Source organism: Type-F symbiont of Plautia stali (assembly GCF_059731105.1).
This window is the reverse complement of sequence record NZ_AP035909.1, coordinates 457,782-573,124: the sequence shown is the minus strand read 5'-3', so window position 1 is coordinate 573,124 and position 115,343 is coordinate 457,782. Positions and strand designations below refer to the sequence as shown.

The 115,343-nt window shown below is 56.4% G+C and carries 103 protein-coding genes and 3 tRNA genes (2 of these 106 cut by a window edge); 50 read left to right on the top strand and 56 right to left on the bottom strand.

What is annotated here, in order from left to right; all coding sequences use genetic code 11:
- Together AC6I7A_RS02575 and AC6I7A_RS02570 are read left to right on the top strand one after the other, a co-directional pair.
- A protein-coding gene (locus AC6I7A_RS02575) for a fructose-specific PTS transporter subunit EIIC (RefSeq protein WP_058958253.1) crosses the window boundary here: on the top strand, positions 1–981 show its 3' portion. The gene continues 444 nt to the left of window position 1, outside the view; only the last 981 of its 1,425 coding nucleotides appear in the window; its start codon lies off the left edge, out of view; its stop codon occupies positions 979–981.
- 5 nt (positions 982–986) lie between these two features.
- Entirely contained in the window at positions 987–1,847 is an 861-nt protein-coding gene (locus AC6I7A_RS02570) for a ketose-bisphosphate aldolase (RefSeq protein WP_009092306.1), read from the top strand.
- Positions 1,848–1,881: 34 nt separating this feature from the next.
- On the opposite strand, the gene AC6I7A_RS02565 is transcribed toward AC6I7A_RS02570, so the two are convergent.
- From AC6I7A_RS02565 to AC6I7A_RS02555, 3 genes are all read right to left on the bottom strand, one after another.
- Entirely contained in the window at positions 1,882–2,682 is an 801-nt protein-coding gene (locus AC6I7A_RS02565; RefSeq protein ID WP_058958252.1) for a CDP-diacylglycerol diphosphatase, read from the bottom strand.
- Between the two features lie 179 nt (positions 2,683–2,861).
- Positions 2,862–3,206 (bottom strand): putative T6SS immunity periplasmic lipoprotein, encoded by a 345-nt coding sequence (locus AC6I7A_RS02560; RefSeq protein ID WP_058958251.1) that lies wholly within the window; start codon positions 3,204–3,206, stop codon positions 2,862–2,864.
- Positions 3,207–3,357: 151 nt separating this feature from the next.
- Positions 3,358–3,618 carry a hypothetical protein gene (locus AC6I7A_RS02555; RefSeq protein ID WP_058958250.1) on the bottom strand — a complete coding sequence of 87 codons (261 nt, stop codon included), beginning with the start codon at positions 3,616–3,618 and terminating at the stop codon, positions 3,358–3,360.
- Positions 3,619–3,835: 217 nt separating this feature from the next.
- On the opposite strand from AC6I7A_RS02555, the gene AC6I7A_RS02550 reads away from it, so the two are divergent.
- Both AC6I7A_RS02550 and AC6I7A_RS02545 read left to right on the top strand, forming a co-directional pair.
- Positions 3,836–4,882, top strand: coding sequence for a hypothetical protein (locus AC6I7A_RS02550; RefSeq protein ID WP_058958249.1), 1,047 nt, complete (start codon positions 3,836–3,838; stop codon positions 4,880–4,882).
- Positions 4,879–5,151 carry a hypothetical protein gene (locus AC6I7A_RS02545; RefSeq protein ID WP_058958248.1) on the top strand — a complete coding sequence of 91 codons (273 nt, stop codon included), beginning with the start codon at positions 4,879–4,881 and terminating at the stop codon, positions 5,149–5,151. The genes AC6I7A_RS02550 and AC6I7A_RS02545 overlap by 4 nt, the downstream gene beginning before the upstream one ends.
- Before the next feature lie 762 nt (positions 5,152–5,913).
- On the opposite strand, the gene AC6I7A_RS02540 is transcribed toward AC6I7A_RS02545, so the two are convergent.
- Positions 5,914–6,633: a hypothetical protein gene (locus tag AC6I7A_RS02540; RefSeq protein WP_498004335.1), complete on the bottom strand. Its 720-nt coding sequence runs from the start codon at positions 6,631–6,633 to the stop codon at positions 5,914–5,916.
- Between the two features lie 1,321 nt (positions 6,634–7,954).
- On the opposite strand from AC6I7A_RS02540, the gene AC6I7A_RS02535 reads away from it, so the two are divergent.
- The 4 genes from AC6I7A_RS02535 to AC6I7A_RS02520 are packed head-to-tail and all read left to right on the top strand — an operon-like array spanning position 7,955 to position 11,065.
- A complete protein-coding gene (locus AC6I7A_RS02535) occupies positions 7,955–8,125 on the top strand; it encodes a hypothetical protein (protein WP_195910810.1) in 171 nt (56 codons plus the stop codon).
- Positions 8,126–8,134: 9 nt separating this feature from the next.
- Positions 8,135–8,680, top strand: coding sequence for an ABC-three component system protein (locus AC6I7A_RS02530; protein ID WP_058957583.1), 546 nt, complete (start codon positions 8,135–8,137; stop codon positions 8,678–8,680).
- Positions 8,677–9,165: an ABC-three component system middle component 5 gene (locus AC6I7A_RS02525; RefSeq protein ID WP_058957584.1), complete on the top strand. Its 489-nt coding sequence runs from the start codon at positions 8,677–8,679 to the stop codon at positions 9,163–9,165. The genes AC6I7A_RS02530 and AC6I7A_RS02525 overlap by 4 nt, the downstream gene beginning before the upstream one ends.
- Positions 9,152–11,065, top strand: a complete 1,914-nt coding sequence (locus AC6I7A_RS02520; protein ID WP_498004332.1) for an AAA family ATPase — start codon at positions 9,152–9,154, stop codon at positions 11,063–11,065. Before AC6I7A_RS02525 ends, AC6I7A_RS02520 begins: the two co-directional genes overlap by 14 nt.
- Positions 11,066–11,443: 378 nt before the next feature.
- On the opposite strand, the gene AC6I7A_RS02515 is transcribed toward AC6I7A_RS02520, so the two are convergent.
- Both AC6I7A_RS02515 and sid read right to left on the bottom strand, forming a co-directional pair.
- Entirely contained in the window at positions 11,444–11,695 is a 252-nt protein-coding gene (locus AC6I7A_RS02515; protein WP_058957585.1) for an ogr/Delta-like zinc finger family protein, read from the bottom strand.
- Positions 11,692–12,408 (bottom strand): capsid size-determining scaffold Sid, encoded by a 717-nt coding sequence (gene sid / locus AC6I7A_RS02510; RefSeq protein ID WP_058957586.1) that lies wholly within the window; start codon positions 12,406–12,408, stop codon positions 11,692–11,694. Before sid ends, AC6I7A_RS02515 begins: the two co-directional genes overlap by 4 nt.
- Before the next feature lie 508 nt (positions 12,409–12,916).
- On the opposite strand from sid, the gene AC6I7A_RS02505 reads away from it, so the two are divergent.
- The 5 genes from AC6I7A_RS02505 (at position 12,917) to AC6I7A_RS02485 (ending at position 16,881) form a co-directional block, all read left to right on the top strand.
- The gene (locus AC6I7A_RS02505; RefSeq protein WP_039659497.1) at positions 12,917–13,174 is read left to right on the top strand and encodes a helix-turn-helix transcriptional regulator; all 258 of its coding nucleotides are present in this window, start codon (positions 12,917–12,919) and stop codon (positions 13,172–13,174) included.
- Between the two features lie 258 nt (positions 13,175–13,432).
- Complete coding sequence (locus AC6I7A_RS02500) at positions 13,433–13,960, top strand: host cell division inhibitor Icd-like protein (RefSeq protein WP_058957588.1); 528 nt, start codon at positions 13,433–13,435, stop codon at positions 13,958–13,960.
- Complete coding sequence (locus AC6I7A_RS02495; protein WP_058957589.1) at positions 13,957–14,223, top strand: hypothetical protein; 267 nt, start codon at positions 13,957–13,959, stop codon at positions 14,221–14,223. Before AC6I7A_RS02500 ends, AC6I7A_RS02495 begins: the two co-directional genes overlap by 4 nt.
- The gene (locus tag AC6I7A_RS02490; RefSeq protein WP_058957590.1) at positions 14,210–14,551 is read left to right on the top strand and encodes a DUF5375 family protein; all 342 of its coding nucleotides are present in this window, start codon (positions 14,210–14,212) and stop codon (positions 14,549–14,551) included. The genes AC6I7A_RS02495 and AC6I7A_RS02490 overlap by 14 nt, the downstream gene beginning before the upstream one ends.
- A 14-nt stretch (positions 14,552–14,565) precedes the next feature.
- Complete coding sequence (locus AC6I7A_RS02485) at positions 14,566–16,881, top strand: primase-helicase zinc-binding domain-containing protein (protein ID WP_058957633.1); 2,316 nt, start codon at positions 14,566–14,568, stop codon at positions 16,879–16,881.
- Between the two features lie 174 nt (positions 16,882–17,055).
- Here AC6I7A_RS02485 and AC6I7A_RS02480 read toward each other — a convergent pair whose 3' ends face one another.
- The 4 genes from AC6I7A_RS02480 to AC6I7A_RS02465 all read right to left on the bottom strand — a co-directional run bounded on the left by AC6I7A_RS02480 (position 17,056) and on the right by AC6I7A_RS02465 (position 20,846).
- Positions 17,056–18,315 carry a tyrosine-type recombinase/integrase gene (locus tag AC6I7A_RS02480; protein WP_058957591.1) on the bottom strand — a complete coding sequence of 420 codons (1,260 nt, stop codon included), beginning with the start codon at positions 18,313–18,315 and terminating at the stop codon, positions 17,056–17,058.
- Positions 18,316–18,480: 165 nt separating this feature from the next.
- A tRNA-Leu gene (locus AC6I7A_RS02475) sits at positions 18,481–18,565 on the bottom strand.
- Between the two features lie 209 nt (positions 18,566–18,774).
- Entirely contained in the window at positions 18,775–19,806 is a 1,032-nt protein-coding gene (locus AC6I7A_RS02470; RefSeq protein WP_058957592.1) for a DUF1176 domain-containing protein, read from the bottom strand.
- Between the two features lie 11 nt (positions 19,807–19,817).
- Positions 19,818–20,846, bottom strand: a complete 1,029-nt coding sequence (locus tag AC6I7A_RS02465; RefSeq protein WP_058957593.1) for a DUF1176 domain-containing protein — start codon at positions 20,844–20,846, stop codon at positions 19,818–19,820.
- A 265-nt stretch (positions 20,847–21,111) separates the two neighbouring features.
- Between AC6I7A_RS02465 and AC6I7A_RS02460 the strand changes: the two genes are divergently transcribed.
- Together AC6I7A_RS02460 and AC6I7A_RS02455 are read left to right on the top strand one after the other, a co-directional pair.
- Entirely contained in the window at positions 21,112–22,125 is a 1,014-nt protein-coding gene (locus tag AC6I7A_RS02460; protein ID WP_058957594.1) for an HNH endonuclease family protein, read from the top strand.
- Positions 22,122–22,787 (top strand): class I SAM-dependent methyltransferase, encoded by a 666-nt coding sequence (locus AC6I7A_RS02455; protein WP_058957595.1) that lies wholly within the window; start codon positions 22,122–22,124, stop codon positions 22,785–22,787. Before AC6I7A_RS02460 ends, AC6I7A_RS02455 begins: the two co-directional genes overlap by 4 nt.
- Positions 22,788–22,905: 118 nt before the next feature.
- Here AC6I7A_RS02455 and AC6I7A_RS02450 read toward each other — a convergent pair whose 3' ends face one another.
- Positions 22,906–23,904: a YsnF/AvaK domain-containing protein gene (locus AC6I7A_RS02450; RefSeq protein ID WP_058957596.1), complete on the bottom strand. Its 999-nt coding sequence runs from the start codon at positions 23,902–23,904 to the stop codon at positions 22,906–22,908.
- Positions 23,905–23,920: 16 nt separating this feature from the next.
- Positions 23,921–24,463 (bottom strand): YsnF/AvaK domain-containing protein, encoded by a 543-nt coding sequence (locus AC6I7A_RS02445; protein ID WP_230200870.1) that lies wholly within the window; start codon positions 24,461–24,463, stop codon positions 23,921–23,923.
- A 392-nt stretch (positions 24,464–24,855) separates the two neighbouring features.
- Between AC6I7A_RS02445 and AC6I7A_RS02440 the strand changes: the two genes are divergently transcribed.
- From AC6I7A_RS02440 to AC6I7A_RS02430, 3 genes are all read left to right on the top strand, one after another.
- Entirely contained in the window at positions 24,856–25,365 is a 510-nt protein-coding gene (locus AC6I7A_RS02440) for a YjjA family protein (RefSeq protein WP_009092330.1), read from the top strand.
- A 131-nt stretch (positions 25,366–25,496) separates the two neighbouring features.
- Positions 25,497–26,132, top strand: a complete 636-nt coding sequence (locus tag AC6I7A_RS02435; protein WP_046101128.1) for a hypothetical protein — start codon at positions 25,497–25,499, stop codon at positions 26,130–26,132.
- Positions 26,133–26,147: 15 nt separating this feature from the next.
- On the top strand, positions 26,148–26,816 hold the full coding sequence (locus AC6I7A_RS02430) for a MarC family NAAT transporter (protein WP_009092333.1): 669 nt from the start codon (positions 26,148–26,150) through the stop codon (positions 26,814–26,816).
- A gap of 47 nt (positions 26,817–26,863) precedes the next feature.
- On the opposite strand, the gene AC6I7A_RS02425 is transcribed toward AC6I7A_RS02430, so the two are convergent.
- From AC6I7A_RS02425 to AC6I7A_RS02415, 3 genes are read right to left on the bottom strand one after another with little or no spacing between them, the layout of a single operon-like run.
- Positions 26,864–28,126 (bottom strand): c-type cytochrome, encoded by a 1,263-nt coding sequence (locus AC6I7A_RS02425; protein WP_058957597.1) that lies wholly within the window; start codon positions 28,124–28,126, stop codon positions 26,864–26,866.
- Positions 28,127–28,130: 4 nt separating this feature from the next.
- Positions 28,131–29,900 carry a GMC family oxidoreductase gene (locus AC6I7A_RS02420; protein ID WP_058957598.1) on the bottom strand — a complete coding sequence of 590 codons (1,770 nt, stop codon included), beginning with the start codon at positions 29,898–29,900 and terminating at the stop codon, positions 28,131–28,133.
- A 31-nt stretch (positions 29,901–29,931) separates the two neighbouring features.
- On the bottom strand, positions 29,932–30,660 hold the full coding sequence (locus tag AC6I7A_RS02415; RefSeq protein ID WP_046101124.1) for a gluconate 2-dehydrogenase subunit 3 family protein: 729 nt from the start codon (positions 30,658–30,660) through the stop codon (positions 29,932–29,934).
- 692 nt (positions 30,661–31,352) lie between these two features.
- Between AC6I7A_RS02415 and AC6I7A_RS02410 the strand changes: the two genes are divergently transcribed.
- Positions 31,353–32,924 carry an ABC transporter substrate-binding protein gene (locus AC6I7A_RS02410; RefSeq protein ID WP_058957599.1) on the top strand — a complete coding sequence of 524 codons (1,572 nt, stop codon included), beginning with the start codon at positions 31,353–31,355 and terminating at the stop codon, positions 32,922–32,924.
- 160 nt (positions 32,925–33,084) lie between these two features.
- Positions 33,085–34,587 (top strand): helicase HerA-like C-terminal domain-containing protein, encoded by a 1,503-nt coding sequence (locus AC6I7A_RS02405; protein ID WP_058957600.1) that lies wholly within the window; start codon positions 33,085–33,087, stop codon positions 34,585–34,587.
- A gap of 32 nt (positions 34,588–34,619) precedes the next feature.
- On the opposite strand, the gene AC6I7A_RS02400 is transcribed toward AC6I7A_RS02405, so the two are convergent.
- Positions 34,620–35,114, bottom strand: coding sequence for a hypothetical protein (locus AC6I7A_RS02400; RefSeq protein WP_058957601.1), 495 nt, complete (start codon positions 35,112–35,114; stop codon positions 34,620–34,622).
- 248 nt (positions 35,115–35,362) lie between these two features.
- On the opposite strand from AC6I7A_RS02400, the gene AC6I7A_RS02395 reads away from it, so the two are divergent.
- Positions 35,363–36,652, top strand: coding sequence for a DUF445 domain-containing protein (locus tag AC6I7A_RS02395; RefSeq protein ID WP_058957602.1), 1,290 nt, complete (start codon positions 35,363–35,365; stop codon positions 36,650–36,652).
- Between the two features lie 65 nt (positions 36,653–36,717).
- On the opposite strand, the gene AC6I7A_RS02390 is transcribed toward AC6I7A_RS02395, so the two are convergent.
- Positions 36,718–37,563 carry a BtpA/SgcQ family protein gene (locus AC6I7A_RS02390; protein ID WP_058957603.1) on the bottom strand — a complete coding sequence of 282 codons (846 nt, stop codon included), beginning with the start codon at positions 37,561–37,563 and terminating at the stop codon, positions 36,718–36,720.
- Positions 37,564–37,592: 29 nt separating this feature from the next.
- On the opposite strand from AC6I7A_RS02390, the gene AC6I7A_RS02385 reads away from it, so the two are divergent.
- Positions 37,593–38,474: a ribokinase gene (locus tag AC6I7A_RS02385; RefSeq protein ID WP_058957604.1), complete on the top strand. Its 882-nt coding sequence runs from the start codon at positions 37,593–37,595 to the stop codon at positions 38,472–38,474.
- On the opposite strand, the gene AC6I7A_RS02380 is transcribed toward AC6I7A_RS02385, so the two are convergent.
- Positions 38,467–39,417, bottom strand: a complete 951-nt coding sequence (locus AC6I7A_RS02380) for an ABC transporter substrate-binding protein (RefSeq protein WP_058957605.1) — start codon at positions 39,415–39,417, stop codon at positions 38,467–38,469. The two genes, AC6I7A_RS02385 and AC6I7A_RS02380, sit on opposite strands and share 8 nt — an antisense overlap.
- 323 nt (positions 39,418–39,740) lie before the next feature.
- Here AC6I7A_RS02380 and AC6I7A_RS02375 point away from each other — a divergent pair, with 323 nt between their 5' ends.
- From AC6I7A_RS02375 to AC6I7A_RS02350, 6 genes are all read left to right on the top strand, one after another.
- Positions 39,741–40,763 (top strand): LacI family DNA-binding transcriptional regulator, encoded by a 1,023-nt coding sequence (locus AC6I7A_RS02375; RefSeq protein WP_058957606.1) that lies wholly within the window; start codon positions 39,741–39,743, stop codon positions 40,761–40,763.
- Positions 40,764–41,138: 375 nt separating this feature from the next.
- Complete coding sequence (locus AC6I7A_RS02370) at positions 41,139–41,885, top strand: ATP-binding cassette domain-containing protein (protein ID WP_167428931.1); 747 nt, start codon at positions 41,139–41,141, stop codon at positions 41,883–41,885.
- Between the two features lie 22 nt (positions 41,886–41,907).
- Complete coding sequence (locus AC6I7A_RS02365; protein ID WP_162484734.1) at positions 41,908–42,909, top strand: ABC transporter permease; 1,002 nt, start codon at positions 41,908–41,910, stop codon at positions 42,907–42,909.
- A gap of 3 nt (positions 42,910–42,912) precedes the next feature.
- Positions 42,913–43,992, top strand: coding sequence for a phosphotriesterase family protein (locus AC6I7A_RS02360; RefSeq protein WP_058957608.1), 1,080 nt, complete (start codon positions 42,913–42,915; stop codon positions 43,990–43,992).
- A gap of 12 nt (positions 43,993–44,004) precedes the next feature.
- Positions 44,005–44,760: a glutamine amidotransferase gene (locus AC6I7A_RS02355; protein WP_058957609.1), complete on the top strand. Its 756-nt coding sequence runs from the start codon at positions 44,005–44,007 to the stop codon at positions 44,758–44,760.
- On the top strand, positions 44,760–45,872 hold the full coding sequence (locus AC6I7A_RS02350) for a M20 family metallopeptidase (RefSeq protein ID WP_058957634.1): 1,113 nt from the start codon (positions 44,760–44,762) through the stop codon (positions 45,870–45,872). The genes AC6I7A_RS02355 and AC6I7A_RS02350 overlap by 1 nt, the downstream gene beginning before the upstream one ends.
- A 95-nt stretch (positions 45,873–45,967) precedes the next feature.
- Here the strand turns inward: AC6I7A_RS02350 and lptG are convergent, their stop codons facing one another.
- A complete protein-coding gene (gene lptG, locus AC6I7A_RS02345; protein WP_009092354.1) occupies positions 45,968–47,044 on the bottom strand; it encodes an LPS export ABC transporter permease LptG in 1,077 nt (358 codons plus the stop codon).
- The gene (lptF, locus tag AC6I7A_RS02340) at positions 47,044–48,144 is read right to left on the bottom strand and encodes an LPS export ABC transporter permease LptF (RefSeq protein ID WP_058957610.1); all 1,101 of its coding nucleotides are present in this window, start codon (positions 48,142–48,144) and stop codon (positions 47,044–47,046) included. Before lptF ends, lptG begins: the two co-directional genes overlap by 1 nt.
- 268 nt (positions 48,145–48,412) lie before the next feature.
- On the opposite strand from lptF, the gene pepA reads away from it, so the two are divergent.
- The 4 genes from pepA (at position 48,413) to AC6I7A_RS02320 (ending at position 53,898) form a co-directional block, all read left to right on the top strand.
- Complete coding sequence (pepA, locus tag AC6I7A_RS02335) at positions 48,413–49,924, top strand: leucyl aminopeptidase (protein ID WP_058957611.1); 1,512 nt, start codon at positions 48,413–48,415, stop codon at positions 49,922–49,924.
- 65 nt (positions 49,925–49,989) lie between these two features.
- Positions 49,990–50,448, top strand: a complete 459-nt coding sequence (locus AC6I7A_RS02330) for a DNA polymerase III subunit chi (protein ID WP_009092358.1) — start codon at positions 49,990–49,992, stop codon at positions 50,446–50,448.
- A gap of 5 nt (positions 50,449–50,453) precedes the next feature.
- Positions 50,454–53,309, top strand: a complete 2,856-nt coding sequence (locus AC6I7A_RS02325; RefSeq protein WP_046101111.1) for a valine--tRNA ligase — start codon at positions 50,454–50,456, stop codon at positions 53,307–53,309.
- 79 nt (positions 53,310–53,388) lie between these two features.
- Positions 53,389–53,898 carry a GNAT family N-acetyltransferase gene (locus AC6I7A_RS02320; protein WP_058957612.1) on the top strand — a complete coding sequence of 170 codons (510 nt, stop codon included), beginning with the start codon at positions 53,389–53,391 and terminating at the stop codon, positions 53,896–53,898.
- Here AC6I7A_RS02320 and AC6I7A_RS02315 read toward each other — a convergent pair.
- The 4 genes from AC6I7A_RS02315 to rraB form a co-directional block, all read right to left on the bottom strand.
- Entirely contained in the window at positions 53,893–54,681 is a 789-nt protein-coding gene (locus AC6I7A_RS02315) for a histidine phosphatase family protein (RefSeq protein ID WP_058957613.1), read from the bottom strand. The two genes, AC6I7A_RS02320 and AC6I7A_RS02315, sit on opposite strands and share 6 nt — an antisense overlap.
- 13 nt (positions 54,682–54,694) lie before the next feature.
- On the bottom strand, positions 54,695–56,014 hold the full coding sequence (locus AC6I7A_RS02310) for an OprD family porin (RefSeq protein WP_058957614.1): 1,320 nt from the start codon (positions 56,012–56,014) through the stop codon (positions 54,695–54,697).
- Positions 56,015–56,375: 361 nt separating this feature from the next.
- A complete protein-coding gene (miaE, locus tag AC6I7A_RS02305; protein ID WP_009092364.1) occupies positions 56,376–57,137 on the bottom strand; it encodes a tRNA isopentenyl-2-thiomethyl-A-37 hydroxylase MiaE in 762 nt (253 codons plus the stop codon).
- Between the two features lie 56 nt (positions 57,138–57,193).
- Positions 57,194–57,610, bottom strand: a complete 417-nt coding sequence (gene rraB, locus AC6I7A_RS02300; protein ID WP_009092365.1) for a ribonuclease E inhibitor RraB — start codon at positions 57,608–57,610, stop codon at positions 57,194–57,196.
- A 162-nt stretch (positions 57,611–57,772) separates the two neighbouring features.
- Between rraB and argF the strand changes: the two genes are divergently transcribed.
- The 4 genes from argF to ridA all read left to right on the top strand — a co-directional run bounded on the left by argF (position 57,773) and on the right by ridA (position 60,937).
- Positions 57,773–58,780: an ornithine carbamoyltransferase gene (gene argF / locus AC6I7A_RS02295; RefSeq protein WP_046101107.1), complete on the top strand. Its 1,008-nt coding sequence runs from the start codon at positions 57,773–57,775 to the stop codon at positions 58,778–58,780.
- Positions 58,781–59,064: 284 nt separating this feature from the next.
- Positions 59,065–60,000 (top strand): aspartate carbamoyltransferase, encoded by a 936-nt coding sequence (pyrB, locus tag AC6I7A_RS02290; protein WP_058957615.1) that lies wholly within the window; start codon positions 59,065–59,067, stop codon positions 59,998–60,000.
- A 12-nt stretch (positions 60,001–60,012) separates the two neighbouring features.
- Entirely contained in the window at positions 60,013–60,477 is a 465-nt protein-coding gene (gene pyrI, locus AC6I7A_RS02285; protein WP_009092371.1) for an aspartate carbamoyltransferase regulatory subunit, read from the top strand.
- A 73-nt stretch (positions 60,478–60,550) separates the two neighbouring features.
- Positions 60,551–60,937, top strand: coding sequence for a 2-iminobutanoate/2-iminopropanoate deaminase (gene ridA, locus AC6I7A_RS02280; RefSeq protein WP_058957616.1), 387 nt, complete (start codon positions 60,551–60,553; stop codon positions 60,935–60,937).
- A 53-nt stretch (positions 60,938–60,990) separates the two neighbouring features.
- On the opposite strand, the gene lplT is transcribed toward ridA, so the two are convergent.
- From lplT to AC6I7A_RS02240, 8 genes are all read right to left on the bottom strand, one after another.
- Positions 60,991–62,181 carry a lysophospholipid transporter LplT gene (gene lplT, locus AC6I7A_RS02275; RefSeq protein ID WP_009092375.1) on the bottom strand — a complete coding sequence of 397 codons (1,191 nt, stop codon included), beginning with the start codon at positions 62,179–62,181 and terminating at the stop codon, positions 60,991–60,993.
- Entirely contained in the window at positions 62,178–64,328 is a 2,151-nt protein-coding gene (gene aas, locus AC6I7A_RS02270) for a bifunctional acyl-ACP--phospholipid O-acyltransferase/long-chain-fatty-acid--ACP ligase (protein WP_058957617.1), read from the bottom strand. Before aas ends, lplT begins: the two co-directional genes overlap by 4 nt.
- A gap of 91 nt (positions 64,329–64,419) precedes the next feature.
- Positions 64,420–65,805, bottom strand: coding sequence for an efflux transporter outer membrane subunit (locus tag AC6I7A_RS02265; RefSeq protein WP_058957618.1), 1,386 nt, complete (start codon positions 65,803–65,805; stop codon positions 64,420–64,422).
- 2 nt (positions 65,806–65,807) lie between these two features.
- On the bottom strand, positions 65,808–68,909 hold the full coding sequence (locus tag AC6I7A_RS02260) for an efflux RND transporter permease subunit (RefSeq protein WP_058957619.1): 3,102 nt from the start codon (positions 68,907–68,909) through the stop codon (positions 65,808–65,810).
- A complete protein-coding gene (locus AC6I7A_RS02255) occupies positions 68,906–72,100 on the bottom strand; it encodes an efflux RND transporter permease subunit (protein ID WP_058957620.1) in 3,195 nt (1,064 codons plus the stop codon). The genes AC6I7A_RS02260 and AC6I7A_RS02255 overlap by 4 nt, the downstream gene beginning before the upstream one ends.
- Positions 72,097–73,284: an efflux RND transporter periplasmic adaptor subunit gene (locus AC6I7A_RS02250; RefSeq protein WP_058957621.1), complete on the bottom strand. Its 1,188-nt coding sequence runs from the start codon at positions 73,282–73,284 to the stop codon at positions 72,097–72,099. Before AC6I7A_RS02250 ends, AC6I7A_RS02255 begins: the two co-directional genes overlap by 4 nt.
- 415 nt (positions 73,285–73,699) lie before the next feature.
- Complete coding sequence (locus AC6I7A_RS02245; RefSeq protein WP_058957622.1) at positions 73,700–75,439, bottom strand: penicillin-binding transpeptidase domain-containing protein; 1,740 nt, start codon at positions 75,437–75,439, stop codon at positions 73,700–73,702.
- Positions 75,440–75,716: 277 nt separating this feature from the next.
- Positions 75,717–77,990 (bottom strand): molybdopterin guanine dinucleotide-containing S/N-oxide reductase, encoded by a 2,274-nt coding sequence (locus tag AC6I7A_RS02240; RefSeq protein WP_058957623.1) that lies wholly within the window; start codon positions 77,988–77,990, stop codon positions 75,717–75,719.
- Between the two features lie 190 nt (positions 77,991–78,180).
- Between AC6I7A_RS02240 and galR the strand changes: the two genes are divergently transcribed.
- From galR to nrdG, 3 genes are all read left to right on the top strand, one after another.
- Positions 78,181–79,182, top strand: coding sequence for an HTH-type transcriptional regulator GalR (gene galR / locus AC6I7A_RS02235; RefSeq protein WP_009092386.1), 1,002 nt, complete (start codon positions 78,181–78,183; stop codon positions 79,180–79,182).
- A gap of 211 nt (positions 79,183–79,393) precedes the next feature.
- On the top strand, positions 79,394–81,532 hold the full coding sequence (gene nrdD / locus AC6I7A_RS02230) for an anaerobic ribonucleoside-triphosphate reductase (RefSeq protein WP_009092387.1): 2,139 nt from the start codon (positions 79,394–79,396) through the stop codon (positions 81,530–81,532).
- Positions 81,529–81,996, top strand: coding sequence for an anaerobic ribonucleoside-triphosphate reductase-activating protein (gene nrdG, locus AC6I7A_RS02225; RefSeq protein WP_046101097.1), 468 nt, complete (start codon positions 81,529–81,531; stop codon positions 81,994–81,996). Before nrdD ends, nrdG begins: the two co-directional genes overlap by 4 nt.
- On the opposite strand, the gene AC6I7A_RS02220 is transcribed toward nrdG, so the two are convergent.
- Positions 81,988–82,623 carry an NAD-dependent epimerase/dehydratase family protein gene (locus tag AC6I7A_RS02220; protein WP_058957624.1) on the bottom strand — a complete coding sequence of 212 codons (636 nt, stop codon included), beginning with the start codon at positions 82,621–82,623 and terminating at the stop codon, positions 81,988–81,990. The genes nrdG and AC6I7A_RS02220 overlap by 9 nt on opposite strands.
- Positions 82,624–82,769: 146 nt before the next feature.
- Here AC6I7A_RS02220 and AC6I7A_RS02215 point away from each other — a divergent pair, with 146 nt between their 5' ends.
- Complete coding sequence (locus AC6I7A_RS02215; RefSeq protein WP_009092391.1) at positions 82,770–83,291, top strand: type 1 glutamine amidotransferase domain-containing protein; 522 nt, start codon at positions 82,770–82,772, stop codon at positions 83,289–83,291.
- Between the two features lie 33 nt (positions 83,292–83,324).
- Here the strand turns inward: AC6I7A_RS02215 and AC6I7A_RS02210 are convergent, their stop codons facing one another.
- A complete protein-coding gene (locus tag AC6I7A_RS02210) occupies positions 83,325–83,753 on the bottom strand; it encodes a YhbP family protein (RefSeq protein WP_058957625.1) in 429 nt (142 codons plus the stop codon).
- 77 nt (positions 83,754–83,830) lie between these two features.
- Between AC6I7A_RS02210 and AC6I7A_RS02205 the strand changes: the two genes are divergently transcribed.
- Positions 83,831–84,124: a GIY-YIG nuclease family protein gene (locus tag AC6I7A_RS02205; protein ID WP_009092393.1), complete on the top strand. Its 294-nt coding sequence runs from the start codon at positions 83,831–83,833 to the stop codon at positions 84,122–84,124.
- Here the strand turns inward: AC6I7A_RS02205 and AC6I7A_RS02200 are convergent.
- Together AC6I7A_RS02200 and ubiT are read right to left on the bottom strand one after the other, a co-directional pair.
- Complete coding sequence (locus AC6I7A_RS02200; RefSeq protein WP_009092394.1) at positions 84,108–84,614, bottom strand: GNAT family N-acetyltransferase; 507 nt, start codon at positions 84,612–84,614, stop codon at positions 84,108–84,110. The two genes, AC6I7A_RS02205 and AC6I7A_RS02200, sit on opposite strands and share 17 nt — an antisense overlap.
- A complete protein-coding gene (ubiT, locus tag AC6I7A_RS02195; RefSeq protein ID WP_058957626.1) occupies positions 84,608–85,132 on the bottom strand; it encodes a ubiquinone anaerobic biosynthesis accessory factor UbiT in 525 nt (174 codons plus the stop codon). Before ubiT ends, AC6I7A_RS02200 begins: the two co-directional genes overlap by 7 nt.
- A 205-nt stretch (positions 85,133–85,337) precedes the next feature.
- Between ubiT and ubiU the strand changes: the two genes are divergently transcribed.
- From ubiU to AC6I7A_RS02180, 3 genes are all read left to right on the top strand, one after another.
- Positions 85,338–86,333 (top strand): ubiquinone anaerobic biosynthesis protein UbiU, encoded by a 996-nt coding sequence (gene ubiU, locus AC6I7A_RS02190; protein ID WP_058957627.1) that lies wholly within the window; start codon positions 85,338–85,340, stop codon positions 86,331–86,333.
- Positions 86,334–86,342: 9 nt separating this feature from the next.
- Positions 86,343–87,221, top strand: coding sequence for a U32 family peptidase (locus AC6I7A_RS02185; protein ID WP_058957628.1), 879 nt, complete (start codon positions 86,343–86,345; stop codon positions 87,219–87,221).
- Between the two features lie 115 nt (positions 87,222–87,336).
- Positions 87,337–88,347: a luciferase-like monooxygenase gene (locus tag AC6I7A_RS02180; RefSeq protein ID WP_058957629.1), complete on the top strand. Its 1,011-nt coding sequence runs from the start codon at positions 87,337–87,339 to the stop codon at positions 88,345–88,347.
- Here the strand turns inward: AC6I7A_RS02180 and AC6I7A_RS02175 are convergent, their stop codons facing one another.
- A complete protein-coding gene (locus tag AC6I7A_RS02175; protein ID WP_185155355.1) occupies positions 88,348–89,268 on the bottom strand; it encodes an AraC family transcriptional regulator in 921 nt (306 codons plus the stop codon).
- A 173-nt stretch (positions 89,269–89,441) separates the two neighbouring features.
- Between AC6I7A_RS02175 and AC6I7A_RS02170 the strand changes: the two genes are divergently transcribed.
- Positions 89,442–90,188, top strand: coding sequence for an SDR family NAD(P)-dependent oxidoreductase (locus tag AC6I7A_RS02170; RefSeq protein WP_058957630.1), 747 nt, complete (start codon positions 89,442–89,444; stop codon positions 90,186–90,188).
- Between the two features lie 55 nt (positions 90,189–90,243).
- Here AC6I7A_RS02170 and AC6I7A_RS02165 read toward each other — a convergent pair whose 3' ends face one another.
- From AC6I7A_RS02165 to rlmE, 17 genes are all read right to left on the bottom strand, one after another.
- On the bottom strand, positions 90,244–92,136 hold the full coding sequence (locus AC6I7A_RS02165) for a DEAD/DEAH family ATP-dependent RNA helicase (RefSeq protein ID WP_009092402.1): 1,893 nt from the start codon (positions 92,134–92,136) through the stop codon (positions 90,244–90,246).
- Between the two features lie 16 nt (positions 92,137–92,152).
- Entirely contained in the window at positions 92,153–92,209 is a 57-nt protein-coding gene (gene yrbN / locus AC6I7A_RS02160) for a protein YrbN (protein WP_098053093.1), read from the bottom strand.
- Positions 92,210–92,314: 105 nt separating this feature from the next.
- Positions 92,315–93,199: a lipoprotein NlpI gene (nlpI, locus tag AC6I7A_RS02155; RefSeq protein WP_009092404.1), complete on the bottom strand. Its 885-nt coding sequence runs from the start codon at positions 93,197–93,199 to the stop codon at positions 92,315–92,317.
- 129 nt (positions 93,200–93,328) lie between these two features.
- Positions 93,329–95,464 carry a polyribonucleotide nucleotidyltransferase gene (pnp, locus tag AC6I7A_RS02150; RefSeq protein WP_058957631.1) on the bottom strand — a complete coding sequence of 712 codons (2,136 nt, stop codon included), beginning with the start codon at positions 95,462–95,464 and terminating at the stop codon, positions 93,329–93,331.
- A 310-nt stretch (positions 95,465–95,774) separates the two neighbouring features.
- On the bottom strand, positions 95,775–96,044 hold the full coding sequence (gene rpsO, locus AC6I7A_RS02145) for a 30S ribosomal protein S15 (protein ID WP_003851063.1): 270 nt from the start codon (positions 96,042–96,044) through the stop codon (positions 95,775–95,777).
- Positions 96,045–96,176: 132 nt separating this feature from the next.
- On the bottom strand, positions 96,177–97,121 hold the full coding sequence (gene truB / locus AC6I7A_RS02140; protein WP_058957632.1) for a tRNA pseudouridine(55) synthase TruB: 945 nt from the start codon (positions 97,119–97,121) through the stop codon (positions 96,177–96,179).
- Positions 97,121–97,528, bottom strand: coding sequence for a 30S ribosome-binding factor RbfA (gene rbfA / locus AC6I7A_RS02135; RefSeq protein WP_009092407.1), 408 nt, complete (start codon positions 97,526–97,528; stop codon positions 97,121–97,123). Before rbfA ends, truB begins: the two co-directional genes overlap by 1 nt.
- A gap of 65 nt (positions 97,529–97,593) precedes the next feature.
- Complete coding sequence (gene infB, locus AC6I7A_RS02130) at positions 97,594–100,287, bottom strand: translation initiation factor IF-2 (RefSeq protein WP_009092409.1); 2,694 nt, start codon at positions 100,285–100,287, stop codon at positions 97,594–97,596.
- 17 nt (positions 100,288–100,304) lie between these two features.
- Positions 100,305–101,792, bottom strand: coding sequence for a transcription termination factor NusA (gene nusA / locus AC6I7A_RS02125; protein WP_009092410.1), 1,488 nt, complete (start codon positions 101,790–101,792; stop codon positions 100,305–100,307).
- A gap of 24 nt (positions 101,793–101,816) precedes the next feature.
- Positions 101,817–102,269 carry a ribosome maturation factor RimP gene (gene rimP / locus AC6I7A_RS02120; protein WP_009092411.1) on the bottom strand — a complete coding sequence of 151 codons (453 nt, stop codon included), beginning with the start codon at positions 102,267–102,269 and terminating at the stop codon, positions 101,817–101,819.
- Positions 102,270–102,480: 211 nt separating this feature from the next.
- A tRNA-Met gene (locus AC6I7A_RS02115) sits at positions 102,481–102,557 on the bottom strand.
- A 59-nt stretch (positions 102,558–102,616) separates the two neighbouring features.
- Positions 102,617–102,703, bottom strand: a tRNA-Leu gene (locus AC6I7A_RS02110).
- Positions 102,704–102,740: 37 nt separating this feature from the next.
- A complete protein-coding gene (gene secG / locus AC6I7A_RS02105) occupies positions 102,741–103,079 on the bottom strand; it encodes a preprotein translocase subunit SecG (protein WP_009092412.1) in 339 nt (112 codons plus the stop codon).
- Positions 103,080–103,296: 217 nt separating this feature from the next.
- Positions 103,297–104,631: a phosphoglucosamine mutase gene (gene glmM / locus AC6I7A_RS02100; RefSeq protein WP_009092414.1), complete on the bottom strand. Its 1,335-nt coding sequence runs from the start codon at positions 104,629–104,631 to the stop codon at positions 103,297–103,299.
- Between the two features lie 2 nt (positions 104,632–104,633).
- Positions 104,634–105,467 (bottom strand): dihydropteroate synthase, encoded by an 834-nt coding sequence (gene folP, locus AC6I7A_RS02095; RefSeq protein WP_009092417.1) that lies wholly within the window; start codon positions 105,465–105,467, stop codon positions 104,634–104,636.
- Between the two features lie 79 nt (positions 105,468–105,546).
- Positions 105,547–107,472, bottom strand: coding sequence for an ATP-dependent zinc metalloprotease FtsH (gene ftsH / locus AC6I7A_RS02090; RefSeq protein ID WP_009092418.1), 1,926 nt, complete (start codon positions 107,470–107,472; stop codon positions 105,547–105,549).
- A gap of 113 nt (positions 107,473–107,585) precedes the next feature.
- On the bottom strand, positions 107,586–108,215 hold the full coding sequence (rlmE, locus tag AC6I7A_RS02085) for a 23S rRNA (uridine(2552)-2'-O)-methyltransferase RlmE (protein ID WP_009092419.1): 630 nt from the start codon (positions 108,213–108,215) through the stop codon (positions 107,586–107,588).
- A gap of 127 nt (positions 108,216–108,342) precedes the next feature.
- On the opposite strand from rlmE, the gene yhbY reads away from it, so the two are divergent.
- On the top strand, positions 108,343–108,636 hold the full coding sequence (gene yhbY, locus AC6I7A_RS02080) for a ribosome assembly RNA-binding protein YhbY (RefSeq protein ID WP_009092420.1): 294 nt from the start codon (positions 108,343–108,345) through the stop codon (positions 108,634–108,636).
- A 106-nt stretch (positions 108,637–108,742) separates the two neighbouring features.
- Here the strand turns inward: yhbY and greA are convergent, their stop codons facing one another.
- Positions 108,743–109,219: a transcription elongation factor GreA gene (gene greA, locus AC6I7A_RS02075; protein ID WP_009092422.1), complete on the bottom strand. Its 477-nt coding sequence runs from the start codon at positions 109,217–109,219 to the stop codon at positions 108,743–108,745.
- 250 nt (positions 109,220–109,469) lie between these two features.
- Between greA and dacB the strand changes: the two genes are divergently transcribed.
- Positions 109,470–110,903 (top strand): serine-type D-Ala-D-Ala carboxypeptidase, encoded by a 1,434-nt coding sequence (gene dacB, locus AC6I7A_RS02070; protein WP_009092423.1) that lies wholly within the window; start codon positions 109,470–109,472, stop codon positions 110,901–110,903.
- Positions 110,904–110,986: 83 nt separating this feature from the next.
- On the opposite strand, the gene AC6I7A_RS02065 is transcribed toward dacB, so the two are convergent.
- Positions 110,987–113,251 (bottom strand): TonB-dependent siderophore receptor, encoded by a 2,265-nt coding sequence (locus tag AC6I7A_RS02065; protein ID WP_058958050.1) that lies wholly within the window; start codon positions 113,249–113,251, stop codon positions 110,987–110,989.
- A gap of 239 nt (positions 113,252–113,490) precedes the next feature.
- Here AC6I7A_RS02065 and fes point away from each other — a divergent pair, with 239 nt between their 5' ends.
- The 3 genes from fes to AC6I7A_RS02050 form a co-directional block, all read left to right on the top strand.
- Positions 113,491–114,717, top strand: a complete 1,227-nt coding sequence (gene fes / locus AC6I7A_RS02060) for an enterochelin esterase (protein ID WP_072215519.1) — start codon at positions 113,491–113,493, stop codon at positions 114,715–114,717.
- 85 nt (positions 114,718–114,802) lie between these two features.
- The gene (locus AC6I7A_RS02055) at positions 114,803–115,024 is read left to right on the top strand and encodes an MbtH family protein (RefSeq protein WP_009092432.1); all 222 of its coding nucleotides are present in this window, start codon (positions 114,803–114,805) and stop codon (positions 115,022–115,024) included.
- A protein-coding gene (locus tag AC6I7A_RS02050; RefSeq protein ID WP_058958049.1) for an enterobactin synthase subunit F crosses the window boundary here: on the top strand, positions 115,017–115,343 show its start. Its footprint extends 3,591 nt past the window's final position; only the first 327 of its 3,918 coding nucleotides appear in the window; it begins with the start codon at positions 115,017–115,019; its stop codon lies beyond the right edge, outside the window. Before AC6I7A_RS02055 ends, AC6I7A_RS02050 begins: the two co-directional genes overlap by 8 nt.

Below are 115,343 nucleotides of genomic sequence, written 5' to 3'. Positions count from 1 at the left end.
GTGGTAGCGGGCGGCATTCTGATCGCGCTGAGTTTTTCCTTCGGGATTACGGCGGCCACACCAGGGGACGCACATTTCAGCCCGATAGCGAAGATGCTCTCTGACATCGGTGGCGGCTCCGCCTTTGCCCTGATGCTGCCGATTCTTGCGCTGGGCATTAGCCAGTCGATTAGCGGTAAAGCGGGCATCGTGGCGGGGGCCGTGGGCGGGATGATGGCGATCCACACCGGCTCCGGCTTTCTCGGTGCGCTGATTGCTGGCTTCCTGGCGGGCTATATCACGCTGCTCATCAACAATCATATCCACCTGCCCAAAGCGGTCGCCGGGCTGAAGCCCATTTTAATCGTGCCGCTGCTGAGCGTGCTGCTGACCGGCGCACTGATGGTGCTGCTGATTGGTGAGCCGATCAAGATGCTGCTTGGCTGGCTGACCGCCTTCCTCAGTTCGCTGGGTAACACCAATGCGGCCATTCTGGGCCTGCTGTTCGGCATGATGGTGGCCTTTGACATGGGCGGCCCGCTGAACAAAACCGTCTGTATGTTTGCGATTGGCCTGATGTCGAGCGGCATTTATGGCCCGATTGCCGCCTGTATGGCGGCGGGCATGGTGCCGCCGCTGGGCATCGCGCTGGCGACCACCCTCTTCCGCCGCAAGTTTACTGAGCAGGAGCGGGAAACCGGCAAGGTAACCTATATCCTCGGCCTCTCCTTCATTACCGAAGGCGCGATCCCGTACGCGGTCGCCGATCCGCTGCGCGTCATCCCGGCGATTGTCGCGGGCTCCGGCTTAGCGGGTGCGCTGTCGATGATGCTGGGCTGCGCGTCCCGCGCTCCACATGGCGGCATCTTCGTCATCTTCATTCCTAACGTGATCAGCAACGTCATGGGTTATCTGTTTGCGATTGCCGCAGGCAGTCTGCTGACGGCGCTGATTCTGTTGTTCCTGAAAAAAGATATCTCTCTTCCTGCAAAACAAGGATAAAACCTATGCTTTACAACATGAAAGACCTGCTCAGCGTGGCCCGGCAGCATCAGTTTGGCGTGGGCGCGTTTAACATCGCCAGCGCTGAGTTTGGACGCGTGGCGGTTGAGACGGCCGAGCGACTGGATTCACCGCTGATTCTGGAGATCCACCCTGATGAGATGGCGTTTACCGGCCCGGAGTTCATCGGCTATCTGCGGACGCTGGCGATTCAGGCGCGGGTGCCGGTGGTGATCCATCTGGACCATGGCCGCACGCTGGAAGAGGTGATGAAAGCGATTTACGCCGGTTTTACCTCGGTGATGATGGATGCCTCCTCTCACCCTTTTGAGCAGAACATTGCGCTGACGAAGAAGATTGTGGAGATCGCCCACGCGGTGAATGTCTCCGTGGAAGCGGAGCTGGGCACCATCGGGGTGGCAGAAGGCAGCGGCGAAGGCGGCAGTAATGAGATTCTCTATACCGATCCGCAGCAGGCTGAGACCTTTGTGCGCGAGACCGGCACCGACACGCTGGCGGTCGCTATCGGCACTTCGCACGGTCTCTACCCCAAAGGGAAGCAGCCGAAGCTGGATATCGAGCGTCTGCAGCAGATCCGGAAGGTGGTGGATATCCCGCTGGTGCTGCATGGCGGTTCGGGGAATAAAGACAGCGAGGTGGCGGAGTCGATACGTTATGGCGTCGGTAAGATCAACATCTCCAGCGATATGAAGAAGGCGTTTTTCGTGGCGCTGGAGCAGGAGCTGAAACAGGGCGGACACGAACCCAATGCGCTGTTTGTAAAACCGATGCAGGCGGCGGGTGAAGTCGTCGCGGCGAAGATGGCGCTGTTCAGTTCAGTGGGGAAAGCGGCGCTGTACCGGTAAGGGTTTTGTGGTGGATGGCTGGGATGAGGTTTCGTTACTCTGCGGCTGAAACGTCAGCGGGCGGCGCTGAAAGAATAGCGCAGCGTTTATCCAGTAGCGACTCAACGGACGCCCGATTGCCCTTATCCCAGCCGCGCCGGGTGGTTAGCAGGATAAACCCTTTTTCTCCCGAGAACGTCGTCGGGATGAGCGCCACGCCAGACTCCGCCAGCTGTGGCGAGGAGAGATGGAAATGGCGTGCCACGGAGGAGACAGGATAGATCCCCATCGCCGTCGGCTGCATGACGCGACGGGCATAGTAGGTGTGATTCAGCAAACGATCGGGTAAGGGTCGCCAGTCATCATGAATAAAGGGGCGCTCGGCCTGAAGCTGACGATAAACATCCTCCCGCAGGCAGGTCAGATGAATATGCAGTTGATTCTGGCTGCGGCCATAAGCGGAATTGAGCGCCATGCCGAGCCGATCCTCAGGCACTGTAGCACCATAGGCCGCCATCAGACGATAACGCATTAACCAGGCGTAGCCGAAATAATCGGGACGTCCGGGCCGCGACAGCGCAATGCTCTCGATGCCTGACATCGCCACCGTGGGCACCAGAATAAAGTGCAGCCTGTGACGGGGATTCTGAATGATGCTGTAGCCCTGAGTGTTGTCCTGCGGTAGATAGATTTGCTGGCAGGGTGCCGGATCGTGACGGTAGTGGTAGTTATTCATGCAGAGGTCATGTGTGACCGTCCACAGCGCATCAGAGCGGGCGCATCCTGTGAGCAGCAGCGCGATGACCAGCGACAGAGGCCGGCATCGCCACAACAATTTTCCGTTCAGGCGTCTCAATTATTCAGAACCCTGGTCAGCTCAATCTCGTGGGTTATGGGATTAAAGTAAAGATAGAACAGATCCCCATCCAGCTGATCGGGCTTCGCCCATATTTCCTTCTCCCCCAGACTGCGTTTTTGCTTCACGTATCCCAGCTTTTCGAGATAAGCGTGGAGCGATGTAGTATCTGTAGCGCCTTATTCTTTTGGATAAGAAAATTCAGCGGTGACTAAATGCGATCCTGATTTATCAGACTGAACATTATAAGCGAAGTAGTAACGTTCTCCCGCTGTGAACTTAAAGCCGAATAGAGGCAGGCACTCACCTTTTGGAACATAAACAGGCTTTTCATCAAAAATCTTATGGAGGGAGTCGCTTTTTTCGCTGTTGATTTGAATGGCAGTGATCCTTTCTGGTGGTGCCAGTGGCGACACGACACAAACCTGATTATCTTTCAGAAATGCCGTCGCAGATTCACGCTCCACCATTCGATCGCCCGGCCCAGGGCATCCCGTTAAGAGAAATATAGCTCCCAGCCACATTCTGTTTTTTCATGTTTACCGCTCCTTCCCTGTTACGATTTTCTGATAAAGCAAAATGTTGCTACATGAGCCCAGTTCAAGGATGAAAATAAAGTTATTCGTGATAAAAACAGTGTGCTGGTTACCATGATGGTTTTACTCATCAGAAAAATCATCTCTTATTAACTCTCTTCTCGATCACTCTGACGATGATTTGATAACCGATGAGCGTTACCACTGTACAGATGACTAATAGCGCCACCCCTACAAAACCCTCAATATCACGTTGATTGAATAGCTTTGCTGACGCTGTCCAAAACTGCTGCTCTCCCTCTGTCGAGGGATCTGATGGCCTTGCAATAAGAAAAGTAATGACAAACAAGGAGACTGCAATAAGGATTCTAAACCCCGCCGGGACACGTTTTGCTTCCATTTAAAACCACCTCAATTGTTCCATAAGACATTAGCCCATTAGGTAATTTTACTTGTGGTGTATAGAGTAATGTTTGCTGAATCTCAATGAAATTAGTTTTGTGTCGCTTAGCGATCACCCAAAACTTCCCCTTTCTTAGGCTAAGGGGTAGGCTTAAATTTTGTTCAACATCGGTCAGTTTAAAATCGATGCGCGACGATGGCGCTAAAGGGACATTATGCTTCATCACTATCAGGCAAAGTCACTGGACAATATCTATCTTGAGGACATTCCCCACATAATCCACCCGGACTATGCGGCACGAGATCTAGCGGATACCACCCTGCCAAACCGGAACATCCAGGAATGGAATTTACCCCAGGGCTACAGCCATTTTGTCAGCCGGTATCATCAGTTTCACTGGCAACGCCCCTGGATGTCATACCGTGACACACTGGACGACATCAAATCCGGAAAAGTTGTCCTGCTGAAAACAAACATGAGCGGCAATGCCTTAGTGGGTGTACTGACCCCCTCCGGCAACCTTAGAAATGATCTGCCCTTGTTCCTTCACTCCCACCTCAGCTATCTCATATCAAAGCAACTAAAACGCCCGGTGTACTACGTTCACACGTCAGCGCCCGTGCAACATGCTCAAGCAGCAAAAACCATCAACAGCAAATCAGCGGGCAGGCTTTTGGCCGCGGGAGGCGTTTATAACGGCAACATAGATGGATTCAGGAAGACAGCAGAGCAACTCGGCGGGGATGCGCCAGCGGGTTACAATCAGGTAATGGATAACAAAGGCCTGCTGATTGCAGGTGCATCTCTTGCCGCCGGGCTGACAATGGGAAGAATGCGTTTTCCTGAAATAGAGGAACTTGAGCATTTTGGGGCCAGAGGAGCAGCCTCAGGAAGAGATTTTGATCCTGAAAAAGCTGGAGGGCCGATTGAAAACCTGACAACGGATGGCGTTAATATAACTCATGAAGGGATCGCAACCGTTGAGAAACATATATCTCGTTTCGACCACGACCCGGCAAATGACGTAATGATAGGCAGGCTGAAAAACATCGCAAAAGGAGAAATGCCTCCTGAGCAAGTGGATTTGAACTACTACACTCATGAATGTCGGGAATATCAGCGTTACTGTAACCTGGGATGGGAAGCAGGTGAACCAGACGGTGTTGCAGGTTATGATATGTGGAACAATGCCCATACGGCAACGCTGGAAGATTTTAAACTTAAAGACGGTGATTTATTCCACCCGGATGCACTGAAATGAAGATAACGAATACCGAATTTAATGTATTGAAAATCATGGCAGAAAAAGACATAGACTGGACATGGATGATACTGGATCGCACTCTTGCTACAAGGGGTATTCCAGGGTTTAGCAATGTCGCGAACATAGTAACCAACCTGATGAATGAGGGGATGGTCGATGCTGTTTATAACGAAAGTTCATCGAGACCACGTTACCGCGTATCAGAGCAAGGTCATCAGTTGTTGGGACAAATGACCAGAGATACAAGGCATTTCGATATCTCATGATTTTTCGTGGCACGTGGCTCCATGACCAAGGTAAAACACCGCCTTAACGCCTATTGATCCTTCAAACGGAAGGTGGTCTGTGCGCCAGCTAATCTTCCACATCATCATGCATAAGTTGACGATAATCTTCGAGGATGATCAGACAAGGAAGGTTCAATTCGATTAAGAAGCTTGCCACTGACGCGTTAACTTTGTATCAAAGCGGAATAATTTTTAAGCCAGTGATAAGTTTTTAAGTCAGGTATTGAAATGCTGGGCTTCAAGGATGAGAACATGGAGAACAGTAATGCTCTTTCACCAGCTCTGACATATAGCCACTCGATTTAGTGTGTGCCGCAATTTTTCGGTAGAGGCAGTGCATCAATTCTGGCTGCCCTACTGAAGCTTTGCATGCTGTGCACCCGAATTAATTCAGCCATCTTCTAGCGGTGCACGGGCTGGCGGTAAAGCTTCATTCAACACCTGTTAGCGGAGGTCGATGCAGCTCGATGTTCTTCAGCAGCAATGCCTTTTCCATTACACTGTCCGTCAAACATAGGGTAAAATTCTTCACGGCGGATATGCAGCATAATGGTCCATAGCAACCACGAATAGCGAATAGAACCAATCATCGATATCACATCGGACACATTATATAAATTTTTATTTTTTTTGGAGTTCATTACGAAAACAATGGACAATTTAGTTTTAATAAATCACTCCAAATAACATAAAGGCTCATTACATTTGAAAAATATTTAATTGGATAAAAACATAAGGATTTCAAATAAATGCTAAAGCAATTGAAATCACAAAGGAAATTATTAACGCAAAGCCGGAAAACGAATTATTAGGATTAAAACCGTGCACAATTCGTGCAAAGTAGATCGGAGTAGCAACGATAGCTATTGAAAATATTGCAACCGGATAAGAAATTATAGCTGTATAAAAATATTGTAAAACAATCATGACAAAACCAAATGCAGCCATTATCAAACCAAGAAAAATCGGATCATCTATAAGGGGAGGATTGAATCCAAACTGATAAGCTATAGTGTAATAAATCCTAGCCATCTCCCACACAAATTTTGATCCTGTAAAAAAATCAAAAGCCGCCATAACTAAAGGAGATATTATGAAAATAAAGAATTGATACTTAAATTCTGAAACTCCTTTATCTTCTGTATACCATTGCAATGTTACCCAAAGGAATATAAAAAATATTGATGCTATGGAGAGATAACCGTTCAGTATTTTATACTCTGAAAGAAAATGAGAAGAAAACAAAAAAGAAATTGTTATAACAATAGAAATAACAGCATATATTTTCTTTAGAACGATAGTGGCTTTTTTTACATCAAGATTTCTGATACGCTCATTCCATGTATCATAGTTATTCTCAATCTGATAAATAAAAGCATCAACTTTGGTGTTTTGCCTTGCCAGCTCCCCCGCTAAATAAATTGCCAATATGGATTGGATAAAAACCAAAAAAAACTTCATATATAACTCCTCAGCAGAAAAAATTATCGTCCAGAGAATCTGATTGATGAAATATTCTCACTTAATTTTCGAGATAAATAAGAAATCCTAGATTTTACCATAAGGCGGCACTCTTCAAAATGCTCAGCTTGATGAACATACGCAGCATGCCTTCCATTACTTTCTTCCTAGCTTACTAGTATTTAGCAACTGTATCGTGAGAGCAAAGTTTTTTCTCAACTAAAGCATTTTACGCCCTAGTCAAAACCTTGGCATTATGTTTCGTTTGAGTGCCATGGTTGATTACACTCAAAACAGTATTGATAGTTTTTCGCTCTTAACGTTTGATGAAAAAATGAGAGCTAAAGAAAGCCGGATCTTTACTTCGGCTAATTACTTGATTTTCCAAAACACGCTGTGAGCTTGATAAGATAGTGCAACAATATAAACGGTAAGCATTGAAAGCAGTGTTTTAATCTTTCATTTTCTCAGCGCTTCGCGGCGAAAGTCCAAAATGTTTTTTCAAATCGCAATTTTTACAGTTAGCAATAAATAATTCACTGTAATGGTTTAACCTATACATGCTGAGTTTAAGTGCCAATCTGGTAAATAAGCATCCCCTGCGGACTTCAACACTCCAAAGACGTATAAGTGAAAAGTACAACGCCAGAGTAGCTCGATGGGTCACTTTGCTGATTGAAACTGATTCGGCCCCCCTGAATTATATCGCTTTTAATATGATGGTTTTGATCATATTCGAATAAGTAATGCATTAAATCCAGAGACATCAATTAGTCAAGACTGCAGTTTCCATAAGATACCAACGTCTATAAGTGCTTGGTTTACTATGTAAGGATTCTTATGACCAACTAAGAGCTTGTATTCTTTTTTTGCAAGGCTTTATGGTACGGGCCGCAACGTCAGTTATAGGCATGATTTGGGGGCTAAAAATTTATCGAAGTGCCCCCCTATATTACCCTCAACTATGCTGTATTTCAGCGGATGTGCCCGGAAAAATTTAGACCAAAAAAAAAGCCTTTCGGCTTTAATTTTAGGATGTTACGGATTATCCCGAACCTTTTCGTATCTCTTGCTGGTGCGAAGGCCGGACTAGCAATAAATAGATAAAAACCTGTTTTACAACAAAAAATGAATACCTTAAATTCAAAACGACCACCAAAATGACCCCTACTGCTTTTTGCGATTACCCATAAAAACTTAAGAAATTCTTTATAAAACTCTAGCAGTAAAGATTTCTAAGAGGTATCTTATTGCTTTAGGTTGCATTGCAATGGTGCAAAATCACACATACTAACCTAAATAATAACTAAGGGTGACTTAAATGGGATTTGATACTTCAACAATAGTAATTGGCGCATGTTTGTTAGCAGCAATTCTCGCAGCGCCAGCATGGAAAATTTGTTCAAAAATCATCTTTAAAGGAGGTGTCAAAAACAAACTCAAAAATGTTGATATTGGAGGTGACTATACTGGTCGTGACAGTAAAAAGTAGGTAGCCTAAATGGGTGTTTTTAACCGCTTAAAGCATGTTTTTATTCGCGGGGACTATGTCGGTGGCGACCAAATAACTAACCTTCCGTCTCCTACACAACTAATCCTCCTTCAAGAGGAGTATGAGGAGGAGCTTAAAAGAAATCAAACTTGCTCTGATTTAATAGATGAATTAAATCACTATAATTCCAAGAAAAGCGAAATCAGAGAATTAGGAGAGAAACTTGCATCATCAGGCTACGCATTTTTAATCAAAGAAGGGCAAGAATTAAAAGAGTTAGTAGCCAAGATGATAATAAAACATCAACACTACAAATCTGCTCAAAAAATTATCGTTTACTTGCTTTCAGATGTTCATTCTATTTTTCAGTTCACCATTAAACCTCAAGTCTTATCCCAAATCACACAAGAGGAATTACTTAAAATAATACACATTGAAATAGAAGAAAAGTTAAGTGCAAAGCTTGGAGTTAATTCCTTAGAGATATATAATAGGCAACTTCGAGGTATGGTTTTCTTCTTAACAGGAAACTGTCATTTGGAGTGGGAGAAATGATATTATATAACAAGGCCTTTGATATTAATCACACAACTTTAAGAATGTACTACTGGTTAGCAAACACTAATGAAATTTTTATTTCAATCGATAAATTAAGAGTATATGACTTCATTATTGCTTTTCCATTTTACATATCTTACCTTTCGTTAAGTCGTGAGTTATTAAGTGAAAAATTAAAGTTCAAAAAACTTATAAACCCTTACAATAACTTTGATGCACGCTCATTATTTAATCAAATGGAAGGGGTTCAAAGAGCATCAATTTGCAGCTTAGCCTCAACAGACATATTAATAAAAGAAGACAGCGATAAATATAAAATAAATGTAGAGCTTTTTAAAGAAGTTAATCTGGATCATTTTAGCAGTATTAATATCGAGGCAATCGATTTTATCAAAAACCATCTTGAGCTTATGCCTTACTTTGGAAAAAATGGGCTTAAAGCCGCAAGTAAATTAATGAGCTTTAAATATGATATCTTATAACCCAACCTTGAACATAAAGACCCTCCGTGCTTTTAAAAATTCAGTGGAAGTTCTTTTTATGGAGTTCCATAATGGTTTGAATGTAATTCACGGTTCGAATGGTAGCGGTAAAACCTCAGTAATCCAGCTTCTCGCTTATGTTTTAGGCGCAACCGTCTATAATTGGAAAGAAGAGGCAGGAAGTTGTGACTATGTTATAGCTGAAATTTATGCTAACGAATCCACAATTACAATCGGCAGAGAAATAAAAGAAAGCTCAGCAAGTATGAATTTCTTTTTTGGAGATTATTCTGAAAGCCTAAAAAATGGTAAAGCGGGTTGGTTTAACTATCCTTACAGCATTTCCCCTTCAAGAGAAAGTTTTTCACAAAAATTATTTGAAATATTAAACATCCCTGAAGCCAAATCAGACGGCATAAATAATTTAACTATGCATCAAATATTGAGGCTCATATACAATAATCAATCCAGCCCAGCCACAAGCATATTTAATGATGAGCCATTTGATTCAGCCATCAAACGCGAGTTTGTGAGCAACTATCTACTGGGCCTTTATGATGATAACTTATACAGTAATAAATTAGAACTTATAAAAAAAGATAAAGAATTGACAAAAACTATTTCAGAGCTAAAAGGCTTATATCTATTAGTGGATGGTAGCGACACTGATTTTAGTTACTCAAATACTGAGGAGCATATTGAACAACTACAATTAAGAATTGATCTCTTAGTTAATGCCATCGAAGAAAAGAAAACCATTAATTTATCAATTAACTTTAAGGATGAAACTCAAGCAATAAGCCCAAATGAAATCGTCAAATTAAAAAAAGACTTACTTTTCCTTGAGGTTAGTCTAAATCAACTCAATTATAATATAAGTGACTCAACAAGTTTTATTGAAGAATTAAATCAAAAAATATTAGCAATTGAGGATTCAATTAAATTTGGGAAGGATTATAAATTTAAAGATTTTGATGCTTGCCCTTCATGCTTTTCATTATTAAAACCTGCCTCTGATGAAAGTAATTGTTTTTTATGCGGAACCCATAACGCAGCCAATTCAAAAGACATGAATTATGCGCGTATGAAAAATGAGATTTCTATTCAACTAAGAGAATCGAAAGGCATCCTAGAAAAACATGAAAAAGAGAAAGAAAAAACCATCCTTGAAATAAAAGAAACAAAAAAAACCTTGCGTAAAAAAATAAATAAAATCTCTATAGTAAGCAACTCTTTCAATTCAGAAAATGATAGCAAATTATATGATGCTTACAGAGAAGTAGGCGAACTAGAGGAAAAAATAAACGGCCTATCTCAACTTAGTAAAATTTACTTGCAAATAAACAAATTAAAGGAACTTCGAAACTCTTTACAGGACAGAGTCAATTACCTTGAGTCGGAAATTGATAAAAAAGAAGCGTTGCTATTGCTTAAGATGCCAAAAATTCAAGAAAAAATAACGGGATATATGGTTGATATACTTAAAAAGGATATTGAAAACATTGAAGATCCACACGATAAAGCAGAGTTCAGTAATATCGTTAGTATAGAATTTGATTTAGCCTCAAACAGAATTATCATCAATAACAAAGTTTCTTTTTCCGAAAGTTCGATGTACTACCTTAATAACGCCCTACATATCTCCTTACTTAAACTAAGCCTGACTGACAAAACTGTTAGATTACCTCGCTTATTAATACTAGATGGAATTGAAAATGGTGGGATGGAAGATGTTCGTTCTAAAGGCATACAAAGAACCATCAAAGAAATTTCAGATGAGTTTGAAGGAATTAGACATCAAATTATTGTCACTACAAAAGGTATTGACGCTGAAATAGATAACAGAAAATATAGAGTTGGTGAGAAATTCACCAACTCTAATAGAAGTTTAAAAATGTGATTTCAAAATTTTTACTGTATGTCGGCTGAGTTTAGGTCGCTTGAGAAATAGACATACTTAAAAAACCTATCAGTGATGATCAGCTAAATTATAAACATGTCAAGTCGCCATTTAGTTGGGGGCTTGATATCTCAGCGCGCAATGCTATCCCCGCCACGCCTGCCCGCTTTATGCACCGCTTTTCATGCAGGTGCATGATGCGTGCAGAGCCGCGGCCGTTATGGCCTGAATCGGAGAAAGCGGTACATGATTTTGCATGCAGATCCATGCACACTATGCATGCACAGCACTTTACAAAGCGGCTCGCCAGAAAAAAGGCTTCAGAAGGACAAACGAAAGACACAATAAAGCCGCTGGTCAGGCAGCGGCTGTGCGGCACTAATGAACCTGGCGGAATGCTGAGCCGTAACGGCCCAGCGTCTGACGTTCTTTTGCTGGTTCCGGTGGTGGCGCCGGTACCTTTTCCGGCTGTGGCGGTGCGGTGATCACCTTTGTAATGCTCTCATTCGTCTTGAAGGTGCAGGAACAGTCCAGATTAGTGCACTGGTGATACCGCTCTTTCACCTGCTCTGACATATAGCGGCTCGATTTGGTATGTGCCGCGCTTTTGCAGTAGGGACAGTGCATCATTTCTGGCTGCCCTCCTGAAGTTTTGCACGCTGCGCCCGGATTGATTCAGCCAGCTTCTGGCGCCGCATAGGATGGCGGTAAAGCTCCATATCAATGCCCGTAAGCGGCGGGCGATACAGACCAATATTCTCCAGCAGCGGAGCCTCATTTAGATTGCTGTCTGGCAGAGCAGCCGCCGCCCGCGTCAGCGCTTCGCCGACCAGATAAGCCACGTCATTAATACTATCCCGGTCGTCTCCGGCAAATGTCGGGGAAAGCTCTTCACGACGGAGTCGCAGCTTAATGGCCCACAGCAGCGACGGACTTACGTTACGCAGGGCTGACTGCCAGTGCGCATCCGCGAACCCGGTAAAAGCCTCCCGGTGCGATTCAACATACTCTTTACCACTGCCGCAGCATTTCAGCATCGCCTCCTGCTTATCCAGCGCCAGCTCTTTAAGCAGCCCGCCGAACTCATCGGCCAGTTCACGGCTGGCGATGCGCTGAGAATGTTCGGCGCGCAGCTCGTCGGTGAGATTGCCTCGCAGGTTGCGAAAGCTCGTGCGCCAGTTGCTCTCGGCTTCTTTCCCTGCCTTGATGGCCGCCTGCTGTTCTTTTTCACAGCGGGCGATATCGGCGCAGACGCCGTTATAGGCTTTCATCCTTTCGGTATGTTCAGCGCGGGCTTTCTCGAAGCGTTCCAGTGATGCAGGTTTCTGTTCAGGCATAGTCATGGTTGTCTCTCATCGTCTGTAAAGGATGAGGCCATTCTGTCGTGTACCACAGGACAGCGCATTTCATTGCTTTCCGCCTGTCGATGAACAAACAAGGGCATAACCTGTATGCGATAGCCCTTTAACTAATTATATTTCTTATAAAACTGTTCACTGGTATTCACTGAGATAAAAAAAGTAATAAATACAGTAAGAAAAAAGTGAACACTTTAAAATGAAGTATTCACTGAGTATTAACTAGTGTTCACTTTTCAGAAATCCAGCCTTTCTCTGGTAAGCCTCTGTTCATTGTTTTTACCTATTAATAATTAACGAATGATGACTTAAATTAATAGAAAGAGAACAGGATGCAACTCAATGCATTACACTGCACTGAATCGCATGAATGATTATTTTTTGCACTAAGAAGGGGTGTTGCCACACTTAAAAATATCAACAAAATAGGGAGTTACCTGAAGACACCACCGGAACCGGACAGCACCGGCCGGACTCATAATGAGGTAACACCATGCACGCAGTTTCATCCGTACCAGCCCCTGCCATTCCCGTAATCCGTGATGCCGTTTACCCACGCGACCGCTTTATGCGCCTGCCGGAAGTCATCAGCACCTGCGGCCTGTCACGCTCGACCATATACGATTTAATCAGCAGGGAGCAGTTCCCCTCACAGATTTCCCTCGGCGGTAAAAACGTCGCCTGGCTGGCGTCAGAGATTGACGGCTGGATGCAGGCCCGCATCGCACAGCGTGCCGGAGGTGCAGCATGATTTTGCTGAATTTTGGCACGAAAACCTGTCAGCTCACCCGCGAAGAGGCCGCCTTTGTCGCAGAAAACCTTACGGCAGCCGTCAGCTACAGACCAGCAACCGCACCGGCCTTTACCAGCGCAATGCTCGGTCACATCTCCGTTATGAGTAAAAAAGCGAAGCCTGTCATGTATTGCGCTAAGAAACAGAGCAGGATATTCCGATCAAATCCGCCGCAATCCGATCACGTCCTGACCGGTTGCTGAGGAAATCGCCCCGATGTTTAAAAAAAGGCTTTTCTCTGGCGAGCGGCCATTATACAGTTTTCGTGCTGCCGCAAAATCGGCAGCCGGGATTTGCAGCCCGTGTAACTCAATGGCGACACAGCACGCGCCAGGCGTGTTTTTTTGTGTCATTGCTCTGGCTTACCCATTTTTCAGGCTGTGGTTCTTGGACCGCAGCCGCTGTCAAATAATGGTGGCCCGGGCGGGGCAGCCTTCGGGCTGGCCGGTATCCATTGAGGCCGGTACTGCAAACCCCGTTCGGGCCACCACCCATGAGATTTGCAGCTCCGGTGGTGGCGTTAACCGCTACTCGATGGAGATTGTCCTCATGACAACGGCCCTTACTGCCGCTCACCCCGAATTCACCTTTATTTTTGCCGCCGTGCGTCGCACTGATGCCGCCGCCCGTCCCTGCATGCTGCGCACTGTAGCAGGCGATGAGCGCAGCGCCCGCGCCAGCCTCACCCGCGATTACGTCCTGTCCTTTGCCGGTCGTCTGCCGGTTAAGGCGGTGACGGCATGAACACCCTTTCTCAACACCTGCATAACCATGACACCTACCCCATTCCCCACGCTGACTATCTGCGCCTGCTGCACGCGCACACGGTCGGCGTGACAGTACTCGATATGTTCGACTCGGTGAACTGCATGAGCGCGCGCGGCTGCGTCCCAGACAGCGCGGCGCTTGCCTCGGTCGTCGCCCTGCTCACCGACCAGCTCGGTAAAGTCGTTGAAACCTGTGAATCCCGCATGTTAGCCACGGAGGCCCGCCATGATGACCGCTAATCACTCCTGCCTGCCCGTTGAGGTACGCACCGCCGTTTACCGCCGCGCGCTGGCGCAGGGCTATCTGAATGCCTGCAAAAACCTCGGCATTACCGTGTCAGCCACACTCGATGAGCTTCAGATGACCATCGCCCTTGAGCTGGAAAGCTTTTATGTGCGCCGTCACGGCCCAGATGCGGGCATGGAGATGGCCTGCACCATGCTGGGCGATATGGTTGAGCCGGACCTGCTGACCGCGCCGCCGCGGCTGACTCAGCTCGGCGTCACCATGATGGATGAACTTTTCCGAAGCCAGCTTGCGGCCGCCAGCCGCATCACGCTGCACTGAGGGAGAACATGCAGATGAAACATATCGTCTCTGACACCGTAAAGGCGGCCACCGGATTCTGGCCGCAGCTTCTGCCTGCCCTCGGCATCAGCGTGCTCGCCGGGGGGCGACACGGAGCCTGCCCTGCGTGCGGCGGTAAAGACCGCTTCCGCTTCGACAATCAGGACGGGCGCGGAACGTGGCTCTGTAACCAGTGCGGGGCCGGTGACGGCCTTAACCTGGTGGAAAAGGCGCTCAGTCTCAGCGCTAAAGAGGCCGCCATGAAGGTTGCCGGGATGCTCGGCACGCTGCCGGAGTCAGCCCCGGTTATGCATGATGAAACCGCAGACAAAAGCCGCACACAGGCAGACGCAGCCGCACGGGCGCAGGCGCTTATCACCGCCGCTGTCAGCCGCACGGACAACGCCTACCTTTCATCAAAAGGGCTGCACGATATACAGGCGCTCACACTTGCTGATGCGCTGCGCTGTGGTGGTATCACCTTTGCCGCCGGGGATGTGCTCATTCCCCTGACCGGTGAAAACGGCAAGGCCGTAAACGTGCAGCTCATCAGCGCCGCAGGCGACAAGCGCACCCTGCCCGGCGGGCAGGTGAAAGGCTCGTACTGGCTGGCAGGCGAGCCGGACGGCAAAACACTGTGGCTCACTGAAGGGTATGCCACCGGCCTGACCGTGCACCGGCTGACCGGCCAGGCGGTATACGTGGCGCTGAGCGCCAACAACCTGCCCTCACTGGCAAAGCGGCTGCATGAGTCATACCCAGGCGCGATGATGCTGATTGCCGCCGACCGCGATGACAGCGGCACCGGCCAGTTAAAAGCAGAGGAAGCGGCAAAAGCCTGTGGCGGGAAAACCGCACTGCCGCCGGTTACGGGTGACTGGAACGACGTGTGGCAGGTGCAGGGCGATATCGCCACGCAGGCGCAGCTCACCGCCTTTACGCAGCCGCAGCCACTCAGCCCGTTTGAGTCCGTCAGCGAGGCTGACCTGAAAGCCATGAGCGCCAGTCAGAAAGCCGAGCTACTGGTCGCCCATTACGGTGAGGCACTGGCCGTGCCGCCGGTCGGGGAGGAAATCTGCCGCTATGAGAACGGCGCATGGCAGGTGATGGAGGCGAAGACGCTGCGCCGGGAAATCGCCTCGCTTTTTCAGAAAGTACGCGCACCGTTCTCGGCCGCTGGTATTGGCAGCGTACTGGACACACTCAAGCTGATGGTGCCGCAGATGGGTGAACCGTCTCGCCGGCTGATTGGTTTCCGTAACGGTGTGTATGACACCACGACAGGCACATTCAGCCCGCACCGCCGCGAGCACTGGCTGCGCACCGTCAACAGCGTGGACTACACCGCCACGCGTCCGGGTGAGAACCTCGCAGACCACGCCCCGGCCTTCTGGCGCTGGTTAACGCGGGCAGCCGGACATAATCACGACAAGCAGGAGCGCATCCTCGCGGCATTATTTATGGTGCTGGCAAATCGCTATGACTGGCAGATGTTTCTCGAAGTCACCGGCCCCGGCGGCAGCGGTAAAAGCGTCATGGCCTCGATAGCCACTCTGCTGGCCGGAAAAGACAACACCACGTCCGCCACTATCGACACGCTGGAATCCTCACGCGAGCGCGCCAGCGTGGTGGGTTTTTCGCTCATTATCCTGCCTGACCAGGAAAAATGGAGCGGCGACGGCGCAGGCATCAAGGCTATTACCGGCGGCGACGCAGTAGCCATCGATCCAAAATACCGTGACGCCTATTCAACGCATATCCCGGCGGTCATTCTGGCGGTGAACAACAATCCGATGCGCTTTAACGACCGCAGCGGCGGCGTGTCACGCCGCCGGGTTATCCTGACGTTCCCCGAAGTGATACCGGCAAAAGAGCGCGATCCGCAGCTACTGGACAAAATCAGTACCGAGCTGGCCGTGATTGTCCGTCATCTGATGCAGCGCTTCACGTCACCCGATGAAGCGCGCGAGCTGTTGCAGGCACAGCAGTCATCCGGCGAAGCGCTGGAAGTTAAACGCCAGGCTGATCCGCTGGTCGATTTCTGTGGCTATCTGATGCCGCTGAGCACGCCGAACGGGATGTTCATCGGCAATGCCAATATTCGCCCGATAAACCCGAAGCGCTATCTTTATCATGCGTATTTGTCATTTATGGAATCGCGCGGGCATCAGCACCCGCTCAGCTTAACGGCTTTCGGGCAGGCGGTGCCGCAGACGCTGAAAGAGTATGAGCGAATCCTGTTAAAACGCAGGACAAATAACGGCGTCCAGACCAATCTCACGCTGCATGAGGACAGCGAGGCCGACTGGCTTCCCGCATGCAGTAAATAAACCCCCGCAGCAAACGAACCGGCTCAGGCCGGTTTTTTTACGTCCCGGTCTGTAGTGATCACTCTATATGAACACCTGTGTACACACAGCCCACAAACACCCTCCAGCTAAGCAACTGATTTTAAAAACTTATAATGCAAAGTGAACAGTATGAACACTTGTCATTAAAACTTTTTATTTTGCAAAGCGCTTTGCGAACTCATACGGGGTTACATGTGATCCACTGTTGCTATCTAGATAATCTGCCCACCATTGCACCATAAGACGACGCTCTTCAAGGTGCTCAGCTTTATGGATATACGCAGCTCGCACACCATTTCTTTCTTGATGGCTCATTTGCCTTTCAACCGCATCGTGTGACCAAAGCCCCGACTCAACTAAAGCGCTACACGACATGGCCCGGAACCCATGGCCGCATATTTCCGTTTTAGTGTCGTAACCCATTACTCGTAAAGCATTATTAATAGTGTTTTCGCTCATGGGTTTTGTCGGACGGTGATCACCTGGAAAGATAAGGTCTCTATTGCCGCTCAACTCTTTGATTTCTTCCAATAGCGCCAGAGCTTGCTGCGAAAGCGGAACAAGATGGACGGTACGCATCTTAGAGCCTCGATGAGAGTGTTTAACCCCTTCAATAACTTCACGCTCGGCAGGAATAGTCCAAAGTGCTTTTTTAAAATCAATTTCTCCCCACCGCGCAAACCGAAGTTCACTGGAGCGGATAAATACATACAGGCTGAGTTTCAGGGCCAATCTGGTAAGTAAGCGCCCCCTGCTGGCTTCAACACGTTGAAGAAATTCAGGCAGGCGTTCCAGTGATAAAGCAGGGCGATGAGTCGCTTTTCTAGTTGCGATTGCTCCAGCAAGGTCTTGAGCTGGGTTTCTTTCAATTAGGCCGCTCTGAACGGCATAACGCATTATACCCGTAACACGCTGCTGTAGACGCGAGGCCACATCCAACCGACCGCTTTGCTCAACTTCACGCAAAGGATGCAATAGATCCCGTGTCGTTAAGTCGGCAATGTTCCGCTTTCCGATGGCTGGAAGTATGTTGCGCTCCATATCCCGCCATACTCTCTCTGCATGGCCATCCGACCAGCGCTTGTTACTCGCATGCCAGTCGCGAGCCACCTTCTCAAAAGTGTTAAGCGCAGCCTGCTCTTGTTGTTTAATTTCTTCTTTTTTGGCATTGGGGCTGATGCCATCGGCAAGTAGAAGGCGGATTTCATCACGTTTTTCGCGCGCTTTAGCTAGCGTGATCAGAGGGTATGCGCCGAGTGCAGCTCTGCTCTCTTTGCCTTCATAGCGATATTTAAGATACCAGCGTTTGGATCCGCTTGGTTTGATAAGAAGGTATAGCCCATGGCCATCCGTGAGCTTGTATTCTTTTTCGCGAGGCTTTGCGGTACGGGCCGCAACGTCAGTTATAGGCATGATTTGGGGGTCAAAAGTTTATCGAAGCGAAGTGACCCCTATCTTGACCCCCAACTATGTTGGATGTCAACGGATGTGCCCGGACGGATTTGGACCAAAAAAAAAGCCTTTCGGCTTTAATTTCAGGGAATTATGGACTATCCCGGACGTTCTCGTATATCTCAATGGTGCCGAAGGCCGGACTCGAACCGGCACACCTTTCGATGGTTGATTTTGAATCAACTGCGTCTACCGATTTCGCCACTTCGGCACTGAAGGGATGCGGAAAACGTTGGGGATTATACCGTTACCCCCTGTTTCCGCAACCCTTATCCGCAGGCTAAGGTACAACTGCTGAAAAAACCATCTTTTCAGATTTCACGTTCATCAGATGACAGCCTTGCTGACGCCGACTACTCCCTCTCGCCCGCTCTGCAGCGGTTCCTCCAGACCTCATGGTTTCCAGGCGTAACCAAAGCGCTAACCCGAAACAGGCTTCACATCCGCTACCAGCGTCGGCAGATCCCAGGTGCCGCCCGCATGGATATAGCGGCACATCCCGGTTCCGCCGCCATAGCTTTTGCGGAAAGCCTGGCCATCCCAAACCCAGCTCTCCTGGTTCATGCAGTCCCCGATGCCCCGGCCTTTCTGCACACTGGTGATCTCGCCCTTGTCGTAATCCGATCCGGACACGGTTACCAGCACCGGCTGGCCTTTTAGCTGATTATCGATCACCCAGTAGCCATAGCCTTCGTTGTAAGCGGCTCGCCAGCAGAGCGCCGAAAGCAAGGCATGTGTCTCATCCAGTGGCGTAAGGGTGAGTCCGTCGGTTTCCGGATCGCTGTTTTCAGCAGGTGAGTACAGGCTGTCGCACGTGTCATCGTCATTGCGATTGACGGTTGAAAGCAGTCGGGTTTTCAGCGCGTCAATTTCCGCATCGGTCAGCAGACGGGGTTCGCCGCTGACGGTTTTTGCTGTCTGGATTACCGGTGCGGGTACAGCCTTAGCCACGCTGCTCTCCGGCTTATTGCCCTTTTTGGTGAGCGCGCCGGGCGTGCCGATCCGGCCCTGCACGTCATCCGCTTTCACCAGCACGGCATAGGCGCCTTCGCCGGAAAGCAGGAAAGGCTTTGTGCCACCTTTAAATTCAACTTTACCGTTGCCTTTGACGGCGCTGATGACCGCAGAAGTCTGACTGGCCGACATGCGCCAGTTGTCATCGGCCGCCACCAGATCGCCAGCTGATTTCCCGTCGATCCACAGCGTCAGCTTTTCCGCCGGTTCGCTGTCATCTTCGGTGTCGCCCAGCGTCACCTCTCCCACCGTCTCTGTTCCGGGTCCGGCGGCACGGGTGAGCAGGATGGAGCCGGACGGGTCTTCTTCTTTGCCATAACCCGCAATGCGGCAGGTCAGCGTATTATCACAGGCGACTTCCCAGTCTTTGTGCTCAAAGGTGGTGCCGCTCTGGCTGGCCTGAGCAGACAGGGAGAGCAACGCCAGAACGAACAGCATCGGTTTACAATTCACTTTATTCCCTCATGTTTTACGTCAGATATCAGGGTGGGTATCACTCTGTCACCGAGGGAACGTGGAAACCAGCAGCCATCGTTGATTTCTACCAGGCTTTGACGAAACGCCCTGCCATCCCAGACCCACTCTTCTTTAAACACGCAGCTGCCGGCACTGCTTGCCAGCGAAACATTGGTGATTACCCCCTTTTCCCAGGTCTGTGCGTCGGTGGTGACGGCCACCGGCTTCGCTTTGCGTTGCGGGTCGGTGACCCAGAAGCCGTATCCCTGGTTATAGGCTGCGCCCCAGCACTGGGTGGAGAGCAACGTGTGCGTTGCATCCAGTGGCGTGGCGGTAATATCGCCGCTGATAATATGGTCGTTGACGTCCTTCTCTCCGACTGCGGTCAGATAATCACATTCCTGATCCGGGGTTAACGCGGCAAGCAGCTGCGGCCTGAGCGCTGCCGCCTCTTCTTTTGTCAGAACAGAGGGCTGGGAGTGACTGATCTGTGCCGCCTGGATAACCGGAACAGCCACGGCTTTTGCGACGCTTTTTTCGGGCCTGTCGCCTTTTTTCACCCAGGCACCCGGCGTGTTGATGCGGCCCTGCACGTCATCCACTTTCAGCAGGGCTGCATAGGCGCCATCACCGGAAAGCTGAAGGGTCTCATTATCCCCTCTGAACTCCACCGTGCCGCGGCCTTTGATAGCCTGAATCAGCGTCAGCGTCTGCGCATCTGACAACCACCAGCGATGCGCTTTCTGCGTCGCGTCACCCACACGCTGGCCATTGATCCAGAGCGTAAGCGTTGTCACCGGCTGCTGATTTTCATCATCCTCCGGCAGCATAATTTCGCCAGAGGTGGCGGTATCCGCGCCCGCTGCACGCGTCAGCAACACGCCGCCCAGATTCTCTTCTGTGGTTTGCCCGCCGACACGGCAGGTTAAGGTGTTATCGCAGGCGACTGACCACGCCTTGTGATTAAAAGATACGCCGCTTTCCTGGGCGATAACCGGGGTGGCAAGCGCTGCCACTAGCATTACCCGCTTCTGAATAACCGTCACGCTGCTTCCTGTTCCCTGAATGTGAGGTGAGTGAAATGACAATCTGTTGCTAAGCAGAGGGCGTCCATTCGGATGAGCCCGACAACAGCGGCTATCATAATCTCTTTATGACCTTTTAACGCCTTTTTATCCCTGAAAGCGCGCCCTGCTCCTCCCGCCCTTTACGGTTTACATTTACCTGTGTTTGTTATCTGATCCTGTTACGTGAATTTTCGAGCTGCCTCGCAAAACAGGAACCTGCATGCGCTTTTACCAGGCCGATCCCCGCCTTGAAAACTACTGGCGCGGCGTTATTCTCTTTGGCAAAAATGTCGCCTCCTATAAGTTTGCCCTGGCCCACGCGCTCTATGATCTGAAGCAGCCAGACAGCGATCTGATTACGCTGGAGGCACTGGCCGTGCCCTTTACGCGTCATTTATGTGCTCACCTGCGGGATGCGCCAAAACAAATCACCAGCAAAAGCAGCGGGTTTCTGGAGGCGTGCAGGCAATTCAATGCGGGTGACATCACCGAAGATCAGCTGATTGCCATTACCGTGAAGCGCGGCTTTGCGAATGTCATTGATGCCTTTCATAACGTGAATTACGCGGAGATCGACAAACGTTTCTTTCTGGATGAACGGCGCAGCCATAAAGGCATCCGGCTGACGGATAACTTTTATCAGCTGACGGAAAATGAACAGTTTGCCAGTCTGGTCGCGGAAACAGAGGCCAGATGGCGGCTGGTTGAAGAAGCCTGGGCGATGAACGTTTCACATAACCTGATTGCGGTTGATTATGACGATAACGACAAGATGCTTTTCAGCCGTCAGAGTGGTCGCCGCGTCACCATTACCAGCTGTCGCAGCAGCCTGAATGGCTACCAGAAAGGCCGGTGCTTTTATTGCTTCCGGCCAATTGGCGTGACGGGCGGTGAGGAGAACCTGGCTGATGTCGATCACTTCCTGCCGCTGATGCTCAGCGAAGAGATCGGCAACCTCAACGGCGTCTGGAATCTGGTGCTGGCCTGCCAGACCTGTAATCGCGGTGCTCAGGGTAAGTTTGCACGTATTCCCTCAATCACGCTGCTGCAGCGCCTGAACGATCGAAACGAATACTTTATTAACAGCCACCTGCCACTGCGGGAAACGTTAATCCGCCAGACCGGCGAAACGCCCCAACAGCGGCACGGCTTTCTGCAGACAAACTGGAACAGGGCAAAATTTGCTCTGCTGCATGAGTGGCAGCCAGCGGCACAGGGAGACAGCCTGTTTTGAGCAATGAAGAGTATTACCAGGAGCACGCTCAGCGGTTTTTTCGCGATACAGCAAACGTGGATATGTCGGCACTTTACCGGCCTTTTATCAGGGAATTGCCGCCCGGCGCACGCATTCTGGATGCAGGCTGCGGTTCAGGGCGTGACGTCAAAGCCTTTAGTGATATGGGCTTTGTCGTCGAAGCCTTTGATGCTTCCGCCGAACTGGTCGCGCTGGCCCGCCAGTTTTCCGGGAACGCGGTGGTGCAGAAGCGTTTTCAGGAGGTTGATGCGGTTGAAACATACGACGGGATCTGGTGCTGCGCCTCCCTGCTGCATATCTCCGAGGCGGAGCTGCCTGGCGTCATGACCAGACTGGCCATCGCACTGAAACCAAACGGCGTCTGGTATCTTTCGTTCAAATATGGCCGCGGCGAGCGGGAAAAGGATGGCCGCAGATTTACAGATATGGATATGGCCGGGTTGCAGAAGCTGATTGATGGCGTTAATGCTCACGGCGCTCAGACGCTGGCAGAAAATAAGCCGCTGATGACAACAGAAGCGGGCTTCGGGAAGAACAGGTTCGCTCTTGAGACAGCATATCTCTGGCAGACCGGTGATTTACGTGCCGGCCGGGGCGATGAGATCTGGCTGAATGCAATTCTCAGGAAAACGTTAAGCTGACCTCTCTGCCTCTCAGGCGGGGTTCGCCCCCCACAAAAAAGCCAACCTTGCGGTTGGCTTCTTCGTGCATGCTCAGCATCGGGCATTGCCCTCAGCGCCTGTTGTCAGGGTTGGCGCCTCAGTGCGAATGGTCGTAATCACGATGATGCAGCTTGTTTTCAACCTTATCCTTCACTTCGCTGGCTTTCTCGCTCACCTTCTCCGTCAGGCTCTCTTTGTGGTCGCGGTTCTGCACGCCGGGTGAGGCCGTGCCAGCGGTTGCCGGTTTGCCTCGTGCCGCCGAACCCGGCAGTTCGCTATCCAGACCGCCACGGGCGTGGTCGATGTCCACTTCCTGACGACGCACCGTGTCATTAATGGTCTCGGTGCGGTCACTGCCATCGGTTCGCACCACCACTTCTTCTTTCACATGGGCCGTTTTGTTGATTACCGGCTGCTCATGGGTCTCCGCCACTTCGACGGTTTTCTCGGACCAGTCCACCTCTCCGGCCAGCGCGGGTTCATTTACCGAGCGGCGGAAGATGTCAGCGTGCTGCTCATGCAGCGAAATCTCTTCAGAAACGGTATCGGTCACCGTATAGCGGCGTACACGGGTAGAGCCTTCGCTGACCAGACGTTTACCCACTTCAATCTGCTCTTCGGCCAGACGCAGAATATCGGCCTCGCTCTCATCACCGGTCAGCGAGGTGCGTCGCGGCTCTACCTGACGGTCGTTGGTCTCACCGGCAAACTGCTTACCCGCCGTAGGGTTGACGCCCGGCGTGGTCGTGCCGTTATCCAGGCTGCTCTGCATACGTGACGGGACATCCACCGAGTCATGTGAATGGAGAATCGTCATGGCGCGAGCCAGCTTCTCCTCTTCGGTGCGCAGCGTCAGCACTACGCCGCCTTTATCCATCGCCCGGGTATAGACATCCGCCTGATCTTTATCGACGGTATGGCCAAACAGGCGCTGCCACAGGCTCGGATGGCGGACTGACTGCCCTTCCTGCTCTAAACGCTCTCCACTGATAAGACTGATGTCCCGATCGGAAAAGCCTGCTTTCACGAGATTTCTTTTCGCGGCCTCTGCCTGATTTGCAGAATCGAACAGTGTTACGATTTTTTCCTGTGCCATGATAGGTTCCTCTCTGTTAGCGGGTTTGATCGTCATCTCTCTCAACGTTCACCTGCTGCTCACGTCGGGTCACCACTTCCTGAAAAGGAACGTGTTCCTGCACTTTTCGGATGTGGATTTCCTCTTTAAGCACCAGTTTTCTGACGATTTGGATTTCTTCTTCAACTACCGGGACAATCAGTACACCGTCTTCTTCCCTGATATCGGGCATCGTCTCTACGGGTTGTGCTTTTGCTACATGCTCAACCTCAACCTTATCCCGGTTAAGCAGTGTACTGATGACCTCGTCATGCTCGGTTGTGGAACGGGTAACCCGGACATGTCCATCCACAATCTTTTGCTTCGTCAGGGCTATTTTCTCTTCAGCGAGTTTAAGCGCGACTTCTGCAGAGTTATTGTGTTCTGGCTGCCCAGCCATATTGATTCTCCCGCTAAGATTAAATATCTGCCACAACTGCCTGACACAGTGATTAAGCATGAACACTCTCGCTGATTTCGCAAGCCGGAATAATAAAATTTCCGGCGGATGAAATTTATATTCAGCCCCCTCGATTAACATCAATCAAAATAAACCCTCAGTTTTTACCGCTGCGCTAAAAATATAAAAACTTGTAAAAACAGTAACCTGAAAAGAACTGATTTCATGGATAAATAGTTACCCTTGGGTATATGGCATCAGGGTTTATGCCGATAAAAAGGCCACAAAAATTCGCGGCAACCAGGATTATTCCTGCCATGACTGGCGAGAATATTAAATAATGTTTCAGCGCCAGATCTTTATTTACACAGCTATCAGATTGCGCCGTGAAATAACCCAGACCGCGCTTTACTCCATTATTCATTGCCATGATTACAGAAGAGTCTTAAAGTAAAATTAAATAAAAAAGTTCAGGAACTTTCTGTGCCTTTGCCTCTCTTAGCAAAACTGAATACGCAGATACCGAGGTTGAGATGAAACAGGCACAACGCAGTGTGTGGGGATGGGGACTGGCCGCGCTTCTGGTCGCAGGCAGTGCATCAGCAGCAAGCTGGCAGGATCAGCTGAGCAGTGCAGCGTCGCAGCTCAGCCAGCAGAACAGCGGTAATACCACCAGCACCACGCAGCAGAATGGCGGGCTGTCGCTCTCCTCCATTACCAGCATGCTGGGCGGCGGCGATAAAGCGGTCAGCGCCAGTAGCATGACGAACGCGGCCGGCGTGATGCAGTACTGCGTCGAGCATAACGTGGTGAAAAACAATGTGCAGTCGGTAAAAGATCAGGTGCTGAGCAAGCTGGGCCTGACCACGCCCGCCGCGCAACAGCAGCAGACAGACTACACCCAGGGCCTGGCAGGCCTGCTGAACACCGGTAACGGTCAGCAGCTTAATCTGCAGAGTCTGAGCAACTCGCCAATGGGTGAGAAACTCAAAACCAAAGCCTGCGACGTGGTCCTGAAGCAGGGCAAAAACTTTATCTCCTGATCCCCTCTCTGCCTCCCTCTCCTCGCGGTTCAGCGGGGAGCGGGAAACTCCCCCGTGCTGTGATGCCTGACATTCCCTTAACCTGGGGTTGAGCGCTATAGTGTTGTTTTGGTTTCTACAGGACAGCACGCATGAAAGGCATCAACATCGCACTTTACTTCGACCCCGATCAGATCCAGGCCTGCGTCCACCAGCAGGACGGCAGCTATCTCAGCAAAAAATTCGAGTATGACGATGGCGTGATTGAAGAGATCTATCAGTGGCTGGATCAGTACGAACCCAACCGTACGCATATCTGTCTGATAGAAAACGAAACCGCCGAACTGCTGGCCGATGAGCTGGTCGACAGCGGCTATCGCGTTCACCAGGTCACCATGCACCAGCTGCTGAGCTGGTTCGCAGCCGAACCCCCTGCTTCCCCTGACGGCACGCCGATGCGCGCCATGCTGCGCTTCCTGGAGGAGGAGCATCCGCGCGAATATGAATCCCGCACGCCGCAGACCGAAGCGCTGATGGAGATGTTCGACGAGCTGGACGCGCTGGAGATGGTCGATGACGGCGACGACGAAGACGCCCTGCCGGGCGATCTGCTGCGCGCCATGAAGAAGCATAAAATCACCGCCAGCGCCGCGGCCCAGCGACTGCTGCCGGAAGTCAACGAACGCATCCGCGAACACCTGATGCAGTATCCCGAACTGATGACGCCTGAAATCCTGCAGGACTTCTTCCCCGAGTTGCTGGAAGCGCTGGAGCGCCCGAAACATTAATCAGGGGGATCTGACATGCTGGAGCTGATCAAAGCGGTAAGCCTGGGGCTGGTCGTGCTGCTGCCGCTGGCGAATCCGCTCACCACCGTGGCGCTATTTTTAGGGCTGGCGGGTGACATGAACTTCCAGGAGCGCAACCGTCAGGCACGCCAGGCGTCTCTCTACGTGTTCGCCATCATGCTGGTGGCGTGGTACGCGGGCAATGCGGTGCTGAACACCTTTGGCATCTCGATTCCCGGCCTGCGTATTGCGGGTGGACTCATTGTCGCCTTTATCGGTTTCCGGATGCTCTTTCCGGCGAAGCCTGCCAGCCATTCGGTGGAAGCAAAGCAGAAACTGGATGAGCTGGATGAGGCCAAAGAGCCGGTGAACATCGCCTTTGTGCCGCTGGCGATGCCGAGCACGGCCGGGCCGGGAACCATTGCGATGATTATTTCTTCCGCCTCGACGGTGAAAAGCGGTGTCGATTTTCCCGCCTGGGTGCTGAGCGTCGCGCCGGTGCTGACCTTCCTGCTGGTGAGTCTGATCCTGTGGGTCTCGCTGCGCAGCTCCGGAGCGATCATGAAGCTGGTCGGCAAAAGCGGCATTGAGGCGATCTCGCGCCTGATGGGATTTTTACTGGTCTGCATGGGCGTGCAGTTTGTGATTAACGGCGTGCTGGAAGTGGCGCGCACCTTTCACTGATCCGGGCGTTCCCCTCTCCTGACCGGCCGAGGGGAAGCCCTTCTTCGTTACTTCAGCGTTTTCCGCACCTCAGCCACCTGATCTTTACTCACGGCTGGCGCGCTGTTGCTCCAGCCCTGACGAATAAAGGTCGCCAGCTGTGCCACTTCATCATCACTCAGCCGTCCGGCAAAGCCAGGCATCGCCAGTTTTGACGGGGCCTTAGCGACAGAGGGTTGCTGCGCGCCTGCCAGGATCGTATGGATCAGACCGGTGGGGTCGCTGGCGTTGACGATCGTCGCCTGATCCAGTTCCGGGAAGACGCCCGGCGCGCCTTTGCCGGTCACGAAGTGACAGGCACCGCAGTTATCCAGATAGAGACGCTCACCTTCGCTGAGGTTTTTCGCCGCGGTAAGTTTTGCTTCCGTTGCCTGCTGCGCCTGCACGTTATAGGCCTGCAGGGGCGGATTGCCGCCCAGGAACTTCAGGTAAGCCGCGATAGCTTTGAGATCGGCATCGGTCATGTGTGAACTGCTGTGCTCAACCACCGAGGTCATCTCGCCGCCTACTGACGCTTTATCGTTACGCCCGGTCTGCAGATAATCCACGATCTCCTGCTGGCTCCAGTGCGGCAGGCCACGCAGCGACGGCACTGCCCAGTGGTTCAGGCTGCCACCTGCCAGGAATTGATCGTCACCGCTGTCGAGGGCTTTCTCGTTCATGCCCAGGCCGCGCGGCGTATGGCAGCTGCCGCAGTGACCCAGACTCTCCACGATATAGGCCCCGCGGTTGACCTCGGCTGACGCGCCACCAATCGGCCGGAACGGCTTATCGGACGTGAACGCCCAGTTCCAGAAACGCATGCCCCAGCGCTGGCTGAACGGGAAGCTCAGATCCGTTTCCGGTGGCTGCGCTGCGCTCGGCTGCACGCCCTTCATAAAGTAGACGTAGAGCGCGTGGATATCAGCATCGCTGATTCTGGCGTAATCGGGGTAAGGCATCGCCGGATAGAGACGGGAGCCGTCCGGCAGGATGCCTTTACGCACCGCGTCAGCAAACTGCTGCTCGCTGTAGTTACCGATGCCGTGTTGCTTATCGGGCGTGATATTGGTGGAGAAGATGGTGCCGAGGTTCGAGGTAATCGCCAGTCCGCCCGCATAGTCAGGCTTGCCCGGCAGCGAGTGGCACGCCATGCAGTCACCGAGGCGGGAGAGGTATTCACCCTGCTTAATCAGTTGTGCTTCATCTTCGGCGTGAACCGGCAGCGCAGAGAGGCTGCCCAGCAGCAGCGCGCTGCTGGCGAGAAAAGAGTTAAGTTTCAGCTTATTCATGCGCTTATGCCTGTACCAGTGGGCCGGGATTTTTCAGGTAGTGATCTTTGATCGCCTGTGCGGCCATCAGGGTAATCGCACCGATGGTGTCGGTCGGGTTCGCCTGGAAGTTCTGCGGGAAGGCGTTGCCGCCCGGCACAAAGACGTTATGCACGTCCCAGCTCTGCAGGTATTTGTTCAGCGCCGAGGTTTTCGGGTTATCGCCCATCACCGCCCCGCCCACGTTGTGGGTCGAGACATATTTGGTGATATCGAAATCCGCGCCCATCGGCAGGAAGCTCATGCTCATGCTGTCGGGGTTCAGCTCTTTAGCAATATTGCCGACGATCCCTTTCAGATGCTGCTGCAGCCTCAGCTCATTCTCCTTCCAGTTGAAGGTCATACGCAGCAGCGGCAGCCCGCGGTGATCGTTGTAGTTCGGATCGAGATCCAGATAGATATCGCGGTAGGACTGACAGGTAGTGGTGATACTGATCTTCATCGAATGACCGTACCACTCCTCCAGGCCTTCCTTGTAGCCCATGCCCCAGGAGGGCGTGCCTTTTGGCAGCGCGGTGCTGATGGGCGTGCCGGTCGCCTGTGAGCTGTGGATCTTCGCGCCGCCCAGGAAGCCCAGTCCGGGGCCATCGAAGTTGCCTGGCGAGATATCGTTAAACATCTGCCCGGTCGCGCCTGCGGTGGCGTAGGGGTTAAAGTTTTTATCTTTGAAGAACAGGGTCGCGCCGCCGTTCGACAGGAAGGCGTAGTTACGGCCGACCACGCCCTCTTCGGTTATCGGGTTGTAAGGCTTGCCGATGCCGGAGAGAAGCATCAGCCGCACGTTGTAGAGCTGGAAGCTGCTCAGCACGACGATTTTCGCCGGCTGGAAGCACTCATTGCCCTGCGCATCGATGTAGATCACCCCTTTGGCGGTTTTCTTATCATCGTTCAGCACCACCTTAATCACTTCCGCGTTCACTTCATAAGAGAAGTTCGGCATGCGCTTCAGCGCGTCCATCACCGCCGTCTGCGGCGACGCTTTGGAGTAGTTCAGGCAGGGATATTTGCTGCAGTAGCCGCAGTAGTTGCAGGGGGCGATCTGGTTGCCGTAGGGGTTTTTCCACGCCCGCGACACACAGGCCGACGGGTTCGGGAACGGGTGGTAACCGAGTTTTTGCGCCGCCTCTTTGAACATCACATTGTTCAGCGTGTCTTCCAGCGCGGGCAGCGGATAAGGTTCAGAACGTGGCCCTTCAAACGGATCGCCGCCCGGCAGAATTTTGCCGCGCAGATTGCCGGTGTTGCCCGACTGGCCGCAGATCAGCTCGAATTTGTAGTAGTAAGGCTCGATCTCTTCCCAGCTGAAGGGGAAGTCCATCACCCGCATATCTTCCTGCAGAATGCCGGGCTTGTACGCCTCGTCGACATAGGTTTTGAGCTTGATATCGGTCGGAGTGGGACGGATCAGTACCGCCGTCCAGTGCATCCCTGCGCCGCCGACGCCGGTGCCCGGCGCAAATGCGCCCCATTTACGGGTAGGCAGTGCGGTCTGGCTGCTGTTGTAGCGCACGGTGACCGCCACTTCCGCCGGGGTGGCGAACACTTTGTTGCGCACCGCATAGGCATATTCATCTGCCGGTTTCGGATAGGCGAACTCGTCATAATCGCGATCGCCGCCGCGCTCCAGGGCGCGCACCTCCAGTCCTGCCAGCGCCAGCTCAATACTCATCAGTGAGCCTGCCCAGCCGAGGCCGCAGACCACGACGTCGACTTCTTTTTTAGTAACCTGTGCCATGATAATCCTGTTTACCTGATGTGGAAGCGCCTCAGGCGCGTTCACCTTTGATGCTGACCGGGCCGAGCGGATAAGGCACGTTGTGCTGTTTCACCCACTCGGTGAAGCTGGCACGCGCGCCGGGGAAGCCGATGGCGATCCAGGCTTTCATCCCTTTATTGCCGCCATACATCGGGTCGGCCAGATAGCCATGTTTGGTATCGGAAAGCAGCTGGCTGAAGAAATGTGACGGTCTGAGATCGGCTTCGCCCAGCGCGGCAAAGTCGATCTGGTTTTTATTCACCTGCGTCAGCACCGCATCCTTCTCCTCCAGCGTCAGCGCAGCAAACGCTTTCTGATGAGTGTCATGGCACCACTGATTGAGCAGCTTTATGCCGGTCTGGTAGATCTGCTGGGGACGGAACGGGATCTGATAGCCCAGCGTCGCGGGAGCCTGGGTATTGAAAGGCCCCTGCAGGTAGATCTCACTGCCAAAGGCTTCGCTGTGCAGCTGCTGATCGATAAAGATCGGCACATTGGTTTCCAGCGCGCCCGGCGCTTTGCCTTTGCCGCCTGCCGGGATCAGACGATCGGTGGCCGCCAGGATGAACTGCCACTCGTCGGCACTGAAAAAGATCGGCCTGTAATCGGCTAACTCGGGGGCGGCCATCTCTGCCGCCTGTGCCGCCGTGATGCCCTTTAACACCAGCTCACTTAATGGCAGCGCCAGCAGTGAACCGAGCAAAAATTTACGCCTGGTGGTGGGTTTTTCTAAAAGCATATCCGCACGACTCTCATCTGCTGAATACCCCTCTTAATCGCTGATGACGCTGAAAGGCGATGCGCAGAGGGGTATTCCCCGCCGGTATTCACGCACACGGCACAGACGACGGCAGAACGGTTAAGGGCGGGTAGAATTATCTATCGGTGACAAAGAAAATATATCGGTTAAAGACCTGACAATCTTAGGGATATAAATGTGTCTGAATGTAAATTTAAAATTTACGCGCTGTCACAGCAGAAAACAGTTATCAGAGGGCACCCATTCAGCGGGCAGAAAAAAGCATAACCGGAAGGGGTAACGCCGGGAAAAAGCGATAAAAATCGGTTAATTAGCCATTACCCGGCAGCTATGTGGCGGGATATTTTCATATTGTCATTATCACGCTCATTGATCGTTAAAAAAGATTACGCTTCCCTGTTCGCTGTCTTTCCTGCACGCCACGCTTTAAACAGGCCGCTTTTTTCAGGTGGTCAGTTACAGATAACAGGCTTTTGCTTCGGTGAGCAGGAATAATATTTCCGGAGCGAAAAGAGTCTTAAAGAAATAATCACAATCCGCCATTATATTCGCCTTCCTGTCCACATGAACCTGACGCGAATATTTGTGCAAAGCTCAGAACAAACCGGCATTTTGAGATTATCGGGCGCCCGCTAGAGTAGAGCCATTACCGACTCAGGATAACCCTCTCTATGCGAAAAACGCTTTTGTCTCTGTTAACGGCGCTGACTCTGGTTCATTCCGCACACGCCGCCACTCCCGCCGATACCCTGGTGGTGGCCGTTCCGCTGGATGGCATCATCAGTTTTGACCCGGCGGAAAGTTTCGAAACGGTCAGCAACAGCAGCCTGCGCAATATCTACCAGATGCTGCTGGAGCCGGATCATCGCAATCCACAGCAGCTCTCGCCGCTGGCCGCGACCCGCTGGCAGGCGGGCAAAACACCGCACAGTCTGGTATTTGATCTTAATCCCCAGGCCCGCTTCGCCAGCGGTAATCCGCTGACCGCTGAGGATGTGGTGTTCTCCTTAACCCGCGCGGTGAAGCTGAATAAAGCGCCCTCTTTTATTCTGGGCGAGTTTGGCTGGACGCCAGAAAATATCGACCAGCAGTTCACGGTGATCAGCGACCACCAGCTTGAGCTGCGCTGGCCGGCGGAGATTGGCCGCGACCTGGCGCTGCGCCTGCTGACCGCGCCGGTCGCCTCGATTGTTGACAGCAGGCTGGTCCGGCAGCACGCCAGTAACAATGACTACGGCAACGGCTGGCTGAAGGTGCACTCGGCAGGCAGCGCCGCCTACGCCATCAGGCAGTTTGTGCCGCTGCAGGCGCTGGTTCTGGAGGCCAATCCCTACAGCACCCAAAAACCGCATCTGAAGCGCGTTCTGCTGAAAGGGGTGGCCGATCCGGGCAGCCGCCGGCTGCTGATCCAGCAGGGAGATGTGGATGTCGCCTATCAGCTCGGCCCGGACCAGATCGCCGCGCTGAAGAACACGGCGGGGGTGCGTGTCGAGGCCTTCCCGTCGAGCCTGGTTTACTACCTCGGCTTTAACACCCAAAGTCCGCAGCAACCGGCGCTGGGCAATCCGGCGCTGTGGCAGGCGGCGCGCTGGCTGGTGGACTATGAGAGCCTGGCGAACCAGCTGCTGAAGGGTCAGTACCGTATTCACCAGAGCTTCCTGCCGGACGGGTTTGACGGCACCCTGAATACCACGCCGTTCCACTACGATCTGAAAAAGGCACAGGAAATTCTGCAGAAAGGCGGCATTAAACCGGGCACGCATATCGCGCTGACGGTGGTCAACCAGCCGCCTTACATCGACGTGGCGCAGGCGCTGCAGGCGAGCTTCGCTAAAGCCGATGTGCAACTCGATCTTCAGCCGGTGGCGGAATCGGAGCTGTGGAGCAAAATGCGCAGCCGTGACTTCCAGGCGATCTTCTCTTACTGGGGCGCGGACTACATCGATCCCAACACCAACGCCAGCGCCTTTGCTTATAACGTACCCGGCGGCGGCAAAACCCTGGCCTGGCGCGTCGGCTGGACGATCCCTGAACTCAGCGCGCAGACCCGCGCCGCCGCCGGAGAGAGTGACGCCGCAAAACGTCGCAGCCTTTACACGGCCCTGCAGACCCGCGTCCAGCAGGATTCGCCGTTTGTTCTGCTGCTGCAGGGCGCAACCCAGGTCGCCGTGCGCAGCAACCTGAAGAGCCTGCAGCAGGGTATCGGCGTCAGCCTGCTCAATTTTGAAGAGGTGCAGAAGTAGAAAACCCGGCAGGGATGGCAGCCTGCCTGAAATGACGCCAGTAAAAGCGAGGCCGTTGCAGGACAGCGCAACGGCCTCGCTTTTGACGAATTGTTCTCCTCTTCCCTGCCCTTCGCTTGCTATCCTTCAGGCATAACCCGTTGCCCGAGAGAGGAAAATCATGACATCTCCGCTACTGATTGCCCGGACGCCTGACGTCGAACTCCATCTGTTACCGCAAATGGCGAACCGCCACGGCTTAATCACCGGCGCAACCGGCACCGGTAAAACCGTCACGCTGCAGAAGCTGGCCGAATCCTTCTCCGCCAGCGGCGTGCCGGTCTTTATGGCCGACGTGAAAGGCGATTTAACCGGCGTGGCGATGGCCGGTCAGTCCGGCGAAAAGCTTCAGGAGAGACTGGCGAAGATCGGCGTCACCGACTGGCAGCCGCAGAGCAATCCGGTGGTGCTGTGGGATATCTTCGGCGAGAAAGGCCATCCGGTGCGGGCAACCGTCTCCGATCTCGGCCCGCTGCTGCTGGCGCGCCTGCTGAACCTTAATGAGGTGCAGAGCGGCGTTCTGCAGATTATCTTCCGCATCGCCGATGACCAGGGCCTGCTGCTGCTGGACTTCAAAGATCTGCGCGCCATGACCCAGTACATCGGTGATAACGCGAAGAGCTTCCAGACCCAGTATGGCAATATCAACAGCGCCTCGATCGGCGCGATTCAGCGCGGTCTGCTGACGCTGGAGCAACAGGGTGCAGAGCACTTCTTTGGCGAACCGATGCTGGATATCGCCGACTGGATGCGTGTCGACAGCAACGGTAAAGGCGTCATCAACATTCTCTCCGCTGAAAAGCTCTACCAGATGCCGAAACTCTATGCCACCAGCCTGCTGTGGCTGCTGTCTGAGCTGTATGAGCGTCTGCCGGAAGCGGGCGATCTGGATAAGCCTAAGCTGGTCTTCTTCTTTGATGAGGCGCACCTGCTGTTTACCGACGCGCCGCCGGTGCTGCTGGAGAAGATCGAACAGGTGATGCGCCTGATCCGCTCCAAAGGGGTCGGCGTCTGGTTTGTTACCCAGAACCCGGCGGATATCCCGGATCGGGTGCTGGGCCAGCTCGGCAACCGCGTACAGCACGCCCTGCGCGCTTTCACCCCCAAAGATCAGAAGGCCGTGAAAACCGCCGCAGAGACGCTGCGCGCCAATCCGGCTTTTGACAGCGCAGAGGCCATTCAGGCGCTCGGCACCGGCGAAGCACTCATCTCCTTCCTGGATGCCAAAGGCAGTCCGTCGGTCGTCGAGCGCGCCATGGTGATTGCGCCCGGTTCACGCATGGGGCCGGTGACAGGCGATGAGCGCAACGGTCTGATCAACCATTCGCCGCTGTATGGCAAATATGACACGGAAATCGATCGGGAATCGGCTTATGAACGGCTGCAACAGGGCGTGCAGGCCGCCAGTGACAAGGCCAATGCGCCTGAAGCCAAAGGCAACACGGTGGCGGTCGATGACGGGATTCTGGGGGGATTAAAAGAGATCCTGTTTGGCAGCACCGGTCCGCGCGGCGGCAAGCGGGATGGTGTGGTGCAGACCATGGCAAAGAGCGCCGGGCGTCAGATTACTCACCAGATCATTCGCGGCGTGCTGGGCAGCCTGTTTGGCGGTCGGCGCCGCTAAAGGTGGGTGGCAGCCGGGCTGCCACCTTAACGCTACTGATGTTTCCAGTGGGTGGAGACCGGGTTGGTGACCGTGTTGTTTTCCTGCGTGTAGGTACCGTTCTGCTGGGCAATCGCTTCGCCGGTATCGACAATCGCGTTCTGGATAAACACGTTCTGCTTATCGCCGCGCACAAAGGTCAGCTGATGGAAGGCGGTCTTGTTACCCCAGTCGCTGGAGGGCAGCGAGATAAAGCGCACCGTGAAGGTCTCATCATCGAAACTGCCCTGCATCACGTAGACGCCGTAATGGTTTTCACCCTGCGAGATGATTTTATAGGTGCCGTTGTCGTAGTAATAAATTTCGGCATCGGGAAAGGGTTTTTTGTCGTACATTTTACGGTAATGCAGGACCTGCTTAATGGTGGGCTTGCCGAAGCTGACGGTCAGATTTTTTCCATCGGCAGAGGTGGTCAGCCCTTCTGCATGCGCGCCGATACCACTCATTAACATCAACAGACTGGCGGTTGCCGTTGCGATTGCTTTCACGTGAATTCTCCTGGTCTGGTTCCATGGATAGGGTGTGTCAACGTAAGGAGACTGCCTCCGGAATGTACACCGCCGTAACTGTTTATCAGAGTGGTAATTTTTAAGGTGATTAGTTTTTAGGAACAGTCTGGTCAGCGCCTCGCCCGTCCGGTTAAGACCGCATAAATCCGTGCCAGACTTAACTGCACTTTTCGACCGGGAGAGGAGAACGTTGACCTGTTAAGCAGGCAAACTGCTAAGATCAGGATATGGATAAACAACGCGAACTCAAACGGACCAAACGCCTGGCGCTCTCGCTGCTGCTGCTGGCCGCCCTCACCTTTATTTTCACACTGTTTCTGCCGCCCAGCTTTTACGTCAGCGGCATCAAAGCCATAGCGGAAGCCGCGATGGTCGGCGCACTGGCCGACTGGTTTGCGGTGGTGGCGCTGTTTCGCCGCGTGCCGGTGCCATTTATTGCCCGTCATACGGCCATTATCCCGCGCAACAAAGATCGCATCGGTGAGAATCTGGGGCGCTTTGTGCAGGAGAAGTTTCTGGATACCGATTCGCTGCTGAATCTGATCCGCCGCTACGATCCCTCCACCCTGCTGGCGCAGTGGCTCAATGCGCCAGGTAACGCCGACCGTGTGGGCCGCCATCTGCTGCAGGTGATGCGCGGCTTCCTGGATCTGACCGATGACACCCGCATCCAGACCTTTATGCGCCGTGCGGTGCATCGCGCTATCGACAAAGTCGATCTCAGCCAGACCAGCGCCCTGGTGCTGGAGAGCCTGACGAAGAACAATCGTCACCAGGCGCTGCTGGACGCGGCAATCGACCAGCTGCTGAAGCTGCTGCACAAACCCACCACCCGGGAATTTATCGCTAACCAGCTGGTGCGCTGGCTGAAGCGCGAGCATCCCATCAAGGCGAAAATGCTGCCGACCGAGTGGCTGGGCGAGCACAGCGCAGAACTGGTGGCGAACGCGGTGGATTCCCTGCTGGATGATGTGGCGCTGGATCAGGGCCATGAACTGCGGCTGGGCTTTAACCGGGCGGTTGAGAAGCTCATCGTGAAGCTGCAGAGCGACCCGGAAATGGCAGCCCGCGCCGACGAGATCAAAGGCTGGCTGAAAGAGGATGCCTCCTTTAACCGCTACATCGGCGAGCTCTGGAATGATATGCGCAGCTGGCTCAAGGCAGATTTCAGCAGCGAAGATTCACGCGTGCAGGCGAAAATAGGCGATGCGGCACGCTGGCTGGGCGAAACCCTGGCCGCCGACCCGGCGCTGCGCGACTCAATGAATCAGCACCTGGAGCAGGCCGCCCGCAGCGTCGCGCCGGAGTTTGCCCGCTTCCTGACGCGCCATATCAGCGACACGGTGAAAAGCTGGGATGCGCGGGATATGTCGCAGCAGATAGAGCTGAACATCGGTAAGGATCTGCAGTTTATCCGCATCAACGGGACGCTGGTGGGCGGCACCATCGGGCTGATCCTCTACCTGCTGTCGCAGCTTCCCGCCGTACTGCCGGTGGTGAAAAGCTGGCTGGGCTGACGTAACCAAATAACCTCGCCTCCCTGCGGGTTTTTTTGTCCTCTGCGTCAGGCAATAAAGGACGGTTATGGCTGCTCCAGCGCAGGCTGCGCGACCGCCATAAACGCTTTTACCCTCTCCCGATCCACATCGTTCCACCAGACGCCATCGACTTTGAGCGCACTGGCCACAATCACGGCCTGCGTGCGCGCCAGAATCTGGCAGACGTTGGCGGGCGTCACGCCCGATCCCACCAGCAGCGGTAAGGTGGTGGCAGCGCGGATCTCGTCGATTTCCTCCAGCGTGGCGCTGTCGCCGGTGCGTTGTCCGGTGGCGATAACCGCATCCGCTTCGAAGAAGTCGACATCGCGGGTCAGTTCCCGAATGGAGCGATCGGCCACTATCGCGTGGCTGCCGTGTTTAACATGGCTGTCGGCGAATACCCGGATATGTTCGGCCCGCAGCTGGCTACGGTAGCGCAGCGCTTTCGCGGCAGCCCCTTCAATAAAGCCTTCGTTGGCGATATAAGCATTCGCCCACTGATTGACGCGGATAAAATCCGCCCCGCCCGCCAGCGCGGTGGCAAAGGCAGGCAGCGCGGCATTCGCCAGCACGTTAATGCCCAGCGGCACGCCGAAACGCTCCCGCACTTTTTCCGTAATCACCGCCATCAGCGCCGGCGTTTCCGGGCCAATATCCTCAGGTTTTGAAAAAGGAATATCGCCATGATTTTCCACAATCAGGCCGTGAACCCCGCCAGCAATATAATTTTCCGCATCGCGTAATGCGCGATCAATTATCGCGCTGACAGGTTTGCCCCGATATTTTGGTGAGCCCGGGAAGGGGTCACAGTGAATGACGCCAATAACCGCTTTAGGGCGTGAAAATATCGCTTGTATTGCATCAATTTTTCCTGCTGATATAGCAACCATCGCTTCTTTATCCTGTTCGGGAAAACACTATGCGTGTTTATGTGGCTGGAAATATTACTGTCGATGAAACCTGGTCTGTTACCGACATTCCGGCTAAGGGCGCCTCTGTTCACGGTTATCAGCGATCGCAGGATATCGGCGGAAAAGGCGCGAATCAGGCGATAGTGTTATCCCGTTGCGGCATTGAAACCTGTTTAATTGCCGCGACCGGTCACGACAGCAAAGGAAAATGGATCCGTCAGCAGCTCATGAACGAGCCCGTGACGTTACTGCCCACGCAGCCCATGACCGCGTTGAGCGACACCTCGCTTATTCTGCACAGCGCCGATGGCGATAACGCCATTATTACCAGTACATCGGCGGCAGATGCGCTGGATATCACTACGCTTGGCCACCATCTGGCCAGCGCGCGTCCGGGCGATCTGCTGGTGCAGCAGGGCAATTTCTCGCCCGAAAAAACCCATGCGCTGTTCAGCCTGGCCAAATCCTGCGGCCTGATAACCGTATTTAACCCCTCACCCGTGCACGCCGCTTTTGCCTCATGCTGGTCGCTGGTCGATATCGCCGTGGTCAATCAGCACGAAGCGCAGCAGCTGCAGCCCCGCGCAGTGAAAACGTTAGTGACCACACTGGGCAGTGCGGGCGCCTGGCTGACGCAGGGCGACCAGCGAACGTTTTGTCCGGCGCAACCCGTTAATGCCGCCGATACCACCGGCGCAGGCGATACCTTTCTTGCCGTCATGCTGGCTTCCGCGATCCGGCGCGGGGGGGAAATCGATGCTTTAGCACTGACGCATGCCAGTCAGGCTGCGGCGCTGACTGTCAGCCGTCATGGGACACGTCAGGCCTTCCCCACCGCAGAGGAACTCGCCGCGCTGCTCCAGTCAGGCGGCGAGCCAGCGGTTATTTAAACATTGCGCGATAACTGTCCACGTTGGCCTTGGTCACCACCGTGGCCGGGACCAGAATGGTTTTCGACACGGTTTTGCCTGCGGTAATCGCGTTCAGGGCTTTTACCGCCTCTTCACCCATCTTTTTCGGATCCTGTTGCAGGACAGCCGTGACATAACCGCCATCAATCCCGCTGATGGCTTTGGACGTCAGATCCCAGCCAAAGACTTTGATCTCTTTCTGGCGGCCCTGGTTTTCCACCGCCGCAATCGCGCCCAGCAGTGCCGGCTCGCCGGTCGCGTAGATAGCGGTTAAATCCGGGTTGCCGGTGATCAGGTTTTCTGCCGCCGTCATCGCCGTATCCTGCACGTTCTGGCCATCAACCACATCCGCGACGGTGATGCCCGGATTGCTTTTGAGGGTTTCTTCAAACCCTTTCTGACGCTGGTTCTGCACGGCCGAATTCAGCGCGCCCACAATGCCCAGTCGCGCTTTGCCGCCCATATTCTTCGCCACGTAGTCGACAAAATAGTGACCAATAATTTTGCCGCCTTCCAGGTTATCCACGCCCACCTGTGCCGCCTGTGGGCCCGCCGGTAATACCGCATCAATCGCAATAACCGGTATTCTGGCGGCGGCCGCTTCTTTAATCGCTGGCATAATGCCGTTGACGTCAATCGCGTCCACCATAATGCCTTTCATACCCTGCTGAATATAGGTTTCAATGGCGTCGTTTTGAGACACTGGATTATCGTTGGCGTTAAAGATCACTAAATTTTTACCGCTGGCTTTCGCTGCTTCCTGGGCGCCATTATTCATCTGATTAAAAAACAGGGCCTGCTGATTGATCTGAACCAGCGCATAAGTGGGGGCGGCTTTTGCCAGTGAAAATAATGAACCCGCAGACAGTAAGCCGGTTGCCAGCGCAACAGCACGCAGTTTTCTGGTGTTAAATGCCATCATCTTAAAATTCCTCGTCGGGAATGAGCGATAACCAGTTGATCTCCGCATTAAAATGCAGAGGGAATAGTGTTGGCGGGCAAATATCGTCTGAATGGCTGCTTCAGCCAGAACCTGAATAATCGACTTTCTGCACACCGTCCATTATGGTGCACGTGTGAAAGGAATTAATCGGGTTTGGGAGTGACTCCCGGGCCGTGCGGTAAACTGCCTTTAACATTCGCTTCTGGCTAAATTTTGTCAAGCGATTATTTTATCGTCAGCGGGCATGGAAAAACTGTCTCCGCTGCGCGCAACTGTGTTACTGATAGCCGATTCCGGGCAAGATGGCAGGTGATATGAGTAAAAAACGGGTGCTGTTATCGGATGTGGCAGCGCTGGCCGGGCTCTCTAAAGCGACCGTATCCCGCTATATGAATCAAAGCATTATGCTGCCGCAGGAGACGATTGATCGCATTGAAGCGGCGATTCGTCAGCTGGATTATCGCGGTAACAGCCTGGCGCGTCGCCTGAGCAAGGGCGGCAGCGAAACCCTGGGGCTGGTGCTGCCCGATATTACCAATCCCTTCTTTGCCGAACTGGCAGATGCCGCCGAAGAAGCCGCCTCTGCCCATGGCTACAGCCTGGTACTCTGTATTACCCGCAACCATCCGGACAAAGAGAGTCAGTTTATCCGCTGGCTGGATACCTGCCAGGTGGATGGCCTGCTGTTTACCACCAACCATCCTGATAACGGTCTGTTACGCAAAGAGATTAACCGCCACCAGCGCATCGTGCTGCTGGATGAGGACATCCCTGGCAGCGTCGTGCCCAAAGTGTTTGCCGACAACGTTCAGGGTGGACGGATGGCTACCGAAAATCTGATTGCTGCGGGTCATCAGGATATCGCCTTTGTCGGCGGCCCGGCGGAACTGATGAGTGTACGCGAACGCTACCAGGGGTTCTGCACCGCAATGGAGCAGGCTGGCCTGCGTGTCCCGCCCGAATGGGTGATGTACGGCGAATACCAGCGTGAGTCCGGTAAACAGGCGCTGGAACAGCTGTTCAGCCGCGCAGAGCGCCCCACCGCCGTCTTTGCCGCCAGCGATTTTCTGGTACTGGGATTGATGGATGGCCTGCGCGCGCGTGGGCTTAACGCGCCCGACGCGCTGTCACTGGTGGGCTTTGATGACGCCACCTATGCTGATTTCACCCAGCCGCGTATATCCACCATCCGCCAGCCCGCACGTGAACTGGGCCGCACGGCCGTAGAGATCATGTTGCGTATCCTGAATGATGACCTCCCCGTCCCCGCCGAAACCCGTCTGCAGGTTGAATGGGTGGCGCGCGACTCGATACGGATCCGTTAACCACGATCCAGAATGGCGCAAAAGCGCACAATAGTGGCGCAAAAAGTGAGCGCCTTTATTTTGCCGGTTTCTGTTCAGTAAACCGGTTTACCTGAAGTCAAACGGCAAATGTTTTGCATTACAGTGAGTTAGATCCTAAGTACCACGCCGGGTCACAGACTGGCACGGAAGCTGCACTGTCTCACCCGGCAAACAAATATCGTGTAGCGTGTTGTTCTGTGTGTTGTGACAAAGGGTTTATCCTGCAGGTAAACCGGTTTACAAGGGTGTAAACCGTGCCGGATAGCCCCTTTTTACATGCAGAGTAACGGTCCCGTTAGTGGTGATGGGAGTAATCATATGCAGCAGGCACACACTGCCCTGACACGGGTAGAGATGGTGAATATTACCAAGACCTATGGCGCGATCCGGTCTCTGCAGGGCGTCAACCTGCAACTGGCTCCGGGTGAAGTGCTGGGTCTGGTGGGCGACAACGGCGCGGGAAAATCCACGCTGACCAAGGTGCTGTCAGGTGCGGTCGTCCCGACCAGCGGCACGATTCGTATTGATGGTGAAGAGCAGCATTTCTCTAACCCGGCGGATTCGCGCCGCTGCCATATTGAGATGGTGTATCAGGACCTGTCGCTGTGCGACACCGTCGATGTGGCAGGCAACCTGTTTATGGGACGTGAACCGATGAAGTCCATTTTCGGCATCCCGTTTCTGGACGAAGAAAAAATGCACACTGACGCGCGGGAAATGCTGAAAGGTCTGGGGATTTCTATCCCGGATACCCGGCTGCTGGTGCGCAACTTATCCGGCGGGCAGCGCCAGGCGATTGCCATTGCACGCGCTGCCGCCTTCGATCCCAAGGTACTGATTATGGATGAACCCACCGCCGCGCTGGCCGTCGCCGAAGTGGAGGCGGTGCTGGAGCTGATCCGCCGGGTGTCGGCACGGGGCGTGAGCGTCATCCTGATCACCCATCGCTTACAGGATCTTTTCCTGGTGTGCGATCGCATCATGGTGATGTACGAGGGCACCAATGTGGCGGAGCGCCGCGTGGCCGAAACGGATCTGACCGAGATCGTCAATTTGATCGTGGGTGAGAAGTTTGTCGCCCGCTCGGCCGCCGCGCACTGAGCGAGGTAACAGGATGACTATTATGAATCTGAGCAGTTCCCGTATGACACAGCACTCGCTGCCGCGTCGTCTGCTGCACAACCACTCTGGCGTGGTGAGCATCGCGCTGTTTTTCGTGTTCTGCTGCGTGGTGTTTTCCCTGATCACCGGCAACTTCCTCAGCAGTGCTAACTGGCTGAATATCATTCGCCAGAGCGCGCCGCTGCTGATTGTCGCCACGGCGATGACCCTGGTGATCACCACGGGCGGGATCGATCTTTCCGTAGGATCGACGCTGGCGCTGGTCGGCGCCCTCTCCGCTATCGCGCTGAATAACTGGGGCCTGCCCTGGCCGGTGGTGTTGCTGGGCGGCTTGCTGCTGGGCGCGCTGGTGGGGGCCATTAACGGCTTCTTTATCGCTTACGAAGGCATTCCGGCCTTTATCGTCACGCTGGCAACGCTGGCGGTGGTGCGCGGCGTGGCGCTGCTGATTACCCAGGGCTACTCCATTCCCATCCCTGCCGACAGCCCGTTCGCTTTAATGGGCCGCGCCTGGGTACTGGGCGTGCCGATGCCCGCGCTGATAGGCATCGTGGCGCTGATCGTTGGCCATATCGCACTGAATCATATGCGTTTTGGGCGCTATGTCACGGCGATTGGCGCGAATGCGGAAGGCGCGCGCCGGAGCGGTATTAACACCAAAGCCGTAACCATGAAGGTCTACATCCTCAGCGGTATGGCGGCGGCGCTGGCGGGCATGATCATCACCGCGCGTCTGGGCAGCGGCTCCTCCAACCAGGGCGAAGGCTTCGAGTTGCAGGTGATCGCGGCGGTGGTGCTGGGCAGTACCAGCCTGTTTGGCGGCTTCGGAACCGTTATCGGCACGCTGCTCGGCGCGCTGTCGATTGCCATCATCCAGAACGGCCTGATTCTGTCGCATATCTCCCCATTTTACACGCAGATCGCCACCGGTACGATTATTCTGCTGGCCATCTGGCTTAACACCCGCATTCTCAACCCGACGCGATCGGCGGCGAAAGGATAGCTGATGAAACACTCTATTTTTCGTCATCCCGATCCGCTGCCGCTGGGCAGCAACAGCGGCTATGTGATGACCGTTCTTGGCCCGCTGCCGGTGAGTGAGATGGGCGTGACGCTGATGCACGAGCATATTCTGCTGGATGCCTCCGGCAAGTGGGTACCGCCCTGCTGCTGTGGCGAGCGTCATCTGGCGGAAATGCCGGTCAGCATCGAAAACCTGGGCGAGCTGTCGCTTAATCCGCTGATCAGCCGCGATAACTGTCAGCTGTTTGATGTGGATCTGGCGATTGAAGAGCTGATGAAGTTCCGGGCACTGGGCGGCGAGACGGTGGTGGATCCCACCAATATCGGCATTGGCCGTGACCCGAAAGCGCTGCAGCGCATCGCGCGCCTGACCGGGCTGAACATCATCATGAGCACCGGACTGTATCTGGAGCCCTCACATCCCGACTGGGTCAAAACGATCAGCATCGAGGCACTCGCTGACAGGCTGATTTACGACCTGGGCGGCAGAGAGGAGAAACCCGAGGTACTGGCTGGCCTGATCGGCGAAATCGGTGTGTCCAGCCGCTTTACCCCTGACGAGGAGAAATCCCTGCGGGCGGCGGGCCGCGCCAGTGCCGCGACACGCGTGCCGGTTGAGGTGCATCTGCCCGGCTGGGAGCGCTTAGGCCATCGGGTGCTGGATATCCTGGAAGAAGAAGGCGCTGACCTGCGTCATGTGGTGCTGTGCCACATGAACCCCAGCTTTGCCGATAAGCGCTACCAGCGCGATCTGGCACAGCGCGGTGCCTTTCTGGAATATGACATGATCGGCATGAGCTATTACTACGCCGATGAGACCGCGCAGTCACCGTCCGATGAGGAGAATGCCCGCGCCATTCGCGAGCTGATCGATGACGGCTTTATCGAGCAGATTTTGCTGTCGCAGGACGTGTTCCTGAAAACCATGCTGACCCGCTACGGCGGTCACGGCTATGGCTACATCCTTAAACATTTTGTCCCGCGCCTGAAACGCCACGGCGTCAGCGGCGAACAACTTGAAACCTTACTGATTGCTAACCCACAGCGCGTTTTTGGTGGGTAAGGGAGAACCTGAATGCAGAAGAAAATTTTACTGGTCGGCGAGTCCTGGACCAGCACGTCTGTTCACGTCAAAGGCTTCGATCAGTTTGCCACCGCCACCTGGCATAATGGCGCCACCGACTTTATGGCGGCGCTGGCCGACAGCGATTATGCCATCACCTACATGCCCGCCCATGCTGCCGCCACCGAATTTCCTTTAACCCCGGACGGGCTTCAGCAGTGGGATGCGATCATTCTCTCCGACATCGGCGCCAATACGTTGCTGCTGCACCCGGATACCTGGCTGAAGAGCCAGCGCACGGCAAATCGCCTGACGCTGATCCACGACTATGTGGCGGCGGGCGGCGCGCTGATGATGATTGGCGGCTACTTCAGTTTTCAGGGTATCAATGGCGGCGCGCGCTATCGCAACACGGCGGTCGAGAAAGTCCTGCCGGTGCGCTGCCTGGCCTGGGATGACCGCATCGAAACGCCCGAGGGCGTTTATCCCTGCGTGACCGAATCTCACGCGCTGTTCGCCAGTATGCCAGACGACTGGCCATGGCTACTGGGCTATAACGAAGTGGAGATGCACCCGGAAGGAAAGCTGCTGGCGACTATCGCCGGCACGTCACATCCGCTGCTGGCGGTGCGCGAGTATCAGCAGGGTCGCTCACTGGTCTGGACCAGCGATATGTCTGCGCACTGGCTGCCGCAGGAATTTGCTCAGTGGCCGGGTTACCGCCAGCTGTGGATCAACTGCCTGGACTGGTTAACGGTGCGCGGATGATGAGCCAGAGCCAGACGCTGGCGCAGCAGCTGTTGCGCTTTGACACCATTAATCCCCCGGGCAACGAAGCGGCCTGCATGCACTTTCTGGCAGAGTGGCTGGCGGAACGGGGCTTTGAGGTCACCCTGTCCCCCTTCGGTGAAAATCGCCTGAACCTGATTGCCCGCCTTCCTGGCCGTCAGCCCGGCCCGCAGCTGGCGTTTACCGGCCATCTGGATACAGTCCCGCTCGGCAATGCTGACTGGCAGTTCGATCCGTTTGGTGAAATCGTGGATGACCGGCTTTACGGTCGCGGTTCGAGTGACATGAAGGCGGCTGTCGCGGCTTTTGCTGTGGCCTGCGTGACGCATCAGCAGGCGATTCAGCAGGGTTCCGGCGTCGTGCTGATGATCACCGGCGGGGAGGAGACGGGCTGTGACGGCGCGCGGGCGCTGATTGCTGATGCTGACCTGCCCGATGTCGGCGCATTGATTGTCGGCGAGCCCACCGCCAACTATCCGGTTATCGGCCACAAAGGCGCACTCTGGCTACGCTGTGAAACGCGCGGGAAAACGGCCCATGGCGCGATGCCGGAACTGGGCATTAATGCCATTTATCTGGCGGCGGAGGCTCTGGGCAGGATCCAGCACTTCTCGCCTGGCGCGCCACATCCGCTGATGAAGCAGCCGACCGTTAACGTCGGACGCATTTCAGGCGGCCTGAACATTAACTCTGTGCCCGATCGCACCCAATTTGATGTGGATATCCGCAGCGCACCCAATCTGCAGCACGCCACCATTCGACAGCAACTGACAACCTTACTGGGAGAGAGCGTAACGGTGACGACGCTGGTGGATCTGCCGGCCGTACTGAGCGAAGAGAATCAGGCCTGGATTCATTCTGTCTATCAGCATTGTCAGGCGTTACATGACGCTCCGCTGACGCCGCGCATTGTGCCCTACTTTACTGATGCGTCACTGTTGTTGCCCGCACTGGGTACGCCGCCCTGCATTATTCTCGGTCCCGGCGAGCCATCCATGGCTCACCAGACCGATGAATATTGCCTGCTGAGCCGGTTAGCGGAAGCGGAGCTGTTGTATGGTGCGTTGATTAACGACTGGATGAAATCATAGAGGGGTGCCTCAGACGGCCGGGCGAATAAAGGGGCGCACGGCGCCCGCCATAAAAAAGGCCGCCCTGAGAGGCGGCCTTTTTTCATTCACGGTGCTTAGCGCCGCTTAATCAGCATAAACATACTGATCGCAAAGAACGCGAAGCTTGGCAGGATCGCCCCCAGCACCGGCGGCAGTCCGTAAACCAGACTCAGCGGGCCGAAAATCTGATCCAGCACGTAGAACAGGAAGCCGAAGCTGATACCGGTCACGACCCGTACCCCCATCGACACGCTGCGCAGCGGACCGAAAATAAACGACAGCGCCATCAGCATCATCACCGCCACCGACAGCGGCTGGAAAATCTTGCTCCACATATTCAGCCGGTATCGTCCTGACTCCTGGCCGCTCTGCTTCAGATACTTACTGTAGTTATACAGACCGCGAATCGATAACGCATCCGGGTCGAGCGCCACCACGCCCAGCTTGTCGGGCGTCAGATTGGTTTTCCACTCGCCGCTCAGACTCTGTGAGCCGGTAATCTGCTTCGGATCGGTCAGGTTCGACTCATCGACCTGCGACAGTATCCAGCGCTTTTTGTCTTTATCCCAGGTCGCCGTCGCCGCATAACGCACGCTCTGTAAACGGCGCTGATCGGTAAAGTTATAGATGCTGACACCGTCAATCTCATTGTCGCCTTTAATGCGCTCAATAAAGATGAAGTTGTTGCCATCCTTTGCCCACAGACCATTCTGCGTCGACACCAGTGCGCCGCCGTAAAGCTGCTGCGCCCGGTAGTTACGCGCCATCTGCTCGCCTGACGGCGCCACAAATTCCCCGATCGCCATGGTCAGCAGCACCAGCGGAATCGCCGTTTTCATCACCGACAGCGCCACCTGCATGCGGGTAAAGCCCGCCGCCTGCATCACCACCAGCTCACTGCGCTGCGCCAGCGCGCCCAGTCCCAGCAGAGCACCCAGCAGGGCCGCCATCGGGAAGAAAATCTCAATATCTTTGGGCACGCTCAGCAGGGTGTAATAGCCGGCGCTCAGCGCGCTGTAGCTCCCCTGCCCGGTCTTACGCAGCTGATCGACGAACTTGATGATGCCGGAAAGCGACACCAGCATGAACAGCGTCAGCATTATCGTATTGAAAATCGTTTTACCGATATAACGGTCAAGAACGCGAAACATCAGACTGACCCTCCGCGTGTAAAGCGGGCGCGAACCCGACGCATCGGCACCGTATCCCACAGGTTAAGCACTATCGCCAGCAGCAGATAGCTGATATTCACCACCCACATCCACACACCCGGATCGAGGCGGCCTTTTGCTCCGCTCGACTTCAGCGAACTCTGCAGCAGGAAGAAGATCAGATAGAGCAGCATCGCGGGCAGCATCGACAGCACGCGTCCCTGACGGGGGTTCACCACGCTGAGCGGCACCACCATCAGCGCCATCACCAGCACCGCGAACACCAGCGTCAGACGCCAGTGCAGCTCGGCTTTAAACTCAGGCGTGTTGTTGCTGAACAGGCCGGTAAAGCTCGACTGCTCTGCATCATTCGGATCGAGCGTCGCCGCCTTATAGCCCACAATCGCCTGATAGTTGGTGAAGTCGGTAATGCGGAAGTCACGCAGCAGGGCCGTGCCCTCAAAGCGGGTGCCCTTATCCAGCGTTACCACCTGCGAACCATCTTTGCGCTGCTCCATATGGCCGCTGTCGGCCAGCACGACTGACGGACGCGCATTGCCTTTAGGCCGCAGCTGCGCCAGGAAAACGTTGCCAAACTGGTTGCCCTTTACATCCTCGACAAACAGCACGGCGCTGCCGTCGCTGGAGGTCTGGAACTGGCCAGCGGCCATCGCCGCGGCTCCCGGGTTCGCTTTGGCGTTCTGCGTCACCTCATCCTGATAGCGGGATGACCAGGGGCCGAGCCAGATAACGTTCACCGCCGCCACCAGCGAGGTAAAGAGCATCAATACCATCGCTGCTTTAACCAGCACGGCCTTACTCAGGCCGCAGGCGTGCATCACGGTAATTTCACTTTCCGTGTAAAGCCGTCCCAGCGTCATCAGGATCGCCAGAAACAGACTTAAGGGCAGTATAAGTTGTGCCATTTCAGGCACGCCGAGTCCTAACAGTGTCAGAACCAGGTTTGTCGGCACTTCGCCATCCACCGCGGCTCCCAGGATCCTGACTAACTTCTGGCAAAAGAAGATGAGTAGCAGGATAAACAGGATAGCCAGCTGGCTTTTGAGCGTTTCCCGAACCAGATATCTAATGATGATCACGCTTAGTACGCCTGTGAAAACTTGTCTTTTTGCAGGAAAATCGCTAGTTTCAACGCTTATCAGCCATTTTTCTTCATCAATGGCCGTCGTCGTAGCTAAAATTGTATGAAAAACGCGTCCGGGTGGTGAAAAAACAACATCTTGTCACCCTGATTCATTATGACCTCCAGCGGCAGAATGTCATGCTGCGACAATGAATAAATGGGTCATGAGCGCGCTACATTCTAGCGGCAGCAGCGGCCGTTGTCTTTAAGATTCAGGAGAGTGCATGGAGTTCAGTGTAAAAAGCGGAAGCCCGGAAAAACAACGCAGTGCCTGCATTGTCGTTGGCGTTTTCGAACCGCGTCGTCTGTCACCGATTGCCGAACAGCTGGATAAAATCAGTGACGGTTACATCAGTGCCCTGCTGCGCCGCGGCGAGCTGGAAGGAAAAGTGGGCCAGACACTGCTGCTGCATCATGTGCCAAATATCCTGTCTGAGCGTATTCTGCTGATTGGCTGCGGGAAAGAGCGTGAACTGGACGAACGCCAGTACAAGCAGGTCATTCAGAAAACCATCAATACGCTGAACGACACCGGCTCCATGGAGGCGGTCTGCTTCCTGACCGAGCTGCATGTCAAAGGACGCAATACCTACTGGAAAGTGCGTCAGGCGGTGGAAACCTCAAAAGAGGCGCTCTACAACTTTGATCAGCTGAAGAGCAACAAAGCCGAGCCACGTCGTCCGCTGCGCAAACTGGTGTTCAACGTGCCGACCCGTCGCGAGCTGACCAGCGGCGAGCGGGCGATCCAGCACGGGCTGGCGGTTGCCGCCGGTATGAAAGCGGCGAAAGATCTCGGCAACATGCCGCCTAACATCTGTAACGCCGCCTATCTGGCGTCACAGGCGCGCCAGCTGGCCGATGCCTTCAGCAAAAATGTGACTACCCGCGTGATCGGCGAACAGCAGATGAAAGAGCTGGGCATGAACGCCTATCTCGCCGTCGGCGCCGGCTCGCAGAATGAGTCGCTGATGTCGGTCATTGAATACAAAGGCAATCCGGACGCCGACGCGCGCCCGATTGTGCTGGTGGGTAAAGGGCTGACCTTTGACTCCGGCGGCATCTCCATCAAGCCTGCCGACAGCATGGATGAGATGAAGTATGACATGTGCGGCGCCGCCGCGGTCTATGGCGTCATGCGTATGGTGGCCGAGCTGAACCTGCCGCTGAACGTGGTCGGCGTGCTGGCGGGCTGTGAAAACATGCCGGATGGCCGTTCGATGCGTCCGGGAGATGTGCTGACCACCATGTCAGGCCAGACGGTCGAAGTGCTGAACACCGACGCCGAAGGCCGTCTGGTACTCTGTGATGCGCTGACTTACGTCGAGCGTTTCGACCCGGAAGTGGTGATCGACGTCGCGACGCTGACCGGTGCCTGCGTAATTGCGCTGGGCCATCACATCAGCGGCCTGCTGTCGAACCACAATCCGCTGGCGCATGAGCTGATCAGCGCGTCCGAGCAGTCCGGCGATCGCGCCTGGCGTCTGCCGATGGCGGATGAGTTCCAGGAGCAGCTGGAGTCCAACTTTGCCGATATGGGCAACATTGGAGGCCGTCCGGGCGGCGCGATCACCGCCGCCTGCTTCCTGGCGCGTTTCGCCCGCAAATATAACTGGGCGCACCTGGATATCGCCGGAACCGCCTGGCGCTCCGGCAAGGCCAAAGGCGCCACCGGTCGTCCGGTGCCGATGCTGTCACAGTTTCTGTTGAATCGGGCAGGATTGAACGGCGACGATTAAGCGCCCTCTTTTCTGACAGCAAGGGCGGATCTGATTCCGCCCTTGATCTTCTGATGAGCAAACCGATGAAAAACGCAACCTTCTACGTGCTGGAAACCGATGCCACCCAGGATGGCCTGAGCGCTGTTGAAGCGCTGGTGTGCAATCTGGCGGAAACACGCTGGCGGGCCGGAAAGCGGGTGCTGATTGCCTGCGAAGATGAACAGCAAGCCATTCGTCTCGACGAAGCGCTGTGGCAACGACCGGCCAATGCCTTCGTGCCGCACAACCTGGCGGGTGAAGGCCCGCGCTACGGTGCGCCGGTTGAGCTGGCCTGGCCACAGCGTCGCGGCAGTTCACCGCGCGACCTGCTGATTAGCCTGCTGCCCCACTTCGCAGATTTTGCTACTGCTTTCCATGAAGTGATAGACTTCGTTCCTTACGAAGACGCTCTCAAACAACTCGCGCGCGACCGCTACAAAGCGTATCGCAGCGTGGGTTTCCAATTGAATACGGCAGCGCCACCACAGCCGCAAACGACATAGCAGAAATGGAAAAGACATATAACCCGCAAGATATCGAGCAGCCGCTTTACGAGCACTGGGAAAAGCAGGGCTACTTCAAACCGAATGGCGACACCAGCCAGGAAAGCTTTTGCATCATGATCCCGCCGCCGAACGTCACCGGTAGCTTGCACATGGGTCACGCCTTCCAGCAAACCATCATGGACACCATGATCCGTTACCAGCGCATGCAGGGCAAAAACACCCTGTGGCAGGCGGGCACGGACCACGCGGGCATCGCCACGCAGATGGTGGTTGAGCGCAAGATTGCGGCTGAAGAGGGCAAAACGCGCCAGGATTATGGCCGCGATGCGTTCATCGAAAAAATCTGGGAGTGGAAAGCGGAATCCGGCGGCACCATTACCCGCCAGATGCGTCGTCTCGGTAACTCTGTTGACTGGGAGCGCGAGCGCTTCACGATGGACGAGGGCCTCTCCAACGCCGTTAAAGAGGTGTTTGTTCGCCTCTACAAAGAGAACCTGATCTACCGTGGCAAACGCCTGGTGAACTGGGACCCGAAACTGCGCACCGCGATCTCCGATCTGGAAGTGGAAAACCGCGAGAGCAAAGGCTCGATGTGGCATATCCGCTATCCGCTGGCGGATGGCGCTAAAACTGCCGACGGCAAAGATTACCTGGTCGTCGCCACCACCCGTCCGGAAACCCTGCTGGGCGACACCGGCGTGGCCGTGAACCCGGAAGATCCGCGCTATAAAGATCTGATCGGCAAATTCGTCATGCTGCCGCTGGTTGGCCGCCTGATCCCGATCGTCGGCGACGAACACGCAGACATGGAAAAAGGCACCGGCTGCGTCAAAATCACTCCGGCTCATGACTTCAACGACTACGAAGTCGGCCGCCGTCATCGCTTACCGATGATCAACATCCTGACCTTTGACGGCGATATCCGCGACCGCGCTCAGGTGTATGACACCAACGGCGAAGCCAGCGATGTCTGCTCCGACGACATCCCGGCCGCCTTCCAGGGCATGGAACGCTTTGCCGCGCGTAAAGCGATTGTCGCCGCGGTGGATGAACTGGGCCTGCTGGATGAGATCAAACCCCACGACCTGACCGTTCCTTACGGTGACCGTGGCGGCGTAGTGATTGAACCGATGCTGACCGACCAGTGGTATGTGCGTACCGCCCCGCTGGCGAAAGTGGCGGTTGAAGCCGTTGAGAATGGTGATATCCAGTTCGTGCCGAAGCAGTACGAAAACATGTACTTCTCCTGGATGCGCGATATTCAGGACTGGTGTATCTCCCGTCAGCTGTGGTGGGGTCACCGCATTCCGGCGTGGTATGACAACGACGGCAACGTCTACGTCGGCCGCACTGAAGACGAAGTGCGCGCGGAAAACAACCTGGCCGCCGATGTGGCGCTGCGTCAGGATGATGACGTGCTGGACACCTGGTTCTCCTCAGGCCTGTGGACCTTCTCTACCCTGGGCTGGCCGGAGAACACTGAAGCGCTGCGCACCTTCCATCCGACCAGCGTGCTGGTCAGCGGCTTCGACATTATCTTCTTCTGGATTGCCCGCATGATCATGCTGACCATGCACTTCATCAAAGATGAAAATGGCAAACCACAGGTGCCGTTTAAAACCGTCTACATGACCGGTCTGATCCGTGATGAAGAGGGTCAGAAGATGTCAAAATCCAAGGGCAACGTGATTGACCCGCTGGATATGGTTGATGGCATCTCGCTGGAAGCGCTGCTGGAAAAACGTACCGGCAACATGATGCAGCCGCAGCTGGCCGAGAAGATCCGCAAACGTACCGAGAAGCAGTTCCCGAACGGCATCGAGCCATCAGGCACCGATGCGCTGCGCTTTACGCTGGCGGCACTGGCCTCAACCGGTCGCGACATCAACTGGGACATGAAGCGCCTGGAAGGGTATCGCAACTTCTGTAACAAGCTGTGGAACGCCAGCCGCTTTGTGCTGATGAACACCGAAGAGCAGGATTGCGGACAGAATGGCGGCGAGATGACGCTGTCGCTGGCGGATCGCTGGATCCTGACCGAGTTCAACCACACGGTGAAAGCCTACCGTGAAGCGCTGGATACCTATCGCTTCGATATCGCGGCGAACATCCTGTATGACTTCACCTGGAACCAGTTCTGTGACTGGTATCTGGAGCTGACCAAGCCGGTCATGAACAGTGGCAGTGAAGCGGAGCTGCGTGGCACCCGCCACACGCTGGTTCACGTACTGGAAGCGCTGCTGCGCCTGGCGCACCCAATCATTCCGTTTATCACGGAAACTATCTGGCAGCGCGTGAAAGGCCTGAAAAACATCAGCGATGACACCATCATGCTGCAGCCGTTCCCGCAGTTTGATGCCGCGAAGGAAGATGCGGAAGCGAAAGCCGATATCGAATGGATGAAGCAGGCGATCGTTGCCGTGCGTAATATCCGTGCGGAGATGAACATTGCGCCGAGCAAGCCGCTGGATGTGCTGCTGCGTGACTGTTCACCGGCTGCCCAGCGCCGCGTTGAAGAGAACCGTAATTTCCTGTCACGCCTGGCGCGTCTGGAAAGCCTGACCATTCTGCCGGCAGGCGAGAAAGGTCCGGTCTCGGTCACTAAAATAGTGGAAGGCGCAGAGCTGCTGATCCCGATGGCGGATCTGGTCGACAAAACCGCTGAGCTGGAGCGTCTGGCAAAAGAGCTGGTTAAGCTGGATGTGGAAATCGAGAAGATCGAAACCAAGCTGGCGAACGAAGGCTTTGTTTCACGCGCGCCGGAAGCCGTGGTGGCGAAAGAGCGCGAACGCGTGGCAGACCTGCAACAATCAAAAGCAAAACTGATTGAACAGCAGGCGGTCATTGCGGCATTGTAAGCGTCTTAGCTGACAGCTTATTCATAAAGCCGGGCTTGCCCGGCTTTTTTATTGTTCTCGTACAAATCCGGAAGAGATGATGACGACCAGCGCCACTCCGCTTTTTGACCTCCAGGTGCGGCCGATTACTGCCGCCGATAATCCGCATATCGCTCATGTCATCCGCGTTGTTTCGGCGGAATTTGGCCTGACGGCTGACAAGGGCTATACCGTCTCCGATCCCCAGCTCGACCAGCTGTTTGAGCTCTATAGTGCCGATCAGAGCGCCTACTGGATTGTTGAGTATCAGGGCAAGGTGGTGGGCGGCGGAGGCGTGGCGCCTCTCGCCTGCAGTGCGCCAGACATCTGCGAACTGCAGAAAATGTACTTCCTGCCCGTGGTGCGCGGCCAGGGCCTGGCGCGCGAGCTGGCGCTGCGGGCGATGGATCATGCACGCAGCCACGGCTTCCGTCGCTGCTACCTTGAAACCACCGCCAGCCTCACCCGCGCCATCAGACTCTATGAGTCGCTGGGCTTTGCGCACATCGAAGGCGCGATGGGCTGCACCGGCCATGTGGATTGCGAAGTACGCATGCTGAAGACTTTATAAACCGCGCTCCACGTAACGCATATCGTTGATGGACTCGATTTTGAACTGCCCGTTATCGGTGTAGCGCAGCAGCGTCACGCTGGCATTCTTAAGCTGCTCGCGTAACGAAGTATCGCCCAGCGCCTGCAGCAGCGTGGTGATAGCCATACCGTGACTGACCACCAGCACATTGCCTCCGCCCTGCTGCTGCGCCTGCTTCGCGATAGCCGTAATACTCTTCACCATGCGCTTAGCTACCTGCTGATAGGTTTCGGCCTGGCCGGAGGATTTAACCCCTGGCAGCGATGGCGTGCCTGCGGCTTCCGCCTCATGAATCGCATCGATCATCCTGTCCATCTGAATTTTACCGGCGCTGAATGCCTCCAGCAGCGCCGTGTCGGAGGGATAACCCGCCTGAAGGGCGGCAGCGGTAATCAGATTTTTATCCAGATCGCCTTCATAAAGGCCAAATCCCACCTCGCGCAGCCCTTTCATCTCTTTCAGTACAGGCGGATTTTTCCAGTTCTTCATCACCAGCTGCGCGGTTTCCCTCGCCCGACCCGAATCGCTGGACCAGGCCGCGACGAAGGGCAACGGCTGTAAACCCCGTCCCAGTTGCTCTGCAACCGCGGCGCCGGAAGCGGTCAGCGGCGTATCGGCCCATCCCTGAGCGCGATGCACCGTGTTAAACATGGTCTTGCCATGCCGGGTCACATAGAGCATCACATCCGCGGCCCAGGCGGAGCCGGCAGTGCTGACGGAGATGAGGGCAATTAACATCAGGGTTTTCAGTTTCGTTTTCATTTTACTCTCCGGGTTAAAAAAGATTGAATTTATATTGAATGACCACTTCGGCGGATAAACTGCGGGAGCGCTGAACTTTTCCCTGACTATTCAGGCGCGGAGTCTCTTTACTGTTTTTATATGACCAGCCATAACCGGTCAGCGTAAATAGCGTCAGATTTTTAAAGGAGGGATGCTGATTACTGAACTGATTAATTAATGAAACCTCGCCAGTTCGTACAAGATTATTACGATAATGGAACTGACCATAATTAAGCTGTATTCCACTGCTGATCCCCTTTGTGATTTCATACTGACTCAGAGAGACCAGCGCCAGCTCTCTGTCACGCATATAATCTTTGCCCGCGGAGGTCAGTGAAGTGAAACGTCCCCGGGTATTTTTAGTCAGGGGTCGGGCATAATAGCCCACCGCCTGCTTTTTAGGGGCGGAGGTCCAGCCAGCAGCCAGCCTCTGCGTCCAGGCGCCCTGCTTCCAGATGGCCTCCCCGACATAGTGCCATGCCTGATGATCAAAGGTTCTTTTGCTGGCGGGCATACTTTTATACTTTTCCAGCGCCTGGCTGCCATAGATCTGCGAAGCCAGTGACCAGTGTGGCGAGAGGGAATAGCCTGCCTCAATGACATGACGGCGCTGATAGCGTTCGGCCTCACCAAACGCATAGGCCAGCGCGTGACCGCTATCTTTGTAGCTCAGCGCCGCGGTGTAAATGGCGTCGATTTTTTGCCTGGCCTGGGTTTGCAGCGCCAGCGTTTTACCCGAGTCGTGCCGTATGGCTTTGTTAACCATGGCAAGATCCAGCCGGGCATTCTGCCACGTCACTGCACCGCTGTAGCCGGCATAGCTGTTGCGCGACAGGCGATCCGTGGTCGTCAGCACACCGATATTTTTCAGCTCCTGCCAGCCCGCCTTCCCCTCGAACCGCAGCGCGCGGTTGCCGAGCTTCAGCTTAAAATAGCGCTGACTGAACTTGCTGAAGCCATGCGCATCCCGCTTTTCCATGTTCCCGCCGCTGTCATAGAGCAGACCGCGCGTGGAGAAGTAGTCGCTGGCGCCCAGGCGTACGGCGCGGGTGTAGGTCGCATCAAACCCGAGCAGGTCCCACTGATAACCGGAACGAAAATCGAACGTCGCGGCCTGGCCCCAGGCGTTGTGAACCGCTGTGGGCTGCGCTTCGTTCTCCTTGAGATACTTCCAGTGGTTGCGCAGTCTGAGATCGAGCGCAGCGTCACGCCATAATCCGGAGGAGGTCTGAATGCCGGACGCATTAACATTTCCCCAGCAAAGGGTCAAAAATAGCGAAACAAATAACAGAGAATAACGTTTTCCTTTCATTATGAAGTCCTTCACCTGGCGATATTAAAAATCCGTCACCCCATGACAATAAGGGTGACCTGGTGCCGTTAACCCATAAAAAAACCCGACCCACTGCCCTCTGTTAAAAAGGGCAGCGAGTCGGGTTTTGCTTAAAAAAATAACAATCCCGCACTGACTCCGGGACTATATTTATTTAAGGGCGGAAAGTCAGCGTAAAAAAGCCGTTATGTGATAGGTGGCACAAAATATCTTTGTCTGCCAGCGCGATTTAAAATAAAGCGTTACACAGCGCGTTATTTAAAACAGCGCCACGCAGGAAATATAAACGCGATCACCCAATCAGAAAAAGAGACACCCCGATCAGGGTGCTCTCAGGGATTCACCAGGCGGGTACGCCGCTGTGAAAACGCAGCTCCGTGTCCGGCTCGCTAATCAGCTTCGCCTCGACCCGGCCAATCGCCTGCACCCGTGGCGCGATATCTTTTGCCGCGATCTGCGCAGCCAGCGTCAGGTAATCCTGATAGTGGCGAGCCTCGGAGCGGAGAAGCGACAGATAGAACTTCGCCAGCTCGTCATCCAGCCAGGGAGCCAGACTGGCAAAACGTTCACAGGAGCGCGCCTCAATGTAAGCGCCGCAAATCAGCTTATCCACCAGCGTTTCCGGCTCATGGGTGATCACCTCACGCAGCAGGGATTTTGCGTAGCGGCTGGAGGTGATCTTCTGATAGACCAGGCCGCGTGACTGCATAATCTCCCACACCTGATAGAAGTGATGCAGCTCCTCTTTAATCAGTAGCACCATCTTTTCCACCAGCTCATCGGCCCAGGGCAGCGCATTGCGCACGATGATGCGTTTGGTCAGATTTTTATGGGCATTGATAAAGTCGCTGTCGCCATCTTCGCGGAAGATGAAGTCTTCATAGGGTTTCAGCCAGGCGAGAATCGCCTCGCCGCTCGGCTTGTCGGCCACATACTTACGGATTAACCATACCGCGGTCTGCGCGGCTTTCAGTTCGCACACCAGATGGTCGGTCAGCAGCAGGGTCAGGTTTTCCGGCTTGCGCGCCTCATCAATCCAGGCTTGCGGCGTACGGCAGTGCAGAAACTGACAGATCGGTTCGAGTAGCGGTGCGTAATTCATGATGTCAGAACAGAACAGGAGAAGGTAAGAGGCGGAGAGGGCTCCGCCCGGGCGACTTAGTGGCGAACACCATCATCATCTTCATCGTCGATAGCGTCGTCATCTTCCTCTTCGGCATCGGGATCTTCGAAATAGGTGCCCCAGCCGTCATAATCGACGTTGTATTTACCGACCAGGTTAACCAGCTGCTCAACCTGCACATCGATCAGTTCTGCTTTCAGCGCCGATTCGCTGAGGATGTCAACGCACATGACGGTCGTGCCATCTTCCAGCTCCAGCTCTTCCGGCTCGGTCACTTCATAACCCAGCTTAAAGGCGTCAACGGCCGCTTTTTCCAGCGAATCAAAATTATTGCATGAGAGATGGTGCTCGATGGTATAGAGCGCATCGGGATCGCTGCCATCCTCCAGCAGTTCTTCGATAATCTGCCGCGTCTCTTCACGCTGCTCTTCCAGCAATGCTTCATATGCCATAACGATGTTCCTCTCTGAGTTCGGCAATAAACCGCTATTTTCCCACACTGCCTGTCGCGCCACTACACAAAACGACAAGTTTATTGGCACCCGCTCTTGAAAATGCATATTCATACGGTTAGATTGAATTTTAATTCACTTTAATGATTACCGGAGTGTTGTATGAGTCAGCTGTATCAGCGCCATTTCCTCAGGCTTCTGGATTTTACCCCCGCCGAAATGGATCACCTGCTTACCCTTTCCGCTGAATTAAAGCAGGCGAAAAAAAGCGCCAGCGAAGTGCAGTACCTGAAAGGCAAAAACATCGCGCTCATCTTCGAAAAAGACTCGACCCGTACCCGATGCTCTTTCGAAGTTGCCGCTTACGATCAGGGTGCTAACGTCACTTATCTCGGCCCGAGTGGCAGCCAGATCGGCCATAAAGAGTCGATGCGCGACACGGCGCGGGTGCTGGGCCGGATGTACGATGGCATCCAGTATCGCGGTTACGGTCAGGCGCTGGTTGAAACGCTGGCGGAACATGCCGGTGTGCCGGTCTGGAATGGTCTGACAGACGAATTTCACCCGACCCAGCTGCTGGCCGACCTGCTGACCATGCAGGAGCACCTGCCGGGCAAAAAACTCAGCGACATGACGCTGGTCTATGTCGGTGACGCACGCAACAACATGGGCAACACCATGCTGGAAGCGGCGGCGCTGACCGGACTGGATCTGCGCCTGGTGGCCCCGGAAAGCTGCTGGCCCGAGGCGCAACTGGTGGCAGAGTGCCGTGAGGTCGCCCGTCAGACCGGCGGTACCATCACCCTCACCGACAATATTGCCGACGGCGTCAAAGGCGCAGACTTCATCTACACCGATGTCTGGGTGTCGATGGGTGAAGCCAAAGAGGTCTGGGCAGAGCGTATCGCCCTGCTGCGTGACTATCAGGTTAACCGGGCGATGCTCGATCTGACCGGCAATCCGCAGGTGAAATTCCTGCACTGCCTGCCCGCTTTCCATGACGATCAGACCACGCTGGGTCAGCAGATGGCGGAACAGTACGATCTGCCTAACGGTATGGAGGTGAGCAACGAGGTGTTTGAGTCGGCGCACAGCATTGTCTTCGACCAGGCCGAGAACCGGATGCACACCATCAAAGCGGTGATGGTGGCCACGCTGGGCCAGCGCTGATCGTCCGGTGGCAGGCGGGCTGACGCCACAGGTTGTCACCCGTTTGCCGCCCCGGCCCTCTCCGCAGCGCAAACGTTTTCCCTTGCTGCGCCACCGCGAACGGGTATAATGCGCCCCAATTTGCCGGAGGAAATATGCGACAGCACAGCGGACAATTTGACGCGCCATCACGCCTGACCGCAGGCGGTGCTGCTGTTTCTTTCGGTCATCGACCCGATCATAAAAAAGCCCCTTAAGCAGGGGCTTTTTTTTGTCCGCAATCCGGCCGCGCAGAGGAGAGAGTTATGGCTAACCCGCTATACCGCAAGCACATCATTTCAATTAACGACCTCAGTCGTGAAGAGCTGGAGCTGGCGCTGCACACCGCCGCTCAGCTGAAAGCCCATCCGCAGCCGGAACTGCTGAAGCACAAGGTGATTGCCAGCTGCTTCTTTGAGGCCTCTACCCGCACCCGCCTGTCGTTTGAAATCGCCATTCACCGTCTGGGTGCCTCAGCGGTGGGCTTTGCTGACGGCAGCAACACGTCACTGGGCAAAAAAGGCGAAACCCTGGCCGACACCATTTCCGTCATCGGCACCTATGTGGATGCGATTGTGATGCGTCATCCGCAGGAGGGCGCGGCGCGGCTGGCGACGGAGTTTTCCGGCGGCATCCCGATTCTGAACGCCGGTGATGGAGCCAACCAGCATCCGACCCAGACCCTGCTCGACCTCTTCACCATCCAGGAGACCCAGAGCCGCCTGAATAACCTGAACGTGGCGATGGTGGGGGATCTGAAATATGGCCGCACCGTGCACTCCCTGACCCAGGCGCTGGCGAAGTTTGATGGCAACCGCTTCTTCTTTATCGCGCCCGATGCGCTGGCGATGCCCGCCTATATCACCGACATGCTGGACGAGAAGAGTATCCCCTGGTCACGTCACGACAGCTTTGAAGAGGTCATGCCGCAGCTCGATATTCTTTACATGACGCGGGTGCAGAAAGAGCGGCTCGATCCGTCTGAATATGCCAACGTCAAAGCGCAGTTCATCCTCCGCGCCGCCGATCTCGCCACGGCGCGTGACAACATGAAAGTGCTGCACCCGCTGCCGCGCATCGACGAAATCACCACCGATGTCGACAGCACCCCTTACGCCTGGTATTTCCAGCAGGCGGGTAACGGCATCTATGCACGCCAGGCTCTGCTGGCACTGGTTTTAAACAGCGAACTCGCCCTGTAAGGAGATCTCATCATGACGCAGGACAACAAATTGCAGGTCGAAGCGATCAAACGTGGCACGGTCATCGACCACATTCCGGCACAGATCGGCTTTAAGCTGCTCTCTCTGTTCCGGCTGACCGAAACCGACCAGCGCATCACCATCGGCCTGAATCTGCCGTCGGGCGAGATGGGCCGCAAAGATCTGATCAAGATTGAAAACACCTTTCTCACCGACGATCAGATCAATCAGCTGGCGGTCTATGCGCCCGATGCCACGGTTAACCGCATCGACGACTATGAGGTGGTGGCCAAGATCGCCCCGACGCTGCCGGATCGCATCGAGCGGGTGCTGACCTGTCCCAACAGCAACTGCATCAGCCGCAGCGAGCCGGTCTTCTCCAGCTTTGCCGTGAAGCAGCGTGCCGACGATGTGCATCTGAAGTGCAAATATTGCGAAAAAGAGTTCGCCCGCCATGTGGTGCTGGGTCACTGGTAATCGCCCTGCCCGACCTTATAATGGGCAACCCCGGCGGCATCGCCGCCTGACGACATTAATCAAAGGAGCCATGATGTCCCGTGAAATCAGTACTGAGAAAGCCCCTGCCGCGATCGGTCCCTATGTTCAGGGTGTCGATCTGGGCAGCATGATCATCACCTCAGGTCAGATCCCGGTCGATCCGGTGACCGGCCAGGTGGCGGATGACATTGCCGCACAGGCGCGTCAGTCGCTGGAGAATGTGAAGGCGATTGTGGAAGCGGCGGGCCTGAAAGTGGGCGATATCGTGAAGACTACGGTGTTTGTGAAGGACCTGAATGATTTTGCCACGGTCAACGCCACCTACGAGGCGTTTTTCACCGAGCATGACGCACACTTCCCGGCGCGTTCCTGTGTCGAAGTGGCGCGTCTGCCAAAAGATGTGAAGATTGAAATTGAAGCGATCGCGGTCCGTCGCTGATTCGTTCGTCCGCCTCTCTCCGCCGCGCAGGCCGGAGAGAGGCGGTAACACGCTTAACGCTTAGCCGGTCGCCACAGCCACAGTACGGCTATCGCCAGTGCAAACAGTACGCCAAACCCGACGCCCGTTGCGACAGCAGGCGCACCCGCCTTGATCGCCAGCGTATAGAGCCCCAGCATCACCAGCATCGCGCTGTTCTCACCCAGATTCTGCACCGCAATCGCGTTGCCGGAACCGACGCTCTCTTTGCCCCGCGCCTGAAGCAGCGCATTCAGCGGCACCACAAAGAAACCGCCCAGCGCACCAATCAGCATCAGCAGGAGATAGGCGCTGACCAGCGAATGCTGCAGCGAGAAGACGACGACCATCACGCCAATCAGAACGCCCGCGGGCATGCAGCGGCGCACCGTCTCCAGCGTCACCAGCTTCGCCGCCGCCGCCGCTCCCAGCACAATTCCGATTGCCACCATCGCATTCAGGGTGGTGGGGGTGGTGTTGTCGCTGATGCCCAGCGCCACCGGCACCCACAGCACCAGCAGGAAACGCAATGTCACGCCAGCGCCCCAGAAGAGGCTGGTGCCGAGCAGCGAGAAGCGCGTTTCGGCATCACGCCACAGCAGCCCAACGGCATCGAAAAAGCGGCGCACCATGACGCCTGGCCGCCAGCTCTGGCCTGGCCGCGCCGCCTGCAGTTTCGGGATAAAGAGGTTCGCGGCGACCGCAATGCCGTAGGTGAGCGCGCAGATCCCCAGCGCCGCCAGCAGATGCCAGTCCGCCAGCATTCCGCCCGCCACCGAGCCGAGCAGAATAGCGGCGATGGTCGAGCCCTCCATCAGCCCGTTGGCTTTCACCAGCTTCTCGCCGTGGGTAATCTCACCCAGGATGCCATATTTGGCCGGGGAATAGGCGGCCGCCCCCGCGCCGACCAGGGTATAGCCGATGAACGGATTGAAGCCGAAGCAGATGGTCAGAGCCCCCAGCAGCTTCAGGCTGTTGGCAAGCATCATCACCCGCCCTTTTGCCATGCTGTCCGCCACCTGACCGACAAAAGGCGCCAGCAGAATGTAGGCCGCGACAAAGAGCATCTGCAGGATCGGCTGGCTCCAGTCGGGATAGAACTGGCTTTTCAGCAGCGCCAGCGTGGCAAACAGCAGCGCGTTATCGCCAAAGGCCGAAAAGAACTGGGCGACAATCACGGCGATCATGCCGCGTGACATCAGTGGTGCAGTGCGATCAGGGCTCATGTCTGCTCCTCTTCCGCCATCTTTTTCAGCGTCACATAGTCAGGTTTGCCACTGCCAAGCTGCGGCAGCTGTTTCACCACCCGGATGTCGCGCGGCAGCGCCAGATCCGGCGCGCCCAGCTCGCGTGCCGCTTTCTGCAGCGTGTCGCGCGCCAGTTCAGCGTCGGTGGTGAAGAGCACCAGCGCTTCGCCGCGCTGCCCATCGGGACGCAGTGAGGCGGCGTGCTGTTTGTCCGGCGACGCTTTCAGGGCGATCTGCTCAACGATCTCCAGCGACACCATCTCACCGGCAATCTTGGCAAAGCGTTTGGCACGGCCCTGAATCTGGCAGAAACCGCCTTCATCAAAGCTGACGATATCGCCGGTGTCATACCAGCCCGCCTCCCTATTGCCTTCACCATCGTCGGCGACCGGCGCTTCGAGTACGCCAGGGTTTTCGACGCGCAGATAGCCCTTCATCACGTTTGGCCCGCGCAGCTGCAGCCGTCCGCCGTTCTCGATGCCCGGCACCGACATCAGCCGTGAATCCATGCCCGGCAGAATCCGTCCGACGGTGTGCGCCTTCGTCGCCATCGGCACGTTGATGGCGACCACCGGCGCACACTCGGTGACGCCATAGCCTTCAAGGATGCGGATGCCGTACTTCTCCATATAGAGCTGGCGGGTGTTCTCCTGCAGCTTCTCGGCCCCCGCCACCACATAGCGCAGGCGGGCAAAATCGTACGGCGCGGCAAAGCGCGCATAGTTGCCCAGGAAGGTGGAGGTGCCAAACAGCACGGTGCAGTTGCGGTCATAGACCAGCTCCGGCACGATGCGATAGTGCAGCGGGCTGGGATAGAGAAAGACTTGCGCGCCGGTCATCAGCGGCGTAAACAGGCCGACGGTCAGGCCAAAGGCATGAAACAGCGGCAGCGCCGACATAAAGCGATCGCGCGGCGTGAAGTCCGCCACGGTGCGGATCTGTTCGACGTTCGCCAGCAGGCTTTTATGCGAATGCACCACCCCTTTGGGATTGCCCTCCGAGCCGGAGGTAAACAGCACCATCGCGGCATCTTCCGGCTGCTGCGGCAGCTGGGCGCGGCGTGGCATCAGCAGATGGGCGAGGATCCACAGCTTGTCCTTGCTGGTGACGGTATCTTTGAGATCTTCCAGGTAAATCCACTGCACATCGTCCAGCCCCTGCGGCAGATGCCACAGGTTGCCTTTCTCCAGGAACTGCCGTGAGGTGAAGACCGTTTTAATCTGCGCGGCGGTCAGCGCCGCCCGCATGCCGTTCACGCCTGCGGTGTAGTTAAGCATCGCCGGAACGCGACCACGCAGTGAGGCACCGAAAATCGCCGCGGCCGTCACGGTGGTATTGGGCAGCAGCAGCCCCACCACTTCACGCGGCTGACTGTAGCGCTCCAGAATCCGGCCCACGCCCAGCGACTTTTTCAGCAGTCCGTTGTAGCTGTCAGGTTTGAAACTGACATCTTCGATGCAGCGCTTAAACGCGCCGTAGCGGGTCCGGGCGGAGAGCAGCGCCTCAAACAGGGTTTCACGCGGACGCACCGCCATGCGCGCTTCCATCATGATATGGTGCAGATGCTCCCCGGCCAGCATACGCCGGTCGCGCGCCCGTTTCGCCTCCGGCATCGGAATGCGGGTGGCGGGCAGCACAGAGAGGGTGATGCGCGGGAACAGGCGGCGTTTGAACACGCCCGCCAGGCGACCAAACGGCGTGAACTCTGCGCCTTCAATCCGCATCGGCACCACGTTCGCACCCGAGCGGGCCGCGACAAAGCCCGCCCCGCTGTAGATCTTCATCAGCGAGCCGGTGACGGTAATCCGCCCTTCCGGGAAGATCACCACCGGACGGCCACTGTCGATCAGCCGCACCAGCTGCTTCAGCGCCATCGGCCGGGTCGGGTCCAGCGGCACAAAGTCGATAAACGGTCTGACCAGGCGCATAAACCAGCTTTCGCCGATGGTCGAGTAGATGGCGAAGACCGGTCTGACCGGCAAAAATAGCGCCAGCAATATGCCGTCGAGAAACGACATATGGTTCGGCGTGATCAATACCTTCTGTTTATGCAGTTCGGCGACGTCGCCACGCAGTTCGACCCGCCATAACAGGCGGAAGATGAGGCGCAAGACTGTGAAAACCATGCCGGCTCCTTAGCATCGGGGAAAAATAGGCCCTCACGATGCAGGATTTGAGGCAGTTCGACAACAGAATTATCGCCACACCGACACCGCATCAGGGTGCCTGCCAGCCACCGCCAAGGGCGGCAATCAGCGCCACACTGCTGACCCACTGCGTGCTCTGCAGCGTCAGCAAACTCTGCTGTGCACTCAGGCTGCTGTTCTCTGTGGTCGCCACATCCAGGTAGTTAATCATGCCCGCCTCATACTGCAGACGCGTCACCCGCGCCGAGGTCTGCGCCGCGTCGGTGGCACGCTGCTGCGCGGCAACCTCGCCCTGTAGCGTGTTCAGCTCTACCAGCTTATCTTCCACCTCCTGCATCGCGGCCAGCACCGTCTGACGATAGGTCGCGACGCTGACATCCCAGGCTGCCCGCGCCTGCTCGACCCTGGCAGAGGTCGCGCCCGCGTCAAACAGCGTGCCGCTCAGCTCTGGCCCCAGTGACCAGACGCGGTTTGGCAGCGAGAACAGCGAATGCAGCACCGAAGCGCTGACGCCCCCGCTGGCGCTCAGGGTCAGGTCGGGATAGTAACCAGCCACCGCTACCCCCACGGCGGCATTGGCGGCGGCCATATTGCGTTCGGCGTATGCGATGTCAGGACGGCGCTGCAACAGCTCGCCCGGCAGGGCTGCCGGAATCGCGGGCAGCGTGGCGGTCAGCGGCGCGGCGGTCAGCGTAAAGTCAGCGGGGGCTTTGCCGACCAGCAGCGCAATGGCGTGTTCCATCTGCGCGCGCTGCCACTGATAATCCTGCGCCGAGGCGCTGGCGCTCTCCAGTTGCAACTGCGCCTGAGCCAGAGTCGCACGCGATGCGGTGCCCGCCTGATACTGGCTGTTAATGACGTTCAGGTAGCGCTGATAGGCATCAACGCTCTGCTGATAGCACGCGATTTTCTGATCCATGATGCGCAGCTGGAAATAGTCCTGTGCCAGCTCAGACTGGGCGCTCAGGGTAATATTGGCCAGCTCTGCTGCGCTGGCCGAGGCGCTGGCGCGATCCTCCTCCAGCGTGCGCCGCAGTTTGCCCCACAGGTCCAGCTCCCAGCTGGCACTCAGCGCCGCCTGATGGCTGCTGCTGGTGGTGCGAACGCTACTGCCAGTGGCATGGCTGCCGCTGCGCGTCACGCTGCCGTCATAGCCCAGCGAAGGAAACAGTGCTGCGCGAGACTCCGCCGCCAGCGCCTGCGCCTGCCGGTACTGCGCGGCATAAGTCGCCACGTTCTGATTCGATACGCTCACCTGGCTCAGCAGCCCATCTAGCGTGGCGTCATGGTAGACCGACCACCATTTGCCTTTGCTTTGCGCATCCAGCGGCGTCGCCTGCTGCCAGCCCCGGGCCTCTTTATAGTGAACCGGCATCGCCACCGCCGGACGTTGATAGTCGGGACCCACGCTACAGCCAGCCAGCAGCAGCACAATAAACGGGATAAAAGGTTTCATGGTCAGGATTCCGCATGGCGCAGACGACGCCATTGACGTTGAGTGGCACGACCCAGACGATCGAGCCACAGATAAACAACCGGTGTGGTAAACAGCGTCAGCAGCTGGCTGAGCGCCAGTCCGCCCGCGATGGCGATCCCCAGTGGACTGCGCAGGTCGGCATCACCGCCGCTGCCCAGCGCCAGCGGCAACGCGCCGAAGAAGGCGGCCAGTGTCGTCATCATGATCGGACGGAAGCGCATCAGGCACGCCTGGGTAATCGCCTGCTGCGGCGACATACCCTGCCGCCGCTCCGCGTCGATGGCAAAATCGATCATCATGATGGCGTTCTTTTTCACAATGCCGATCAGCAGGATGATGCCAATCAGCGCGATCACCGTGAGCTGCGTGTTGGTCAGCAGCAGCAGTAACAGCGCGCCGACGCCCGCGGACGGCAGGGTTGAAAGAATGGTCAGCGGATGGATGTAGCTCTCGTAGAGCACGCCGAGCACGATATAGACCGCCGCCAGCGCCGCCAGAATCAGCCACGGCATGGTGGCGGTCAGCTGGGAAAAGGCAGCGGCGGTACCGGCAAAACCGGCGTGAATGGTTGACGGCAGGCCCAGCTTCGCCATCGCCTGTTTAATCAGCAACTGCGCCTGCTCCAGTGAGACGCCCTCATTGAGGTTGAATGCTACGGTACTGGTGGCGGACTGGCCCTGATGCGCCACCGACAGCGGCGCATTGCCGCCGCTGAAGCGGGCAAAGGCGGAGAGCGGCACGCGGTCACCGCTGTCGTTAATCACATAGAGTTGCTGCAGCGTCTCCGGATTGGCGGTGTCGCTATCCTGCAGCGACATCACCACGTGATACTGATTCAGGGTGTGGTAGAGCGTGGCGATCTGTCGCTGACTGAATGCATTGTTCAGCAGCGTATCGAGCGTTTTCACATTGACACCCAGCCGTGTGGCGCGGTCACGATCAATGGTCAGCTCCACCTCCTGACCGCCAGTCTGCGAGTCCGAGTCCACACTGTTGAGCTGGGGGATTGCCGCCAGCGCCGCCTGTACTTTCGGCGTCCAGACCCGCAGCAGATCAAGATCGTCCGCCTGCAGGCTGTACTGATAAGTCGCGTTAGCACTGCGTCCGCCAATGTGCAGATCCTGCGCCGCCATCAGGAACATCTGTGCCCCGGCGATGTGGCTGGTTTTGCGCGTCAGCCGGTTGGCCACTTCGCTGGCCGTGGCATCACGCTGGTCAAAGTCCTTCAGCCGCACAAAGAAGTTGGCGCTGTTTCGCGATCCAAACATCCCGCTGCCCATCGACGACATTACGCTCTCAACCGCCGGATCTTCCTGAATGATTTTGGTGAACATCAGCATTTTTGGCTTCATCGCCTGAAACGAAATGTTCTGATCGGCACGCAGCGCGCCCATCAGCAGCCCGGTGTCCTGATTCGGGAAAAAGCCCTTCTGCACTACGGTGAACAGGAAAACATTGAGCAGCACGGTCAGCAGCAGGCTGAGCATGGTCAGTTTCTGATGGCGCATCACCCAGGCCAGCCCGCGTCCGTAGGCGGCCAGCAGGCGGTTCAGCTGGTTTTCAATAAACTGATAAAGCGGATGCGGCCGCTGGCTGACGGGCGGCTTCGGTTTCAGCAGGCGCGCGCAGAGCATCGGCGTCAGGCTGAGCGAGACAAACAGCGAGATCAGCAGCGACACCGTGAGTGTGACAGCAAATTCGCGGAACAGCCGCCCGACAATGCTGCCCATCAGCAGAATCGGGATAAACACCGCGATCAGCGATACGGTCATCGACAGCACGGTAAAACTCACCTCCTGCGCCCCGCGCAGCGCCGCCCGCAACGGACTCAGCCCGCGCTCAATGTGACGGGTGATGTTCTCCAGCACCACAATCGCATCATCCACCACGAAGCCGGTGGCGATAATCAGCGCCATCAGCGACAGGTTATCCAGGCTGTATCCCAGCAGGTACATCACCGCACAGGTGCCGATCAGCGACACTGGCAGCGCCAGTGCCGGAATGATCACCGCCTGCAGATTGCGCAGGAAAATAAACACCACCGCGATGACCAGCAATACCGCGATCAGCAGCGTCTCTTCGGTGTCATACAGCGAGGCGCGCACGCCCGGTGAGCGGTCAACGACCACCTTCAGCTGGCTGTCAGCGGGCAGGCTCTTTTCCAGCAGCGGCAGCTGCGCTTTTATTGCGTCGATGGTTTCGAGCATGTTGGCGCCCGCCTGACGTTTAATGCCGATCATCACCGCAGGCGTGGCATTAAGAAATCCCGCCTGATAGCGATCTTCCACCGAGTCATAGACCGTGGCGACGTCACGCAGCCGCACCGCTTTGCCCTGCTGCCAGGTGATGATCAGATCACGGTAGCTGGCGGCCTTCTCCAGCTGGCCGTTGCTGTCCACCAGCCACGACTGGTCACTGCCCTGTAAGATCCCTTTGGGCAGATTGGTGGTGCTGTCGGCGACGGCGGCACGCACCGTCTCCAGCGAGATGCCGTAGTGGGTCAGCTTCAGCGGCTGCAGATCAATCCGCACCGCGGGTAAGGCGCTGCCCATCAGCGACACTTCGCCGACGCCCTGTACCTGCCCCATTGCCTGTTCGATTTTGCTCTCCGCCAGATCGTAAAGCTCGCCGGGCGTGCGGGTCGCAGAGGTCAGCGCCAGCATCACAATCGGCGCGTCTGAGGGGTTAGCTTTGCGATAAGTCGGCAGCGAGGCCATGGCGCTCGGCAGCAGGCTGCGCGCCGCGTTGATCGCCGCCTGCACGTCGCGCGCCGCGCCGTTGATATCGCGGTCCAGCTCAAACTGCAGGATGATGCTGCTGGAGCCCTGCGAGCTGCTGGAGGTCATCTCGCTAATACCGGCAATCTGCCCGAGTGAACGCTCCAGCGGGGTCGCGACGGTGGCCGCCATGGTCTCCGGGCTGGCCCCCGCCAGGCTGGCGCTGACCATGATAGTCGGGAAATCGACCTGCGGCAGCGGTGCCACCGGCAGCAGCCGGTAACCCAGCGCACCGAGCAGCAGGATCGCCAGCGTCAGCAGCAGCGTCGCCACCGGACGAAAGATAAATAGCCGTGTCAGGTTCATTGCCCGCTCCGCGCCTGCTGCTGACGGCGTTTCACCCAGGCGTTGCCGCGCTGCGCCAGCCCGTCAAACCAGAGGTAGATGACCGGCGTGGAGAAAAGCGTCAGCACCTGACTGACAATCAGCCCGCCGACAATCACCAGCCCCAGCGGCTGTCGCAGCTCGGCACCCGAGCCGGAGGCGAGCATCAGCGGCAGCGCGCCGAGCAGCGCCGCCATCGTCGTCATCAGAATCGGGCGGAAGCGCAGCAGGCAGGCCTGATGAATCGCCTCACGCGCGCTGAGGTGCTGCTGATGTTCCGCCTCCAGCGCGAAATCGATCATCATAATGGCGTTCTTTTTCACGATGCCGATCAGCAGGATGACGCCAATCAGCGCAATCAGGCTGAACTCCGTGCCCGCCAGCAACAGTGTCAGCAGCGCGCCCACCGCCGCCGACGGCAGCGTAGAGAGAATCGTGACCGGATGGATAAAGCTTTCGTAGAGGATGCCGAGCACCACATACATGGTGATCAGCGCCGCCAGGATCAGCCACAGCGTGTTGCCGGTGGCGCTCTGGAATGCCGACGTTTCGCCCTGGTAACGCAGCGTGGTGCTCTCCGGCAGCTGCAGCTGCTGCCACACGTCGGCGATTGCCCGCTGACCATCCTCCAGCGAGTAGCCTGGATTCAGGTTGAAGGAGATCATCACCGCCGGGAACTGATTCAGCCGCATGTGCATCAGTGATCCGGTACGCTGATGAATTGTGGCGATAGCGGTGAGTTTTACCATGCCGCTGCCGGACGTGGTGCTCTCCGTGGCTGAGGATGAGGATGTGGTGGTTGATGACGTCGTGCTGCTGGATGACGACGTGGAACTGCTGCTGGTGGACGGCTGCAGATAAACATCATCAAACGACGCCGGCCCTTGCTGGAAGGCCGGCGCCACTTCCAGCACTACCCGATACTGATTCGACTGGGTAAAAATGGTCGAAACCAGACGCTGACCAAAGGCGTTATAGAGCGCCGTGTCCACGTCCGATGCGGTAATGCCGAAGCGCGCCGCTTTGTCCCGGTTCAGCTCCACGTAAGAGACGCGCCCCTGATCCTGCAGGTTACTTACCACGCCATTAAACTCGGGCCGCTGCTGCAATGCCGCCACCAGTTTCGGCGATGCGCTGACCAGATTTTCACTGTCAGCGTCGTCCAGGGTGAACTGATACTGACTCGGCGAGACCTGGTCGTTGACGGTGAGATCCTGCGCGGGCTGCAGATAGAGCCGGATACCCGGCACGCTGGCGGTCGCCTGGTTCAGCTGGCTGATCACCTCGCTGGCGCTGAAATCGCGGGAGCCAAATGGCTTAAGGTTGATCTGCAACCGGCCGCTGTTGAGGCTGGTGTTGGTACCGTCGATACCGATGGTCGATGAGACACTCTCTACCGCCGGATTTTTCAGGATCAGTGCTGAGAGCGCCTGCTGCCGCTCAGCCATCGCGTTAAATGAGACATTCTGTGAGGCGACGGTGACGCCCTGAATCAGCCCGGTATCCTGGGTCGGGAAGAAACCCTTCGGCACCATCAGATAGAGCAGCGCCGTCAGCCCGAAGGTCGCCAGCGCCACCAGCAGCGTCAGTTTCTGGTGATTGAGCACCACGGTCAGCAGCCGGTCATAGCCGCGCACCAGCCGGTCGAACAGCGCGCCGCCCTTGCGGGCAAAGGTAGACTGCTGCTCTGGCGGAATGTGGCGCAGCAGATACGCGCACAGCATCGGGGTCAGCGTCAGCGACACCCCCATTGACACCAGGATCGCCACCGCCAGCGTAATCGCAAACTCCCGGAACAGCCGCCCGACCACATCGCCCATAAACAGCAGCGGGATCAGCACCGCAATCAGTGAAAAGGTCAGCGAGATGATGGTGAAGCCAATCTGCTGTGAGCCTTTCAGCGCCGCCTCCATCGGCGACTCGCCCTGCTCCAGCCTGCGCGAAATGTTCTCCACCACCACGATGGCGTCATCAATGACAAAACCGGTAGCAATGGTCAGCGCCATCAGCGACAGATTATTCAGGCTGAAGCCCGCCAGATACATCACGCCAAAGGTGCCGACCAGCGACAGCGGCACCGCCACGCTGGGGATCAGCGTGGCGGCCACGTTGCGCAGGAACAGGAAGGTCACCATCACCACCAGCGCAATCGACAGCATCAGCTCAAACTGTACGTCGCTGATTGAGGCGCGAATGGTCTGGGTGCGGTCAGAGAGAATCGTCATCTTCACCCCGTCCGGCAGCGCGGCCTGCAGTGCGGGGAGCTGTGCCTTGATGTTGTCCACCACCTGAATCACGTTCGCACCCGGCTGGCGCTGCACGCTGATGACAATCGCAGGCTGGTTGTTAGCCCATGCAGACTGGAAGCTGTTCTCTGGCCCCTGTTCGATATGGGCGATATCTTTCAGGCGCAGCGCCGCACCGTTCTCATAAGTGAGGATCAGGTTGGCGTACTCTTCGGCGGTACGCAGCTGATCGTTAGCGTCGATGGTGACCGAATGATATTTGCCATCAAAGCCGCCTTTAGAGCCATTGACGTTGCTGTTGCCGATCAGCGTATTCACCGCCTCCAGTGTCAGATGATGCGCCGCCAGCGCCTGCGGATTCATCTGCACCCGAATGGCGGGCTGATGACCGCCCGCCAGCGTCACCATTCCGACGCCGGAAATCTGCGACAGTTTCAGCGCCACCCGGGTATTCACCAGGTCCTGCACCTCAGTCAGCGGCAGCGTGCCGGAGCTGGCTGCCAGCGTCACCACCGCGCTGTCCGCCGGGTTAACCTTTTTGTAGGTCGGCGGATTGGGCAGATCGTCGGGCAGCAGGTTATTTGCCGCGTTGATGGCCGCCTGTACCTCCTGCTCGGCGACATCCAGCGACAGATCGAGGCTGAACTTCAGGGTAATGATCGACGAGCCGCTGGCGCTGGTGGAGCTCATCTGGCTCAGACCCGCCATCTGCCCTAACTGGCGCTCCAGCGGTGAGGTGACCGATGACGCCATCACATCCGGGCTGGCGCCCGGATAGAGCGTAGTGACCTGGATAGTCGGATAGTCGACCTGCGGCAGCGCCGAGGTCGACAGGAATTTATAGGCAAAGATGCCCGCAATCAGCACGCCGACCATCAGCAGAATGGTGGCGACCGGACGCAGAATAAACAGGCGAGACGGGTTCATTTTGACACAGCACCGGCAGCAGGCGTCTCATCGGCCAGCGTGACCTGACTGCCGCTGGTCAGACGATCGATCCCTTCAGTCACCAGCCGATCCCCCGGCGAGACGCCGCTGAGGATCGCCTGCTGGTCGTCGCCGAACGCGGGGCCGGTGGTGACCGCTTTGCGCGTGACGGTGTGATCCTGATTGATCACAAAGACAAAGCTGCCGTCGCTGCTCAACTGCAGCGCCTGCGCCGGGATCACCGTCGCGCCTTTGAGCATCCGGGTCTGTAGCCTGATATTCACAAACTGGTTAGCAAACAGCGCTTCATCCTGGTTGGCAAACACCGCTTTCAGCGCCACGGTGCCGGTAGCCGTGTCGATCTGATTACTGATGAACTTTACTTCGCCGCTGGCGAGCTGGTGCTGGTTGTCCTGATCGAACAGCGTGGCGGGCAGGCTCTGCCCCTGATGCAGCACGCTGACCAGCGCCGGGAGGTTGCTTTGTGGCACGCTGAAGGTGACGGCGGCGGGCTGCATCTGAGTGATGGTCACCAGACCGGTGCTGCTGGAGCTCTGCACCATGTTGCCGGGATCGACCTGACGCAGACCGACGCGCCCGCTAATCGGGGCGGTAATCCGGGCATATTCAATGCTCAGCCTGGCGCTGGCGATCTGTGCCTGATCGGCGGCGACCGCGCCGCGATACTGTCCGACGGTGGCGATCTGACTGTCGAGATCCTGGCGCGCCAGCGCATCCTGTGCCGCCAGTTTGCGGTAGCGCGCGAGCGTCAGCTCGGCGCTTTTCAGCAGCGCCTGGTTTTCGCTGAGTTCACCCTGATACTGGTTAAGCGTTGCCTGAAAGCTGCGCGGGTCGATCTGGGCCAGCAGCTGTCCGGCGCTGACCTTCTGCCCTTCGGTAAAGAAAATCTGCTCAAGCTGGCCATCAACGCGGCTGGTGACCGTCACGCTGGCGCTGGGGATCACCGTGCCCAGCGCATCCAGCCACACGGGCACATCGGCCGTACTGGCAACCCCGCTGTGGACCAGGGTTGCACCTCCCCCCATCGTGCCGTGCGCACCCGGTTTATTCCCGGAACCCGATAAGAGCAGACGCCAGAGAATGCCAGCCACTATCGTGGCCACCAGCAACAAAAGCAGCCACTTAAGCCCGGAAGTACGCGCCGGGCGAGAAAAGTGAGTCATCGTTAAACTCTTCAGCTAAGCAAAAAAGAAATCCCGGAATGTGCGGAATGCGGCATGGAGAAACGGCAGTGAAGCGTGAACTGCCCGATTTCAGGGGAGCTATTATCCGTGAAAGGTGACGCGCCTTTCCATTGGCAAACTGTCAGGGTTTCGTTAAGAACGATGAGGATTAGCAGGCGTTTTTACGCTCTCCCTGGCCGCATGCAGGCAAAAAAAAACCCACGCTTCTGCGTGGGTTGGTGTAATAACAGGGTCTCACCGCCGAAGCGGTGTTGTTTTCACACCCATCAATACCTCTGGGATCGCTATCGTCGCACTGATTTGCCCTGCGGTGACAGCGTGAAAACGCAACCGAATTCGGGGAAGTGCAACGAGGTGTGAAAATTAGCCACCCCGCGCTTACACTCTGATTTATCTAGGATTTATCTGAAGCGCCGGTGACCGGCTTGCTGTAGATTGCGTCCGGCGCGATGTTCATGTGCTTCAGCACCGGCCCCATGATGTTGCCGAACACCGGAGCGGCCACCGAGCCACCGAAGTGATCGCCCGCCGTCGGATGGTTAATCATCACCACCAGCGCCACTTCAGGATGACTGGCGGGCGCGAGACCGGCGGTGTAGTTGACGTAGCCGCCATCATATTTGCCGCTGGTGCCCATCTTTTCCGCCGTACCGGTTTTGGTTGCCAGCCGGTAGCCCGGCACCGCCGCCTTCACTCCGGTGCCGCCCGGCAGCACGTCGCTCTCCAGCATATGCACCACCTCTTTGACCGTTTCCGGATTCGCGACCTGCTTGCCCAGAACCGGCGGCGTCACGCGGGTGATCGACAGCGGACGGTAGACGCCATAGGAGCCGAGCGTGGCATATTCACGGGCAATCTGCAGCGGCGTGACGCGCAGACCATACCCGAACGAGAAGGTGGCGCGTTCGATATCGGCCCAGCGGGCGCGATGCAGCGGGAAGTAACCCACACTTTCGCCGGTCAGGCCTAAGCCGGTCGGTTTACCCAGTCCGAACGCATGATAGGTGTTGACCAGCGCTTCGGCGGGCATCGCCAGCGCCATATGCGAGACGCCGATGTCACTCGACTTCTGCAGGATGCCGGTCATGGTCAGGCGTGGCCAGTGGCCGACGTCGCGGATCAGGTGCCCGTTAACCCGATAAGGCGTGGTGTCGATCACCGAGTCGGGCCGCACCAGATGGCGCTCCAGCGCCTCCATGACCACTAGCGGCTTGACGGTCGACCCCGGTTCGTAGCTGTCGTTGATGGCCGAGTTACGCATCTGCGCCGGCGTGGCCCCTTCATAGTTGTTGGGGTTGAACGACGGATAGGAGGCCATCGCCAGAATCTCGCCGGTGTCGATCTTCACCAGCACGGCGGCGCCGGAATCCGCCTTGTTGAGCAGCACGCCGTCGCGCAGTTTGCTGTAGAGGGTGTACTGATCGTATTTGTCGATGCTGAGCTGCACCGTTGGCGGCTGCGTCGGCGGCTGATAGTTAATCATTGAGATAATGTTGCCCGCCGCATCCTGGCGATAGACCTCTTTGCCCGGCTCGCCCTGCAGCACCTTATCAAAGCCTTTTTCCAGCCCGTTCAGACCGACGTTATCGGCCCCGACGATGCCGATGAGCGGCGCAGAGGCTTCGCTCATCGGATAGAAGCGGCTGTCATCATAGACTTCGCTGATCCCCTTTAGCTTCAGCTCTTTAATATCTTTGGCGATCCCCAGTTCGATTTTGCGCCCCAGGTAGAGAAAGCGGCGTTTCGGGTTGGCGGTGATCTGCGCGGCCAGCACGTCGGGACGGGTGTTGAGCGCCGCGGCAAGATAGGCCCATTTGGCACTGCTAAAATCGGGGTTACTCTCCAGTACGCGCTGCGGATCGGCGATCACGTCGCGCGACGGCACGCTGAGCGCCAGGGCTTCGCCGTTACGATCCAGCAGGGTGCCGCGACTGGTAGGCAGCGTGACGGTTCGCAGCGATCGCTGATCCGCTTCGTGCTCCAGCATCGGCTGATTCAGGAACTGCAGGTCCGCGACGCGCGCCAGCAGCACCACCAGACAGGTCATCACACCCAGGCAGATCAGCCGGAATCGGAAAGGGTTAAAGGGGGCTTTTATCTGGTCTTTTCCCAGTAGTTTTTTAATCCGGGGCATGGCGTTCCGCTGCGCAAAATAAAGAAAAGGGGCTAAGCCAGCAGTTATAAAGAAAGCGCGGTCCGGATAACAGGAAAACTGTGTATCAGTTCGTTATCGGACACCGGTTGGCGGCAAAAAAAAACCTGCGCATCTGCGCAGGTTGGTGTAATCAAGAAAATCTATTGATGTTCACCCATCAATACCTCTGGGACTCTGACTGTAGCAAGGGCGATTGATCGGCTGCCATCACTCAAACGCAACAGTTACCGGCAAAATGTAACCAGCCATGAGATCTTTACGCTATTCTGCAATCCTGATGTTTTTTGATTTCCACCAGGCAACTCATGGCGTTTGGCCCCTGGGTCAGCGACGAGGTACCGATGTCGAGCGTAAGGACGTTAGGGTTCCCTGCGCGATCGTAAGGCTGCCACGCCTGGCCAAAGCCAGGATCAAACCAGGCGCCGGTGGCGATGATCACCACGCCCGGCGTGACCCCGTCGGTGATCCGCACACCCGCCAGCATCACCCCGCGAGCGTTGCTCACCTCGATCTCATCGCCCTCTGCCAGCCCGCGTGCCGCCGCATCCTGCGGATGCATGTAAAGCGTTTCGTGGCCGGCGGTTTTATTCCCCTGCACCGTATCGGTGGCGTCCAGCTGACTGTGCAGCCGGTCGGCAGGCTGAATGGAGATCATGTGCAGCGGATAGTCGCGGCTGACCGGCGATCCCAGCCACTCCTGCGGCTCACGCCACTCCGGATGCCCGGCGAAATCGTCCAGCTGATAATCCGCAATGGTCTGGCTGAACAGCTCGATTTTGCCGCTGGCCGTTTTAATCGGATTCGCCTGCGGATCGGCACGGAAATCCTCCATAAACTGATAAGGCTTGCCGCCTTCGGGAATTTCCACAAATCCGCGCTGCCAGAACTCATCAAATTCCGGAAAATCGATCCCTTTACGCTGATGTGCCGTGGCGCACTGCTGATAGAGATGCGCAATCCACTGCATCTCGCTGCGCCCTTCGGTGAAGGTGTCGCGGTAGCCCAGGCGCTCCGCCAGGTCAGCAAAGATATCGAAGTCGTTACGCGCCTGATGCTGCGGTTTAATCGCCTGATGCATTGCCAGCACAAAGCGGTCGCGTGACGAGCCGCCGATGTCGTTGCGCTCCAGCGTGGTGGTCGCGGGCAGGACGATGTCCGCCATCCGGGCGGCGGGCGTCCAGACGATATCCTGCACCACCACCGTATCGGGCCGCTGCCAGCCCGCCACCAGCCGGTTCAGCTGCTGATGATGATGGAAAGGATTGCCGCCCGCCCAGTGCACCATGTGAATGTCGGGATAGTGCAGCGTCTCGCCCTGAAAACGGTAAGGCTGACCGGGATTGAGCAGCATATCGCTGATCCGGGCCACCGGAATCGACAGCCCGGCGGGGTTAGGACCGGTGCTCATCATCGGGGCAGGCCCCTCCTGACGCGGGTTACCGACGCTGTTCATCGAGCCGTGACCAAATGAGAAACCGGCCCCCGGCAGACCCGGCTGACCGAGCATCGACGACAGCGCAATCATCATCCAGTAAGGCTGCTCGCCGCGATGGGCGCGCTGAACCGAATAGGAGCAGGTCATAAAGCTGCGCTTGCCGATCAGCTGCTGCGCCAACTGCACAATACGATCGGCCGGAATGCCGGTAATGCGGCTGGCCCAGCCGGCGGTTTTCGCCACGCCATCCGTTTCGCCCAGCAGATAGGCACGCAGCTGCGGCCAGCCGGTGCAGTGACTGGCGAGAAACGCCTCATCCACTGCGCCACGCTGGTTGATCTCATACCCCAGCGCCAGCATCAGTGCTACGTCGGTATTAGGGCGAATCGGAATCCACTCGGCGTTCACAAATTCCGGGCAGTCATCGCGCATCGGACTGATGTTAATCACCGGCGTGCCTCTGGCCGCCAGCTGCTGCAGCGCCGGTTTCAGGCTGTGCTGCCCCGCCCCGCCGGAGGCGACCTGAGCGTTTTTCAGCGCCAGTCCCCCGAACGCGACAAAAATCTCAGCATGTTCGACCACCTGCGGCCATTCGGTCACGCGGCCGGTCAGTGGCATATAGGTGCCAATCACATAGGGCAGGAAAAACTGCGCGGCTCCCCAGCTGTAGTTGCCCTGCTGATCGACACCGCCGCCGCCCTGAAAATAGAAGCGACGCACCAGGGTGCGGGCGTGGTTAACGCGACCGGCCGATGACCAGCCGTAGGAACCGTTGAAAATGCCTGAGGCTCCATAGCGCTCACGGACGCGGCGATTCTCTTCCGCCACCAGGTCCAGCGCGGTCTCCCAGTCAACGGCAACAAAGTCTTCGCGGCCACGCAGCGTGCGGTCGCTGTTTTCGCGTGACTTCAGCCACGAGCGCCGCACCATCGGCTGACGGATGCGTTTGTCGGAATAGACCAGTTCTGGAATGGTGTGGATCATCGGTGACGGATCGGCATCGGCGAAGAAAGGTTCGCAGCCCGTCAGGCGATCGTTTTCAGTGACGGCGGTAAAGGCGCCCCAGTGCGCCAGGTGTGGCACTTTGGTTTTCATCGTTGTTTTTCACGGTAGCCAGGGGGGACAGGGAGCATAACATGGGGCGGCCTCTCAGCAGAAGATGTGCCTGCGGGTCCGATTTTGCCCCTTTTTGCGACGACGCTGGCATTCTGTCGGGTTGATGTGTCTGCCCTTTTCCGTAACACTGATGCGATGTGTAAACGTTTTCCCCCGGACAGGTCAACGCATGGCTACCATAAAGGATGTTGCGCGACTGGCTGGCGTTTCTGTCGCCACAGTCTCCCGTGTAATCAATAATTCTCCCAAAGCCAGCGACAGCTCCCGACAGGCCGTAGGCCAGGCGATGGAGCAGCTTCAGTATCACCCGAATGCCAACGCACGCGCGCTGGCGCAGCAATCGACCGAAACGCTGGGTCTGATTGTGGGCGACGTCTCCGACCCCTTTTTTGGCGCCATGGTGAAAGCCGTGGATGAGGTCGCAGGCGACACCGGTAACTTTCTGCTGATTGGTAACGGTTACCATAATGAGCAAAAAGAGCGGCAGGCAATTGAACAGCTGATGCGCCACCGCTGTGCGGCGCTGGTGGTTCACGCCAAGAAAATTCCCGATGCGGAGCTGGAAGTGCTGATGAAGCAGGTGCCCGGTATGGTGCTGCTGAACCGGCTGATAAAAGGCTTTGAAAAGCGCTGTATTGCGCTCGACGACCGCTACGGCGCCTGGCTGGCGACCCGCCATCTCATCCAGCTTGGCCACCAGAATATCGCTTTTATCTGTTCGACCCACACCATCTCTGATGCCGAAGATCGCCTGCAGGGCTACTACGATGCGCTGAAGGAGCATGGCCTGCCCTGCAGCGATCGGCTGGTCACCTGGGGCGAACCGGATGAGGTGGGCGGTGAGCAGGCGATGACAGAACTGTTAGGGCGCGGCAGGAACTTTACCGCTGTCGCCTGCTACAACGACTCCATGGCGGCAGGCGCGCTGGCGGTGCTGAGCGACAACGGCGTGCGCGTGCCGGAAGAGATGTCGCTGATTGGCTTCGATGATGTGCTGGTGTCGCGCTATGTGCGTCCGCGCCTCACCACCGTGCGCTATCCGATTGTCACCATGGCGCAGCAGGCGGCTCAGCTGGCGCTGGCGCTGGCCAACGACCAGCCGCTGCCGGAAGTCACCCATATGTTCAGCCCGACGCTGGTGCGCCGCCATTCGGTAAGCGGCCCCGCCTGACGTCACGGCGGCGGGTCCGGCGCATCCGCGCTCCCCGCCGCTCCCCCGCGCCTGACGATAACCTACCCTCTCTTTTTATACCCGCCAGCACGATCCACTATGTAGAGCCTTCTTTGTTTCAGGTCAAAACCGCGCGCATTAATTTCCGGAAATCACTACATGTAGGGAATAGAATTCCCAGAACCCCAATATGTGGTTCATGGAGAGAGAAATGGCGACGGTGGTAATCAAACGTGATGGGTGCCGGACAGGCTTCGATGCGCAGCGTATTGAGCATGCGGTATTGGCGGCGGCACGGGCCGTAAAGGTCGATGACAGCGCCTGGTGCGCGCAGGTCGCTGAGCGCGTCGCGGCGCAGCTGGCCAATCGTCCGGAAGTGGATATCGGTGAGATTCAGTGCGCAGTCGAAGAGACGCTGATGGCGGGCCCCTGGCCGCAACTGGCTCGCGCCTATATTGAATACCGTCACGATCGCGATGTGGCCCGCGATCGGCAGAGCCAGTTGCATCACGCCATTCGCGGGCTGGTCGATCAGACCAACGCCGCGCTGCTGAATGAGAATGCCAACAAAGACAGCAAAGTGATCCCGACGCAGCGCGACCTGCTGGCCGGGATCGTGGCGAAGCACTATGCGCAGCAGCAGATCCTGCCGCGCGATGTGGTGCTGGCGCACGAGCGCGGCGAGATCCACTACCACGATCTCGACTACTCCCCCTTCTTCCCGATGTTCAACTGCATGCTGATCGATCTTAAAGGCATGCTGACCAACGGTTTCAAAATGGGCAATGCCGAGATCGAGCCGCCCAAATCGATCGCCACCGCCACCGCCGTGACGGCCCAGATCATCGCGCAGGTCGCCAGCCACATTTACGGCGGCACCACCATCAATCGCATCGATGAGGTACTGGCGCCGTTTGTTAAGCAGAGCTATGCCCGGCATCTGGCGATCGCGGAACAGTGGCAGATCCCGCAGGCAGAAGCGTATGCGCGCCAGCGCACCGACAAAGAGTGCTATGACGCCTTTCAGTCGCTGGAGTATGAGGTGAATACCCTGCACACCGCCAACGGACAGACCCCGTTTGTCACCTTTGGTTTTGGTCTGGGAACGGACTGGGCAGCCCGCCTGATCCAGCAGTCGATTCTGCGCAACCGCCTGGCCGGACTCGGTAAAAACCGTAAAACCGCCGTCTTTCCCAAACTGGTGTTCACCATTCGCGAAGGCGTTAACCGGCGTGCAGGCGACGTTAACTATGACATCAAACAGCTGGCACTGGAGTGTGCCAGCAAACGGATGTATCCCGACATCCTCAACTACGATCAGGTGGTGAAAGTCACCGGCTCGTTTAAAACCCCGATGGGCTGCCGCAGTTTTCTTGGCGTCTACGAAGAGAACGGCGAACAGATCCATGAGGGCCGCAACAATATCGGGGTGATCAGCCTCAATCTGCCGCGCATCGCGCTGGAAGCGGGCGGCGATGAAGCGCGCTTCTGGCAACTGCTGGATGCGCGTCTGCTGCTGGCGAAGCGGGCGCTGATGACGCGGGTGGCGCGACTGGAGAAAACCAAAGCGCGCGTGGCCCCCATCCTCTACATGGAAGGGGCCTGCGGTGTCCGGCTCAACGCCGATGATGAGGTGGGGCCGATTTTCCGCAATGGCCGCGCCTCCCTGTCGCTGGGCTACATCGGCCTGCATGAAACCCTGAATGCCCTCAGCGGCGGCCAGAAGCACCCCTATGATGACGCGGCGCTGCGCGCCAAAGGGGTGGAGATCATCGCCTATCTGCGCGCTGCCACCGATCGCTGGAAAGCCGAAACCCATTACGGCTTCAGCCTCTACAGCACGCCGAGTGAGAATCTCTGTGACCGCTTCTGCCGTCTGGACGCGGCGCAGTTTGGTCTGGTGGCGGGCGTGACGGACAAGGGCTACTACACCAACAGCTTCCATCTCGACGTTGAGAAGAAGGTGAATCCCTACGATAAAATCGACTTTGAAGCGCCCTATCCACCGCTGGCGAATGGCGGATTCATCTGTTACGGCGAATACCCGAACGTGCAGCACAACCTCAGGGCGCTGGAGGATGTCTGGGACTACAGCTACGACCGCGTGCCCTACTACGGCACCAACACCCCGATTGATGAGTGCTATGACTGCGGCTTCAACGGTGAGTTTACCTGTACCAGCCGCGGCTTTACCTGTCCGCAGTGCGGCAACCACGATCCGGCGCGCGTCTCCGTCACCCGGCGGGTCTGCGGCTATCTCGGCAGCCCGGATGCGCGGCCTTTTAACGCCGGAAAACAGCAGGAAGTGCAGCGCCGGGTGAAACATCTGGCAGAAGGACCGCTGGGATGATGCATATCCATCGCTACTACGATGTGGATATCGTGAATGGCCCCGGCACCCGCTGCACGCTGTTTGTCGCCGGTTGTGAACATCAGTGTCGCGGCTGCTACAACCAGAGTACCTGGCGAACCGACTCCGGCGTGCCTTTTACGCTGGCGATGGAGGAGCAGCTGCTGGCGGATTTGCAGGACACGCGCATTCCGCGTCAGGGATTGTCGCTGAGCGGCGGCGATCCGCTGCATCCGCACAACGTGCCGCACATTCGCCGTCTGGTGAAGCGGGTGCGCCAGAGCTGTCCCGGTAAAGATATCTGGCTCTGGACCGGTTACCGGATGCAGGAGCTGAATGCCGCGCAGCGCGCCGTGCTGATCTATCTCGACGTGCTGATTGATGGCCGTTTTGTCGAAGAGGAGAAGGATGCCTCGCTGCCCTGGCGCGGCAGCCGCAATCAGATCCTCTGGCAGTTACGCTGAGTGACGCGGGATGTCGCCCGACTCAATGATAGTGACGCTTTCGCCCGCCGGGGTGAACGCCTGCTGATGCAGACAGCGGGCCACGTCACGTGCGCTCACCGCCCGCCAGTGACCCGGCAGCAGAGAAAATAACGGGGCCATCAGGCGTTCCCCCGGACGCGTCTGCGCCCGCTCGCCCAGCAGTAACGAAGGCCGTACCAGCGTCAGGTGCGGCCAGCCCTGATGGCGCAATGCGTTTTCCATTTCGCCTTTCACGCGATTGTACAGGAAAGGTGAGTGACGGCTGGCACCGTGGGCGCTCACCACCAGCATCTGTTTTGCCCCCAGCCGCAGTCCGCTCAATCCGCTGTCCACCACCAGGGTGTAATCGACGTGAATAAACGCCGCTTTGCTGCCCGCCTGCCGGCGCGTGGTGCCCAGACAGCAGAACACCGTATCCAGCGAAGAGTGCAACGGCCCGAGTACATCGGTCAGATCGTCCTCCACCGGGTTGACGACCTTACGCAGGACAGGCAGCGGACGACGGGTTGGCGCGATGATCTCATCGACGCGCGGATCCTCAATCAGTAAGCGCAGCAGATGCGACCCGACTAAGCCGGTGGCTCCGGTCAGTAATACGCGATTCATCTCAGATTCATCCTTATTTCACTGCTGACAGCTTAAAAGATAGCTGATCTTAACGGTCTGGCTTGCGTTCTCGCCCATAGCGGCCAGGCTTAAATCCTGATCCGGAAAGCGCGCCTCGCGCTCCACTGCTTTAAGGAGGAAACAAAATGAGCAAGAAAGTTGCGGTTTTGATTACCGATGAATTTGAAGACTCAGAATTTACGTCACCTGCTGAGGTCTACAAACGCGCCGGGTTTGAGGTAGTGACTATTGAGAACCAGGCCGGAAATGTCGTAAAAGGCAAAAAAGGCGAAGCCGAAGTGACCATCGATCGCAGCATTGACGACGTCAGCCCGGCTGAGTTTGATGCGCTGCTGCTGCCAGGCGGTCACTCGCCGGATTCGCTGCGTGGCGATGACCGCTTTGTCGCCTTCACCAAAGAGTTCGTCGCCAGCGGCAAGCCTATCTTTGCTATCTGCCACGGACCCCAGCTGCTGATCAGCGCCAACGGCGTGCGTGGTCGCAAGATGACAACCGTAAAAGCCGTTGCCATCGACCTGATCAACGCCGGTGCCGACTTCCATGATAAGGAAGTGGTGGTTGACGGCGATAAGCTGGTGACCAGCCGCACCCCGGCCGATTTACCCGCCTTCAATCGCGAATCTCTGCGTATCCTCGAAGCGCTGTAAATCCGTTGCGCCCTTTTCGCTGAAAAGGGCGTTTCAGCTTTCCCGCCGCCAGCTGATCTTCTTACCAAATCCCAGCGCATTGTCGGTCATCTTCACCTCATCAAGCTGAATCTCCCACAGCGGTGCTGAGACTTTGCGCGACACCGGAAACCGTTTCTGATAGGCGGCTCTGGCGACCTTCTCCGTTTCCTCCTCCAGCCGCACAATCCGGCCACGATACTGCACCCCTTTTATCAGCAGCACGCTTCTGGGCTGGCCATTGACGGTGCCCGCGACCTGCGGATTCTTCAGCATCAACGCCCCGTGACGGGTGTCGGGCTCGGTCATAATCCAGAACACCATGCGCGCTTCATCGAAGACGTAGTAGCAGTTAGCGCACCAGAGTTGATCGTCGGCGGCAGAGCAGAGAGAAAGCACATGTTGCTTTCGGAGATAGCGAACCAGATGGGCGTGATCGGACAAGGTAAACTCCTGGCGATGCACCGGAGCGTGAAGCGCGCTACACTGCCCGGCACCTTTTTTTTGGGAAATGATTGCGAATGAGTCAGCAGTGGCAACTCTACATCGTCCGTACGGCGAAAGGGAGCCTGTACACCGGCATCACCACGGATGTGATGCGCCGGTTTGATCAGCACCAGACCGGACGCGGCGCCCGCGCGTTGCGCGGCAAAGGTCCACTGGCGCTGGTGTTTCACTGTGATGCAGGTGACCGTGCCAGCGCCTCCAGACTGGAGTATCAGGTCAAGCAGCTGACCCGTCAGCAGAAACTCCAGTTAGTGGCGGGTCAGCCGGTCAGCCTGGAGAGCTGGCTGGGTATTACAGCAGGCGATTAAAGGGCTCGGCGAAGTCGATCTCCCCGTCTGCGCCCTCAAACGCCGTCTCTGCCAGGCGATAGACCTGGAACGTCGCCTCGCTGTCCGGCCAGCGGCTGTGCAGGCCGACGCGGGCCGCCGGTTCAAAGCCAAAGCGGCTGAAGAATGCCGGATCGCCCAGCACGACCACCGCGCTGTAACCGAACTCGTTGAGGGTATCCAGTCCTTCATAAATCAGTTTGCTGGCAATGCCCTGCCCGCGCAGCGTCTCATCCACCGCCAGCGGGGCCAGCGCCACCCAGCCACGATCTTCACCTTTAACGCTGACCGGACTGAATGCAGCATAACCCAGCACCTGTCCCTCATCATCAGTGGCGACCACGCCTAAGGTTAACAGGCCATCTTCGCGCAGCGACTGCGTCAGTTCCGCCTCGGCGGGCGACGTGAAACAGCGTCTGAGCAGCGTGTCGATGCCTGCGGCATCCACGCCAATTTCGCTACGGATCAGCATAGGGCACCTGCGCGTGCCTGTCCGGCCTTCGCGTCCTGTTTCATCCCGGCGTCGACAAAGGCCGCCATCTGCTGAATTGCCGTGCGTAACGCGGTGGGCATAGCCTCGGGTTCAATAGCATCCATTACGTTCTTCACCTCAAGTCCCAGTTCAGTGTCCCCTTCAATCACCAGACGGCGTTGAAAGAAGAGCATGTCGGGATCTGCTTTACGTGCTGCCACCAGCAACAAATCATTGGCATTGCCCCGAAACCAGACATCCGCTTCGGACTGTTGCAATACCACCAGCCGGCCGTCCTGCAGCGTGGTAATCCATTGCAGATTGAGATCGGCAATCCCGATACCCAGCAGGCGACCTTCCAGAAAGTCTAACTCACCTTCAGATAAAGCATGACGAAATTGCCAGTTTAAGAGTTGTTGCAGAAGCCGCTTCTTGACCGGGAATGGGGTAAGCGCTGCGGGTAAGCCTAAGATTTCCGGAGCCTTTTTTACAAAATGGGCATGAATCCGCTTTAACACTTTTGTCCCTCCCTTCAGAAAATTTTACGTATATTGCCATATCCGTTTCGACACACCTCATCCGGGATCAATAAAAATCGCGCTCCCGGGAGGAAAAAAAGCCGCGCCGGTGGGGAGGAACGGAAAATTCACTGCCCCAAATCAATACGCCTCCCGGCGCAGATGCCTAGACTCGACGCCCATCTGCATGTTGAGAGGAACACCTATGGAACTGCTCTGCCCGGCAGGCAACCTGCCCGCAGTGCGCACCGCCGTCGAGAATGGCGCGGATGCGGTCTATGTGGGGCTGAAAGATGACACCAACGCCCGCCACTTCGCGGGCCTGAACTTCACCGACAAAAAGCTGGCCGAAGCGGCTCGCTATCTGCATCAGCATCGCCGCAAACTGCATGTGGCAATCAATACCTTCGCCCATCCGGACGGCATGGGACGCTGGCAGCGGGCCATTGATGTGGCGGCGCAGAACGGGGCCGACGCGCTGATCCTCGCCGATATCGCTACCCTGGAGTATGCGGCAACGCACTATCCCCAGGTGGAGCGCCATCTCTCCGTGCAGGCGTCAGCCACCAATCTGGAGGCGATTCGCTTTTATCATCGCCACTTTAACCTGCAGCGTGTGGTGCTGCCGCGGGTGCTCTCTCTGCATCAGGTAAAGCAGCTGGCGCGCAGCACGCCGGTGCCGCTGGAGGTGTTCGCGTTTGGCAGCCTGTGCATTATGGCGGAAGGCCGCTGCTACCTCTCCTCGTGGCTGACCGGTGAGTCGCCTAACAGCGCCGGCGCCTGTTCTCCGGCGAAATTTGTGCGCTGGCAGCAGACGCCGCAGGGCATGGAATCCCGCCTGAACGAAGTGCTGATCGATCGCTACGCGGCGGATGAAAGCGCGGGGTACCCGACCCTGTGCAAAGGACGGTACGAGGTCAGCGGCCAGCGTTATCACGTGCTGGAAGAGCCCACCAGCCTGAACACGCTGGAGCTGCTGCCGGAGCTGCTGCGGGCCGGGGTCGCCTCGGTCAAGATCGAGGGTCGCCAGCGCAGCCCCGCCTATGTTGCTGATGTCGCGCGCGTCTGGCGTCAGGCGATCGATCGCTGTCAGGCCCAGCCGGAACAGTTTGAGGTGGCGCCCAGGTGGATGCAGACGCTGGGCGATCTCTCTGAAGGTACACAAACCACGCTGGGTGCTTATCACCGTGAATGGCAATAAGGAGTCATGATGCAATATGCCATCGGGCCGGTGCTCTGGTACTGGTCAACCCCCACGCTGGAAGAGTTTTACCAGCAGGCTGCCCGCAGTAGCGCGGAGATTATTTACCTCGGCGAAGCGGTGTGCAGTAAACGCCGCGCGACGCCTTATGGCCGCTGGATGGAGATGGCCCGTGACGTCGCGGCCAGCGGCAAACAGGTGGTGCTGAGCACCCTGGCGCTGCTGCAGTCCCCCTCTGAACTGAAAGAGCTGCAGCGTTATGTCGAAAACGGCGAGTTCCTGATTGAAGCGAATGATATCGGCACGGTTAACATGGCCGCTGAGCGCCACCTGCCCTTTGTGGCAGGCCCGACGCTGAACGTCTACAACGCTGACACCCTGCAACTGCTGGTCAGGGAGGGAATGACGCGCTGGTGTATGCCGGTTGAGATGTCACGCGACTGGCTGCTGCAGCTGCTGGGACAGTGCGAAACGCGCGGTATCCGGCAGCAGTTTGAGGTGGAGGTAATGGGCTACGGTCATCTGCCGCTGGCGCTCTCGGCACGCTGCTTTACCGCCCGCTCGGAAAACCGCGCGAAGGATGATTGCGAAACCTGCTGCATCAACTATCCGACAGGCCGCCGCGTCAGCTCGCAGGAGGGGCAGCCGGTGTTCGTGCTCAACGGCATTCAGACCATGAGCGGCTACTGTTACAACCTGGGGAACGATCTGGCGGGGATGCGGGAGTGGGTCGACTGCGTCCGGCTCTCTCCGCAGGACAGCACCACGCTGGCAGAGATAGACCGTTTCCGGGCCAATGAGAATGGTCAGGCTCCGTTAATGGTCGCGAAAGGCTGCGATTGCAATGGTTACTGGCGCAAACTGGCGGGTATGACGCTGGCATCCTGAGTAAAAGCACATACCGGCTATATTCCTGCTGAGGTTAGCAGTTTTAATATAAGGAATGATGCGTAATACTAAATGATGCAGACTTTAATGCCTGCGCCATACAACGGGAGTAGTCATGTCTGATAAAAAACCTCTTCGCCTGTCCGTGCTGGATCTCGCGCCGATCCCTCAGGGTGCGACCGCGCGGGATGCGTTCCACAATTCGCTGGCGCTGGCGCGTCAGGCTGAAAAACTGGGCTACCAACGCTACTGGCTGGCTGAACATCACAACATGACGGGGATTGCCAGTGCTGCGACGTCGGTGCTGATCGGCTATCTGGCGGCCAATACCGAGACGCTGCAGCTGGGATCGGGCGGCATTATGCTGCCTAACCATGCGCCGCTGGTGATTGCCGAGCAGTTTGGCACACTGGCTTCTCTCTATCCCGGCCGTATCGATCTCGGCCTGGGTCGTGCGCCCGGCTCTGACCAGCGCACGATGATGGCGCTGCGTCGTCATCAGGCCAGCATGCACGCCGACACCTTTCCTGAAGATGTGGCTGAACTGATTAACTGGTTTGATGCGGAAGCGGATGCACAGCCGCCGGTACAACCGGTCCCGGGCCTCGGCCTGAAGATCCCGGTCTGGCTGCTCGGCTCCAGCCTCTACAGTGCGCAACTGTCAGCCCGGATGGGTCTGCCGTTTGCCTTTGCCTCACATTTTGCGCCGGATCAGCTGTTCCAGGCGCTGCACGTCTACCGCGAAAACTTCCAGCCCTCGGCGCGACTCGACAAGCCGTATGCCATGGTCTGCATCAACGTGGTCGCCGCTGACAGCGAGCGTGAGGCACGCTTCCTGTTTACCTCGCAGCAGCAGCAGTTTATCAACCTGCGCCGCGGCAAACCGGGCCCGTTACCGGCGCCGGTTGAGAACATGGATAACCTCTGGTCACCGTCAGAGCAGTATGGGGTTCAGCAGGCGCTCAGCATGTCGCTGGTCGGCGATGGGGATAAGGTGCGTCACGGGCTGGCGTCACTGATGCGTGAAACTCAGGCGGATGAGATCATGGTCAACGGCCAGATTTTTGACTCCGCGGCGCGCCTGCGCTCCTTCGCCATTGCGATGGAGGCCGCCAAAAGCCTCTAGTCAGTTTTGCGGTGGGGGCGCAGTTTCCGCGCTCACCGCCAGCTGACGACTGTCCCTGGCCGGGGACTGCCCGTAGAGGCGGCGATACTCCCGGCTGAACTGTGACGCACTCTGATACCCTACCCGATAGCCTGCCGTCCCGGCATCCAGCTTTTCCACCATCATCAGCCGTCGCGCCTCATTCAGCCGCAGCTGTTTCTGATACTGCATCGGCGTCATTGCCGTGACCGCTTTGAAGTGATGATGCAGCGAAGAGATGCTCATGCCGACACTGCTGGCGAGCTGGTCAATCTTCAGCGGCTGATGAAAATTCTCCCGCAGCCAGCGGGCCGCCTGCGCCACCCGGTTACCCGGCCGCTCAGCCAGCGCCATATTCAGAATGCGCGACCCTTCCGGTCCGGTCAGCAGCCGGTAGAAAATCTCCTGCTCGATCAGCGGGGCGAGCGCCGGGATATCCTCAGGATGGTCAAGCAGCCGCACCAGCCGCGTTACCGCCTCCACCAGCCACGGCGACATCTTATGCACGGTAATGCCGCGTTCGTTGCGGGCCGTGGCGGGTGACAGCGTCGGGGGAAACTGGTCGAGGTAGCGCATCAGCCGGGATTCATTGATGGCGATGCCAATCCCCAGGTTAGGTTTTTCCGGCGTGGCGACCGTGACGCAGGCGCGCACCGGCATATCCAGCGTCACCAGCAGCAGATCGCCCGGGCCATAATGCAGCACCTCATCACCGATGTGCAGCGCCTTGCTGCCCTGTGCGACCAGCGCGAAACTGGCCCATTGGGCAAAGTGCACGGGCTTCGTTGGTGCGGAGCTGCGACCAAAGAACAGGTAGTCAATAGCACTCGCGTGCCGTCCATCCTCCGGCGCATGCCGCGCAATCAACCGGGCCAGCGCCTGCCACGTATCATTCTCTGTCACCGGGTCATCTCCCTTCATCATCTCAGCCGATATTACCTGAGCCGGTGCGCCATGCCTGTGTCGCAGCGACACTTTTGCAGGATCGGGCAAAAAGCTTGCAGGATTGCGCTACCCGGATGGGTCAGCGGCGCGCATAGTCTGTCAACGCAATCATTACGGCGGAGATCAGGATAATGAAGGCACTACAGAATAAAATCGCGCTGGTAACGGGAGCATCAAAAGGCATTGGTGCTGCTATCGCCATCGCCTTTGCGACGGCGGGCGCACGGGTAATCGTCAATTATCAACAGGACGAGGTGGGTGCGGCTGACGTGGTCAGCGACATTCTTGCCCTGGGCAGTGACGCGGTGGCGGTGCAGGCGGATATCTCTGTGCAGCAGGACGTGGAACGGCTGTTTGCAACCACCGTCGCCTGTTTCGGCGCGCCAGACATCGTGGTGAATAGCGCGGGCCGCTTTCATCACGGCGCTTTTGAGGCGCTGACCCAGGAGGAGATGCAGCAGCAGATCAACGTTAACCTGCTTGGCACGCTGCGGGTCTGTCAGCAGGCGATTCATCACTTTCCTGCCCACGGCGGCATCCTTATCAACCTCAGCGCCCTGAGCAGCCAGAACAGCACGCCGGGTTCCGTGCTCTGGGCGGCGACCAAGGGCGCGGTAGATACCCTGACACAGGGGCTGGCACGCGAACTGGGTGCCAGAAACATTCGGGTTAACGCCCTGGCACCGGGAATGATTCTGACAGAGGGATTGCTGGCGGCGAAGAGGATGAGCCCGCAGCTTAAAGCGCAACTGCTGGCCGCCACGCCGCTGGGGCGCTTTGGTCTGCCGGAAGATGTGGCACAGGTGGCGCTGTTTCTGGCCTCGGAGGAGTCCGCCTGGGTCAGCGGCGAGCGCGTCATCATCAGCGGCGGAGCCTGATCGGCATAAAAAAAGGGAAGCCAGTGGCTTCCCTTTTTGTTACGACATGAGGTCGTTATGCGTCACGACGACGTGGTGCGGCTGCGCCATCTTCACGACGTGGACCACGGCCGCCTTCGCGGTTAAAGCTGCGACCGCCTTCACGACCACCGTCACGGCGCTCAGAAGAGAAGCGACGACCACCTTCACGGTTGCCAGCGCCTGGGCCATTGCGACGATCGCCACCGGCCGGACGACGGTCACCACGACCTTCGTTTGGCTGAGCATCACCCAGTAACTGCATATTCATCGGCTTGTTCAGAATACGTGTACGGGTGAAGTGCTGCAGCACGTCGCCTGGCATGCCTTTCGGCAGCTCGATAGTCGAGTGGTTACCGAACAGCTTGATGTTACCGATGTAACGGCTGCTGATGTCGCCTTCGTTAGCGATCGCGCCAACGATGTGACGAACTTCAACACCATCATCGCGACCCACTTCGATGCGGTAGAGCTGCATCTCGCCAACGTCACGACGTTCGCGACGTGGACGGTCGCCATCGCGGCTGTCACGTGGACCACGCGCTTCGCGGCTGTCACGACGGCCATCACGATCGTCACGATCGCGGTATTCACGACGTGGCGGACGTGGCGCTTCCGGTGGCAGAATCAGAGGACGTTCGCCCTGTGCCATCTTCAGCAGTGCCGCGGCCAGCGTTTCCAGATCCAGTTCGTCTTCTGGCTGCATTTTAGTCAGCAGAGCACGGTACTGATCCAGATCGCTGCTTTCCAGCTGCTGCTGAACTTTCGCGGCAAACTTCGCCAGACGACGCTGACCCAGCAGTTCTGCGTTTGGCAGTTCAACTTCCGGAATAGTCAGCTTCATTGTACGTTCGATGTTGCGCAGCAGACGACGCTCGCGGTTCTCGACGAACAGCAGCGCGCGGCCAGCACGACCGGCACGACCGGTACGGCCGATACGGTGAACGTAAGATTCTGCATCCATCGGGATGTCGTAGTTAACAACCAGGCTGATACGCTCAACGTCCAGGCCACGGGCCGCAACGTCAGTCGCAATCAGGATGTCGAGACGACCATCTTTCAGGCGCTCCAGCGTCTGCTCACGCAGTGCCTGGTTCATGTCACCGTTCAGCGCGGCGCTGTTGTAGCCACTGCGCTCCAGCGCTTCTGCAACTTCCAGGGTCGCGTTTTTGGTACGTACGAAGATAATCGCCGCATCAAAATCTTCCGCTTCCAGGAAGCGAACCAGTGCGTCAGTTTTACGACCGTAAGCGGTCCAGTAGCTCTGGCTGATGTCAGGACGCGTGGTCAGGCTTGACTGAATACGCACTTCCTGTGGATCTTTCATGAAGCGTTTCGTGATGCGACGAATCGCTTCTGGCATGGTGGCAGAGAACAGAGCGGTCTGATGACCTTCCGGGATCTGCGCCATGATGGTTTCAACGTCTTCGATGAAGCCCATACGCAGCATTTCGTCCGCTTCGTCCAGCACCAGGCCGCGCAGGTTAGAAAGGTCTAACGTGCCGCGTTTCAGGTGGTCCAGCAGACGGCCAGGCGTACCCACAACAACCTGTGGTCCCTGACGCAGTGCACGCAGCTGCACGTCATAACGCTGGCCGCCGTACAGGGCAACCACGTTCAGGCCACGCATGTGTTTAGAGAATTCGGTGACAGCTTCAGCAACCTGAACCGCCAGCTCGCGGGTCGGTGCCAGCACCAGGATCTGAGGTGCTTTTACAGAAGGGTCAATGTTGTTTAACAGCGGCAGAGAGAACGCCGCAGTTTTACCACTCCCGGTCTGCGCCATACCTAACACGTCACGGCCCGCCAGCAGGTGAGGAATACACTCAGCCTGGATTGGGGAAGGCTTTACGTAGCCCATGCCATTCAGTGATTCAAGGATGTCGGCGTTCAGGCCAAGGTCAGCAAAAGTGGTTTGAATATCAGTCATGTAGTACACGTGCCTCTTAGATTGCGGCGGCCAGTCTACATAACTCGTCGTGAAAACTTTCAGTCATTTTCATCAAAAAGTGTGAACCGGCTCAAATTAGAAGTTTTGACGAACAGAAAAGCCCTCATCCCTGAAGATGATGACTTTACAGGTGTTACGGGCAAATTTAGTTCGTCAGCTATTGCTGGTCAGATTCTGATAAATCGTCTTGTGCCTGGCCGAGTTGCGCCAGTTCCAACAATGCGTATCGGTGTTCAACAAAGTTATTGACGTTGTTGGCCACCGCCAGTTTGAACAACGCTTTCGCGTCGTCCTTCTCCCCCAGACTTAGGTAGTACTTACCTAAATAGAAGTTGGTTTCACTGAGATGTTCAGCGAGCGAGGTGTTATCCGTTGCGTCCGCCTTGAGACTTTCCATCAACGTTTTCTCGTTGATATCTCCAAGGTAGAACTCGACAATATTCCATCCCCATTGGTCTCTGACCGCTTTGTCATGACGCTGTTGAAGCGCGACTTTTGCCTTGTCGGCATCCATCTCACGTTCAGCCAGATAGAGCCACAGACTGCGGAAAGGATCGTTAGGATCGTCTTGATAAAACGCCAGCAGATCATCTTGCGCTAACTTGTATCGACCGCCGTAATAGAGGGCGATACCACGGTTTAAATGCGCATAGTTGTAAGTTGGATCAAGCTCAAGTACAGAATCGAACGCTTCATAGGCGGCATCAAAGTTGCCCGCCTGCGTTAAATATATGCCTAAGTAGTTAAACACTTCAGGCATATCTGGTCTTATAGACAGCGCTTGCGAAAAATCGTTCCGCGCTAATGCCCGCAGACCTAAACTATCATACAACACTCCGCGCTCATATAACAGCTGTGCGCGTTCATCATCGGTGAGAGCGCGACTGGCAAGTATTTGTTCCATGCGCGCCAGTATCACTTCCTGCTGCAGTGTGGGCTGTAACGGCACTGCAAGAACTTCGTTCTTACGCCAATTGGAGTTGCTGCATCCTGCCAGCGTTAAAGCTGTCGCAACAAAACACCAGCGCAGAAAAGGCTTCATTTCCCACTCCCGAATACAAACATTGGGATAACCATCCTGTCATCCGCCTGCTGTGCACAAGGATTCCCGCCCTCGCGATGACACAAACGCCCCTCTCTGCCAGGCAAAGAGGGGCAAATCAGCAACGACTTATTCAGCGGCAGGTGTGGTCACCGCTGCAGCTTCTTCAGCCTGCGGCTTAGATTCTGTCGCTTCTTTGATGCTCAGACGTACGCGGCCCTGGCGATCAACTTCCATCACCTTCACCGGCACTTCCTGACCCATCTGCAGATAGTCAGTCACTTTCTCAACGCGCTTATCGGCGATTTGCGAAATGTGAACCAGACCTTCTTTACCACCGCCGATGGCGACGAAGGCACCGAAGTCAACGATACGGGTCACTTTACCACTGTAAATGCGGCCCACCTCGATCTCTGCGGTAATCTCTTCGATACGACGGATCGCTTCTTTCGCTTTCAGACCATCGGTCGCAGCGATTTTCACGGTGCCGTCATCTTCGATTTCGATCGTTGTGCCAGTCTCTTCGGTCAGTGCACGGATCACTGAGCCGCCTTTACCAATCACATCTTTGATCTTGTCAGAGCTGATCTTGATGGTGTAAATGCGCGGTGCGAATTCAGAAATCTCAGTACGTGGCGTGCTGATAGCCTGTTCCATAACGCCCAGGATGTGCAGACGCGCACCCTTAGCCTGGTTCAGCGCTTCCTGCATGATTTCACGCGTGATGCCTTCGATTTTGATGTCCATCTGCAGCGCGGTGATACCTTCACGGCTACCGGCCACTTTGAAGTCCATGTCGCCCAGGTGATCTTCGTCGCCCAGGATGTCAGACAGAACAACAAACTTCTCATCTTCTTTCACCAGACCCATTGCAATACCTGCAACAGCGGCTTTGATTGGCACACCCGCATCCATCAGCGCCAGTGAGGCACCGCAGACAGAAGCCATTGAAGAGGAGCCATTAGATTCGGTGATTTCAGACACCACACGCACGGTGTAAGGGAAATCTTCCGCTTTCGGCATAACCGCTAACACACCGCGTTTCGCCAGACGGCCGTGACCAATTTCACGACGCTTCGGCGAACCGACCATGCCGGTTTCACCGACAGAGTACGGAGGGAAGTTGTAGTGGAACAGGAAGCTGTCAGTGCGCTCGCCCATCAGCTCATCCAGGTTCTGCGCATCGCGGGTGGTACCCAGCGTTGCTGTTACCAGCGCCTGCGTTTCACCACGGGTGAACAGGGATGAACCGTGAGTTCGTGGCAGCACGCCAGTACGCACGTCCAGACCACGGATCATATCCTTTTCGCGGCCATCGATACGCGGCTCGCCGTTCAGGATACGGGTACGAACAACGTTCTTTTCCAGGCTATGGACGATGTCGCTGATTTCAGCGCTATCCAGCGTCTCATCTTCAGCCAGCAGCGCCGCAATGGTTTCGTCTTTGATGACGCCAACCTGCGTGTAACGCTCCTGCTTGTCGGTGATGCGGTAAGCATCGCTGATGCGCGCTTCTGCCAGTGCAGCAACGCGTGAAATCAGTGGGGTGTTGGCGGCTTCTGGCTGCCAGTCCCAGCGTGGTTTGCCCGCTTCAGCAACCAGCGCGTTGATGTTTTCAATAACCACCTGCTGCTGATCGTGGCCAAAGACCACAGCGCCCAGCATCTGCTCTTCTGACAGGATCTCAGCTTCAGATTCCACCATCAGAACGGCATTCTGCGTACCGGCAACCACCAGGTCCAGACGAGACTGTTTCAGCTCATCCGCTGTCGGGTTCAGAACGTATTGATCGTTGATGTAACCAACACGCGCAGAACCGATTGGGCCATTGAACGGCAGACCCGAGAGTGACAGCGCGGCAGAAGCACCGATCATAGCAACGATGTCAGGATGAACCTGTGGGTTTACAGAAACCACGGTCGCAATGACCTGAACTTCGTTAACGAAACCTTCCGGGAACAGCGGACGAATCGGGCGGTCAATCAGACGCGCAATCAGCGTTTCGCCTTCGCTTGGGCGGCCTTCACGACGGAAGAAGCTGCCTGGGATACGACCAGCAGCGTAGGTACGCTCCTGATAGTTCACGGTCAGTGGGAAGAAGTCCTGACCGGGTTTAGTTTTTTTCTGGCCGACGACAGTGACGAACACTGCGGTATCGTCCATGCTCACCATAACAGCAGCAGTCGCCTGGCGCGCCATCATGCCGGTTTCCAGCGTGACGGTATGTTGACCATATTGGAATTTGCGTACGATCGGATTCAGCAAAATCAAAGTCCTTAACTTCGGGGCAAGGCTATCTGTAGCCCGCCATTGATTACCAATCTCCAGCTGCATCCTCGCGACTAATGACAACCCTCGACCGCCCCTGCGGTAAAGCCTCTCATTAGCCGCGCGAAATTCTGCAAACTAAAGATCACACTAAGCAACAATACATCAGTTTGGCCCGGATTGCTGCCGATTGCTCAAAAAAAGGGGCCATAAAGGCCCCCTTTTCATGAAACTCGCACAAATCTGATCGTCTGCTGCACGCCGCGTTAATCGCTGCATGACGCCCTGACGACCCGATTTTTCAGACTTAGCGACGCAGACCGAGGCTTTCGATCAGGCTGCTGTAGCGCGCAACGTCTTTACGCTTCAGGTAGTCCAGCAGCTTACGACGCTGAGATACCATGCGCAGCAGACCGCGACGGCTGTGGTGGTCTTTTTTGTGCTCAGAGAAGTGACCCTGCAGATGGGTGATCTGCGCGGTCAGCAGGGCAACCTGAACTTCAGTTGAACCGCTGTCGTTAGCACCACGGCCATATTTAGCAACGATCTCTGCTTTAGCTTCTACGCTTAGAGACATAATAAACTCCGGTATAAAATGAATGTATGGGTGCCGATCTCTAATTCAGCATCCCGCTTTTAAAGCCGCGCTATTCTACTCTGCGCCCGATAGCAACGCAAATGCCCCATCAGCGAAAAGTGAAGGCGCGACTTAATCCTGATACTCCACCACTAAGCGACGGGGTGCCAGACGGCCATCGTCGGCAATTTCAGCCATCCCGATGAACTTACGCGCCTCACCTTCGGATACCCTGACCAGCCCCTGCGCGGGCGCCTGACTGGCCTGAACCGGCTGACCCTGGCGGAAAAATGCAGCCACTGCAGGCGGGATGTTCACTTCCGGGAAATCGGACGCAGGACTGTCCATTGGCAACAGCAGCGGATCGAGCTGCGTTTCCAGAGGAATGCCGGCTTCTGTCGCTTCCGCCAGCAGGGTGTTGAGCTGTTCCAGCGTCACCATCCTTTCATACGGATAACGGGCAACCTGAACGCGACGCAGCATGATGACATGCGCTCCGCATCCCAGCTTCTCACCGAGATCGTCGATGATGCTGCGGATATAGGTGCCTTTCGAGCAGTGAATTTCCAGCTCCAGCTCGTTATCCTGCCAGCGAATAAACTGCAGTTCGTAGACCGTGATTGGACGCGGTTCACGCGCAATCTCAATGCCCTGACGCGCATATTCATACAGGGGACGTCCCTGATGCTTCAGCGCCGAAAACATTGAAGGCACCTGCAGGGTCTCACCGCGGAAGCTCTCCAGCGCGCTGTCGAGGTCGGCCTGACTGAAGGTGACCGGACGTGTCTGAACGAGGTTGCCATCGGCATCTGACGTGTCGGTCCGCTCACCCAGCCGCGCAATCACGCGGTAGCGCTTGTCGGAATCCAGCAGATACTGTGAAAACTTGGTCGCTTCACCCAGGCAGATCGGCAGCATGCCGGTTGCCAGCGGGTCAAGCGCGCCGGTATGGCCTGCACGGTTAGCGTTAAAGATACGCTTCACCTTCTGCAGGACATCGTTCGACGAGACGCCTTGAGGCTTATCCAGCAGCAACACGCCATGGACGTCGCGGCCGCGACGACGCGGACGACTCATTACGCCTCCTCGTCATCGCCGGTGGCGTCAGAGCCACGGCGCTCGGCATCGTTTTTCACGACGCTTGTGACGAGATTGGACATGCGCATCCCTTCAACCAGGGAGTTGTCGTAGAAGAACGTCAGCTCCGGCACAATACGCAGACGCATCGCTTTACCCAGCAGAATGCGGATGTAGCCTGACGCTTCTTTCAGCGCTTTCAGACCCTGTTTTACCGCGTCCTCATCCTGGTCATTCAGGAAAGTGACGAACACTTTTGCGTAGGCGAGATCGCGTGACACTTCAACGCCTGATACGGTGACCATCATGCCCAGACGCGGATCTTTGATCTCACGCTGCAGGATCATCGCAATCTCTTTTTGCAGCTCTTGTGATACGCGCTGCGGGCGACCAAATTCTTTCGCCATCATTATTTCTCCCAAATAATTCGGGAGGCCAGAGGCCTCCCAAATTGCAACACATCAGCAGTCGATTACTCGATGGTGCGTTTAATTTCGATGATTTCAAACACTTCGATCATATCGCCAACGCGAACGTCGTTGTAGTTCTTCACGCCGATACCGCACTCCATGCCGTTACGCACTTCGTTAACGTCATCTTTAAAGCGACGCAGGGATTCCAGCTCGCCTTCGTAAATCACCACGTTATCACGCAGGACACGGATTGGGTTGTGACGCTTGATGTTACCTTCCGTCACCATACAACCGGCAATCGCGCCAAACTTCGGTGATTTGAACACGTCGCGGACCGCAGCCAGACCGATAATCTGCTGTTTGTACTCTGGTGCCAGCATGCCGCTCATCGCCGCTTTTACTTCGTCAATCAGGTTATAGATGACGGAGTAGTAGCGCAGATCCAGGCTTTCTGCGTCAATGACGCGACGCGCAGAGGCATCGGCACGCACGTTGAAGCCCAGGATGATGGCGTTAGAAGCAGCCGCCAGGGTCGCATCGGTCTCGGTGATCCCGCCCACGCCTGAACCGACAATCTTCACCTTCACTTCGTCGGTAGAGAGTTTCTGCAGGGAGTCGGAGATCGCTTCCACAGAACCCTGAACGTCCGCTTTCAGTACGATGTTCAGTTCAGACACTTCGCCTTCGGTCATGTTGGCAAACATGTTCTCAAGCTTAGATTTCTGCTGGCGAGCCAGTTTAACTTCACGGAATTTGCCCTGACGATAGAGCGCCACTTCACGTGCTTTCTTCTCGTCACGTACCACAGTCGCTTCATCACCCGCAGCCGGCACGCCAGAGAGGCCCAGAATCTCAACCGGGATAGACGGACCCGCTTCCATGACTTCACGACCCAGTTCATCGCGCATTGCACGAACACGGCCATATTCGAAGCCACACAGGACGATGTCGCCTTTGTTCAGCGTACCTTCACGAACCAGCACGGTTGCAACCGGACCACGACCTTTGTCGAGGAACGATTCGATAACCACGCCGCTCGCCATACCGGCACGGATAGCCGTCAGCTCCAGGACTTCCGCCTGCAGCAGGATAGCGTTAAGCAGGTCATCAATGCCGGTACCCGCTTTCGCAGAGACATTAACGAACATGTTTTCGCCGCCCCACTCTTCCGGAATGATTCCGTACTGGGTCAGTTCGTTTTTAACGCGATCCGGATCCGCTTCTGGCTTATCGCACTTGTTCACCGCAACCACAACCGGCACTTTGGCCGCTTTGGCGTGCTGAATAGCTTCGATGGTCTGAGGCATCACGCCATCGTCTGCGGCAACGACCAGGATAACGATATCGGTCGCCTGCGCACCACGTGCACGCATCGCGGTAAACGCGGCGTGGCCCGGGGTGTCCAGGAAGGTGATCATACCGTTGTCGGTTTCAACGTGGTAAGCACCGATGTGCTGAGTAATGCCGCCCGCTTCGCCAGAGGCGATTTTGGTCGAGCGGATATAGTCCAGCAGTGAGGTTTTACCGTGGTCAACGTGACCCATGATGGTAACCACCGGCGCGCGAGCTTCCTGCGCGGCATCGGTGTCACGATCGTCCATTACCGCCTCTTCCAGCTCGTTTTCACGACGCAGGGTCACTTTGTGGCCCATCTCTTCTGCGACGAGCTGTGCGGTTTCCTGGTCGATGACCTGGTTAATGGTCGCCATCGCGCCCATCTTCATCATCGCTTTAATGACCAGAGAACCTTTCACCGCCATTTTGTTCGCCAGTTCGGCTACGGTGATGGTTTCGCCAATCACAACATCGCGGTTCACGGCCTGAGCGGGTTTGTTGAAGCCCTGCTGCAGTGCGCTTGGTTTACGATGTTTGCCACCTTTACCGCCACGAACCTGTGCACGCGCTTCTTCGCGGTCAGTTTTCGCTTCGGAATGTTTGTTGCCTTTTTTCGCCGGACGCGTTGCTTTCGCCGTGGTACGCGCACGCGCACGGCCAGCTTCTACCTGACGGTCGTTTTCATCTTCCGCCTGACGGGCATGGGTTGAAGTGGTGACGTGATAGTCGCCTTTATCCTCTTCTTCCGGCTTTTCCCACTCGGCTGATTTCTCTTCAGCCAGACGGCGGGCTTCTTCGGCTACGAGGCGGGCCGCCTCTTCGAGCTTACGGCGAGCTTCTTCTTCCGCTTTACGCTTCAGTTCAGCTGCTTCAGCTTCGCGACGGGCTTTGTCAGACTGCGCAGCCCTGGTCACTTCGTCGGTAGGTTGATTTGTCACTTTGTCATTTTCCGCTGCTGCACGTTTGGCCTTCTCAGCGGCTTCGCGCCTGGCTTTATCTTCGGCTTCACGTTGCGCTTTCTGTTCAGCTTCGCGACGGGCTTTCTCTTCAGCCTCGCGTTGCGCCTGCTCTTCCGCTTCACGCTGCGCCTCGGCTTCAGCTTCTGCCTGAGCTTGCTCAGCCTCTGCATCACCCTTCACATAGGTACGCTTTTTGCGGACTTCAATTTGCACCGATTTACTTTTACCCCCGGTGCCTGGAATATTCAAGGTGCTGCGCGTTTTACGCTGCAGCGTCAGCTTAGCTGAACCGACCTGACCGTGTTCACGGTTCAGATGAGATAGTAAGGTTTCTTTCTCTTGCTGGGTCACGGCGTCATTTTCAGACTTAGGGATCCCCGCATCAGCAAATTGCTGTACCAGGCGATCGACCGGAGTCTGAATTTCTGCGGCCAGCGATTTTACGGTTACATCTGTCATGCTGTTCCTTCCTGTTATTACGCGTCATCGCCGAACCAGCAGATATTACGTGCGGCCATAATCAGCGCGCCGGCTTGTTCATCAGACAGGCCTTCAATATCCGTCAGATCGTCAACACCTTGCTCAGCGAGATCTTCCAGCGTGCAAACGCCTTTCGACGCCAGGCGGAACGCCAGCGCACGATCGAGACCTTCAAGGTTCAGCAGGTCCTCAGCAGGATCCTGATTACCAAGGCTCTCTTCTTTCGCCAGTGCCAGGGTGGTTAACGCATTTTTTGCTCGTTCACGCAGGGCTTCAATGGTCTCTTCGTCGAGGCCGTCGACTTCCAGCAGCTCGTTGATAGGCACATAGGCCAGCTCTTCCAGCGAGGAGAAGCCCTCTTCCACCAGTACGGTGGCGAACTCTTCGTCGATGTCGAGATGTTTCGTGAACATATCGATCGCTGCATGCGCTTCAGCCTGATGCTTAGCCTGCAGATCATCGACGGTCATCACGTTCAGCTCCCAGCCACTCAGCTGTGATGCCAGACGCACGTTTTGGCCGTTACGGCCGATCGCCTGAGCCAGATTGCCAGCTTCAACGGCGATATCCATGGTGTGGTTATCTTCATCAACCACGATTGACGCCACATCGGCCGGGGCCATGGCGTTGATAACAAACTGCGCCGGGTTATCGTCCCAGAGCACGATATCGATACGCTCGCCGCCCAGTTCGCTGGAAACAGCCTGAACACGCGCGCCGCGCATGCCCACACAGGCACCCACCGGATCGATACGTTTGTCGTTGGTTTTGACTGCAATTTTCGCACGCGAACCCGGATCGCGGGCAGCGGCTTTAATTTCAATCAGTTCTTCGCCAATTTCTGGCACCTCAATGCGGAACAGTTCGATCAGCATTTCCGGTTTGGAACGTGTTACGAACAGCTGCGCGCCACGCGCTTCCGGGCGAACGGAGTAGAGCACGCCACGGATACGGTCGCCTGGACGAAAGTTTTCACGCGGCAGCATGTCTTCGCGCAGAATGACCGCTTCAGCATTGTTGCCTAAGTCGAGGGAGATGTTGTCGCGGTTAACTTTCTTCACCACGCCCGTGATAATTTCGCCTTCCTGCTCACGGAACTGATCAACCACCATTGCGCGCTCAGCTTCGCGCACTTTCTGCACGATGACCTGCTTAGCGGTCTGGGTGGTGATACGGTCAAAGGTGACCGATTCAATCTGATCTTCGACATAATCGCCCAGATTGAATGCTTCATCTTCGAAGCGGGCCGCATCCAGCGTGATCTCGCGCGTCGGCTGAGTCACCTCTTCTACGATTTCCCAGCGGCGGAAAGTATCGAAGTCGCCACTGCGGCGATCAATGCTGACGCGTACCTCAATTTCCTGCTCGTACTTTTTCTTGGTCGCAGTCGCCAGCGCGCTCTCCAGCGCTTCGAAGATTTTCTCACGCGGCAGGGCTTTTTCGTTAGAAACGGCTTCTACAACAGCTAAGATCTCTTTGTTCATCCTGGTTAGCCTCAATCCGGACTTTTAAAAGTGGGGGACCAGGTTCGCTTTCTGAATATTACTCAGCGCGAACACTACATCGTTACCCTCAACATGCACCGTGATCATCTCGCCATCAACTGACTTGATGATTCCCTGCCATTTACGGCGGTTCTGAACGGCCATACGCAGCACCAGAGTCACTTCCTCACCCATAAAGCGGGTGTAGTGTTCTGCGGTAAACAGAGGACGATCGAGTCCCGGTGAAGAGACTTCAAGGTTGTAAGGAACGGTAATGGGATCTTCTACATCCATTACGGCGCTTACCTGGTGGCTGACATCGGCGCAATCATCGACATTGATGCCATCTTCACTATCAATATAGATGCGCAGAATAGATGTGCGACTACGAACGAATTCAATACCAACCAGTTCGTAACCCAGCGCTTCTACCGGAGCCGATACCAACTCTGTCAATTTTTGCTCTAATGTGGACAAGCCCACCCCCAAGACATAAAAAAAGGGCCTATAGCCCAGTATTACGATTCGCTAATAACAAAAAACCCCGAATATTCGGGGCTTTTAGTCACTGGACCCTGTCTGCCGCAATGCGGCCCGGACTCCATCCAAAGAATTTTCTTTCAAAAATCAGCCGTGAATGCGTCCGTCGATGCACACAGTATATTTGAAAAATAACTCAAAGGGAAAGTGGTTGCGGGGGCCGGATTTGAACCGACGACCTTCGGGTTATGAGCCCGACGAGCTACCAGGCTGCTCCACCCCGCGTCCGAAAACGTGGCGAATATTACGCCAGACCTGCATAAAATGCAAGTGATACTACGATTTGGTACCGAGGACGGGACTTGAACCCGTAAGCCCAATCGGGCACTACCACCTCAAGGTAGCGTGTCTACCAATTCCACCACCACGGCACTACACTGACCACAACGATGCGTTGTGTTGACGACCTTACTTAGGAATATCGCTGCCCGGTGTAACCGGTTGAGCTGGCTTTTCAGTCTGTTGAGAAGACTGCGCCGGCGCAGAAAGATTTTCCCACTCGCTTCCTTTCGAGGCTTTATTGCTGTTCAGATTACCCAGAACCAGGCTGATGATGAAGAACAGAGCCGCTAAGATGCCAGTTGTGCGCGTCAGGAAGTTACCTGAACCCGAAGAACCAAACACCGTACCGGATGCGCCTGCACCGAATGAGGCTCCCATATCAGCGCCTTTGCCTTGCTGCAGCATGATCATACCTACGAGGGCGATCGCTACAATAAGGAAAACAACTAAAAGAGCTTCGTACATATTCAACCTGTTCCTTGCACGATAATCGTACAGTTAAAGCTTCAGCCAGTATTGATGGGGAGTCTCGTCATCACCCATCAGAAGCGGGTGTGAATACTAACCAAAGGCGCATAGCTCTGCAAGTGCAATTTTCACCACCTAAACTGATTGCAGAAAAAAGCGCCATCCCGGTGATTTTACAGGCAGTTCCGCCTGCTGCGAACTGCCTGCAGGCGTTTTAAACCGCCTTGACCTGGTCGGCGATCAGATTAGCCAGCTCTGTTACCTTCGCCTCATCCTCGCCCTCAACCATCACCCGAATCAACGGCTCAGTGCCTGACTTACGCAGTAAGACGCGTCCGCGCCCCGCCAGGGCTTTTTCCGCCTCTGCCGTTGCGGCTTTGACCGCCTCGCTTTGCAGCGGATCGTGCTCACCGGCAAAGCGGACGTTAACCAGCACCTGTGGCAGCATCTTCATGCCGCTGCAGAGGTCGTGCAGGCTCATGTGATTACGCACCATCGCAGTAAGCACTTGCAAACTTGCAACGATACCGTCGCCGGTGGTGGTTTTATCCAGCAGGATAACGTGACCGGAGTTCTCCGCGCCGAGACGCCAGCCCTTCTCCTGCATCTTCTCCAGCACATAGCGGTCGCCCACTTTGGCGCGGGTAAACGGGATGCCGAGCTGCTTCAGCGCCAGCTCCAGGCCCATATTACTCATCAGGGTGCCCACCACGCCACCGCGCAACTGACCCTGACGCAGGGCTTCACGCGCGATGATATAGAGGATCTGGTCACCGTCGACTTTGTCACCCAGATGGTCAATCATCATGATGCGATCGCCGTCGCCATCATAGGCCAGGCCGATATCCGCCTTCTCTGCCAGAACACGCTGCTGCAGCAGTTTGAGGTCGGTCGCCCCACACTCTTTGTTGATGTTCATGCCGTCCGGCTGAACACCGATGGCAATCACGGTCGCCCCCAGCTCACGCAGCACGTTCGGTGCGATGTGGTAGGTGGCCCCGTTGGCACAGTCGACCACAATTTTCAGGCCATTCAAATTCAGTTCGCTGGGGAAAGTGCCCTTACAGAATTCGATGTAACGTCCCGCGGCATCGACGATGCGGCTGGCACGGCCTAACTGCGCAGACTCTACGCAGGTAATCGGCTTCTCCATCTCCAGCTCAATCGCTTCCTCGACATCATCCGGCAGCTTTGTCCCTTCGGAAGAGAAGAACTTAATGCCGTTGTCATCAAACGGGTTGTGCGAGGCAGAGATCACAATGCCCGCCTCGGCGCGGAAGGTGCGGGTCAGGTAGGCGATGGCCGGGGTCGGCATCGGGCCGGTAAAGGCCGCCGTCAGGCCCGCCGCGGCGAGCCCCGCTTCCAGCGCTGATTCCAGCATGTAGCCTGAGATACGCGTATCTTTTCCGATGATGATCTTCTTTGAACCGTGGCGCGCCAGCACTTTCCCGGCGGCCCAGCCCAGCTTCAGGACGAAATCGGGGGTAATAGGGGCTTCACCGACTTTGCCGCGAATGCCATCTGTACCGAAATATTTGCGATTACTCATGTTTATCCTTTTGCTCTTCGGGTCGCTTCGACCACGCGCATTGCTTCAGCCGTCTCTTTCACATCATGCACGCGAATAATCTGCGCGCCCTGCATGGCTGCAATCACCGCGCAACTCAGGCTGCCGGTTAAACGCTGTGACGGGCCGACATTTAACAGCTGGCCAATCATTGATTTACGGGACATTCCCACCAGCAGCGGCAGACCGAAGTGGTGAAAATCGCCCAGATGGGCCAGCAGTTCATAATTGTGGCTGAGATTCTTACCGAAACCGAAGCCCGGGTCGAGTATCAGCCGTTCTTTTTTGATACCCGCCGCTTCACAGCGCGCAATCTGCTGAGCGAAGTAAGTGTCCACTTCGCTTAAAATATTGTCGTAAGCGGGAGCCTGCTGCATGGTTCGGGGTTCGCCCTGCATATGCATCAGACAGACGGGCAGGTCGGTCGCCGCGGCCGCCTCCAGCGCGCCGGGTTCAGAGAGCGAACGCACGTCATTAATGATGTGAGCACCCACTCGCGCGGCTTCGCGGATAACCTCTGCTTTAGAGGTGTCCACGGAAATCCACACTTCGAACCGCTGGGCAATGGCATCAATGACGGGGATGACACGCTCCAGCTCCTCTTCCACACTCACCTCATCCGCGCCCGGACGGGTGGATTCCCCGCCGACATCGATGATGGTGGCTCCTGCGTTGACCATCTCATTGGTATGGGTCAGTGCATCGACCAGCGCGTTATGTTTACCCCCGTCAGAAAAAGAGTCCGGCGTGACATTCAGAATGCCCATCACATGAGGAAAAGATAAATCGAGATGGGAATCACGGGCGAACAACTTCATGGCGGAAACTCCTTACGGGTCACTATCCGGATGTAAAAAACCCCGGACCAGCCGGGGTTTTGTCTGACGAGATAACGTCTTATTTATTGTACTGCTCTGACATGGTGTTGCCTGGGTTTGGCGTACGCGGTTCATCGACCGGACGCGGCGCCTTCGGCGTACCGTTGCTGTCTGAGTTGCTGCCGGGATCTTCCCAGCCCGCTGGCGGACGCACTTCACGGCGCGCCATCAGGTCGTCGATCTGCGGTGCGTCGATGGTTTCATACTTCATCAGCGCGTCTTTCATTGCGTGAAGGATGTCCATGTTTTCACCCAGGATGCGACGGGCACGCTGGTAGTTGCTGTCGATCAGGTGCTTCACTTCCTGGTCGATGATACGGGCCGTTTCATCAGACATGTGTTTCGCTTTGGCAACAGAACGGCCAAGGAACACTTCACCCTCTTCTTCTGCATAGAGCAGCGGACCCAGTTTGTCCGAGAAGCCCCACTGCGTGACCATGTTGCGTGCCAGGTTGGTCGCGACTTTAATGTCGTTCGACGCACCGGTAGAAACATGTTCTGCACCGTAGATGATCTCTTCTGCCAGACGACCGCCGTACAGGGTCGAGATCTGGCTTTCCAGTTTCTGACGGCTGGCGCTGATCGCGTCGCCTTCAGGCAGGAAGAAGGTCACACCCAGCGCACGGCCGCGTGGAATAATCGTCACTTTGTGCACCGGATCGTGCTCTGGCACCAGGCGACCGATGATCGCGTGGCCCGCTTCGTGATAAGCCGTCGACTCTTTCTGAGATTCGGTCATGACCATAGAGCGACGTTCCGCACCCATCATGATCTTGTCTTTGGCTTTTTCGAACTCAACCATCGACACCACACGCTTGTTGGAACGGGCTGCAAACAGTGCGGCTTCGTTGACCAGGTTGGCAAGGTCAGCACCGGAGAAGCCAGGCGTACCACGCGCAATGATGGCGGCATCGATGTCGGTTGCCAGCGGCACACGACGCATATGCACTTTCAGAATCTGCTCACGACCACGGACATCAGGCAGACCCACCACGACCTGGCGGTCAAAACGACCCGGACGCAGCAGCGCCGGGTCCAGTACGTCAGGACGGTTTGTCGCGGCGATAACGATGATACCTTCGTTACCTTCGAAACCATCCATCTCCACCAGCATCTGGTTCAGCGTCTGTTCACGTTCATCATGACCCCCGCCTAAACCGGCACCACGCTGACGACCGACGGCGTCGATCTCATCGATAAAGATGATGCAGGGCGCGGCTTTTTTGGCCTGTTCGAACATGTCGCGCACGCGGGATGCACCGACACCGACAAACATTTCCACAAAGTCAGAACCGGAGATGGTAAAGAAAGGCACCTTCGCTTCACCGGCAATCGCTTTTGCCAGCAGGGTTTTACCGGTTCCCGGTGGCCCCACCATCAGCACGCCTTTAGGAATTTTACCGCCCAGCTTCTGGAAACGGCTCGGCTCACGCAGGTACTCAACCAGCTCACCCACTTCTTCTTTCGCTTCGTCACAACCGGCTACGTCAGCAAAAGTGGTTTTAATCTGGTCTTCCGTCAGCATGCGGGCTTTGCTTTTGCCGAAGGACATCGCGCCCTTACCGCCGCCGCCCTGCATCTGACGCATAAAGAAGATCCACACACCGATCAGCAGCAGCATCGGGAACCACGAAATGAAGATGGAAGCCAGCAGGCTCGGCTCTTCCGGCGGTTCGCCAACCACTTTGACGTTTTTGGTCAAGAGGTTATCGAGCAACTTAGGATCGTTGACAGGAATGTAGGTGGTGTATTTATTGCTGTCTTTTTTAATAACGTTAATTTCACGCCCGTTAATACGTGCCTCGCGGACCTGATCCTGGTTCACTTCCGACAGGAAGGTTGAATAATCAACCCGACGGCCATTCGACTCGCTGGGCCCAAAGCTCTGGAATACTGACATCAGCACGACCGCGATGACTAACCAGAGAATCAGGTTTTTCGCCATGTCACTCAAGGGATTAACCTCATATTACAACGGTGTTAACAGATAGCGTAGGGTACTATAGATCCTGCATACATGGAATCGCAGCTCAGCTGCGGACAACTCCAGCAATTTGGTTATAGTTTGCGCCCAGTCGCCACAATGTACACTTCACGTGAACGTGACCGTGAAGCGTCCGGCTTACGAATTTTCACTTTCGTAAACAGGGAGCGAATTTCCCGCAGGTATTCATCGAAGCCATCTCCCTGAAACACTTTCACTACAAAACTTCCGCCGGGTGCCAGGATATCCCGACACATCTCCAGCGCCAGCTCGACCAAATACATCGACCGGGGAATATCTACGGCAGGTGTACCACTCATATTCGGCGCCATATCGGACATGACAACCTGAACTTTCTCTTCGCCAACGCGCTCAAGCAGCGCATTGATCACCGATTCTTCACGAAAATCGCCCTGAAGGAAATCGACACCGACTATCGGATCCATTGGCAGGATATCACAGGCAATGATGCGCCCTTTGTTCCCGATTTGCTGTACAACATACTGCGACCAGCCACCGGGTGCAGCACCCAGATCTACCACGGTCATACCGGGTTTGAAAAGCTTGTCACCCTGTTGTATTTCATCAAGTTTAAACCAGGCACGCGAACGCAACCCTTTTTTCTGCGCCTGAAGTACATATTTATCGCTAAAGTGTTCCTGAAGCCAGCGGCTCGAGCTGGCCGAACGCTTTTTACCCGTCATAATATTTCCAGTTAAATCGTCATCGTAGCGATAAACCTGCACGCAGTGGGTTGCGCCGATTTGGTGATATACCCGAGATGGCGGTAGAATGAACCGTTTTCAATCCCTGAGTAAGTAAAAAACTACGATGAATCTAAGTACCAAACAAAAACAGCACCTCAAGGGCCTCGCCCATCCGCTCAAGCCGGTCGTTATGCTGGGTGGCAATGGCCTGACTGAAGGCGTGCTGGCCGAGATCGAGCAGGCTCTGTCGCATCACGAACTGATCAAGGTGAAAATCGCCTCGGAAGATCGTGAAACGAAACAGCTGATCGTTGACGCTATCGTGCGTGAGACCGGTGCCAGCAACGTACAGGTGATCGGCAAAACGCTGGTGCTGTATCGCCCCTCTAAGGAGAGCAAAATTTCTCTGCCACGCTAAGTGGGCAAAGAAAGTGCCATGCTCCCACCTCAGATAAAAGGCCGCATTGCGGCCTTTTTCCTTTCTTTACATTGTGCTTTAGCGCTTTTCAAAGCGTAGCAACACTTTAAAGGTATTCCACCTTCAGGATCTCATACTCAACGTCGCCGCCTGGGGTTTTAATGATGGCGACATCATCCGCCTCTTTACCCACCAGGCCACGCGCCATTGGCGAATTGACAGAAATCAGATTTTGCTTAAAGTCCGCTTCGTCATCGCCGACGATGCGATAAGTCGCCTCTTCGTCGGTTTCGATATTCAGTACGGTTACCGTTGCGCCAAAGATTACGCGTCCGGTTTTAGGCATCTGCGTTACGTCGATAACCTGCGCATTAGAGAGTTTGGCTTCAATCTCCTGAATGCGGCCTTCGCAGAACCCCTGCTCTTCACGCGCAGCGTGATATTCCGCGTTCTCTTTTAAATCGCCATGTTCGCGTGCTTCAGCGATAGAGGCGATAATGCGCGGGCGCTTCACGGTTTTCAGCTCGTTCAGCTCTTCGCGCAATCTTTCAGCGCCTCTCAACGTCATCGGAATCTGATTCATTTAAGCTCCTCGCCATCTTTCCTGTTTAACGGTGTCATCCTGACTGGTGACTGCAGAAAAAAGCGTTCTGCGGCGCATTAGCCCGTTTTTTGCAAATAAAAGAATCCTGACCCGGAGATGCTTCCAGGCCAGAAAAGAGTTTTGCAATTTGATACGTATTTTACCCCAGAGTTCCCTGCGGGTCATCGTTTACTTTGCACCACCCAGCGACGTAGTATTGACGCCCTCACCTGCCAGTTACCGCGAGATTATGCGATTTTCACGACTTGTTACCGGATTAAGCTGCGCATTTATGCTGCAGGCACACGCAGCGCCAGTTGATGAATACATGCAGTACCTGCCAGACGGCGCCAATCTGGCGCTGATGGTGCAGAAAGTGGGCGCATCAACCCCGATCATCGATTACCACGGCAAACAGATGGCCCTGCCCGCCAGTACCATGAAAGTGGTGACGGCGCTCGCGGCGTTGCTGGAACTGGGCGGCGATTACCGTTTTCAGACCACCTTTGAGACCCGAGGCTCTATCGTGGATGGCACGCTGAACGGCGATTTAGTCGCCCGTTTCGCCGGTGATCCCACCTTAAGCCGCCAGGATCTGCGCAATATGGTGGCGGCGATAAAGAAGCAGGGCATTAACCATATCAAAGGCAACCTGGTGATTGATACCTCCGTGTTTGCCAGTCACGACATGGCTCCGGGCTGGCCGTGGAACGATATGACCCAGTGCTTCAGCGCCCCGCCAGGGGCCGCCATTGTGGATAAGAACTGCTTCTCGGTGTCGCTCTACAGCGCCAGTTCGCCGGGCGAAAACGCGTTTGTCCGCATCGCCTCCTACTATCCGGCACACATGTACAGTCAGGTTCGCACTCTGGGCCGCAACAGCGGCGAAGGGCAATATTGCGAACTGGATGTGGTACCGGGTGAACTGAACCGTTATACCCTGACCGGCTGTATGCGTCAGCGTGCAGAGCCGTTGCCGCTGGCCTTTGCCGTGCAGGATGGCGCGGCCTGGGCGGGCGAGATCCTCAAGGCGGAACTGCGCGCGTCAGAGATCGACTACAGTGGCCATCTGGTTCGTCAGACACAGGTCACCGAGCCGGGCACCGTGCTCGCCTCCACCCAGTCTGCGCCGCTGCATACCCTGCTGCACACCATGCTGAAGAAGTCAGACAACATGATTGCTGATACGGTGTTCCGCACCATCGGCCACCACTACTTCAATGTGCCTGGCACGTTCCGCGCCGGTCAGGATGCCGTGCGCCGCATCCTGAAAGCCAAAGCCAACATCGATATGGGCAACAGCATTCAGGTGGATGGTTCCGGTCTGTCGCGCCATGACCTGATCTCGCCGCAGACCATGATGCAGGTTTTGCAATTCATTGCGAAGAATGACAATACGCTGGATTACATTTCGATGCTGCCGCTGGCGGGTTATGACGGTACGCTGCAGTATCGCGGCGGGCTGCATGAAGCGGGACTGGATGGCAAAGTCTCGGCGAAAACCGGTTCCCTGCAGGGGGTCTATAACCTGGCGGGCTTTATCACCACCTCCAGCGGTGCGCGGGTTGCCTTTGTGCAGTTCCTCTCCGGCTATGCGGTTCCGCCGGAAGATCAGCGTACCCGCCGTATTCCGCTGGTGCGTTTTGAGAGCCGGCTCTACCGCGATATCAATCAGAACAACTGATCCGCGCGTAACAAAAAACGCAGCGGGTCATCGACCTGCTGCGTTTTAATCGTCTCCTCCCGACCCGGTTATCACTGCATCAATCAGAAGCGGGTGTTCACACTCATGTACCAGGTGCGGCCCGACTCATTGAAGGTATTGGCCCCTGCCCCATAGAGGTAAGCGCCGGTTCGCGTATTACCCGTGGTCTGTGCATTGCCCTCACGAAAATGACGCTTGTCAAACAGGTTATCGACGCCTGCGGTGACGCTGACAGAGGCGTTAATGTCATAGGTGCCACTCATGCCGACCACCGAATAGGGGCTGACCTGATCGGTTGCACTGCCGGTGACGGCGTTACCTTTATAGTCATACTTCTTCGGGACCTGCTTGCCATACCAGGTCAGGGTGGTCTGCAGGGAGAGATCCGCCATCGCCTGCCAGCTCAGCGTAGAGTTGAGCGTATATTCCGGAATCACTGACAGGCGGTCCCCGGTCTCTTTGTTCTTACTCTGCAGCATGTAAGTGAAGTTATTGTTCCACGTCACGCTGTCGGAGAAGGGAACGTTGATCGTGCCTTCCACGCCTTCGACCAGGGCTTTCGGCACGTTTTCCCATTTGTAGATGTCCGTTTTGCCGTTAGAGGCGGTGCCGGTCGGCACCCTGCCCGCGTCGATCTTGTTGCGGTAGTCGTTACGGAACCAGGTCAGTCCGGCCTGATAGCCGTCACGCTTCCACTCCAGCCCAATCTCCTTGTTGATGCTGTTTTCTGCTTTCAGATCATCATTCCCCATCAGGTAGCAGGCACCGGCACTGGCGGCGCAGCCCTGGCCGTTGCTGTAGAGCAGATAGTTGGGGTTGGTCTGATAGAGGCTCGGCGCTTTATAAGCACGGGCGATACCCATTTTCAGGGTCAGCTCATCGCCCAGCCCCTGAGACAGGTTGAGCGACGGACTCCAGTTATCGCCCACGATCGAGTGATGATCAAAACGCACTCCCGGCGTCAGCATCGTGCTGTCGGTCAGCTCAATGTTGTCTTCGGCAAACAGCGAGAAAATCTCCGCCTGAGAATAGGGAGAGCGGCCGGTGGTGGCGATCCCCGGAATGGAACCGTAACTGGCAGCCTGCGTGGTTGACGACGGATCTTTCATCCGCTGCTGATTCCACTCGGTGCCCAGGGTCGCCGTCTGATTCACCAGCCACTCAAACGGCACGCTGATCTCACTGTGCAGCAGCAGATCATCCAGCTGGATGGTGTTGAAATGGCTGTCGGAGAAGATGCCCTCCGTCCCACCCGCCAGCCCTTCGTTCAGCCGGGAGTTGCGGGTATTCTCATACTGCGCATACGTATTGGTACTGACGCCATTGTCCCAGGCACCGGTCCACCTGACAGAGACGTTCTGCCGATAGAGCCGGTTAGTCTCATCACCATATTTACTTTTCACCAGGTCACTGGTGTTGGTGTTCTGCGTATCCCCGGCGTAGAGGTTGCCCTGACGGCTGAAACCGGCTCCCACTTCCAGCGCCTGCATCGGCGCAAAGGCCCAGCGCAGCAGACCATGAATGTCTTTGTTGACCGCGCCTTCCCGGCCCGCCGGATACGATCCGGCATAGCTTCCGGTACGGGCGGCGGCGTGCCCTTCATTGATGTCATACGCATCTGCCTGCGTTTTTGCCAGCCCGCCATAGAGGCGGAAGCTGACATCATCCCCCAGCGGCCCCTCAAGGCTGAAGTTAGTGCGTCGGGAGGCCCCCTCATCCTTATGCTCCGGCACGTTGTAGTAGGCGCTCCACGAGCCGTGCCACTGATGATCCATCTCTTTTCGGGTAATGATGTTGACCACGCCGCCCGCCGCCCCGTTACCGTAACGGGCCGCTGCCGGGCCGCGGATCACCTCAATGTGATCGATGATCTCTGGCGGCACCCAGTTGCTGTCGCCGCGCGTGTCACGCTCGCCACGCCAGCCCAGCCGGACGGCATTACGGCTGGTCACCGGCAGACCATCAATCAGGATCAGGGTATTTTCCGGGCCCATGCCGCGGATATCGATCTGACGATTGTTGCCGCGCTGACCGCTGGTGGAGTTACCGGTCAGATTGACGCCCGGCATGGTACGGATGATTTCGGCGACATCGCGCGCCGGCGGATGCTTTTTGATTTCGTCGGCGGTAATGGTCGAGACACCCGGCGCCTGCAGCGTCTGCTCGGCGGCGGTCACCATCATGGTGCTGTCGTTAAGGCTGTCTGACGCGGTGTTGTTAAGCGCCGGATCGCTGCTGCTGGCCGCCACGGCACCGGCAGAGATGAGAGAGGCGGTGAAACCCAGTTCAATCATAATGGCCAGTGAAAGCCGCGATAACTTTTTCATTTTTCAGTTCCTGGACGACCAGCAGGGATGCCACTGCCAGTGCGCCGGTAAAAAGGTAATGTCCCTGATCCCCTTCCTGCCCGGCTGATTTCAGCACCGCGAGACACCCCGCTGAAAGCCGGTGCGGCAGAGAAAATGCACACACGCCCTGACGAGCGGAAACACCCTATTGCAAATGCAAATAATTATCAATATTATTATTTATATCATTTATGGCACAGATTTCGTCTGTTCGAACGATGGCGCGTATGACCTGGTTAAACGAAGAAACCGGCAGTGAACGCTGGTGGCAACAGCAGCAGCAGCGGGGGATTCCGCTGATTGAACCGGGTGACGCGGGCACCTGTCAGGTCACCTTTTTCTGGCGCGATCCGCAGGGCGACACACAGAGATCGGACACCCGCCGCGTCTGGATCAACATTACCGGCGTGACCGATCATCATCATGCCGCCGCCCCTGTTTCACTCTCTCCGTTGCCCCACACCGATGTCTGGTGGTGGCAAACCACCCTGCCCGCTGACTGGCGTGGCAGCTACTTTCTCATCCCGGATGCGCAGGCCGAGCCGTTTACCGGCCAGAGCAATGTGCAGGCGTTACGGCAATGGTGGGGGCAGAAATTTCCGCAGGCGCAAAACGATCCGCTCAATCCGCTGCGAGGCTGGGCGGGCGGACGCGGCATGTCACACTCGCCGCTGCACCTGCCTCATGCGCCCGACCAGCAGGTCTGGCGGGCGGTCGATGAAGGCCGCGCCGCCACGATACCGCTGCAACACTTTCTGTGGCGCAGCAAACGGCTGGGAAACCAGCGTCAGATCTGGATCTGTGTGACCGGCGAGGCCGATGCTGGCCCGCGTCCGCTGGCACTGCTGCTGGATGGACAGTTCTGGGCGCACAGCATGCCGGTTGCCGGTCCGCTTCAGCAGCTCACCGCGGCAGGCGAACTGCCCCCGGCGGTCTATGTCATGATCGACATCATCGATCGCGAACAACGCACGCGCGAGCTGACCTGCAACCCTGACTTCTGGCTGGCCGTTCAGCATGAGCTGCTGCCGCAGGTTGCGCACCAGACGCCCTGCCGTATCGACAGCGACCGCACGCTGGTGATCGGCCAGAGTTTTGGCGGCCTCGCTGCCGCTTACGCCACGCTGACCTGGCCCGACACCTTTGCCGGTGCCGTCAGCCTTTCCGGCTCTTTCTGGTGGCCCGGGCGCGACGATCCCAGCGGCTGGCTGCCGCAGCAGTTACAGCAGGGCCTGCTGCAGGCACCGCCACGGCGCTTTTATCTGGAAGCGGGTCGGCGCGAGCGGCTGATTCTGGCCGCAAATCAGCAGTTTCAGCGCGATCTGACCGATGCCGGACATCAGGTCAGCTATCACCCGGTGGAAGGCGGTCACGATGCACTCTGCTGGCGCGGCGGGCTGCTGACCGGCCTGAAAACCCTGTGGCCATCATCCTCATTCGCTTAACGTCCGCCGCCTGCCCGCCACTGCAGGGTGCCACGGGCAGAATCGGGGCGTCAGCGCGCTCCGCGATGGTGGTCAGGAGACTGATATGCAACAACCACACCCTTTTGACGACCCGCAGCAGGCGTGTCTGGTACTGAAGAACGATCGGCAGCAATACAGCTTATGGCCCACCTTTTGTGCGATCCCGGCCGGGTGGCAGCCGGTATGGGGCCCCGCGCCACAGGCACACTGCCTGACGTGGCTGAATGAACACTGGCACGATATCCGCCCCGTCACCGCAGAAGCCAGTCGGAGCGATCATGTCTGAACTCTCCATGACACCACAGAAAACGCTGCCGCTGGTAGCTGCCCAGCCCGGTATCTGGATCGCTGACCAGCTCTCGCCCTATAGCAATGCCTACGCCGTGGCACATTTTGTGGAACTGCGGGGCGCACTGGACAGCGCGCTGCTCTCCCGCGCTATCGTGGCGGGCATGCAGGAGGCGGACACCCTGAACATGGCCTTTGGCGAGCGGGACGGCGAACCGCTGCAGTGGCCTGTCGCGCAGCATTTCCGCTTACCCGAGGTGATCGATCTGCGCGCCGCCGCCGATCCGCACGCCGCCGCGCGGGCGCGGATGCAGGAG

Excerpts from the sequence above, each read along its gene's own strand:
- AC6I7A_RS02570 (WP_009092306.1), top strand. The coding sequence starts at position 987 with ATGCTTTACAACATGAAAGACCTGCTCAGCGTGGCCCGGCAGCATCAG.
- AC6I7A_RS02560 (WP_058958251.1), bottom strand. The coding sequence starts at position 3,206 with ATGTGGCTGGGAGCTATATTTCTCTTAACGGGATGCCCTGGGCCGGGC.
- AC6I7A_RS02555 (WP_058958250.1), bottom strand. The coding sequence starts at position 3,618 with ATGGAAGCAAAACGTGTCCCGGCGGGGTTTAGAATCCTTATTGCAGTC.
- AC6I7A_RS02550 (WP_058958249.1), top strand. The coding sequence starts at position 3,836 with ATGCTTCATCACTATCAGGCAAAGTCACTGGACAATATCTATCTTGAG.
- AC6I7A_RS02545 (WP_058958248.1), top strand. The coding sequence starts at position 4,879 with ATGAAGATAACGAATACCGAATTTAATGTATTGAAAATCATGGCAGAA.
- AC6I7A_RS02540 (WP_498004335.1), bottom strand. The coding sequence starts at position 6,633 with ATGAAGTTTTTTTTGGTTTTTATCCAATCCATATTGGCAATTTATTTA.
- AC6I7A_RS02535 (WP_195910810.1), top strand. The coding sequence starts at position 7,955 with ATGGGATTTGATACTTCAACAATAGTAATTGGCGCATGTTTGTTAGCA.
- AC6I7A_RS02530 (WP_058957583.1), top strand. The coding sequence starts at position 8,135 with ATGGGTGTTTTTAACCGCTTAAAGCATGTTTTTATTCGCGGGGACTAT.
- AC6I7A_RS02525 (WP_058957584.1), top strand. The coding sequence starts at position 8,677 with ATGATATTATATAACAAGGCCTTTGATATTAATCACACAACTTTAAGA.
- AC6I7A_RS02520 (WP_498004332.1), top strand. The coding sequence starts at position 9,152 with ATGATATCTTATAACCCAACCTTGAACATAAAGACCCTCCGTGCTTTT.
- AC6I7A_RS02515 (WP_058957585.1), bottom strand. The coding sequence starts at position 11,695 with ATGATGCACTGTCCCTACTGCAAAAGCGCGGCACATACCAAATCGAGC.
- sid (WP_058957586.1), bottom strand. The coding sequence starts at position 12,408 with ATGACTATGCCTGAACAGAAACCTGCATCACTGGAACGCTTCGAGAAA.
- AC6I7A_RS02505 (WP_039659497.1), top strand. The coding sequence starts at position 12,917 with ATGCACGCAGTTTCATCCGTACCAGCCCCTGCCATTCCCGTAATCCGT.
- AC6I7A_RS02500 (WP_058957588.1), top strand. The coding sequence starts at position 13,433 with ATGTTTAAAAAAAGGCTTTTCTCTGGCGAGCGGCCATTATACAGTTTT.
- AC6I7A_RS02495 (WP_058957589.1), top strand. The coding sequence starts at position 13,957 with ATGAACACCCTTTCTCAACACCTGCATAACCATGACACCTACCCCATT.
- AC6I7A_RS02490 (WP_058957590.1), top strand. The coding sequence starts at position 14,210 with ATGATGACCGCTAATCACTCCTGCCTGCCCGTTGAGGTACGCACCGCC.
- AC6I7A_RS02485 (WP_058957633.1), top strand. The coding sequence starts at position 14,566 with ATGAAACATATCGTCTCTGACACCGTAAAGGCGGCCACCGGATTCTGG.
- AC6I7A_RS02480 (WP_058957591.1), bottom strand. The coding sequence starts at position 18,315 with ATGCCTATAACTGACGTTGCGGCCCGTACCGCAAAGCCTCGCGAAAAA.
- AC6I7A_RS02470 (WP_058957592.1), bottom strand. The coding sequence starts at position 19,806 with ATGCTGTTCGTTCTGGCGTTGCTCTCCCTGTCTGCTCAGGCCAGCCAG.
- AC6I7A_RS02465 (WP_058957593.1), bottom strand. The coding sequence starts at position 20,846 with ATGCTAGTGGCAGCGCTTGCCACCCCGGTTATCGCCCAGGAAAGCGGC.
- AC6I7A_RS02460 (WP_058957594.1), top strand. The coding sequence starts at position 21,112 with ATGCGCTTTTACCAGGCCGATCCCCGCCTTGAAAACTACTGGCGCGGC.
- AC6I7A_RS02450 (WP_058957596.1), bottom strand. The coding sequence starts at position 23,904 with ATGGCACAGGAAAAAATCGTAACACTGTTCGATTCTGCAAATCAGGCA.
- AC6I7A_RS02445 (WP_230200870.1), bottom strand. The coding sequence starts at position 24,463 with ATGTTAATCGAGGGGGCTGAATATAAATTTCATCCGCCGGAAATTTTA.
- AC6I7A_RS02440 (WP_009092330.1), top strand. The coding sequence starts at position 24,856 with ATGAAACAGGCACAACGCAGTGTGTGGGGATGGGGACTGGCCGCGCTT.
- AC6I7A_RS02435 (WP_046101128.1), top strand. The coding sequence starts at position 25,497 with ATGAAAGGCATCAACATCGCACTTTACTTCGACCCCGATCAGATCCAG.
- AC6I7A_RS02430 (WP_009092333.1), top strand. The coding sequence starts at position 26,148 with ATGCTGGAGCTGATCAAAGCGGTAAGCCTGGGGCTGGTCGTGCTGCTG.
- AC6I7A_RS02425 (WP_058957597.1), bottom strand. The coding sequence starts at position 28,126 with ATGAATAAGCTGAAACTTAACTCTTTTCTCGCCAGCAGCGCGCTGCTG.
- AC6I7A_RS02420 (WP_058957598.1), bottom strand. The coding sequence starts at position 29,900 with ATGGCACAGGTTACTAAAAAAGAAGTCGACGTCGTGGTCTGCGGCCTC.
- AC6I7A_RS02415 (WP_046101124.1), bottom strand. The coding sequence starts at position 30,660 with ATGCTTTTAGAAAAACCCACCACCAGGCGTAAATTTTTGCTCGGTTCA.
- AC6I7A_RS02410 (WP_058957599.1), top strand. The coding sequence starts at position 31,353 with ATGCGAAAAACGCTTTTGTCTCTGTTAACGGCGCTGACTCTGGTTCAT.
- AC6I7A_RS02405 (WP_058957600.1), top strand. The coding sequence starts at position 33,085 with ATGACATCTCCGCTACTGATTGCCCGGACGCCTGACGTCGAACTCCAT.
- AC6I7A_RS02395 (WP_058957602.1), top strand. The coding sequence starts at position 35,363 with ATGGATAAACAACGCGAACTCAAACGGACCAAACGCCTGGCGCTCTCG.
- AC6I7A_RS02390 (WP_058957603.1), bottom strand. The coding sequence starts at position 37,563 with ATGGTTGCTATATCAGCAGGAAAAATTGATGCAATACAAGCGATATTT.
- AC6I7A_RS02385 (WP_058957604.1), top strand. The coding sequence starts at position 37,593 with ATGCGTGTTTATGTGGCTGGAAATATTACTGTCGATGAAACCTGGTCT.
- AC6I7A_RS02380 (WP_058957605.1), bottom strand. The coding sequence starts at position 39,417 with ATGATGGCATTTAACACCAGAAAACTGCGTGCTGTTGCGCTGGCAACC.
- AC6I7A_RS02375 (WP_058957606.1), top strand. The coding sequence starts at position 39,741 with ATGGCAGGTGATATGAGTAAAAAACGGGTGCTGTTATCGGATGTGGCA.
- AC6I7A_RS02370 (WP_167428931.1), top strand. The coding sequence starts at position 41,139 with ATGGTGAATATTACCAAGACCTATGGCGCGATCCGGTCTCTGCAGGGC.
- AC6I7A_RS02365 (WP_162484734.1), top strand. The coding sequence starts at position 41,908 with ATGAATCTGAGCAGTTCCCGTATGACACAGCACTCGCTGCCGCGTCGT.
- AC6I7A_RS02360 (WP_058957608.1), top strand. The coding sequence starts at position 42,913 with ATGAAACACTCTATTTTTCGTCATCCCGATCCGCTGCCGCTGGGCAGC.
- AC6I7A_RS02355 (WP_058957609.1), top strand. The coding sequence starts at position 44,005 with ATGCAGAAGAAAATTTTACTGGTCGGCGAGTCCTGGACCAGCACGTCT.
- AC6I7A_RS02350 (WP_058957634.1), top strand. The coding sequence starts at position 44,760 with ATGAGCCAGAGCCAGACGCTGGCGCAGCAGCTGTTGCGCTTTGACACC.
- lptG (WP_009092354.1), bottom strand. The coding sequence starts at position 47,044 with ATGTTTCGCGTTCTTGACCGTTATATCGGTAAAACGATTTTCAATACG.
- pepA (WP_058957611.1), top strand. The coding sequence starts at position 48,413 with ATGGAGTTCAGTGTAAAAAGCGGAAGCCCGGAAAAACAACGCAGTGCC.
- AC6I7A_RS02330 (WP_009092358.1), top strand. The coding sequence starts at position 49,990 with ATGAAAAACGCAACCTTCTACGTGCTGGAAACCGATGCCACCCAGGAT.
- AC6I7A_RS02325 (WP_046101111.1), top strand. The coding sequence starts at position 50,454 with ATGGAAAAGACATATAACCCGCAAGATATCGAGCAGCCGCTTTACGAG.
- AC6I7A_RS02320 (WP_058957612.1), top strand. The coding sequence starts at position 53,389 with ATGACGACCAGCGCCACTCCGCTTTTTGACCTCCAGGTGCGGCCGATT.
- AC6I7A_RS02315 (WP_058957613.1), bottom strand. The coding sequence starts at position 54,681 with ATGAAAACGAAACTGAAAACCCTGATGTTAATTGCCCTCATCTCCGTC.
- AC6I7A_RS02310 (WP_058957614.1), bottom strand. The coding sequence starts at position 56,014 with ATGAAAGGAAAACGTTATTCTCTGTTATTTGTTTCGCTATTTTTGACC.
- miaE (WP_009092364.1), bottom strand. The coding sequence starts at position 57,137 with ATGAATTACGCACCGCTACTCGAACCGATCTGTCAGTTTCTGCACTGC.
- rraB (WP_009092365.1), bottom strand. The coding sequence starts at position 57,610 with ATGGCATATGAAGCATTGCTGGAAGAGCAGCGTGAAGAGACGCGGCAG.
- argF (WP_046101107.1), top strand. The coding sequence starts at position 57,773 with ATGAGTCAGCTGTATCAGCGCCATTTCCTCAGGCTTCTGGATTTTACC.
- pyrB (WP_058957615.1), top strand. The coding sequence starts at position 59,065 with ATGGCTAACCCGCTATACCGCAAGCACATCATTTCAATTAACGACCTC.
- pyrI (WP_009092371.1), top strand. The coding sequence starts at position 60,013 with ATGACGCAGGACAACAAATTGCAGGTCGAAGCGATCAAACGTGGCACG.
- ridA (WP_058957616.1), top strand. The coding sequence starts at position 60,551 with ATGTCCCGTGAAATCAGTACTGAGAAAGCCCCTGCCGCGATCGGTCCC.
- lplT (WP_009092375.1), bottom strand. The coding sequence starts at position 62,181 with ATGAGCCCTGATCGCACTGCACCACTGATGTCACGCGGCATGATCGCC.
- aas (WP_058957617.1), bottom strand. The coding sequence starts at position 64,328 with ATGGTTTTCACAGTCTTGCGCCTCATCTTCCGCCTGTTATGGCGGGTC.
- AC6I7A_RS02265 (WP_058957618.1), bottom strand. The coding sequence starts at position 65,805 with ATGAAACCTTTTATCCCGTTTATTGTGCTGCTGCTGGCTGGCTGTAGC.
- AC6I7A_RS02260 (WP_058957619.1), bottom strand. The coding sequence starts at position 68,909 with ATGAACCTGACACGGCTATTTATCTTTCGTCCGGTGGCGACGCTGCTG.
- AC6I7A_RS02255 (WP_058957620.1), bottom strand. The coding sequence starts at position 72,100 with ATGAACCCGTCTCGCCTGTTTATTCTGCGTCCGGTCGCCACCATTCTG.
- AC6I7A_RS02250 (WP_058957621.1), bottom strand. The coding sequence starts at position 73,284 with ATGACTCACTTTTCTCGCCCGGCGCGTACTTCCGGGCTTAAGTGGCTG.
- AC6I7A_RS02245 (WP_058957622.1), bottom strand. The coding sequence starts at position 75,439 with ATGCCCCGGATTAAAAAACTACTGGGAAAAGACCAGATAAAAGCCCCC.
- AC6I7A_RS02240 (WP_058957623.1), bottom strand. The coding sequence starts at position 77,990 with ATGAAAACCAAAGTGCCACACCTGGCGCACTGGGGCGCCTTTACCGCC.
- galR (WP_009092386.1), top strand. The coding sequence starts at position 78,181 with ATGGCTACCATAAAGGATGTTGCGCGACTGGCTGGCGTTTCTGTCGCC.
- nrdD (WP_009092387.1), top strand. The coding sequence starts at position 79,394 with ATGGCGACGGTGGTAATCAAACGTGATGGGTGCCGGACAGGCTTCGAT.
- nrdG (WP_046101097.1), top strand. The coding sequence starts at position 81,529 with ATGATGCATATCCATCGCTACTACGATGTGGATATCGTGAATGGCCCC.
- AC6I7A_RS02220 (WP_058957624.1), bottom strand. The coding sequence starts at position 82,623 with ATGAATCGCGTATTACTGACCGGAGCCACCGGCTTAGTCGGGTCGCAT.
- AC6I7A_RS02215 (WP_009092391.1), top strand. The coding sequence starts at position 82,770 with ATGAGCAAGAAAGTTGCGGTTTTGATTACCGATGAATTTGAAGACTCA.
- AC6I7A_RS02205 (WP_009092393.1), top strand. The coding sequence starts at position 83,831 with ATGAGTCAGCAGTGGCAACTCTACATCGTCCGTACGGCGAAAGGGAGC.
- AC6I7A_RS02200 (WP_009092394.1), bottom strand. The coding sequence starts at position 84,614 with ATGCTGATCCGTAGCGAAATTGGCGTGGATGCCGCAGGCATCGACACG.
- ubiU (WP_058957627.1), top strand. The coding sequence starts at position 85,338 with ATGGAACTGCTCTGCCCGGCAGGCAACCTGCCCGCAGTGCGCACCGCC.
- AC6I7A_RS02185 (WP_058957628.1), top strand. The coding sequence starts at position 86,343 with ATGCAATATGCCATCGGGCCGGTGCTCTGGTACTGGTCAACCCCCACG.
- AC6I7A_RS02180 (WP_058957629.1), top strand. The coding sequence starts at position 87,337 with ATGTCTGATAAAAAACCTCTTCGCCTGTCCGTGCTGGATCTCGCGCCG.
- AC6I7A_RS02170 (WP_058957630.1), top strand. The coding sequence starts at position 89,442 with ATGAAGGCACTACAGAATAAAATCGCGCTGGTAACGGGAGCATCAAAA.
- AC6I7A_RS02165 (WP_009092402.1), bottom strand. The coding sequence starts at position 92,136 with ATGACTGATATTCAAACCACTTTTGCTGACCTTGGCCTGAACGCCGAC.
- nlpI (WP_009092404.1), bottom strand. The coding sequence starts at position 93,199 with ATGAAGCCTTTTCTGCGCTGGTGTTTTGTTGCGACAGCTTTAACGCTG.
- rpsO (WP_003851063.1), bottom strand. The coding sequence starts at position 96,044 with ATGTCTCTAAGCGTAGAAGCTAAAGCAGAGATCGTTGCTAAATATGGC.
- truB (WP_058957632.1), bottom strand. The coding sequence starts at position 97,121 with ATGAGTCGTCCGCGTCGTCGCGGCCGCGACGTCCATGGCGTGTTGCTG.
- rbfA (WP_009092407.1), bottom strand. The coding sequence starts at position 97,528 with ATGGCGAAAGAATTTGGTCGCCCGCAGCGCGTATCACAAGAGCTGCAA.
- infB (WP_009092409.1), bottom strand. The coding sequence starts at position 100,287 with ATGACAGATGTAACCGTAAAATCGCTGGCCGCAGAAATTCAGACTCCG.
- nusA (WP_009092410.1), bottom strand. The coding sequence starts at position 101,792 with ATGAACAAAGAGATCTTAGCTGTTGTAGAAGCCGTTTCTAACGAAAAA.
- secG (WP_009092412.1), bottom strand. The coding sequence starts at position 103,079 with ATGTACGAAGCTCTTTTAGTTGTTTTCCTTATTGTAGCGATCGCCCTC.
- glmM (WP_009092414.1), bottom strand. The coding sequence starts at position 104,631 with ATGAGTAATCGCAAATATTTCGGTACAGATGGCATTCGCGGCAAAGTC.
- folP (WP_009092417.1), bottom strand. The coding sequence starts at position 105,467 with ATGAAGTTGTTCGCCCGTGATTCCCATCTCGATTTATCTTTTCCTCAT.
- ftsH (WP_009092418.1), bottom strand. The coding sequence starts at position 107,472 with ATGGCGAAAAACCTGATTCTCTGGTTAGTCATCGCGGTCGTGCTGATG.
- rlmE (WP_009092419.1), bottom strand. The coding sequence starts at position 108,215 with ATGACGGGTAAAAAGCGTTCGGCCAGCTCGAGCCGCTGGCTTCAGGAA.
- yhbY (WP_009092420.1), top strand. The coding sequence starts at position 108,343 with ATGAATCTAAGTACCAAACAAAAACAGCACCTCAAGGGCCTCGCCCAT.
- greA (WP_009092422.1), bottom strand. The coding sequence starts at position 109,219 with ATGAATCAGATTCCGATGACGTTGAGAGGCGCTGAAAGATTGCGCGAA.
- dacB (WP_009092423.1), top strand. The coding sequence starts at position 109,470 with ATGCGATTTTCACGACTTGTTACCGGATTAAGCTGCGCATTTATGCTG.
- AC6I7A_RS02065 (WP_058958050.1), bottom strand. The coding sequence starts at position 113,251 with ATGAAAAAGTTATCGCGGCTTTCACTGGCCATTATGATTGAACTGGGT.
- fes (WP_072215519.1), top strand. The coding sequence starts at position 113,491 with ATGGCGCGTATGACCTGGTTAAACGAAGAAACCGGCAGTGAACGCTGG.
- AC6I7A_RS02055 (WP_009092432.1), top strand. The coding sequence starts at position 114,803 with ATGCAACAACCACACCCTTTTGACGACCCGCAGCAGGCGTGTCTGGTA.